Genomic DNA, 86,243 nt, shown 5'->3' with positions numbered 1-86,243 from the left:
GGACCGCCATTTTCGCTGATGACATTGCCAATCGCATCATAGCCATACGTATACGCAAGAATTATGCTGCTGTCCAAGCCAATGTCATTAATCGTGAGCAATTGACCCTTCGCATCATACGTTCTGGTTTCCGTTGTGCCATTAGGTCGAAGCGTGGATGCAAGACGGCCATTGGCATCATAGCTGTAAGCTGTTACACGGCCGTTCCAATCGGTTACGCTCGTCATGCGGCCTGCACGGTCATACGTGTAGGAAACGGTTTTGTTGTCTGGATAGGTCAGCATGATCATATTGCCTGCTGCGTCATAGCTGTATTTAATGACATTGCCGAATTCATCGGTATATTGCACGACGCGGTCGAGCTCATCAAATACACGCGTTAAGGCTTTGCCTTGTCCATCCGTTACTGCGGTTATATTGCCGTTCGCATCATACGTATAGCTGACTTCACCCGCCTGATCAACGAATTTGTTTAGTCTTGACGCTGCGTCATAGTTATAGGACGTCGTCAGTCCGCGACCATTCGTCTCCACATCCGGCAAGCCTAAAGCATTATACGTGTAAGTCGATGTTTCACCGGCTGCATTCGTTTCGCCAATCAATCTGCCTGCCAAATCATACGTATACGTCGCCGCATTCTGATTTGGATCGGAGTAACCGATAACTTGGCTTAATGAATCGTAGCTGCGGCTGGCTTCGCCTTTAAGCGCATCGCTTACGGTCGTCAAACGATTCAGATCGTCGTACGCGAATGTCGTCGAACGATTCATCGGATCAATCGTTTCCACGAGACGATTCAGTTCATCGTACACATACGTTTGCGAATGATTCAGTGCATCCTTAATCGTGACCGGATTGCCCTTCGCATCATAAGAAACCTCATAAACTTTAGTGTTGTCCGCATTATACGCTTCTACAAGGCGATACAACGAATCATACACATAACGAACGCTTTCTCCTTCTGCATTCGTCTGAGTCAGCACATTTCCGACTGCATCATAAACGATTTTTACACTGTCGCCAAGCGGATTGATAGCTTCAATCAAACGGCCCTCCGCATCATAAATGAGCTGCGAAGCTTGATTAAGTGCATTCACAACCTGTGTCAGATTGCCGTTGTTATCATAGGTGTAATGGGTCGTGTTGCCACGCGCATCAACCTCTGACGCAAGGAAGCCTTGCTTGTCATAAGCATACGAGTACGCATGTCCCAGCGCATTCGTATCGCTCAGCAGTTGATCATCTGCATTGTACACGAGCTGGCTTGTATTTCCTGCCGCATCGGTTACGCTTGCCATTCTTCCGGCAGCGTCATAACCATACGTCGTAACCTCGCCCGCCGCATTGTTCATGCTGACCAGTCGGCCTCCATTATACGTATAGGAGGTTTGTGCGCCTTTTGGATCAGTAGCCGATAATAACATGCCAGCTGCATCATACGCATAGGTAGTCACTTGTCCATCTGTATCCGTTAAGGATATCAAACGGTTGTTATTGTCGTACGTATACGTAATCGTATTGCCGTCAGGGCCTGTTGCGCTGAGCAGATTATCCTCATTGTCATAGGTCATATTGACCTGCGCACCCGTATAATCGGTTGAACGAATCAGATTTCGCCTGTCATCATAGGCATAGCTGATCGTCTGATTTAGCGGATTAGTCGCGGTTAGGCGATTTCCCTGCGCATCATACGTAAAGGTCATTTTATTACCTAAGCTGTCTTCCGTTTGAAGCAGCTGGTACTGCGCATCATGCGTGAGCTTCTGCACATCGCCATTACGATTGGTAATCGTCGTAACTAACTTCTTGTCCTTCTCTTCATAGCTGAACGTAGTTGGAGCATGACCAGCAACAGCATCCTGCTGCTTGATGACGCGTCCTTCATGATCATACGTGTTCTCGAACAGCTGGACGCCCTCGCTCGATGCGCTGACAATCCGATTGCTGCTGTCGTAGCTGTACGTCGTCGCATTTCCTGCTGCATCGGTTATTTCGTTCAAGCGACCGGCTGCATCATAAGAGAACTGGACGGAACGCGCTGCCGGATCAGCAACCTCGACCACTCGGCCTGCCGCATCATAGCTGATTGTCAATGCCGCTCCTGTCAATGGATCGCTGATGGTCGTTAAGGCACCATCCGCTGCATAACCAAATGCCAGCTTCAGCCCGCTTTTCTCCTCGATTTCAGTCAAGCGCCCTGCGGCTGTGAAACGATACAATGTACCATCATTGCGTTCAAGCACATAGGTACCGTCCGCCTTTTTCATCAAATGATCCAACCTTGTTGCTTTATCAGTTGACGAATAGGTACCGTCCGCTGCTTTATTAAATACATTAGAGCGGAATGCATTCCAGTAAACCGTTGCGTTGTTCGCGCCAGCCTCCAGCTTCATCTCGAAGTTATGGCTCCAGCCGACTCCCAGATCGCCGGTACCCGTCAATAACGAATGATATTGGGCCTGAAAAGGAATCGGAACCGCGCCATGTGCCGTAAGCAAGGTGCGATTAATAATTTGCGCTCCCGTTGCCGTATCGATCGGATCCGCATGGAACGTCTGTGGATCATAGTCCGACGGGTCCAGCGTCTTCACTTTATCCGCTGCGCCGATGCCGGATATTGGTGTGCCATCTGCTCCAGGAAAGCTAAGGTCAATGGCACCAAATGGTGCAAATACGAGATATTCCGCGCCGCTTGTATTCGTAAGCAGCAGCGTTGCTCCAGCGTTTACATTTAGCGGACTTTGTCCCGGCTGCTCACTGCCCGAACCGCTGCGATACGTAAAGGAGCCGCCAGCTTTTAGCGTTTGAGTCGATGTGGTCAGATTTTTAGCCTGAACCGTTTGATCGGCTTTCAGCGTTTCCTGCTCTAGTGCCGGATCCGTACGATCTACATAGCTGAAAGACTCATAAGGTCCCCAAATAGTTAACGATTGACTTAGAGGACTCGTTACAACCATCTTTTCAGCTTGAACAAGCTCGTGCGTTGCTGCTTTATCACGAGCAGCGTAACCAAGCACTGTTCCCGTGCTATTATATGACGCCCAGTCCATTGTGCCGCTGCTCGTAAAGGACCAAGCCTTCGGGCTGATATTCGTCAGCTCGACCGTATTTTTGAAGGAAACCGAAACCATTCGCAGGGCTGGCTCCTCCTGCTCCGTTACAAGGAAAGCAAGCGCGCCGCCCGTTACAACGGTTCCCGTACCATTCCGGCTCGTAATGACTAGCTTATGGCCTGCCGGTACGCTTATAGCCGTACTCGTTGCCTCTCTCAAATAGCGTACAGGAGCTCCTGCGCTATCATACAGAGCGTAATCGTATTTGCCGCTAAGGTTGATCGTAGACGCGCCGCTCGATTGATTTTTCACCGCCAGCGTTTCGCCTATTGCCAAAGCTTTTACAAACTCATTAGCATTGCCGCCGTCGGTTACGTTGATCGCATCCGTTGGCGCCATAACCGTTATAGGAGCAACATCCGCGTTGGTAATCAGCATCCGCTCTGTTGAATCAATCACACGCGGGTTCACCAAGCTTCCGTTGCCGAAACGCTGCATATTTCCCCATAAATCATAAATCTGATAATCATATTTTCCAATGATCCGCAGATTGAAAGAATCCGGTGAAATATTGCGCAGCGAATAGGAAGCTCCTGGGTCAAGCGACTTAATCGTTACCGCCCGAATCATTCTTGAGGTAATATCGAAAGCATCATAAGCACCGCTAACGGTGACCGTGTGCGCAGCAGATGGGGTCAGTACAAACTTCGCATCAACCGAAATAATCTGCTCTTTCTGCGTTGCTCCAGCCCCGTAGCCATTAACGGAGCCATCTGCCGCATATTCGGCATGATCATATGTGCCATCTAAATACAGGCTCATTCTTTTATTCGTTTTTTGCTTAATTTCCAGCGTCCCATCTCCGGAGAGCGTACGGACAAAAGAAACCGGATTCGCCCGATTGCTAAGCTGGAACAAATCATAGGCCCCATAAGCAACCATATTGCTAGTGCCGCTGTTCATAATGGCTGCTTTTTCGCCAACACCGACGGCCTGTCCAATAGAAGCGTTCCGCTCGTGATAGTAGCTTTTAATATCGCCTGCTGCATCATACAGCGCCAAATCATAGACGCCTGTCATTTTCACATTGGCATCCTTCGTACCGGTGTAAGCAGCCTCAAAGCTGCTGCCCGGCTGAAGCGTACGCTCGAATAACGCAGGGTTCGTACGATTCGTCAATTGAAAAGCATCATAAGCGCCTTCAACCGTAATGGCTTGGGAATTCGCATTCGTTAGCGCAATGCGGTTTCCTGACGAAATAATCTCAAGCGCCGCCGTCTGATCCCGTCCAAGCTCCCTGACATCCTGATCCGCAGCAAACTCAACGAAATCATAAAGGCCGCTTGGATAGACCTCATAAGGAGTCAGTTCCTTGTTGGTCGCTTCAAAGCTTTCGCCTGGAGCGAGCGTACGCTGAAACGTTACGGGATTCGTACGGGCATTGTTGTCAAAAACATCATAAGCACCGTAAACGACGATGGACTGAACATCCGTGTTCATAACCGCAATTCGCTGCCCCGTATTCACCAATCTATTTTTAATGATGTTTTGCTGCCTTGCATAGGTTTTTAACCCATTCTGATCAAAAAGCGAATAATCATATTTGCCCGTCATATAGACAGAGGCATCATCCGTTCCTTTAAACACAGCCTCCATGCTTTGACGAGGTGCAAGGGCTCGTTCAAAAAGCGCAGGATTCGCCCGGCTGCTCAATGAGAATACATCATATGGACCTTCAATAGCCATGGAAGACGCCTGCGCATTCGTAACCGCCAAACGATTGAGCCCAGATACATTTTTAACCGACGTATCATGCTCCCGCTCGACATCGGTTACATCATTGGCAGCATCATATTGCGCCAGATCATAAAGTCCTGTCGAATAAACCGGGAACAGCTTGCCAGTCTGATTTCGCAGCTCCATGCTCTCATTTGCCGTTAATACCCTGCTGAACGTAACCGGATTCGCCCGGCTCGTAATCGCAAACAGCTCGTATGGCCCATAAACCTCCATCGCCGTTGTTCCGGTATTCATAACAGCCACATGCTTGCCGGCATTCACATCGCGGTAAGCAATCGTGCGCCCGCGTGCGTAGCTGTCTGGATTGCCGGCGGCATCATAATCCATCACATCGTGCTTGCCGGTTAGATCCACCCGATCATTATAAGTGGATGTATTCTTAGCCTGAGCGCTTTGCCCGGCCGCAAGCTCCTTCACAGCCAAGGCTGGATTCGTGCTCGATTGCACTAGCGTCACATCATAAGGCGTAAGAATTTGCAGTACGGAGCTCCCGCTGCCCGTCAGCGTTATCCGTTCCGAATTATAAAGAATTTGTCCAAGAGAGGTTTCCTTGCGCTTCGACGAGCGCGGCTCTCCTGTCGTTTTATAGCTGGCCTGATCGTAAGTCCCTGACATATTTAAGTGAAAAAGCGTCGGGCTTGTATTCGTCAGGCGCAAGCTCTGCCCATTGGCCAAAAAGCCCTTGTAAAGTGCAGGTGCCGATCGGTCTGTTAAGCGAAAAGCATCATAAGGGCCCGATGCAACAATCGGCGCCGTGCCGCTATTGGAAATGATGATTCGCTCCGTATCATCCACAATATGGCTGTCAGCCGTCTGCGGGTTGCCGAACTCGCTCACTTCATTTCCCGTGTCATAGGTGACATAATGATGCTGATTATTCAAGCTGATCGTAAATGATTTAAGCGAGATATTATCCGCCTGAACGGTTTCCCCTGCCACCAGCGTCTTATTAAAGCTGACCGGGTTAGCGCGGGATACGAATCTAAACGCATCATAAGGTGCAATTATTTCCGCTGCCCCGCTGCCCACATTCGTAAAAGCGGAACGTTCTCCCGCACTGATGCTGAAGCTGCCTAAAGAACGTTTTGCATAGTAATTATTAATGTTTCCTGCGCTATCATACATCGCGTAGTCGTACAGACCATTCATTGTAAATGTGCCATTGCCCGCTAAGCGATTCGTTGCCTCATAGCTTTGCCCTACTGCTATTGAGCCAATAAATAGGGCTGGGTCTGTGCGGCCCGTGAAGCTAAACCCGTCCGGAGGCCCAACGACTTCGGCTGTACCGCCGTCTGTCTTGGTAATAACGATGCTCCCGCCAGCAGGAATGCTCTTTGTCCCTGCCGTTGTCGTTATTTTTCGTCCATAATCGGCGACACTGCCATTAGCGCTATATTGTGCAAAATCATATGCCCCTTTTAGATTGAGGGTATAGCTTTCGGTTGATGTATTTTTAACTAACACACTTTGACCGCTGGTTAGCGTCTGCGTATAGAGCGCAGGGTAAGCGCGTGCTTTCGTTGGTATCGCATCATAAGGACCCTCGATGACGAGCGGTACGTCCGAATAATTGCTCACAATGATTTTTCGCCCAGCAGTCAACATATCTGATGTGTAGCCTGTATGACCATAGGAGTCGAGAACGCCTGCGGCATCGTAAATCGCATAGTCATAATTTTTATGGGTGAAATACAGCGTGAACGTATAAGGCGTCACATTTAACGCTTCTAAATGCTGACCCTGCTGCAGCGTCTTCACAAACACCGCTGGATTAGTACGGCTAGCGAAGGAGAACACCTCATAAGGCGCCAGCACCTCATAGCTAGTCGTTCCTGTATTCGTAATAGCGATGCCTTCCCTTGCTGGAATCGTCATTGTGCCCCCAGCATGAGTTCGGTCGTAGGTGTTGGGAACATCATTGGCATTGTAATCGGCATGGCTGTTTTTGCCGCCTACGTCAATGCTTTCCGATGAAGTAATCAGGTTGGTCGCCTTCATGCTCTGCCCTGGAAACAGCAAATACTTTTTCAAGGCAGGTGTGGAGGTGTAGCCTGCACCAAGCTCTCTAGTTACCGTCTTCAGCACAACTCCGCTTGCTGACGTATTCGTAACAACAAGCCGCTGCCCGCCTACGATGCTAAGCGACTTTTTGCCTGTACCTTGGCCAAAGTTGACTACGGACCCATTGGCCGCATAACGGGCATAATCATAAGACGTTCCTTCAGCGGTTACCGCTGTAGTGGATGCAGTGAAGCTGGAGGTCACAACTGCCGATGAATAACCGGGAACGGTATAGTTAAGCGGAGCTGCATAGGTGACATTCGGCTTCACGAGGAAACCGATCGTAAAAGCTAAAGCAAGACAGGCTAAGGTCAGCCATTGTATCGTTTTGCGTATCATTAAGGCTGCCTCCGCTCGATTGTGAAGTCATCGACATAAAAGCCAACGGTTGCATTGGAGCTCTCAACATACAGAGAAAGCTCCGATGCATCTCCGCTATAGCTGTAGGGGCCTTCGAGAATCGCCCATTCTCCAGCTTTTACGACGTTTACACTGACGTTATCGTAGTAATCGGCACCTTCGGCTGTCTTTCGATGAATCGTCATCAGCAGATTGGCTGGCGCAGCATCGCCGAGCAAACGAAAAGCCGCTCTCACCGTATAGGACTGATCCGCTTGCAAGGAGCCCGTCAAATTCAATAGCGGTCCCTGCCACTCTGCCGTGCGATTGGTTACTTTAAGACTGCGTTGTCCACTGCTGGCTGCCTCAGTCGAATTACTGAGTACGACTCCTTCTCCAAGCGCATTCCAGCCTTGCAAGCTGCCATCTTCAAAATCATGGCTGACGACAGGAGGAGCCGCTTCATGCTTCTTCAACTGAAACTCATCCAAATAGAAGCTGGCCGTGGCGTTTGCACTTTCCATATAAACGGTTAGATTGGTTACCTCCCCGGTAAAGGTATAAACCCCTTCGAAGAAAGCCCAGCCATCTGCCGTCACATGGCTTGCACTAATATTTTCATAATAATCCATACCATCCGCCGCTTTGCGATTCATCGTTAATAAAATATCAGAGGCTGGCGTTCCTTCCGCAAGCTTAATTTTACCGCTAATGTCGTAAGTGACCCCTTTCTTCATGGCTGAGGTCAAATTTAGAATGGGGCCTTGCCAGGACGCCGTTCTTCCTGAAATTTTGAGGCTGTGGCTTCCCGCACTTGCTGCCTCCTGGGAATTGGCTACTACGACACCATCGCCCTGTGCGCTCCAGCCTTGCGTCGTCCCATCTTCAAAATCATGCAATAGCGTTTCAGGTGCAGGAGTAGGCGTAGGTGAAGGCGCAACATAAGCAGCAATGCTTGCATCATCCAAATAAAAGACGGCCGTATCGCTTGCGCTTTCCAAATAGAGAGACAGATTAGACGCCTCCTGGCTGATCATATAGACGCCGTCTAATTCAGCCCAGCCATCAGCAGTAACCGTTTGGGTATTCAAATGGTCATAAAAGCTGGTACCATCAGCCAATGTCCGCTTAATCGTCATCATGATTGGTGTCGATTCCTCACCTTGAGGAAGACGTACAGCTGCCTTAATGCGGTAGCTCTTTCCTTTCTCTATCGATGGGGTTACATCAAGAATCGGACCCTGCCATGATGCTGTACGGTTGATGACTTTCAGACTGTGTTTCCCACTGCTGGCTATATCCTGAGAATTAATGAGCTGTACACCATCGCCTTGCGGGGCCCAGCCTTGGGATGTGCCATCCTCAAAGGTGTGGAGAAGGACTGTTCCACTAACGGGAGGATTTACCGGGGGAGCTACGGCAGCTGACGTATACTTGGAAGAAAGCATATTGCCATTTTTGTCATAAGCATATTCCACACGGTCGCCATTGTCATAATCCACAGCTACCAAGCGATTAAGTTCATCATAGGTGTAAGTAGCCGCAAAAGCCGATGCACTAAGCAAACCAAACATAACCAAAGCAAGCATACTAATCTTGCCCCACAAGGTGAAACGGCTGCCGCTGTCCCCTGGCGGTGCAGCGCGTTTCATTCCAAGAAATATAGAGAAAGGATGAAAATCATCTACTTTCCTATATTTAGAAAAATACGCCAAACCTTTTAACAAGCGACTTCGCCTCCTGCCTTCTCTTGCTTTTCCCTGCATGTCATCCATCCTTTTTGTCATTTATTAGGCTCCATCTTCACTATACAGACATTTCCAATCCTTTTCATTGAGGGATTTTGTCGAATACAGCTTTATAATGTCGAAACATGTGAACATATTTTGTTTTTGCGACATTTTTCCCCTTTTTATTTTCCTTTTCTAGGTTTTAAAACAAAAAAATAGAACGACTTGTTAACCATCTATAAAGACAGTTAAACAAGTCGTTCTATTGTTCTATACTAACCAGCAATGAAAAAATCAGACCAAGGTGAAGGTTTCCACAAAAAAAATCATTAACTAGCCCCCGCGCGCTGCCTCGCCTCCTGAAGCATAATGCAAGATCTGCTCAAGCGTCGCTTCCTCTGTTAACATCGTATGGCGGATCGAGCCGCCGTGCATGACGGCAATTCGGTCGGACATGCCGAGCATTTCCGGGATATCGGAGGACAGCATAATGATTGATTTGCCGGACAGCACCAGCTCGTTCATAATGTTGTAAATGTCGATTTTGGAGACGACGTCAATGCCCGCTGTCGGCTCCTCAATAATGAAAATACGGGCATTGCTGAACAGCCATTTGGCTAAAATGACCTTCTTCTGTTTGCCGCCGCTAAGATGCATTGGCTGCTCCGTCTCTTCGCCTGTAATTTCCAGGCGATCCATCAAATCTCTCGCATAAGCAGCCTCCTGTCCGCTGCGCATAAATCCGGCTCGCGACACGCGAGGGAGATTCGTCAGCGTAATATTTTCCGCAATCGGCGCATTTAAGATCAGCCCTTCCTCCGCATGCAGCCCCGTCACATAGCAAATGCCATTGGCCTTCGCCTTATGAGGCGTCATCGCCCTAAAGGTACGACCATTCAAATGAATCGCACCTTCATACGGCCCCTCTATGCCAAAAAGCACCTTGGCGAGCGTCCGTCTTCCCGCGCCCCCAAGTCCGGCAATCGCAAAAATCTCGCCCCTGCGCAAGCTCAAATTGACATTATTCAGCCTTCCCGCCACGCTCAGTCCTTCCGTTCGCAGCAGCTCACCGCCGAGCTGCACCTTCAGCTTCGGGTAGCGGTTATGCAGCTCCTTGCCCGCCATCGCCTCCATGATTTCCGGCATGCTGGCCGCATCGTTCATGCGCCAGGTCCGAATGACCACACCATCACGCAGCAGCGTAGCCTGATCGGCAATATGCTGAAGATCCTCCATGCGGTGGGAGATGTAAAGGATGGCCACGCCCAGCTTCTTCACATGACGAATAGCCTTGAACAGCCGCTCGCACTCTTGGTTGTTCAGCGCAGCTGTCGGTTCATCCATAATAATGATTCGAGCCTGCTGCGACTGCGCCCTGATCAGCTCAACGAAACGTTGGTCGCCGATGGACAGTGTATTCACGCGCGCCCGGGAATCAACCTCCATACCAAATTGCTGCAAATAGCTAGCGGTCTGCTCATGCAGCCGGTCCCAGTCGATCAGCTTCGGCCATAACAGCGGCTTCAAGGGCTCCCGGCGCATAAAAATATTTTCCGCAATGCTCAAATCCTGAAACAGCCGCAGCTCCTGATGAATCGCCGCAATGCCGAGCTCCTGCGCCTCATTCGGGCTGGCGATGCTGACAAGCTCCCCGCCAAGCGCAATCTCTCCGGAGTCTGGCAGAAACAGTCCGGCTAATATTTTCATCAGCGTCGATTTGCCCGCCCCATTTTCCCCAATTATCGCGTGAACCTGGCCGCTTTCAATCGTCAAATGGATGCCATCCAGCACCGCTGTATCATTAAAGCGCTTTCTAATATTTCGCAGCGTCAATAATTCGCTCAACTTCGTTCTCTCCCCCGCAGGACTACTCCAGCTCAAACGTCGTATACAGCTTGATTGCATGTTCAAAATAATATTTTTTATATTCGGCTGGCAGCTGTTTGTTTGTGATTACTTTGCCCGCCATCGTCAGCTCGCCAAGCTTCGCAAAGCCCGGTACATCGAATTTCGTATAATCCGCTGCTATAATGACTTCGCTCGCCATGCGCTGCACGCTCTGAATCATCATCGCTTCCTCATAGCTCTCAACCGTGTAGCCCGCCTGAAAATGAGCCCCCTTCACGCCAATAAACGCCTTCGTCACATAAATGCCGCTTAGCGTCTGCAGCGCAAAACCGCCTATGAGCGTAGAGGTGCCCGCAATTAAATCGCCGCCTGTCAGCATAACCTTCACACCTAATGTATCTTTAAGCGCTAAAGCGACTAGCAGATCATTCGTGACGACGGTCACTTTCTTCTCCTTCAAGTGCTTGGCAATTTCCAAACAGGTGGTGCCCGTCCCGATAAAAATAGCTTCGCCGTTCTCAATATGCCGCGAGGCAATTTGTCCAATAAGCCGCTTCTCGCCCTGCAGCTTGTCATCTGCTGCCATTGGCGGCATGCCCGGCTGCTCTTCCTCATTCAGCACGGCACCGCCGTATATTTTCACCAAAAAACCCTGCTGCTCCAGCTTGTCGAGATCCCGCCGAATCGTCACCTCGGTCACCGAGAAACGCTCACTCAGTTCCATAACGTCAACGCGCTTGTCTTTTAATAAAATTTGTTTGATTTTTTTGATTCTTTCTATCGCAAACATAAGGTATGCTCCACTTTCTATGAATGATTCTTATGGTGCGATTATAGCATATTTCTGTTTGTTTGTGATTGGCCCTCTGCCCTCCCTAATAACGCTTACTATTTTTGCCGATACATATTGGTAGTGAGACTTACGGACTATTGCTGCAAAAGATGCCAGGGAGGCTGCTTTCATTGATGAATAGCTTGTTTATGCGAATTTTTATTTTTTTCTCTATTATTTTGCTTATTATTGGCTCGGTGCTTGGAATTACCTTGTATCGTGCCTCCGCCCATTTGGTGGAAAATTCGATGGGGATGCAAGCGCAATCCGTTGCTGAGCGGGCAGCCAGCCTTATTGATACGCAGCAATATGTTATGCTCAGCGAAGGCATGGAGCAGAGCGATTATTACAATGAGCTTCGTACGCAGCTTAACGATATGCGTGAAGCGAACGGTTTAAAATACTTGTATACGCTCGGCATGAGAGAAGAAGGCGGACAGCCGGTTTATTTTTATGTCGTAGATGGCGCCCCCCAGGACGTAGCAGAGGATGATTTCTCCCCCTTCGGTTCGGTTGAAGAGAATCCCTACGCTGGTATGATTACAACCTTTCAAGAGATGGAGCCCAGCATTGGCGAGCTGACTCAGGATGAATACGGTTCAACTTTATCCGCTTATGTGCCGATTATGTCTGCCGATGGCAAGCTGCTTGGCCTCGTCGGCGCCGATCTCGATGCCACGAAGGTTTACGAGCTGATGGAGCAAAACCGCAATACGATGATTTGGATGGCGCTTGTCATTTTCATACTTAGTCTGCTGCTCGTTTATTTGCTCGCCCGTTATTTGACAGGGCCGCTCGTCCAGCTCAAAAAGCTGATTGCCCGTGTCGGCAGCGGTGACTTGACGGTCGCTATTGATTTAGACCGCAAGGATGAGGTCGGGCAGCTGGCAGCCGCCTTCAAGGCATTGGTAGAGGATACACACACGGTCATTAGCGGCATACGCAGCAGCTCAGACCGGCTGCTAACCGCCGCCGAAGCCGTTACTTCCCATTCCCTTGCGACGAAGGAAGCAGGCGTTACGATTACGGACAGCATTCAGCAAACGTCGGAGGGCGCTGCCGCACAGGTTGTACGCGCCGGGGAAGTTACGCATGCGATGGAGGCGATAACCTCAAGCATGCAGCATATTGCCCATTCCGCTGCCATCGTCTCATCCGTGTCGGAAGCAACGACCAGCAGCGCTAAAAGCGGTGAGGAAGCGATTTCCGCAGTCATTCAGCGGATGGACACCATTCATGCCGCCACTTCCAAAATGACCGAAACGTCTGCACAGCTGGAGCAGCATTCCGGCAAAATTGTCGAAATTATTTCGATTATGAAAGGGATTGCCGCACAGACCAATTTGCTTGCCCTTAATGCTGGAATAGAGGCTGCCCGTGCGGGCGAGGAAGGGCGCGGCTTCGCCGTCGTCGCCTCAGAGGTGAGAAAGCTAGCTACCCAATCACAGGAATCCTCCGAGCATGTGGCGACGCTCATCGCAGAAATTGTCCGTCATACTTATGATTTGTCCGGGCAGATGGAGGCGAGCAGCACGGAAGTACTCGCAGGTCTAAGCGTTGTCCAGGAGGCAGGAGCATCGTTCGCCTCCATCCATTCCGGCATTGGCACCATTAATGAGCGCCTGCATGAGGTATCTGCCGCCTCCGAGCAGCTGTCCGCCGGATCGCAGGAGGTCGCCGCCTCCATCGAGGATATGGAGAGCATTTCCCGCCAGTCGGCCTCGCGCTTTGAACAGGTCGCTGACGCTTCAGGGCTGCAGCTTGCCTCGATGAATGAAATCAGCCTCTCAGCGGAAGCGCTGCGCCAGCTCTCTAAAGAGCTGAATGCACTCATTGGCCGTTTCAAAACTTAGCAAGCGTAAACGAACGCTGCCCTCCTTTGCAGGCGGCACCCGATTCGCGGAGAAATAGCAGCAAAAAATCCAGTTATTCCAAGGGCCTTCATTTCCCCGAAGGCCCTCCTTGTTATATAATGAAGGTTGGCCCCTAAGCCCTGCCATGCTGGCATGGAAGCCTGGTTTATAGATAGGAGAGTAGATATGGACATTATACAAATGGATATTAATCTGATTGATGAAGATACGGACCAGCCCCGTTACCAATTCGACGAGCAGTCGCTGCAGGAGCTCATAACGAGCATCGAGGAGCTTGGCCTGCTGTCGCCGATCAAAGTCAGAAAAACGGATAACGGACGCTACAAAATTATATATGGCAATCGCAGATACAAAGCTTGCATCGCGCTCGGGAAGCAGGCCATTCCTTGCATCGTCTCGACGATGACCAATGAAATGGATATATATTTGGAGCAAATTGCCGAAAACTTGACCCGAGAGGGCTTCTCGCCGATTGAAGAGGCGGAGGCGTTTCACAAGCTGCTGAACAACGAGAAGTTCAGCAGCTCGGTGAAATTTCTTGCGAGCAAGCTCAGCAAGCCGGAATCGTATATAAAAAATAAATGCGAGCTGCTCAAATTCAGCAGCGCGGTCAAGAAGCGGATCGTCAGCGGCACAGCGATCCGCAAGGATGTGCTGACGGAAGATCAGCTGCTTCCGATTAAAGACCTGCCGATGGAGCTGCGCGACCCGCTCGCGCTTATTTTCGCGCGTGACGAGATGCCTGTCAGCGATATCAAGAAAATCGCCAAGCTATTTAAGGACGCCGACATTTCCGCTAGCACAAAGGAGAAGCTGCTGTTCAAGGACGGCCCCGCGCTCCTCGAAACGTGGTCCATTCGGCAGAACAACAAAGCTGAACGGGCTAAGCCCGCCCAGCCAGCAGAACCGAAAAAGAAAGCTGTCGCTTTGCAAATGGAGCAGCAAACTGTGCAGCAGCCTATCGAGCAGCAGCTTGTACAAGGGCAAGAACAGCAGCAGGTCGGCGTAAAGGACAACCTGCCTAATCAAAGCGCCTCGCTTGCTGCTAATTCGGCTTCTGTTGATAGCACTGTTGTTTCGGCCGCCCAACCATCAGCTGCTAATGTGTCAGAAGCAGCTCCGCCTGCTGCGGCCGTATCGACACCCGCCGCCACTGCTGCCAAAGCGGATACCGATGGCATGCCTCCTGTGCTTGCCCAGCTTCAGCAATTGATGATGACGCTGGAAGCTGCGGGCGCACCGCCGCTGGCGAAAGCACTTGAAAGCATGGAAGCGGAAACCAGAGACACTTTTCTACAAGATGTCGACAAGCTAATTGTCCATTTGCAGCATCAGCTGTTGGAATGGAATCAGCTTAAAGAATAGTCTAATTGCATCAAACGCAAAAAAGGCTGCCCTATCGTCCATACAGACGAGGGCAGCCTTTCTCTATTCCAAGCTGAATCCAGCTCTATTATTCGGCGTACATTTTTTCCCGAAGCGCTTTAACCTCATCGCTTTCAAGGTACTCATCATACGTCATCATGCGATCGATCAGTCCGTTAGGCGTAATTTCCATAATACGGTTCGCAATCGTTTGAACGAACTGATGGTCATGCGAAGTGAACAGAACGGTGCAATCCGTATCGATCAAACCGTTATTGAGCGCTGTAATGGATTCGAGATCCAAGTGATTCGTTGGCTCATCCATCAGGAATACGTTGGAGCCGCTGAGCATGATTTTGGAAAGCATGCAGCGGACTTTCTCTCCACCGGACAATACGCTTGCTTTCTTAATCGCATCGTCGCCAGAGAACAGCATCCGTCCGAGGAAGCCGCGAATGAACGTCTCATCCGGATCTTTGGAATACTGGCGCAGCCACTCGACCAAGTTCAGATCAACACCGTCGAAATAAGACGAGTTGTCTTTCGGGAAGTAGCCCTGCGTTGTTGTAACGCCCCACTGATACGTACCCGCGTCTGCTTCAACCTCGCCCATCAGCACTTGGAACAACAGCGTCTTCGGCTGTTCGTTCGGGCCAACAAAAGCGATTTTGTCGCCTTTATTAACAGCAATCGTCAGGTTATCCAGCACTTTCACGCCATCCACCGACTTCGTCAAGCCTTCTACGAGCAGCAGCGATTTGCCTGCTTCGCGCTCGCCCTTGAAGTTGATAAACGGATATTTCCGGTTCGAAGGACGAATGTCATCGAGGGAAATTTTATCAAGCAGCTTTTTACGGGAAGTCGCCTGCTTGGATTTCGATTTATTCGCGCTGAAACGCTGAATGAACGCCTGCAGCTCTTTAATTTTGTCTTCCTTCTTCTTGTTCTCGCCGCGCATCAAGGAAAGCGCCAGCTGGCTGGACTCGTACCAGAAGTCGTAGTTGCCGACATACATCTGGATTTTACCGAAATCGATATCGGCGATATGCGTACATACCGTATTCAGGAAGTGACGGTCATGGCTGACCACGACGACGGTTCCTTCATATTTTGCAAGGAAATCTTCCAACCAGCGGATCGACTCAATGTCCAAATGGTTGGTAGGCTCATCGAGCAGCAAAATGTTCGGTTCGCCGAACAGCGCTTGCGCGAGCAATACACGTACCTTCTCGTTACCGCTCAGCTCAGACATCGTCTTGTCATGCAGATCAGGCGTGATGCCAAGGCCGTTCAGCATTTCTGCCGCTTGCGACTCGGCTTCCCAGCCGTTCATGTCGGCGAATTCAGCTTCCAGCTCGCCTGCGCGCATGCCGTCTTCATCGGTAAAGTCAGCTTTGGCATACAGCGCGTCTTTCTCTTTCATTACATCATAAAGCTTCTTGTGGCCCATCATAACCGTTTCAATAACGGCAAACTCGTCATATTCAAAATGGTTCTGTCTCAGTACAGCAAGACGCTCGCCCGGTGTAATATGAACCTCACCGCTCGATTGCTCTACTTCTCCGGACAAAATTTTCAAAAACGTCGATTTACCTGCGCCGTTCGCGCCAATAAGGCCGTAGCAGTTGCCCGGCGTAAACTTAATGCTAACATCTTCAAAAAGCGCCCGCTTCCCAAATCGAAGCGTTATGCCAGTAGTACTAATCATGGTTCGCAATCCCGTCCTTCACATTCATTCTCATTATCTTGCATTATTATAGCACAGTATGCCCGCAAACGAACCTCGAATTGTCAATTCGCTGTATTTTCCCGCGCGAACAGGCCCCGGTGAAGCTGCCTTTGCAAACGGCGGCCTTCCGGGACCTTGCTCCATATGTGCCCTGCGCCAGCAAGGCCACGTAACGCCTTCTTCGCTGCTATCCCTGCTCCAAACTTAGTCCCAGTGCAGCTTCACTTCATTGCCTGTACGGGAAGATTCGTAGATCGCATCCAATATCCGGCTGTTCGTATAACCGCTCAGCGCCGAAGCAATCGGCTGCTTGCCTTCGTTAATGCAGTCGATGAAATGCCTGCTCAGCAGCACGCGGTCCTCTTCTCCATCAAATGGCGCGATTTCTGATTCCACTACTTTATCATCCTCATGCGTGACGAAGCAGCCGTTCGTGCCAACAAGCGCCGCTCCGCCTTCTGTACCCATCAGATGGATAAATGGCTCCTCGCTTAGCGAAGCCGAATGTGCAGCCCAGCTTACGTCCAGCGACAAGGTAGCGCCATTATCAAACTTGATCAGCGCAGTCGCCAAATCCTCAACATCGTAATAGCCGTCCCAATTCGGCGTACCCCAAGTGCCGATGCCGCGGCGCTTCGGGCCAAACTCGGCATACGTCGAGCCATATACCGATACCGGACGCGGGTTACCCATTAAATACAGCGACAGATCGAGCATATGCACGCCAATGTCGATAAGCGGACCGCCGCCTGCCTGATCCTTGCGGGTGAACCATGAGCCCCAGCCTGGAATGCCTTTTTTGCGGAACCATCCGGTTTTCACATTGTAGATCGAGCCTAGATCGCCATTTTCCACACGCGCTTTAATCGCGCGGTTAATGCCGAGCCAGCGCATTTGATGCGCCATCATCAGCACCTTGCCCGCAGCCTGCGAAGCTTCATAGATGGTGCGGGCCGCTTCGGCATCAATTGCCATCGGCTTCTCCAGCAGCACATGCTTGCCCTGCTTCAATGCCTCAATTGCAAGTGGCGCATGAAATTGGTTTGGAACGCCGATGATGACCGCGTCCAGCTCCGGATCCTCGAGCAGCGCCTGCGGGCTTTCATGAATGGTCGTTATGCCAAATTCCGCTGCGCGCTGCTCGGCAAGCGGCAAATATACATCCGTTACCGCCGTTACAATCGCGGCTTCCGCTCCTACCTTTTGAAACGTTTCCATATGCACTTTGCCGATAGCTCCGGCCCCAATAATACCTATACGAATCGGTTGACTCATTACATGCTCCTCCTAATAACGATGCGCTGTCATTTATTATTGCCGTACATTCTGCTTGCCTACTTACTAAGTATACGCATGAAGCAGCCGGGAAGTCATTTCACAGATTTGGCTTTCTCTTGTCCGCGTTTGGCATTTATAGTCCTGCAAGCCGCCAGGATTCCCCGTGAGGCAGCACAACAATACGCTCTTCCTCAATGCATCGGCTATCCCGGCAAGCTTCAAGGCGATCCAGCGCTTCGCGCGGCGTATCATCAGCCAGCTTGAAGGCACCGTAATGCATCGGCACAAAAAACTTCGCCTCCACATCCTCGAATGCCTGCAGCGATTCCTCCGGCGTCACATGCTGCGGCCCCATGAACCATTCCGGCTCATAGGCGCCTATCGGCATGAGGGCAACATCGATATGGAACTTGCGTCCGATATCCTTGAAGCCCGGAAAATATCCGCTGTCACCTGCAAAATAGACGGTAGGCGCAATTCCCGCTACAGGACGGGCAGCATGTCCAGGTCCATGGGAATGGCCCGGGCGATCAACTGCTATTGCTTCTGGCGCTTCCACTGCCAGTTGCTCTCGCTCCGCCACACTGCTACTTCCGCCCATGCCGTGCAGATGCACTTGCGCGTGCGAGTGGTCGCTGCTTCCGCTTGGCAGCGTTGCATATGGCTCCATCACCCAGCCGCCCCAATGCGAGCTATTCGTATCCCACGGATTGCGCCTCGTCCAGTGCTGAGATGGCACAAAGGTGAATTTTACGCCATGAATATGGACCGATTCCCACCAATGCAGCTCCCTGATGCGGCGAAAGCCCTTGAGCTTAAGCTTGCCTGCAAGTCCCGCAGGGACGAGAATTTGCTTCACGCCTCCCAGCTTGCGGAGCGAGTTAATGTTCAAATGGTCATAATGCGAATGGGAAATGAGCACGACGTCAACCGGGGGCACATCGCTGATGGGAATGCCCGGGGGCGCTAGCCTTTTTTCAAAAGCCATATTCCCTGACCAGACCGGGTCCGTCACAATGTTGAGCCCCGCCATCTGGATTAGAAAAGTCGAATGTCCGACCCATGTGACGGAAGGATGCTTGCGATTGTGGTGCAAATATTGCAGATCCGGCTCTACATTCGGCACGGTATATGAATAATCTTTGCTTTTAATCTTATTAGATCTTTCCGAGCGCCATCTTTGAAACTGTTTAAAGGAGTTATGCTGCTGAACCTGCTGCTGATTCTCAAATCTTCTGGGTTTCATCCTGGCTTCCTCCTACGCATTTCGAAAATAGAGTATAGCTTTAAGATACCAACTACGAGCGATCGAAGCAACTTTCCAGCCACTTCTTATGCACCTTGTATTCGCATCCTCCTGCAAATTCATGTAAACTAAACCCATAACCTTTGAATTGTATGAACGGAGGATGATAAATGTGAAGCTTTTATCCATTGAACCGACGCCCAGCCCGAACTCCATGAAACTGAATATGGATGAATCGCTGCCGCGCGGCGTAAGACAGACTTTTTCGAAAAAAGAAGCAGAAAGCGCACCGGAGCCACTGAAAAGTCTCCTTGCTATAGATGGGGTGCGCAGTATTTTCCGCACCGCTGATTTTATTGCCCTGGACCGCGTATCGAGTGCGGATTGGGCGCTCATTCTCGCAGAAGCAAGAACGCTGCTGCATGGCGACGATAGTGGAGCTGGGCAAGCAGCCTTGACCGAGAACAGCTTCGGCGAGGCGCATGTGCTCGTACAGATGTATCGGGGCATTCCGATGCAGGTACGCGTGAAAAATGGCGAGCGCGAAGCCCGCTCCGCGCTGCCCGAGCCGTTCACGAACGCCGTCAGCGAAGCGGCTGGCTCTTCGATGATCCGCGAACGCAAGTTGGAGGAGTTCGGCGTCCGCTATGGCGAGCTCGAAGAAATCGCCGCCGATGTCGTCCGCGAGCTGGAAGCCGCCTATACGGCGGAGCGGCTAGCAGAGCTGATCGCCGCCGCCAAGGCGCAAGGCGCAGCGGACGGCGATGCCGCAGCTGCTCCGACAAGGCCGGCTCCGCTAACGGCGGACGAAATTGCCGAGCGGCTGGAATCGCCGGACTGGCGCATTCGTTATGCCGCGCTTGACCGCTTGACGCCAGAGCCCGAACTGCTGCCCCTTCTCGCTAAGGCTCTTACCGACGACACGGTGTCGATCAGAAGGCTAGCCGTTGTCTATTTAGGCGACCTTCGCACAGATGAGGCGATGCCTTATTTATTCCAGGCGCTCCGCGACAAATCGGTATCGGTGCGCAGAACGGCTGGAGACACGCTCTCCGATTGGGGTGATCCTGCCGCTACTGCACCGATGATTGAATCGCTTAGCGACACCAACAAGCTTGTGCGCTGGCGGGCCGCCCGTTTCCTATATGAAGTTGGCGACGAATCGGCTATTCCCGCCTTGCGCATTGCAGCACAGGACAGCGAGTTCGAGATTCAGCTGCAAGCGCAAATCGCCTTGGAGCGCATCGAGCGCGGCGAGGAAGCGGCTGGCTCCGTCTGGCAGCAAATGACGGCTGCCCGCCAGCAGGGCAAATAAAGCTCGAGCCGCATGCGCTTGGCACACTTACTTTAAGATTACCTTTTCTTTTGCCGCTATAAACAAAAGACCTCCTGGCTCGCCTTCTGTAAGTTGAAGGGAGACAAGAGGTTTTTTGCTATTCAGCTCGTTTATTGCCACGTTGTTTGCGCGGCATGTACATGGGTCAATACGACAGCTGCAATTTCACCAGCTGCGAGCCATCATGCAAATAGGGCTCGTAACGTGCAGAGTAGCCAATCGGCACTTGCAGCGAAGCTACGGCGCTTTTGAGATCAGCGGAAAACGTATCGCCTTTCAAATAGCGAAACTCCAGGCTGGTCGCTCTACGCTTTACGCCAGCGCGGATTTTTTCGGTCAGCGCCGCGCGATCGGCGACAATGTTTTCCGGCTTCAGCCATTGGAAGCCAAGCTGCTGCCCAAGCTTTTTGTAAGAAGCTGCGGCGGAGCCGCCTTTCTTCTCAAGCTTGTCCAGCTCTGCGGAATACGAAGTAGTTGCCGCTGGATAGCTTTTTTTCCATTGATGGTCATGACGCATTTCCTTGTCTGTTTTCAAATAGTAGCTGTATTGGATCGTATCGGCCGGCGCTGCGGGATCGGTCGCTACCGGATCATCCCATGTCACATCGAGATGGTACCAATGCCCATCCAGCTTCACCATATTCCACGCATGATCGCCCGTATCGACCGTACCCTCGGCAATTTTCGTCGTAATGCCCGCTTCACTCAGCATTTTGTAGGCAAGCAGCGCATAGCCCTGGCATACCGCGCTTCCAGTCGTAATCGCTTCATAAGCCGTATAATGGCTCAGCGACTGGTCATATCTCAGCTTGCCCGCAATCCAGTCATGAATAGCCTTTACCTTCAAATGGTCATTCATGCCTGAGGTTATAAGCTTCTTAAGCTGCTGCGCGACTACGCGGTCAACCTCAGCCGTCTGCTCCTTCGATTCCCGGTAGCTCGCCTCCATCTTGATCGTTGAACGAGTACCGAGACTGCGCGTCGTATACACATACGACTCCAAAATATACGCCGTATAATCATCCTTGGCCATCGCGCGGTCAATAATAGATTTAAGCTCCGCCGACAGCTTGCTGCTATCCCCGTTATATTGAAGCGTAAAATGCTCTTCTCTATTTTTAAAATGTGCGGCTAATTCCTGCTCCAATTGACTGATCGTTCCGCTGCCTTGGCCCTGCTGCTCCGATGCTGCAAATACAGGCAGCCACTCCGGCTTCATTGTAAAATAAAGCGTGCCTAACACCGCCGCCGCGATGACCGCCGGTTTCCAAATGGAAAAACGCATCATGCTCACCCACCTTTTTTGTAACCGATTTCCTTCTTGTAATAAAACTGTAATATATCGCTCAGGTTATATTCATCTTATCCAATTATACTAGCTTTATGACCCCCCTTTATTATATATTCTCTCTTGCAGCCTGCGGCCCTGTGCCGCAGGCCCTTTTGTTTATTCATTACCCCCAGTAGATGATAGAAAACTTATATTATACAATGGCTAGTTCGGGGTAACGATGGATGAGCCCCAATTACAGCTTGCTCACCGCATCAACGAACTGCCGTGCCCGCTCCGTAACAAGCTCAAGCTTGCCTTCACGTACCCATTCCAGATTAACGAGCTTGCTGCCCAGACCGACGGCATTTGCCCCAGCGCCGAAATATTCGCCGAGGTTATGCAAATCCGCTCCGCCTGTCGCCATAATCGGAATTTGGTCCAGCGGGCCGCGAATTTCCGCCAAATATTTCGTGCCCAGCGTTCCCATTGGGAACAGCTTGACCGCTTCTGCTCCAGCCCTCCAAGCTTTGACGATTTCGGTAGGGGTCATGACGCCAGGCCACACAGATACGCCATGCTCCGCGCCGTAAGCAATAACCTCCTCGTCGAGATTCGGCGAAATAATAAACTGTGCCCCTGCCGCTACTGCCTCCTGCGCCATCTTAAGATCCAGCACCGTACCTGCGCCGACGATAGCCTGACCGTCAAACTTGGTACGCCAGCGATGGATCATCGTTATAGCGCCTTGCGTATTCAGCGTAATTTCCATCAGGCGGATACCGCCGTCTATTAATGCCTGTCCTGCCCCATCGGCATGACGATCCTCAATTCCTCTTAGAATCGCTACGATTTTGTGCTCAAGCAGCTGCTTCAACCTCTCACTCATTCCAAAGCTCTCCCTTCGGCTTTACAAATCCCGATTCCAATAATCTCGTAATATTTTCAAAAATAAATTCGGAAAGGCGAGCTCATCCATATGCTCTGGACCAATCCAGCGATACGGCTCGCGGGGCTCTCCCTGCTGCTCCGTCTGCCCTGCTTGCTCTGCTTGCTCTGCTTGCCCTGCTTGCCCTGCTTGCTCAACCTGCTCTGAAAGCTGTTTTCCAGCAGCTGTATAGACAGCCGCAGCTTCAGCAGCCATTTGACCCATTGGCACCATAGGCCCTGCATTTATCGCACCAAGATCCGCCTTATAAACTCTCATTTTCCAATGGATATGGCTGAAAATATGATCGGCGTCCATCAGCTGACGCTGAGGGCGAATGAGCAGGCCCGTATCGCCAGCTACCGCCTCCGTCAGCAGCCCGCCAAGCGGTGCTTGCTCCGTCAGCTGCTCCTCATCGAAACGAAGCAGCGGTTCCAGCTCCTTCGGCACGAGCAAATGCGGCAGCTCCCACATTTGCGCAAGCAGCCCGGTTGCGGAGCGCTGCCGAACAAGCACCTTGCCTGCATGCACACCTGAGCCTTCGACAATGACGCCGATACGCGCTTCCGGCCGTGGCGGCTTTGCCTTCGATTTAATAGGAAGCTCCGTCTCGCGGCCTTCGATTCTTGCCTCGCAATGCTCCATAACCGGACATGGCAGGCAGCTAGGCGACTTTGGCGTACAGACGAGCGCCCCCAGCTCCATTAAAGCTTGATTGAAGTCGCCTGCAGCGCCTTCAGGAATCAGCTCGGCGGCAAGCTTTTCGATTTTCACCCGCGTGGCCGGCTTGGCAATATCATCCTCCAGCGCAAAATATCGTGAAAGCACGCGCATGACGTTGCCATCTACAGCTGGCTCAGGACGATTAAAAGCGATGCTCATAATCGCGCCGCTCGTATAAGGCCCAACGCCTTTCAAAGCGGCGACGGCTGTTTTATCATCCGGCACCTGCCCTTGATGCAGCTCCATCACTTGGCGCGCTCCCGCTTGCAAATTCCTCGCCCGCGAGTAATAGCCAAGCCCCTCCCAGCACTTGAGCACTTCAGGCTCGGGCGCTTCGGCAAGCGCCCGAACCGTGGGGAATTTGTCCATAAACCTTTCATAATAAGGAATAACGGTATCGACTCTCGTTTGTTGAAGCATAATTTCCGATACCCATATCCGGTAAGGATCCCGGCTTTTACGCCATGGCAAATCGCGATTGCCTCTCCGGTACCAATGCAGCAGTTCTCTGCTGAAATGTTGTTTTGCTTCCACTGTCATGTATTTCTGTACTCCTCTCAATCTGTTTGCTCTGCCTCCTGCCAAGCGCTGCTGCAAATAATTCGGCGAAATTCCGAAGGCGTAATGCCCGTCTGCTGCTTGAACAGCCGGGACAAATAATGATTGAGCATGCCGACCTCTGCCGCAATTTCAGCAATCGGCAAATTCGTCGTGCGCAGCAGCTTCTTGGCAGTCGCTATTCTCCGCTGCGTGATGTATTGAACGAGCGAGCAGCCGACTTTATTTTTAAACGCAGCATGAAACCCTTCAGCCGACAGGTCTGCCAGCCTGGCCAGCACACCGATTGGAATTTGATATTTCAAATTTTCTTCAATAAAATGAAGCACTTCATCATAGACGAGCACTTCATGCCAGTGCTCATGCTCGGACAGCTGCAGCAAAGTCGTGTTTTGCGTCCGGCTGTCCTCCATGAACAGCGCAATCAGTTCAAAAAGCACAGCCTTCGTCCGCAATTCGCCCGTGAGGTCGCTCTCTGCCTGCGCCGCGAGCATCTTCGTAAACAGCTGCTTCACAACCTGTGCGTCCTTTACTTCAACCTCCAGCGGCAAATGAGCCAAATGGATATAAGATTCAGCAGCCATCTCCGCACGGAAATGGCACCAATAATGGATAAAATGATTATCGCCCAGCGAGCCATACCTTCGTGCCCAGCCTGGACGCAGCAAATACAGCCGCCCGGCGCTGACCTTATATTTGGTCTCGTTCATTTCCAGCCAACCTTCACCTTTATCGACGTAGCATAAGCAGAAATAGTCAGGCTCTACCCGCCTCATTATCCAGCCTGCCGGACTTTTCGTATAGGATGCCACCATCACATCAGCCTTTAACTGCTTAAACTGTTGGTTGAGCATATGTTCGCCAGTTATTTCCATATATCTCCCATGCCTACCGATCTCTTGTCGTATTTTCTTGTTAGCCTTTTCTATTATAGCGCCCCCCTTGGCAAAATCCTATGGAAGTTGCAGCAAGCAATCCGCTATACTAAGTCTATGATTTCCTAAAATTGATCACTTGGAGGAACCCTTATGTTACGCATTTCTCTATCAGTTTGGGGCAAAATGCTGCTGCTTGCAGTCCTGACTACCGCCCTGCTTGCTGCCTGCGGAGGCACTTCACAGCCAGGAACGAAAGCAACGCCGCATATGGATGCGCCTGACGGCACAGCCTCTGTCTATAAATCCAATTGCATCAGCTGCCACGGCACAGACCTGCAAGGCCGCATGGGTACTCAGACCAATCTGCAGCAGGTTGGAGCCCGGATGAGCGAGGCAGATATTGTGAAGCAGCTCCAAAATGGCAAAGGCTCCATGCCGCCGTTCAAGGATCGTCTCACAAGCGAGGAAATCGCTGGACTAGCCGCTTGGCTTGCTGGCAAGAAATAGACGAGCAGGCTTGTCCGCCGCCATCGGAATAGGCGGCGAGCAAGCCTGCTGCCAACATATGCTGTATATAAAATATGCCGAATGATAGCGGCAGCTACGATGCCCTAAATTCAGTCTCCTTATCTTTATCGGCAAGAAGCCCCCTGACAATGACTAAGTTGACATCAACATTACAATTCGTAGCATAATTTTGTATAACCAATTATTTTGCTACAATAAGCAGCGTGATTAGGCAAGCTGTTCGACAATGGCTACAGCAGATGCCAGCTCCCTGTCATGCGTTATCGTAATATGAATGCGTACTGCGGAAGCAGATAAACCCAGCCTTTGCCACGCTCCTTCAGACAATACACACTCTGGCTTCCCGGATTCCGAACGTAAAATATTAATATCGCCAAAGCCAATAATGCCGCCGATGCCACAGCCAAACGCTTTGACTACCGCTTCCTTCGCCGCAAAACGGCCCGATGCAAATTGAACCTTTCGCTTCCCTTCATAACACTCTCCCAGTCTAAGCTCCTGATCTGTCAAAATCCGCTGCAAAAATCTTCCCGCCGAGCTGCCGGCAAGTATCGCCTGCATTCTGCTCATATCTGTTATATCATGACCAATTCCTACTATCATTACTTCGCCTGCCTTCAAGGATTACTCTGTGTGCTATTCCTTATAACGTTTTTGCTCCATAATAACAGAAGCTTGCCCGCTTTTGCAGCGGACAAGCTTCTAAAAATACTTTTTTAATTAAATGCCAGGAATAGGCGCGCGCTTGTGCTCGGTTTTCAGGTATTGCTTCTCCAGCTTTTCCTTTGCCTTTACGCCAATTTCCTTGCCTTCCAAATAATCGCTATTGTCATCGTAGCTAATGCCAAGCTCATCCTCATCGGTCTGCCCTTCCCATAAACCAGCGGATGGCGCTTTATCCAAAATGCTCTTCGGCACGCCAAGGTGCGAGGCAAGCTGTCGAACCTGGCGTTTATTCAGTGAGCTGAGCGGCGTAATATCGACGGCTCCGTCGCCCCACTTTGTATAAAAGCCTGTAATAGCTTCGGATGCATGATCCGTGCCAACAACGAGCAGATTGAGGTCAAAGGCAAGCGCATATTGGACAACCATGCGCGTTCTCGCCTTTACATTGCCTTTGCCGCCGCGGCTAATATGACGATGGATGCCGATATTTTTCAAAGCGTGCTCCGTCTCAATGGCGATTTCGTCTACCGCTTCGCCAATGTTCGTTTCCACAGTCTTCGTAATACCGAATGCTTCAGATACCGCATAGCTGTCGGAAATATCCGACTGCTCGCTGTAAGGCTGGTAAACGCCAAGCGTCATATAGTCGCGACCGGTTTCAGCTGTCAGCTCGTCGGTTGCTTTTTTGCAAAGGCCTGCTGCTACTGCGCTGTCGATGCCGCCACTAATGGCAATCAACAGGCCAGTCGTATGGGAGTCCAATACATATTTTTTGAGAAAATCAACGCGGGTGCGGATTTCCTGATCTACATCAATGACCGGCTTAACGCCAAGCCTTTTAATAATATCTGCTTGTAAGCTCATAGTTCCTCCTGCCCTTAGCGGCAGAACCGATCGAACGCATCAGCCAGATCGGCTGCAATATCCGACGCGGAACGGTTCTCGATTTGGTGACGCTCAATGAAATGGACAAGCTCTCCGTCCTTCATTAGCGCGATGGATGGGGATGAAGGCGGGTACGGCGCAAAGTATTCGCGAGCTTTAGCCGTTGCTTCTTTATCCTGCCCAGCAAATACCGTAAACAGATGATCAGGTGTAATCTCATGCTGCAGCGCTTCCGCTACGCCTGGACGGCACTGGCCTGCTGCACAGCCGCAAACGGAGTTTACGACTACAAGCGCTGTACCTTTGGAATCAGGAAGATTCTGTTCCACATCCTCCGGTGTGCGAAGTTCTTGAATGCCAAGACGCGTCAAATCATCACGCATCGGTTGAACCATATCTAGCATGTATCTCTCAAATGACATGGACACTGAAATACACTCCTTTTTAATAACCTAAATTTAGTTACTATTATAACGCTGGGTAGGAAAATAAAGCAACAGCCGTCCATGTCGCAGCTGCTGCTCTATGATTCCGCACTCCTCCTGCTCGCAAGCTGCCAGCGGGCAGCCTTCCCCGCTGCCTCATTAGACAGACGGGCGATTCGGGCCGTCCAGCTTCTTGTCGAAACCGGCTTCGGTCGGGGAAGTCTCTTTGCGCTTTTTAGCATTTTCAGCATTTTGCTGCTTCTGCTGCAGGGATTGTTCAGACTTCGCATGATTGCGCTCCATGTATTCTCCTCCTTCATCCGTTTTATGATGACTGACAGGCAAAGGTAGTATGTGCAGGTTTAGTTTCCATTATGTTATTAGAGCGCAGGAAAAGCATCCGTTTCTCCCAACATAAAGGTTAAAATGAACGTCGTTCCTTCCCCTTCCTCGGACTCCACCTCCAGCTTGCCATTATGCCTTTCGGCAATGCTGAGGCAAAGCGGCAGCCCGAGTCCCGTTCCTTTGGACTTCGTCGTATAAAAAGGCTTAAACAATTGGCTCATCTGCTCAGCAGGAATACCTACGCCATTATCGCGTATACGCAGCACTACTTTATTTTCTAGAGGAAGATACCCGGTAAATATATGCAGAACACCCTTCTCCCCCATCGCCTCCATGCCATTGCGCACAAGATTAATCAGCAGCTGCTTCATTTCCTTGTCAGACATAAGAAAGGAGGGCAATTCATCGGCAAGCTCCGTTTGCACAACCTGTCCTCTAAGATTGGCATCCGCTTGAAGCAGTGGCAATATCTCCTGGATGATCGTTTGCAAAGAATGCTTTTCCATCGGGACGGAACGATTTTGCGCCAATGACAAAAAGTCGCTAATAATCGTATTTGCCCGGTCCAGCTCCTCCATAACAATCTGATAATATTGCTGTTCATTCAACCGGCTGCGCTCCCGCATCAGCTGCATAAAGCCTCGTATTACCGCCATCGGATTACGAATCTCATGCGTAATGCTGGCAGCCATTTGCCCAATTAAACTAAGGCGTTCCATTCGTCCAAGCTCATCGCGCAGCAGCGTAAGCTCCGTTACATCCTGAACAATAAGGGCGGCTCCAGCAATCGAATGGTCCTCCTGACGGCGGATGGCGAATGCCGTCTTAAGCAGCGTTTTGCCATCTTCCGTGTGCGGCCCTGTACTGCTCTTGGCTCCAGCGAGCGCATCCTCAAGCAGCTTGATATAGGCACCGTCCTCATTTGCAGCAAAAAAGGTGTCCAGACGTACGTTTCCGGAAAACAAATCTTCGCTTGCCTCAAATTGCCGCTGGAACAGCTCCTTGCCCTTCGCATTCAAATGCGTAATTACGCCATGCTCATCTGTGAACAAAATCGCCAGCAGCATTTCATCTATGAACTGCTGCTGTTTTTCTACTTCCAGCCGATAGCTGGACGAAACATTTTTGAGTTCCAACTGCAGCCGCGAATTTTCAACAAATTTTTCCACAATAAAAATAGATAACCAAATGGCAACGATCGAGCCGATCATAAGTAAAATAAATACGGCCACAAGCTCAGTCGACCAGTAAAAGTCCTCATGCATCATAAACATGACAAACATTAATGTTATGTAGGCGGAGATCGGCGTTATCGATTTAACCCCTATGAGCCGCTTTCGATGCAAGGGCTTTTTGCCGAATCGCTTGGCGCAGAGCAATATAATAGGTACATGAACAAACATGAAAAAGACAAAAACTATTTTCTCCGCATCAGTATCAAGCGCTGGCACTCTAAGGAAAATATAAAGCAGATCAAGAACGAGGGCACCATACACCCCTCCGTATAAAGAGCCCAAAATAAACGGAACGAAGCGAAAATTCAGCTCATAACCATTAAAATCTGTCGAAACCGACATGCACGCAATCATTGCGATCGCGCTCGTAGCCGTTATAAACATTCGAATATGGTTTTCCTTGCGCTGCTTATAATGCCAGAGCTGAAAGGAAAATACAGGAATAAGTGAAATAACGAATTGTAACAGCAATTCTTTCAACACGAACGACAGGTCTCCCCCTCTAATCGCTTACTAGATTAAATTGCGTGATCCTTATTTTCATCTGTATGCATATCCAGCCAGTTCGTCACCACTTCAATAAAACGCTGTGCTTCAAGATCATGATGCAGTTCATGATAGCCGTCAGGCCAAGAAACAAAAGTACATGCCTCGCCAATCCGCTGCGCCACCTGCTCGCTCGCATGATGAGAGGTGATTTTGTCAGCTGCCCCGTGAATGAGCAGCAGCGGCACTTGCAGCTGGCCGCAATTGGCTATCGCCCATTCGCCTGAATCATGGAGACTCAGGAAGGTTTTAATCGTAATTCGGGAATGGCACAGCGGATCTCCTTCAATATGGATGGCCTCCTCATAGCCTCGCCGATACAGCTTCCCACTTCCCAATCCTGTCGATTGTGGAAGCGCTGGCAAAAAGGAAGCCAGCCGCTTCCCCAGCCAAAGCTGGGCACGAGGTGGTGTAAAGGCCAGCCTTAGCCATGGACTGGACAGCACGAGCGCCTTCACTGCAGGCTGGAGCCGCAGCGCGCAATTCATCGCGATATTGCCGCCCATGCTGTGCCCATAAAGAAAAATAGGCAGCTCTGGATGGCGCTCCGCTGCCTGCTCAACCAGCATGGCGGCATGGGCTGCCGCATCATCTACAGAAGGCAGATGCCCTCTGGGGCCGGATGAGCGGCCGTGGCCTTGCTGATCGAGAGCGATTACAACATATTGAGCGGCAACGAGCTTCGCTGCATAGGCGCTATAACGTTCACCATGCTCGCCCATGCCATGTATTAGACATAAAACGCCTTTTGGACGCTCCTTATCAGGCTTCCACTCCCTTACGTATAGTTCGCTATCCCCACAACCTTGAAACGTCCATTCCATACGAATCATCCAAGGCACCTCCAGCTGATGAATTATGTTCTATTATAACTCAATATTTCGCTCGAAGAATGGTACAATGAACAAGATTGTAGAAAGAAAGGCTGAGTGAATCATGTACGATATTATAATTGTTGGCGGAGGCCCTTCCGGCCTAATGGCAGCAGTAGCTGCAAGCGCGCACGGAGCCTCTGTTCTTCTCGTGGACAAAGGAGACAAGCTGGGGCGCAAGCTCGGCATTTCCGGAGGCGGGCGCTGTAATGTAACGAACGCAAAAGAGATGGATCAGCTCATCCAACATATACCCGGAAACGGGAAGTTTTTATTCAGTGCGCTAAATGCGTTCGGCAATCGCGATATTATCGCCTTTTTCGAAGGGATGGGCATCGCCTTGAAGGAGGAGGACCGCGGCCGGATGTTCCCGGTATCGGACAAGGCCAAAACGGTCGTCGATGCGCTCATTCGCAAAGTTCGCGAGCAAGGGGTCGACATTCGGACGAATACGCCAGTACGCGAAGTTCTATATAAGGATGGTGCGGTAAAAGGGCTGCTGCTGCAAAATGGTGAAAAGCTCGCAGCGAAAGCCGTCATCATCGCTACGGGAGGCAAATCCGTCCCCCATACAGGCTCGACTGGAGACGGCTACCCTTGGGCGGTCAGCGGCGGGCACACGATTACGGAGCTGTATCCGACAGAAGTTCCTCTCACATCCTCCGAGCCTTGGATACGCAGCAAAATACTGCAAGGCATTTCACTGCGCGAGGTAGAGCTTACGGTATGGAATGCGAAAGGAAAAAAATTGATTACCCATGAAGGTGATATGATCTTCACCCACTTCGGCATATCCGGTCCAACCGCCCTTAGATGCAGCCAGTTCGTCGTCAAAGCGCTCAAACAGGCGGCTAGCAAAGAGCAGCGCGCTTCTGGCACCGTTGAAGGTTCCAGCGCAGCAAATGGCAGTATAAGTGACGCAGGCGCTTTAGAATCGATAGAGCATTCAGGAAGCGTAGTAAGGGAGGCTGCAACTGTACTCGTCACAATCGACCTGCTGCCGGGACGCTCCGAAGCCGAGGTTTATCAGGAAATGATGCAAATGGCGAAGCTGGAGTCGAAAAAAGCGATTAAAAATGTGCTTCGCGGCTATTTGCAGGAGCGGCTGCTGGATTTTCTGCTTCAGCAAAATGGCATCAGCGGCGATATTACGTATGACAATCTTCCCAAGGGGCCGTTTCTTGCACTCGCCAAGCAAATCAAAGCTTTCCCTGTAAAAGTGAACGGCACGCTGTCCATTGAGGAAGCTTTCGTCACCGGGGGCGGGGTCCATCTGAAGGAAATCGATCCGAAGACGATGGGCTCCAAGCAAAGCGCTGGCCTTTATTTTTGCGGCGAAGTTCTCGATATTCATGGCTACACAGGTGGCTATAACATTACTGCAGCCTTCTCAACAGGCTATAATGCAGGAAAAAGCGCGGCACTGGCTGTCTCAGACAGCTAAGGGACTGCGACGAAATAAAGTACCCGGTTTTGTTGACAAAACCGGGCACTAATTTCCTCGCAGCTCCTAAGCCGCGCTTTTATTTTGCCAAAAATGCTGGCTACAGCTCCTCGTTCCAATCCTCATTCACAATATGCGCGGGAATGGTGATGCTGTCAAGCGAATAGGCGGTATCCGTGTAAGCGCTCGCATCAATGGCAGCTTCCTGAATCAAGCGGCCACCATGCACCTGCATAATCTCAAGAGCAGAAATGAGATCGTTACCCTCCATATGAATGTGCAGCCTTCCTCCTTCATGCAGAACCGGATCATAGCCAAGCTGCTCCAGCGTATCAAAGGCCATCTCCGCGCTTGTAACATCTGCGAAATCAAACAATAATGCCGAATTCATCGGTTATTTCTCCTTTCGGGCGTTGACTCTATTTGTAGTCTGCCCCAATTTGTTAACGAAGTATGACTAAAGGGTGTTGTCATTTCGAGTTTTTTTCTGCATAATTTAAAATACGAGATATGTCACATTTTATAACCCTTAATGTAATCGAACTTAACCTTGAGATATACCACTGATTGAAGGAGGCATTTTTAGCATGCATACGATCTTTTACCAGCTAGCCGACCCGATGATGATTGTGGAATATGATTTTAACCGCTGGTATATTCGCGATATTAACAAAGCCTTCACCGGGCTGTCCGGCTATCGAAAGCATGAGCTTCTAGAGGTCAACCCAGAGGATTTTGTAAAGGATTCGCAGCCCTTCGGGCAGCTGATGGCGAAGCTTATTGAAGATGATCAACTGACGTTCGATTGCGAGCTGACAACGCGCTCTACGATGACAGCGACCGTTCGGCTGAGCTGCCGCAAATTTCAAATGGAGGAGCAAACGTATTACATGCTCGTCTGCAAGGATGTTTCTTCCGAGCGCTGGGGCGATGAATTCGCTGTTGATCATAAAATTATGATGGCCATCGGCATCTCCGAACAATTCCGCATTTTTTCGCTGAAGCGTTATTTCGCTCCGCTTGCCCAAGGCTCAGCTAGTTTCTTGAATCGCAGCATCTTTGATTTGGTTGCCGAGGAGCACCGCGCGCCGCTGCGCCGCATCATGGAACGGGCCAAAAGCATCGGCAAAATCGAGCATTTGGAGCTGCATATGCATATTGGAGAAGACAAAAACTCGGCAAAAGCATTGATTAAGCCCTTTTATTCAGGCAACAAGGCGTTTCACAGCTATTTGATCATGCTCACAGAGCTTAACCAGAAGGCGCCTGAGGAAGACCCTTCCTACAAGCTGAGAATGCTGATGCTAAGCAAAAATATTTCCGCTACATCGCTTGCCCGCTCCACGCTCATTTCCTTGACGACCATTTCTAAAATCCGCAATGGCAAAATAAAAAAGCCCCAGCGGCTCACAGCCGAGCTGATCGCCGGAGAGCTCGGGGTAAAGCCGGAAGCGATTTGGAGCAGCTTCAAGCAGTGATTAGGCAGGTGAGCAGGTGTAAGCTTATTGATCAGTGAATATAAAGTATTTTCTTAGTGCTTAGGTTAAGATAAGTCCCCTGTTTAAGCACTACATGCTACCCGCGTACGTTCTTTAATTAGTAATTGGAAATGGATATAATGAGGAGGACGTAGCCCAAGCGAAGGCGCGGGAGCGTCCTTTTTATTGAACTAACGGGAAGGATAGAGGAACAGACGGTAAGGTTGTTCTCGAACAGAAGAACAAATTAATGATATGATGTTGTAAATGGAACAGGCTAGTCGAGCCTATTTTCTATTTTCTATTTTCGTGAGGGAGTCGATAAATGGGTATGGGAAGTACGAATCAATGGGATGCGGAATGGGAAGTATCAGAAGAATTAGCTCATAAATTAATAAGCAGTCAGTTTCCACAGTTAGCTTCACAAAGCGTACAAAAACTAGGATACGGCTGGGATAATACTGTTTTTCTTGTTGGGGCCGAATATGTATTTCGCTTTCCAAGAAGAGAAGTTGCAATTAATAGTTTAAGGATGGAAGGAAAGGTACTACCTAAGCTTAAAGATTATTGTTCCATTGCATATTCGATACCGCTATTTTTTGGGGAAGGGGATTATAATTATCCTGCGCCTTTCCTAGGCTACCCCTATTTATCAGGAAAGTTTCCAATCGGATTAACTGACAAGCAACGTGCGTTATCAGCAACAACGCTCGCGCAATTTTTAAAAAGCTTACATGCATTCCCTGTGCAAATTGCCCAAGAAAATGGCGTTCAACATGACCACAGAAATTTGATTGATATTGCAATGCGTAAAGAAAAGTTGCATAGATTCATTTCCAACCTTGCCCTTCATTTTAGTGAAGAAGAGTATCGTGAATTATCGAACTATTTGGAACAGCTTGGGACTGAAAAAGTGAACCCCAAAAACGTATTCCTCCATGGAGACCTTCATTTTAAAAATATGCTGGTAGACGAGAATGGAATAGTTTCAGGGATTATCGACTGGGGTGATATCAATATCGGACATCCTGCTTGCGACTTGAATGTCGCGTATAGCTTTTTGCCTCCGGATGCACGTTCAGACTTTTTCAAAGAATATGGGGATGTCGATGAAGAAACGAAGATATTAGCTCGATTAATAGCCATATACATTCCCATTTTGATCATGATGCAGGCAATTGATTATAAAGATGAAAAGTTGGTTGCTGAAGCAAAAGCGATCATAAAACGTGCTCTCGCTGATTAAGAAATGTCATTCCGCTAACGGATACGTTAACTTAGTAAGCTTCATCAGTCTAATACCTTAATTTCTCTGTCTAGAACTTTATTTTCTTCTGACACTTCTCACTTCTTCTCTATATTCATTCCACAAAAAAAGCCGCTTCTCCTAAAACGACAGAAGAAGCGGCAGCCATGTGTGTTCTTGCGGGTAACCTCGCTAGCTGCGGTAAGCGGCTAACGCTTCGTTCAAACTGCGCGTTTGCGTGTAAACCTGCTGATAGACACGGAACAGCCCTTTATACGCTTCTACAGCTTCAGGCTGCGGCAAATATTGCTCGGCATGCTTCACAAACTTTGCTGCACAAGCCTCCAGGCTCTCAAACCAGCCGCTGCCGTATGCAGCAAGCATCGCTGCGCCGAGGCCAGGCCCCTGCTCATTTTCGAGCGCTACTACCTTCGCGTCAAAAATGTCAGCCTGCATTTGCAGCCAAACCGGGTTTTGCGCGCCTCCGCCAATCGATACAATCGTATCGACCGTTTTGCCAGCCCCGCGGAACATATCAACTGATTCATGCAGCGAGAACGTAATGCCCTCCATCACGGCACGGGCAAAATGAACTCGCTCATGCGAGCCATCCACGCCGATAAAGCTGGCACGAATAAGGGAATCTGGATGCGGTGTACGCTCGCCTACGAGATAAGGCGTAAACAACAGACCGCCCGCTCCCGGCTTTACTTCCCCGATGCCTGCAAGCAGCTCATCAAAGGATTCGCTCGGCGCAAACGTCTTCTTGAACCAGCTCAGGCTGTAGCCTGCCGCCAGCGTCACGCCCATTGCATAGAAAGAATCTTCCTTGCCGTGATTGAAGAAATGCACTTTGCCGGCAAAATCCTTATTCTTGTCATTTTCATAGGACAAAATAACGCCGGACGTACCGATGCTGCATAGCGTTAAGCCTTCGCTCAAAATGCCAGCGCCGATTGCACCGCAAGCATTGTCGGCTCCGCCAGCGAACACCTTTACTGTAGCAGGCAGCCCTGTGCGCTGTGCAAGCTCAGCAAGCAGCGTACCCGTCTGGCCATGCGACTCTACGAGCGGAGGGCAGAAGCTTGCCGGCAGCTCAAATGCGGCCAGCACCTCTTCGCTCCAGCGCTTCGCTGCTACATCCAGCAGCAGCGTGCCCGCTGCATCGGAATAATCCATATGCTGCTCGCCTGTCAGGCGATAGCGCACATAATCCTTAGGCAGCAGGAACAGCTCTGCCTGTTCGAAAGCAGCAGGCTCATGCTCGCGCACCCAGAGGATTTTCGGCAGTGTAAAGCCTTCCAGCGCAGGATTGCGCGTAATGCCGAGCAGCTTGTCGCCAAGCGTACGCTCGATTTCACGGCATTGCGCCGTTGTGCGAGTATCATTCCAGAGAATGGCATTGCGCACTGGATTGCCAGCACCGTTCAGCAGCACAAGCCCATGCATTTGGCCGGAGAAGCTGATGCCCTCGATTTGCGCGCTTGCTTCCGGCCCAATTGCAGCGGACAGCTCGCCAAGCGCCTCAAGCGTTGCATCCACCCAATCATCAGGCTTCTGCTCGCTCCAGCCCGTGTGCTCATGATAAAGCGGGTAGCTGCGGGAAGCTTCGCCCGCAACCGTGCCTTCTTTATTAATGAGGAGCGCCTTGACGGCGCTCGTGCCTAAATCTATTCCAATGACATAGCTCATAGCCGAAGTCCTCCCGACTTAAACGCTGAAAATAACTTCGCTCAGTTGCAGTCTAATGCGCTCTTGACGACCGGATTCCAGACGGATCGGATTGTTTTGCAGCGCGTATTGCTCAAGCGAAGCCAAAGTTGCTTTACCGGAAACGATGTCAGCGCCGATGCCTTCTTTGAACGTACGGTAACGGTTGTCTACGATGCCATCCAGAATTTTTTCTTCCGTCAGCTTCGCAGCTGCTTTCAGACCCCATGCAAAGCTGTCCATACCCGCAATGTGACCGAGGAACAGATCATCCGCTTCGAAGGATGCACGACGAACCTTCGCGTCAAAGTTAACGCCGCCACGGCCGATGCCGCCAGCTTTCAGCACTTCATACATGGTCAGTGTAGTGGAATAAAGGTCAGTTGGGAATTCATCTGTATCCCAGCCCAGCAGCAAATCGCCTTGGTTCGCATCAAGGGAGCCAAGCATGCCGTTGATAGCTGCCGTGCGGATCTCATGCTCGAACGTGTGGCCTGCAAGTGTCGCATGGTTCGCTTCAAGGTTCAGCTTGAAATCGTTATGCAGGTTGTATTTGCGCAGGAACGAAATCGTTGTGGCTGCATCAAAGTCATATTGGTGCTTCGTTGGCTCTTTCGGTTTAGGCTCGATCAGGAATTGCGCGTCGAAGCCGATTTCTTTCGCATATGCAAGCGCCATTTCGTACAGGCGTGCCAGGTTATCCAGCTCGAGGCCCATATCGGTGTTCAGCAAGGTTTCGTAGCCTTCGCGGCCGCCCCAGAAAACATAGTTTTCAGCGCCAAGCTCTTTGCCGACTTCAAGCCCTTTTTTCAGCTGTGCGCCTGCATAGGCATAAACGTCAGCGTTGCAAGTTGTGCCAGCGCCATGAACGAAACGCGGGTGCGAGAACATATTAACCGTGTTCCAAAGCAATTTTTTGCCGGAGGTTTTCATGTTTTCTTTCAATAGGCCTACGATTACATCAAGGTTTTTATTCGTTTCTTGCAGCGTAGCGCCTTCTGGAGCGATATCCACATCATGGAAGCAGTAGAACGGAATGTTCAGCTTATCCATGAATTCAAAGTTAGCTTCTACGCGTGCTTTGGCACGATCAAGACCGTCAAGCTTATCCCACTCGCGGAACATCGTTGCCGAACCGAAAGGATCAGTGCCGTTAGCGTTAAAAGTATGCCAGTAAGCAACAGCGAAGCGCAGATGCTCTTCCATTGTTTTGCCAAGAATGACTTGCTCCGGATTATAATGTTTGAATGCAAATGGATTGTCCGAACCTTTGCCCTCAAATTGAATTTTGCCAATGTTAGAAAAATAGCTCATTGTTATAAAACCTCCTGATTATGGTATAGGATAAATGCTTTGTCTCATTTCTGATGATGTAAACGCTCCCCAACAGCATAACACGACCAAACTTAGTTTGTCTATTGACTAAACTAAGTTTTTTTGTGCTAAAATAGTCCTAATAATTCATACCGTTTACGCCTGTGATACAATACACTACATGGATTTAGATGGACGGAGGCAATCTAGTTGAAACTGAAGACGACCGGCGACTTGGCGCTTATCAAAAAAATGAATACCGCGATTGTGCTGGAGGCCGTTATTAAGCATGCCCCCCTCTCTCGCGCTCAAATATCTGAACGGACCGGACTTAATAAAGCGACCGTTTCCAGCCTTGTGCAGGATCTGATCGACAATCATCTCGTTTTTGAAAATGGCCCCGGCGAGTCGAGCGGCGGACGCAAGCCCGTCATGCTGCTGTTTAATGGACAAGCCGGACATGCCATCGGCATTGACCTTGGCGTCAACTATATGCGGGGCGTGTTAACAGACCTGCAAGGGACCGTCATTAGCGAGCGGCAGCTTAGCTTCAAAAAGCGCGAACAGGATTTTGCCCTGAACCAGCTCATCGCCTTTATTGAGGAGCTGGCGTCGCAAGCTCCGAGCAGCCATTATGGCCTAATCGGCATCGGTGTTGGCGCGCCGGGCATCGTCGATGACAAAGGCGCAATTCTGTTCGCGCCTAACCTCGAATGGCAGCATGTTGAGCTGCAGCAGATGCTGGAAGCGCGCTTTGAGCTGCCAGTCACCATCGACAATGAAGCGAATGCTGGCGCGCAGGGCGAGCAGAAATACGGCGCGGGGCGCGGCATCGCCAACCAAATTTACGTCAGTGTCGGCATCGGCATCGGGACGGGCATTATTTTAAACAAGGAGCTGTACAAAGGGGCTTCCGGCTTTTCCGGCGAGCTGGGGCATTTGTCGATTGAATATGGCGGCAAGCCGTGCCGCTGTGGCAATCAGGGCTGTTGGGAGCTTTATGCTTCGGAAAATGCGCTGCTGGAGCAGGCAGAGCCGCTTGGCTTTGAGACGCTGGAGGAGCTTATTGCTGCCGCAGAGGCAGGAAACAGCGAGGTACAGGCCTTGTTTTATGCCATAGGCGAATATTTGGGCGTAGGCATTTCCAACATTGTGAATGTGTTTAATCCAAACGTCGTCATTATCGGCAACCGCATGAGCCGTGCGCAAGCTTGGCTGGAGGAAGCAATTCACGCCTCTATTGCCCGCCGCACACTCAGCTATCACCGGGAAAAGCTGCAAATTTTATTCGCCGAATTGCAGGATCAGTCCGCCGTTCGCGGCGCCGCTTATTATGCGATTAGCGCTTTTTTTGCGAAGGTTAAGAGCGGACAACAGGTTTGAACCTGAATCCTTACAAGGAGCATGCCGATTATCTAGCAGCGGTTGGTGTCAAGGCAGCGGAGAATGTATGTATTAGATAGTATTAGATAGTATTAGATAAGGGATATTTCCCTGCTCACCTTACTTCATCAACACCATGAAAAACCCGACTGCATTTGGTCGGGTTTTTGCTATGTCTTTCAGTTTACGCAGTGTTTTTCTATTAGTATTGAGAGTTCTTGAAAAGAAAATTTGTGATTCACCATATCAACCGTCATATCTTCAGCGTCTTTCTGATTCATCACGAACCGATATCCATTCAACTGTAGGAAAATAACAAGAGCGGCAAAGGCCGTTCTCTTGTTAGCATTTTGGAATGAATGATTCATTCCTATCGATTCAAATAAAGCAGCGGCTTTGTCAAATAATGATGGATAGGCATCGTCACCAAAGGCAGATGAACGTGGACGTAGAACAGCTGATTCAAGTAAGCCGCTATCTTTGACTCCAACGTGTTCACCGGGACTATACTTTTGAATCATCACTACATTAATTGCAATAACTTCTTGAACAGATAAATAACGAATCCCCATTCTAACGATCCTTCAATCCTTTTAAAGTATCGTCGTATTGGTCCATAACTTGTGAGAGAGTATTTAAGAAATCGGGGCCAATTCCAGCAGGTAGTTCGATTTTATTTACTTTGCGTATAATGATTTCTCCAGCTGTTTCTTTTACATCAATATGCACGGTATCTCCAAGTTCAAGGCCGATTTGCTTTAAAGCTTCTGTCATCGTGATACCAAGGCTATTGCCAAACTTTGTAACTTTACGTTCCATCTCAATCACCTTACCCATATGATTCACTCCTTATTATATTATTCAATCGTTATAACAATTATACATGCGGTTTAAAGAATAATACAGCTTGTTTAGCAATCTTCTGACAGAGGTCCGACTCCCTCGGCTTCACCATGTAAATCCAGTAAATCCACAACCGCTTAGGTTGTGGATTTTTTGCATTTCAAGCAACCCTACACCCATTGGTTCATTGAATGTTCGTTGAAGCTTCTCTAATTAAATTGGGCTTAGATGCAGCTAGTATTCGATCCGTAATCCCACAATGAATCTTTACTAGGCTCGATCCCAATTTCCATTGCAGTAGAAAACGTCCATCATGTAAAACCTAACCGATACATATTCAGGTTCTACTAATCAAAAGAATTATTAATTTTTCAACCTAAATAAATATAATTTCTTAATAGTTAATGAGTTTTAATTTTACATAGCGCTGTTATATTACTCGTTGGACAACCATTTTATTAAGGGGAGTAGGAAAAGTAATGAAAATCAGAGCATGGCGCAAGGCAATAGTAACCTTATCATTGGTAACGTTGCTGGCTGGAGGATTAAGTTCAGGTTTTGTTCAAAATAATCATGTCTATGCAGCAGATATGGTTACGCCCTCCGTTATAGTTGAGGATTTTGAAGATGGAATCTCAGATGTGAAATTTAATCCTAAACGGATGTATGACGCTGCGCTGCACTTGGAGGATAACCAGAAGCATGTAAGAAATGGACAATATTCGGCTAGAATTGATTACGATATGATTGGGATAGTGGATAATCCTTCACAAATCGAAGTAGGGTATAAAGCAGGGAATATCCCCGTAACAGGTTACCCTACTAAAGTGGGCATGTGGGTTTATGGGAATAATGAAGGACATTTGCTAACGACAAAATTTAGAGATCAGGGCGGCTCCTCTTTCCAAGCAGAGTTTTATGACGCAAATCAAACGGGTATCAACTGGTCTGGTTGGAAATATATTGAGGCCGCTGTTCCACAGGGCAAGCCAGGTCCGATTGTCCTTGAATTGTTTTTCCAATTGAAACAATCGAATATGAGCAAAAAAAATAAAGGCTCGATTTGGGTAGATGATATTACCTTTATCTATGAGGATCTGGATGAAGATAAAGATGTACCTAGCATTAAACCTATATCCCCCGTCGAGAATGACGTATTAAACGCTCCGCTTGATGAATTAAAGGTTGAGCTAACCGATAACGGAGCAGGTCTAGACTTAGATACGTTATCGGTTCTTTTGGATGGAACGGATATTACAGATGGAGCAAACTATTCTTCTGACACTGGTTTATTAACCTATCCAGGAGCATATGTGGATGGCGGTTATCATGAGCTTATTATTGACGTGTTGGATAGGGTCGGCAACCCAGCAAGCAAAACATATGCTTTCACGATAAATGCAGGTGAACGTTTGTTCATGACTGCTGAAGAAGAAGCCGTAAGTAATGAAATCTACCCTGTTCAAGTTAGCATCAAAGACTACTTGAATGCAGAATCGGTAAAATTCGCATTAAATTATGATGCGAGCACTCTTCAAGTAGAAAGCATTACTCAGGCGACTGGCGTTGCCGTAGACTCAAATGTCGACAATGATCACGGCATTGTTCAGGTAGCTCTTGATAATGTAACAGCCGTGACCCAAAATGTTGTTACGGTTAACTTTAGAGTGAGTTCTCATGCCGTGTTAAAGCGTGGTGAAAATTACAAAACCATAACCATGAGTAATCCTGATCTTTCAGCGGGCGGAGTTCAGACTAGCTCACCGCTAGCCTCCCCCATCCACTATACAATCGCATTCCCATATCAGCTGGAAATGACGGGAGTCGGTTTGGGCACACCGTCTACTTTTACCGTATTAGACCGTGAAGGCAAGCCTTATGAAGGTGCGGATATTATTTTCACTGGCTTATTAAAGCAAAGCTCGGTAGTTACGGTTAACACTGTAACGTCTAGTGTATATGAGGATGATGATACATCTTCTGATGTCTTAATGGTTGCAAAAGCTGGAGAACGCTTCTATGCTTCAGCTGAAGCCGAGGATGGTTTATTCGAGGTTATTCTCGCTGATGGCCAAACAACGGCTTATATCTCTGAAGCCGATGTTAGCAGTCAATTATTGAGTGGCAGCCTCGGTAAAACAGATGCTAACGGACAATTAACGACAGACCTGACCACACTGGCACTTGGAACCTATCAGATTCAAGCAGTCATGGGGGATCAGAACAGCAAGGTTGTCCATTACGAAGTTGTTGAGCAGTATGGGACGGATGAACCGCAATATGTTCAGACCTATGTGACAGAGGATATGTCGTCACAACTGAGCGCCGCCTGGCAAACAAAACCAGACCAGGCTTCTACTTATATTCAATACATCGAAGCTAGTGAATGGGGAACAGGAGAAAGCCCTGATTTCAACCATGTAAAACAACAGCAAGCTGAAAGCGAGCTTCAAGTGCTGAGTATGAAGGAGAATGGAACGAAGGGCGAGATCCGCTTTCATAATGTCCTGATTGAAGGCTTGAAAGCAAATACTGCTTACAAATATCGTGTAGGCTATGAGGGCAATTGGTCGGAGTGGCATAAATATTCTACGGTAGACCAGAACAAATCAACCCCGACCTCATTCTTGTTTATTACGGATTCGCATACGAATCAATCACAAGGAATACAAGCTTATCAAGCACTAATGACTAGCGCTTTGACACAATATCCATCCACGCAGTTTGTTATGCATGGCGGAGATATGGTTGATGTAGGCGCCGCATTTGAAGAATGGCAGAAGTTCTGGCAGGCTTCTTCCGTCTATGCAGCAACACTTCCAACCGCTCTAACCTTGGGTAATCATGATGTGAAGAGCGAAGGTAAGGAAGTATTTACTAAAGGTGCGAATTTTCCAATGAACGGACCCGCATCCCAACTGCAATATGCTTATTCTTATGAGGTCGATGACACTCATTTCGTCGTTTTGAACTCAGAAGGCACAGAGGAACAAATGATTGAACAAGCAGCATGGTTGAAAGAAGACTTGGAGCAAAATGATAAAAAATGGACGATCGCGATGTTCCACCGTCCTGCCTACCATACGGAAAATGGTCGAGAATCCCTAGTGGAGTATACCCAAACGTATTTTGCTCCTATTTTGGAAGAGAAGAAAGTTGATTTAGTTCTAGTGGGTCACGATCATGTGTATGCTCGCACTTATCCCATGCAGGAGGGCAAGCCGAATAAAGCCACAAATGAAGGTACTGTATACCTTGATGGCGGTGCTTCGGGCTGGAAATTCTATGATGGCACCCAGTATAATTATTTGAATCATATTTTTGATGAAGACGTTCCTGTATATTCCGCTATTGAAATTACCAGTGATGAGATTCGTGTGGAAGCGCGTACGAGTGCAGGGAATATCGTAGATGAGTTTTCCGTTGTGAAACCAACGAACAATGAGCCGTCGACACCGACGCCAACGCCAACGCCAACACCGTCGCCAACGTCGCCATCTACCTCGACACCAATATCAACACCAACGCCAGTACCAACGTCGACACCAGTGCCAACGCCAACACCGGCACAAACACCATCGCCTTCGACGCTGGTTTTCAACGAGAAGGTAGATCTAGACGTCATTAAGGCTATCGTAGAAAAAGAGCAATCTGCGCCTGCCGTAAGCTTTACGGACGTTCCAGCCACTTCATGGAGTGCAACAGTAGTCGAGCGTGCCGCTAAGATGGGTATTGTAACAGGGTACAGTGATGGCTCTTATCATCCCAATGAAAAGGTAACTCGCGCGGAGTTCGCTACAATGCTTGCGAAAGCTTTTGGCATTGCGAATGCAAGCGGTTCTTCCTTCACTGACACACAAGGGCATTGGGCCTCAGACGCGATCGCAGCCTTACAGGGTAAGGGGATAATAACGGGTTACAAGGACGGTTCTTTCCATCCTAATCAGCAAATCTCCCGTGCCGAGATCGTTGCCATGCTTGCTCGTTTGACGAACTATAGTTCTAACACATCCAATCCATTCTCGGATACAGCTGCGAATTGGGCCTCTGAACCAATCAGCGCTTTCGCAGCCGCGGGTATCGTAAGCGGCAAAGGCAACGGATTGTTCCAACCGAATGAATCTGCTACCCGTGCGGAATCAGTTGCAATGATTATTCGCTTGTTGGATAAACTGCTCGCAAAGTAAGTACAACATGATTAATTTCAAGTAGCGGAATCCAAAACCATAGTCGTAACGAGGCCGTGGTTTTGGCGTTTCTGCTGTCCATCCTAAGCTTGCCTTAAAGCTGAATTTTCATAAATAAATAACTCCACACAAGGGCAGACTGACTAAAGTCCACAAACGTCCCATCAGAAAAATAGTCTAACATTAAAATTAATAAATCACTTATTGAAATTAACTAAAAAAAAGTTATAATGGAGAAGTACCATTTAAACACGAAGGGAAGTTATAATTATGTCTACTGTATTGTACATTACTGCACACCCGCACGATCACTCCACATCTTTCAGCCTTGCTGTAGGTGAAGAATTCGTTAACGCTTATCGTGAAGCTAATCCTTCTGATGAAGTCGTTCGTCTTGACTTGTTCAATCTTGATATCCCTGCTATCGATGCTGACGTATTCAGCGGTTGGGGCAAGCTTCAATCCGGCACTGCTTTCGACCAGCTTTCTGCTGCTGAGCAAGCAAAGGTAGCACGTCTGGGCGAGCTCGTTGATCAGTTCGTTGCAGCTGATAAATATGTTTTCGTTTCCCCAATGTGGAACTTCTCATTCCCTCCAGTTCTGAAAGCATACATTGATGCGGTTTCCGTAGCTGGCAAAACGTTCAAATACACTGCTGAAGGTCCTGTAGGCCTGCTTACTGATAAAAAAGGTTTGCACATCCAAGCTAGCGGCGGCGTTTATTCCGAAGGTCCTGGAGCTGCAATGGAAAGCGGCTTTAGCTACCTGAAAAAAATCTCGCTGTTCTACGGAATTCCTTCCTTTGAGCCGCTGTTCGTTGAAGGCATGGCTGTATCGCAAGATCAAGGCCAAGCGATTAAAGCACAAGCAATCGTTAAAGCGAAAGAAATTGCAGCTAGCTTCTAATTTTTCAGTGCTATCTTTTCACTGCTTTAACAACAACAACGGCCGAGATCGGATCTCGGCCGTTGTTTTGTCGTTGGTTGATGCTAGAGTCACTGCTTTACCGCATACCGATAACTCGGCACATCCGGTTGACGCCAAAAAGAATTGCTGTTCTCTACCCCGTTTAAATTAGCCCCTAGCTTCAATTGTCGTTTTGTCATGACCTGCCTCCCTTATTCCCCATGCTGCTCCCAGCAATGTAATGCCCGTTAATAAAAATACAAATGGAATACCGGCCCATCCGCCGAGAAATCCGCCCAGCAGCGGGCCAACTACAATGCCAAATTGACTGGCGGTTTGGCTCAGACTAACCGCTCTCCCCCGAAAATCCTTATCCGCATATTGGATAACGAGCGCATTCAGCGCTGGATACACAGCAGCGAAAAACAAACCGTAGCCAAAGCGTAAAATCCCAAAGCCGACCAAATGCTGCATGGTTAGTTGAAGCAAATTGCCAATGCCGCCGCCAATCAGCCCAATAAGCAGTACCTTGCCATAACCGATTCGCCCGCCAAGCCTCCCCCAATAAGGGCCCATAATGACGGTAGCAACCCCTATCGCCGAAAACACAATGCCCGAGCTGAGCTTAGCGTTGCTTAGGCTGCCGCCAATTTGCACAACATAGAGCGTCACCAATGGCTCCAAAATCATGACCGAGGTGGACACCAGCAAAATCAGCCCATAGATGCGTAATAATTTGGAACTCCGGGCTGCCTGCTTCAAATCCTGAAGTACGCCCGGCCTTGCCTCGGTACGGCGCTCATGAACTTCTTTTACGCCTAGAACAACGGTCGCTGAAATCAGCGTAATGATGCCTGATGCAATGAAGCATTCACGCAGTCCGATCCACTGGCTCAGCACGCCTCCGACAAGCGGACCTACAATGCCGCCAGCAGCGGTCGATGTGGAGATGACGCCTAGCGCGTATCCAACGTGTTTTTCCGGTGTGTTCGTCCCGACCAAAGCGAGCGAAGCGGGCGTAAAACCCGCCATCACCCCTTGAAAAATCCTCACAATGATAAACGTATAAGGATCATGGACAAAATAGTTCGCCACATGCGCGGCACCCAGGCCAACGCCTGAACGGACAAGCATCAGCTTGCTGCCATATTTATCGGCAAGCGAGCCCCAGAAAGGCGCACATAAACCGCTGATCAGAAAGCTGATGGCAATAGAAACGCCGGACCAAGCCTCCAAACCTTTGTTGACACCCAAATCATGCTGCAAAAACAACGGGAAAAATGGCACCGAGAGCGTATATGCCATGTGATTGAAAAACAGCCCAAACCATAAAATATAAAGATTACGCTTCCAGTGAAGCACTGCGCCGCTCCTCCATTCGTTCCCGCCCTTCACCTCTCGTTCAATTTCCGATAATTCTCATTAACTTAATTGGTTTTAATATAAACAACACTCTATCACTTCCCATCTCTTACCGTCAATTTACTTGCTAATAGAAATTGTCTATGAGTCGATTCAGTTTATCGATTGGGCAAGCATCATACCTGCATGCAGCAGCATGCTGCAAAGCGGCAAGCATACAAAAACAGGACCATCCGTCCCCTTTCGGGAGGATGATCCTGCTCTCTTTTTTCGAAACACTTTATGAGGCTTGCTTCATGCTCGCTTACCTAGCCTGCCGCACTTAGCCTATTCCGGCTCGTTATAACAATCGACGCCTTCAGCCAGCAGCTTTTCCAGCCACTTCTGTTCCAGCTCTTCAGCCGCTTTTTTATATTTGCGCATTTGCTCGGCTGACGTGCCGCCCTGCTCCGCTGGGAACACATCCTTGTAATCGAACAGCACCTTCTCTTCAAGCTTCATTTTCTCCAAAATATCAAATTCGAACTGCGCCGCTCCCTGCTCATTCCAGTCCATTTGCAGCTCATCATTTTTGTGCGTGCCAAAGTCCAGCTCAAACCGCACCCGATTTAATGCCCCATCCATATTGGAGGTCGAGCCAATAAACCTGCGTCCGTTTGCCGTATTCGTAATTTGGTAGACGCCCATCACCCGTTCCTGCTCCATATACTGTGCCGTCAGCTGCTTGCGCTCTTCTTTATTCATCGCTGCTCCCCCTCAAATTTGTCTTTCATCCAATTCGTCTCCATCCATAAAGCTGCCTTGCCCCAGTCAGTTCTTAACCCAATATTCGCTGCAATCATCCGTGCGGTCAAGAAAACCATATTCGATCAAATAGCGGCGCAGCGTCACATAGTCCGCTTCCCAGTAGCGTTTGAGCTGCTCATTTATTTCCTTCTCCGTGTACTTGCGCGATGCTTCAAAGTCAGCCGAAATATGGCGCAAAATCGCCACCTTGCGCTTCTCCTTACGTGGGAATGAAGCAAGCGGACCATCCGGCCCCTGTGGAAAATATTGCTTCATAATCGACTCGTACTCATCCTCTGTAATCGCATACCGTTCATCAACCCTCGTCGCTGTGCGGTGAATCGGCATAAAACGCGGAGTATCTGCGGACACTCCGCTCTCCATCAGCTCAATGGCGGCCAGCAGCAGCTTCGCCTGCTTCGCTTTCTCCTTCAGCACAAACCGATGATTGCGAATCGTCGATGCGCTGCCGCCTCCCGAGCTTTTGACGATTTCCGCATCGGACATGCCCGAGGCAAACTGCCGGATGAGCTGCTTTTGCAAATCGGTCAGCCCGCTCGCCTTCTTATCCATCCCCAGCAAGTAGTCGAGCATCGAGCCATGGCTATGCTGAACATGATAGGCTGCATATTTGCGGGCTTCATACCATTTATCGCTATCCGGTACTCGAAACACTTCTCCTTCCTCAAAGGCTGCTCCACATACGAGACAGCTATATCGGCCTTCATCTTCAACGAATACAAAGCCTTTCTTGAGGTCGGCAAGCTCTGCTGACCAGAACAAATCATTTTGCGACAAAACAAACACCACCCATTTGGAAACTCTTATTTTATAGACATAATAACATTTTGTTTGGTTATTTTCAATATTCATTTCAAATGCTCAATGAATTTAAATGATCTCGCTATATTCTTATTTTTATAATACCTTGCATTATATAGTATTATATTTTATATTTATTTCAGGGGGGATGAACGTTTTGGAAATTAACAAGGAAGTTCTGAAGGGCCATATCGATACGATCATATTGTCCTTGCTGCACAGCCGGGATCGCTACGGTTATGAATTAGCTAAAAATGTGCGCGACCAAAGCGGCAATCAATTCGATCTAAAGGAAGGCACCTTGTATTTATCGCTTAAGCGGCTGGAGAAAAATAAGTGGATAACATCCTATTGGGGCAATGAGCAAGGGCCCGGCGGCAGACGCAAATATTACAAGCTTACCGCGGAAGGCGTAGAGGGCTATTTGGTTAAATGCTCCGAATGGGAGTTTCTGAAGCATATGATGGAATCATTTTTGCAAGGGGGAGACCATGTTGAAGGAAATTGAAGTGTATGTGAACAGGCTGTATCAGCATGCGGCCGGGAATAAGAAGGAAATAAAAGAACTGAAGGATGAAATGCGCAGCCACCTAATGGAGGCCGTACATGAGCTAAAGCAGGAGGGCAAATCCGAGCAGGAGGCCGTTCATCTGGCTATAGAGCGATTTGGGGGAGAAGCCGAGCTGCAATTGATCATTGGACAGCTGTTTCAGGCACAGCGGGTTTTCGCAAAAAGAGTGCTGTACACAGCGATTTTTTTCCTAGTAGCCAGCCTTCTCACCATTTTCATCATCTGGGTGGATGAACTCGGAAATAACCATGAGAACCGAGCTATCGCCGATCGTATTTCTGACCTGCTAGGTACTCAGTCCAGTATTACGGCTGATCAGCAGGAGCACATCAAGCAGCTGGCACAATCCGCTGGACAAATTGCCAGCATTAAAGTGTACAAGCTTGATAAAGTGGAACGGGAAAATGGCTTTCATACAGAAGGAGTTATACCTGATTACCAGTACGATACGTCCGTCCCTATTTTTGAATGGATGGATTATTACTATCAGCGCAATCAGGAATGGTTCATTCATATTAAATCCCGCCATTTCTCCGGAATTTTCGATGCTGTCCTTGTTGGCGGACTTACTGCCTACATTGTGCTTTTCACCATTTGGGCCATTATCAACGCCTACCATCATAGAAGGCTTAATACCGGTTGGATAATCGTCTTTACTTTATTTAACGCAGTCGGCTACATCGCCTATCACCTCATTAGGCGAAAAGCGCGGTTGAACGCTGCGAGTTAAATCAGCAGTCTTAAAAAAACTCGGCCAATATTTTCAGAAGAAAATCAAAAAAGGCAGGAGAAGCTTTTCCTGCCTTTTGACGTAGTGTTACCGATCAGCCAGTATGCATCCGTCCCATATAATAATTTTAACAGAATCGTCCACAGTTACTCCTCATTATGGTATAGGTCTTTACGCCGTAAGGTATCTTTTACTGTTGTCAAAAAGCACACCTTCTTTTTATTCATTATATCATAATCAGCACTAATTCAACCTTATTCAACCGACCATAATTCCATTTATTCTTCTTCTCAATTGTGTCTGCTAAGCCGAGCCCTTATCATTTTGTTTCCAGCGAGCAAGCGTAAAATGCATCGGTTCTTAATGAGAATGCCCCTCGTGTGGCTATATAAAAGCAAAAAGTCTCCAAAACCGCTCTAATCCACGATTTTGGAGACTTCCTCATATCCAGCTTAGTTCCGCCGATCCTTCGGCAGCAAAATGCCGAACAGGCCGAGCAGCGGCAGCACGCTGGAGGCATACATCACCTGCGCGATGCTGTAGTGATCGGCTGCTGTGCCGAGCACGATGGCTCCCAGGCCGCCCATGCCGAAGGCGAGCCCGGTAATCAACCCCGATGCCATGCCGACTTTGCCTGGCATTAGCTCCTGCGCGTAGACGACGCTGACCGAGAAGCTTGACTGGAGAATAAGGCCAAGCAGCGTAATGACCGGATACACCCAAAAAATCGGCAAATGCGGCAAAATGACGGTAAGCGGCGCTGCCCCCGCAATTGAAAACAGCAGCATCCGCTTGCGCCCGAAGCGGTCGGACAGCATGCCGCCGAGGAACGTTCCGGCGACGCCCGCCGCCATGAACAGAAAGAGCGGCACCTGCGCGGCGCCAATCGACAGCCCATAATCCCGCTGCAAATAAAATTGATAAAAGCTTGTGATCCCCGCTGCATACCAGGAGCGGGCAAACACCATAATGAGCAGCAGCCCCAGCGCAATAGCTACTGCTTTCGTGCTAAGTGCGTCCGCTTTTGCTGCGGCTGTACCGCTCTGCTTCGCCTTGCGATCAGCGATTCCTTTCGCTGCGAGCTCCGCTGCGTACCAAGGCACAATGCGCAGCAGCAGCATAATGCCTGCCAACGCCAGCAGCGTCCCCCATACGGCGCCGCGCTGCCCAAGCGGGACGAATATAAAAATCGTCATGAGCGGCGCTAGCGCTTGCCCAAAATTGCCGCCAACCTGGTAGATCGACTGTGCCAGACCTCGTCTGCCGCCTGCAGCAAAATAAACAACCCGCGAGCCTTCGGGATGGAATACCGCTGAGCCAAAGCCAACGAACACGACAGCGAGCAAAAGCGTCCAGAAGTTTGGCGCATAGGCGAGCCCCGCCATCCCCGCCATACTGCAGCACATCCCAGCAATGAGCATCCAGGGCGCAGGCCTTTTATCTGATAAAATGCCAATAACCGGCTGCAGCACGGATGAGGTCATATACAGCGTAAACGTAATCCAGCCGATTTGTCCGAACGTTAGACCGAGCGATTGTTCAAAAATCGGGAAGAGGGCCGCGACGACCGACTGCATCGAATCATTCAGCAGATGGACGCCGCTAATCGCGAATAATATGCCAAATAACGCTTTATTTTTCGAATCCATCGTTTTAATCGGTTTGCTTAATGTATCTACATTGGACATGCCTTTAGCCTTCTCTCACTGATTGTGCTGTGTTTAACCGATCCAGACGAACACAGGACTCGAAATATGTAAAAGCTCGCCCTCAGGCGTCAGCAAACCGCTGTCCGCATCAACCGTATAGCTCAAAAGGTGATTGGTCTTTTGGTTCGCCACAAGCAGCCTGCTGCCATCAGGAGCAAGTGCAAAATTTCGCGGGCCTTCCCCGCCGCAGGAAATATGCTGCACCAGCGTTAGCGTCCCATCAGCCGCATTCACTTCAAATACCGCAAGGCTGTCATGGCCCCGATTGGAGCTGTACAAGAACTTGCCCGACGGTGCCAGCGCAATATGCGCCGCATCGTTGTACGAATTAAACCCTTCAGGCAGCGCGCTAATGGTCTGCACCAGCTCCAAGGAGCCTGCATCCTCCGCATTCTTTCGCAGCACCGACACCGTCGAATCCAGCTCATTCATCACATAGACGATTGGCAGTTGATCATGCAGCGCCAAATGCCGTGGCCCTGCTCCCTTATGCAGTTGGTAGGAGGACACCTGCTGAAGCGGCTCTGCGCCCTCTGAATTTTGGCGATAAATTAGGATGGTATCCGTGCCGAGATCCGTTATGTAGACATATGGCGACGGCCCGCTGAGCGGCAAAATCGCATGGGCATGCGGCGCATCCTGACGGCTCGCATTTGGCCCAAGCTCTCCCTTGCTGCCGACAATTGCTGCCGCCGGCTTCAAGGATCCATCCTCTGCAAGCGGCAGCATCGCTGCATTCCCGCCTGTATAATTGGCTACGAATACAGACTTGCCATCCGAGCTGACATAGCAAGGATGCTCGCCATGGGTAGACTGGCGGTTTAGCTCGCTCAGCTTGCCGGTTTCCGGGTCAATCGCATAAGCAGCAACCTCTCCGCCCGGCACACCGTTCGCCTCTGCCGTTTCACTGACCGCATACAACCGGTCCCGTGCTTCATTCACGCTCAGAAATGATGCATTTTCAATACCCGTTACCTGCTGAATGACAGTTAGCAAGCCGGATTCGATATCCTGTTTCGCTACATAAATACACTGCTCCGAAGCACTGCCATAGCAGCCGATATAGACAATTCCTGCGAGCTTATTTGCTTTCAATCGTATTCATCCTCTCGTACTCTCATTATGTAAGCGTAATTTTTATATTTATAGTGACCATAGCACAATGAAAAAAAGCAGACAACCGTTTTCGAAAAAACGCTTTCCAATGTCTTCTGCCCATGATATAATGTAAGCGCTAACAATTTTCCGTTTTCATTCTCATTTCTTGAAGGGGGCTTATGGAATGATGAATACTGTATTGAACGGTGAACGCAATATTTACGAGGATTTTGAAATTGAGTCGGACGTCCTGTTTTTCAAGGTCGGCATGCCCGAGCTCGTCAGCTTCCACGGCAGAAACTACAATATAAAGAAAAGAATGACCGGGGACCAGATTCGCAAGCTGATTGATGACAGTCATTTTTATCAAGTCAGCTCCAATTGCTACATTAACATCCGCAAGGTGAAGGCGATTACGGACGGCATTGCTTATTTCGGAACCGATGCATCCGACTCCAAGAACGTCCCTATCCCTAGACGCAAGCAAACCGTCATCAAGCAGCTCGTAGGGCAAGCGCAATAATCGGTTAACGGGCACATACCGCACCGCACACTAATAAACGACGTCCATAGGCGTACGCAGTCGCCGTTCATTCACACACAACCGCCGTATACCGTGTCTAACGGAATACGGCGGTTGTGTGTTTACTTTGATCCTGTTATTCTAATCTGGAGCATGAATCGCCAAATATTCGCCAAATTTAAGGAGGCTATTATGAGCAAGCAAGGACAAGCGCTTGAGCAAGCATTTCATGGAGAACCAGCCGTTTGGCTAAAATGGGGCGCCTACGAGGCTGCGGTTTTGCCCGCAGTAGGGGCTAACCTGATTGCGTTCCGAGATATAGAGAAGGGCTATCATTTTTTGCATGAGCCAGCTGAGAGTGAAATGGCCGCATTTAAAGCAAGTCCCGGCACTCACGGCATTCCCGTGCTGTTCCCTCCGAACCGTTATCAGGATGGTACGTTCACAATGAACGGCAAGACGTATACGTTCCCAATCAATGAGCCAAGAACAGGAAACCATTTGCATGGCTTCGTACATACAGCTGCATGGGAAGTGCTGGACTACGGCACACTGAAAACCGAAAGCTACGTGCTGCTTCAAATTGCAGTGGATGAGCAGCATCCGATTTATACGTATTTGCCGCATCGTTTTGCAATTACGCTGCGTTATTCATTGAATGACCAAGGACTATTCCAGCATATTTCCGTACATAACCGCGGGAATGACGCAATGCCATGCCTGATCGGCTTCCATACGGCGATTAATGCGCCTTTTGCCCCGCAAAGCTCTTCCGAAGACTACAGCTTCACGCTGACAGCCGGAAAACGCTGGGAGCTGAACGAGCGCATGCTGCCAACCGGACAGTTTTTGCCGCTTAGCAGCGACGAAGAGAAGCTGAAAACGACGGGGGCTTCTCCTTATTTTGAGCCGCTGGACAATCACTATACAGTGGAGACGCGCAATGGCCGCAATCAGATGGAGCTCACGGATGCTCGCGAGCAAGTGACTTTGGTCTATGATGCAGGAACAGCCTATAAACAGTGGATGGTGTGGAACAGCAACGCCTCCGGTCAATTCTTCTGCCCTGAGCCGCAGCTTAACCTCGTCAATGCACCGAATGTCGATCTGCCAGCAGACGAAATCGGCCTGGTCAGCCTGGAGCCCAACGGCATCTGGGAAGAGACGAGCCGCCTGTATGTGAAGCCGGCTGCCAAGTAATAGGCGGCAATAATAAAGGAAATAGCCGAAGCCCCGCATACGAGCGGGCGCTCCGGCTTTTTTCATGGAAGGAACAGTGAACAGTGGGAGCTTCAGTCCAGGGGCTTTAGCACAGCCCCTACTCCTCTACTTCAAAAATCGAATCCACAATAATCGGGAGATTATTTCTTACCGATACAGCTCCGAGGACGGAGCGGGCATGGCTTCCTTTTTCCCCGAACACGTCCATCATTAAGTCTGAGCAGCCATTCAGCACCTTGTGGTGCTCTTCGAACTCCGCTGTCGCATTGACGAAGCCTTGAATTTTCACGACCCGTTTTACTTTATCCAGGGAGCCCAGTGCTTCCTGCAGCACGGCCAGCACCTCAAGCCCCGCCTGCCGAGCATATTCATAGCCTTCCTCAGTCGTGAAGTCCTTGCCCAGCTTGCCCTTCGGACCTCCAGATGGCCCCTTGCCTGAAACAAACAGCAGTCCATTCACATTTACACAGTTTGCGTATTTTGCCGCAGGCTCGCTCGCCTTTGGCAGCACAATGCCAAGCTCAACAAGTCGTTTGCTAATCGTAGACTCGGACAAGAGAACACCACCCTTTCGATTTATGCAGCATCATTAAATCGCTGGCATAACGTTTCCGCCATTGACCGGCACATACGCCCCCGTAATGAAGCTGGACAGCTCGGACGCCAGAAATGCGACTGTGTTGGCAATTTCCTGATCGCTTCCCCGCCGCTTCAGCGGCACATTTTTCTCATAGCCTTCATTGCGCTCGCTGCCTGCAGCACGATCCCGTTCGCTGATCGTCCAGCCCGGCGCCACTTGGTTGACCGTAATGCCGCTCTCGCCAACCTCTTTGGCAAGCACGCGGTACACGCCGTCCATGCCTCTTTTGCCTGCTACGTAGGCCGATTGGCCAGGCGCATTTTGCATCGCACATTCCGTGTTGATGCCGATAAAACGACCGCCGCCGCGCTCCACCATTGCGGGAACGAATGCTTTCGCCAAATAGACGCTCTGCATGACGCAGGATTCGAACTGGCTTTCATAATCCTCCACCGGCTGCTTCAGCACGCTTTCCCACTGGTACTGAATGACGGCATTCGCCACGACAATATCCACGTGACCAAGGCCTGCCGCCGCTTCCGCTTGAAGCCGGTCCACATCGGCTTGCTTCGTAATATCTGCCTGAACCGTAATCGCGCGCCTGCCCAAAGCTTCTACCGCCTGCTTCAGCTCCAGCGCCTTGTCCTCATTGCTCCGATAATGGATCACGACATCTGCCCCGCAGTCTGCGAGCGTTCTAACCATCACGCGTCCCAAATCTCCGGTCGCTCCTGTTACGAGCGCGATCTTTCCAGTCAAGTCGAGTTGCAGCATTAACGTTCAGCTCCTTTGTTTATTCATCCTTCGTCGTTCATCATTGGTAACGCTTCCCTCCTAGGCTACCATATCCTTGTACCATGCGTATATTCAAAATTTCAATATTGTGCTTATTTTGACGAAGGAAGCCTGATGTCGATCCTGTATCCTATGGCTATGGCGGGGATGCGGGTTTATGCCGAAACGTCAGCCGTTCGCAGCCGGTAAATGGCAGCGGCGCTGAATGCAGCCGTATAAAGCAAATTCACAACAACGACCGTTAGCTGCTGCTGAACGGGCAAACGCTCCGGGCTTAGCACGCCCATCCCAATCGTCAGCAGCGAATGCGGAAAAAACAGCCCCGCCTTCGCCACATACATGCCCAGCCCCAGAAAAGTTGCCCCTAGCCCGATTCCTACAGGGACAGCAAAGCTGCGTATCCGCATGGACAGCGCCAATTGGAAGCTGCTGATTGTAACAGCAGCCAGCCAGCCCCGCACGAGCCAGCCGAATAATTCTCCCGGCAATTCGGAGAGGCTTAATCCAACCATTGTGCCCCCTATCATATACAGCAGAACAAACACCACTTGCACAAAAGCCGTCAGCATGCCTGCTGTAAAAAGCTTGGTCCAAAAAATGCTGGCAACCGGAATCGGCGCTGTCATCATCATGTTCCAGTTTTTACCCAAATGCTCCAGTCTGCATAGATAGGCACAGCAAATAGCGATCAGCGTCGGAAAGAAAAACTCGCCATAAAACAGCCCGACTTGCGACCATAAGCTATACCAGCCATTTTGCAGCACACCCTGATTCATATAAAAATTACCGCAGCCCATCAGAACGCTGACGATCGGCAGCGCTATCAATACGATCCATAGATGCGAATGGCGCAGCTTCAGCCATTCAGCGGGAACTACCCTTTTTAGCATAAGCATTCTCTACACCTCCTGCCTGGATATATGCCACCGGCCTGCCCCATAGATCAACAACCCCATGAATAGCAGCAGTCCCAGCATGGGAAGCCCCGCTCCTAAATCACGCGCTATAAATTCAAGCTGATTATCCGTATAGCTTTGGGCAACCGGACTGAGTCCCGAATAATACGACCAAATGAACAATGGCCTTATCGCACTCGGAAACAGATCAGCAGCCATGCCAATGAAGCCGCCAAGCATGCCGAGACATAGCGCGAAGGCCTGATTTTTAAGCGCCATGGATAACCACTGCTGCAGGGCAATGACGGCCAAATGGGCAGCCATCGTTCCAGCAAGCAAGCGTCCGAGCAGCATAATAGGCACCGCTTCCTCAAAACCATTCATTTTGCCAAAGGCAATCAGCGCTAATATTTGCACAATACAGGCAAGCAGCAGAATAAGTGCCACACAGCCATACTTGGCGGCATATAGCCTCTCCCGCTTGACAGACATGGAAAGCAGCAGCTTCCACGTATTGCCCTTATGCTCCATATCACAAATACGCGATACGCAGATCGCTGCGAGAATAGGGGCAAACAGGCCGTTCAAGGAGGCCGTCATCGCAATAAGCGGCTCCCAGCTTGCTTGATCAGGATTACGGGCGATGGACATGCTTGTTGCCATAAACGCCCATCCCATTTCTACCCCAATCATCAGCAGAACCGTCATCCCTACGTATCTTCGGCGCAGCTTGTAGCATTCCAGCCATATCGAGCGGATCATAAGCTGTGCTCCTTCCCCGTCAATTCGAGAAACAGGCTCTCCAAGCTTTTTTTATGCTCTTCTATGCGCAGCACTTCAATATCCGCTGCAAGCAGCTCCCTATTGATTCGCGCTACCTGAGCATCTGTCAGATGACGCAGCCGCAGGAAGCCATCCTGTAAAATCGGCGCAAAGCCTTGGGCAGCGAGCAGCGAATGCGCCATCGGATTTTGGCTCGTCTTAAAGGCAATCGTCGGCCGACTTTCATTTTGCAGCTGATCCAGCTTGCCCTGGAACAGCATTTTACCTTGATGGATAATGCCTACCGAGGTGGCGATCTGTTCGATTTCCGACAATAGATGGCTGGATATTAGCACCGTCATTCCCAGGCGCTGCGGCAAAGATTTAATCAGCTCGCGAATTTCCCCGATACCTGCCGGATCAAGACCATTCGTCGGCTCATCCAGCACCAGCAGCTTAGGCGAAGCCAGCAGCGCCATCGCGATGCCTAAACGCTGCTTCATGCCCAAGGAATACTGCGATACTTTTTTATGCTGCTGCTGCTCCAGCCGGACAATTTTTAGCGCCTCCCGCACATGGCTGCCAGGCACATTCCGCAGCCGCTGCACGACGCGCATGTTTTCCAAGCCGCTCAGATGGCCGTAGTAGGAAGGCGATTCGATCAGAGAGCCTGTCTGGCTTAAAATAAGGCGGCGGTGCTTAGCCAGCTCCTTGCCGAATACGGTTACGCTGCCCTCCGTCGGCTGAGCGAGCCCTAGAATCATTTTTAAGGTCGTCGATTTCCCGGCTCCATTCGGTCCAAGAAAGCCATAAATCTCTCCCTCTTCCACCGATAAATCAAGCTTTTCGACCGAATAGCTGCTGCCGTATCGTTTGGACAGGCCGCGGGTAGAGACAATCGCCTGCATCGTCATTCACTCCAATCTTGATATTGTCGATCAAGCATAACGATGCCGCCTTGCTGTAAACTGAAGCTAACCTTACGTCAGCCTTAAATCGGTCCAATGACTGCCTGCCACGCTCCAAAACCAGCAAAAGCAAGGTATACTGAAAATGGGTGATGAACAATATGGAAGACTTAAAACATAAAAAACTGCTCATCGTCGATGATGAGAGCGATTTAAGGGAAATGGTCGAAGGTTTTTTACGCAAAGAAGGCTTTACCCGCATTTTTCAGGCGGCTACCTGCGCGGAGGCACTGCGTACCATACGGTCGGCTAAGCCGGACCTCGTCCTTTTGGATATTATGCTGCCTGACGGGGACGGGTTCTCTTTGCTCAAGTCGCTGCGGCAGTTCTCATGCGTTCCTGTGCTTTTTCTATCTGCCAGAGGAGAGGATGAGGATCGTTTGCTCGGTCTAGGGCTGGGCGCCGACGATTATATGGTGAAGCCTTTTTTGCCGCGCGAGCTGCTGCTGCGTTTGAGCGCGATTTTACGGCGAGTATATGCACCATTCCGCCAGGAGCAGCGCCCTATTTTTCAACTGGGCCCCCGTGTTATTGATTTGGAAAGCGGCGTTGTGAGGACGTCCAGCGATGACGTTTCTTTAACCGCCAAGGAGCTTGTCCTGCTAACCAAGTTTTATGAAAATCGGAACCGCATTGTAACCAATGATGCCCTTTGCCAAGCAGCGTGGAGCGATGATTATTATGGGTATGAAAATACTTTAATGGTCCATATTCGCCGCATTCGCGAGAAAATAGAAGAGCTGCCCTCCAATCCCGAGCATCTGCTGACCGTTCGCGGCTTGGGGTACAAGCTGCTGGTCAAGGGGGATGAATAATGGGCGGCACTGTTCGTATTTTAAACCGTTTTATTGGGGCGACGATGCTCATCTCGCTCTCTTTGCTTGTGCTTAACTTTTTGCTGCTGCTCATCTGGGTTAGTACAGGGACGGTCGAGGAAAGTTCGCCAGCCGCGGTTGTGCGGAATACAGCTGAAGGGCTGAAGGCTGCGAATGACGGGTATGTTCTTGAGGACGAAACGGCGGCACTGCTGGATGACCAGCAGGTGTGGGCGATGTTGATTAGCTCGGAGGGGCAGGTCGCGTGGGGGCACAGCTTGCCCGAAGAGCTCCCTGCCCACTATAGCTTGACGGACGTCGCCAAGCTTTCCATGAGCTACTTGATGGATTATCCCGTATTTGTGTGGGAGCATGCAGATGGTCTTATCGTGATCGGCTATCCGAAGGACAGCCTTGTCAAATACCAGCATATACTGCCGACCGACTGGGTCAAAAATTTGCCGCTGCGCGCCCTGCTCCTTCTTATCGGGAACCTTGTGCTTGTGCTGATTGTCGCCCTGCTGATCGGTTCCCGGCTCCTGCTTTCCATCCGTCCGCTGACGCAGGGTATACAGGCGCTGGCCGCAGATCAGGAAGTGCAGCTTGAGCCCAAGGGAATGCTTGCTGACCTCGCCCAATCTGTCAACCACGCCTCGTCGCTGCTGCATCAGAAAAATGCTTCGCTCAAAAGAAGGGACGAGGCGCGGTCCAACTGGATCGCTGGCATTTCCCATGATATTCGCACCCCGCTTTCCATGGTGCTCGGCTATGCCAGCGAGCTGGAGGAGCATCACGAAGTTCCGCCGTTGCAGCGAAAGCATGCGGGGATTATTCGCTTACAAGCAGAGAAGCTGCGTACGTTGGTAAGCGACTTGAATCTCGTGTCCATGCTGGAGTATGAAATGCAGCCGCTCACTCCGAAGCCTTTGCGGCTGGCAGCACTTACGCGCCAAGTGGCCTCCGATCTTATTAATGCAGGGCTTGAGTCCAGCTTTACGCTCGAAATGGACGACATAAACGAAACCGCCCAAATATACGGGGACGAGCGCCTGCTGCTGCGTGCCATGACCAATCTCGTCCACAATGCGATCCGCCATAATCCACAGGGATGCGACATCAGGCTGAGAGCAGAGCTTGCAGGAGACAAGCATACGTGCCGCTTCATTGTATTAGATAATGGACGGGGCATACCTCCGGAAGAGCTGGCCGATGTACTGGAGCTGCCTTTTTCCGCAAATCGAAAATATGCCAGACCTTCCGGACATGGACTCGGGCTGCCAATGGCTTTCCGAATAGCCAAAGCCCATCACGGAAGGCTGGCGTTAAGTAATGGGCCTGGAGCCGGACTCACCGCCGAGCTTGAGCTGCCTTGCTTGGAGGTGCGATAAGCTGTTGTGTGCCAGGAAGACTTTAGAGGCTAAAGAGCTGCTCCCTGCACCTGGATCGACTTGGCGGACACAGCAGCAGCTATTTTAGCAAAATCAGCCATTCGCGAATGGCTTTGACCGTTAGACGGATATAGAGTCTTCCAGTTTGCGCAACCCTTTGCGAATGACTTATTTGGGTCTGTTTTTTCTTTCATTTACCTTATACCGTGCGATTTCTGGAGGCGCCGAGGCCGGACAAGAGCATCAGAGCGCTAACGACAAGCAGCAGCAACAGCGGAGGCTTCCAGCTTGCCGTAATATCATGAAGCAGACCGAACAAGATTGGTCCGGTTGCCGCCAGCAAATAGCCAACCGATTGCGACATGCCGGAAAGAGCAGCGGAATCAAAGGCATCTTTCGTTCGCAAGCTTAAAAAGATCATAGCCAAGCTGAACGCACATCCCCCGCCAATTCCGAGTAAAACGGTCCACAACGAAATGAACGTATTTCCTCCGAAATAAAGACCTCCCAATGAAACAAACAACAGAACCGACATGATGATGACCAGCAAACGTTGGTTCTTCATGCGTCCCGCCACGATCGGCACAATGAACGCTACGGGCAGCGCGGCCATCTGAAACAGCGACAGCAGCAGGCCGCCGCTGTCTTCATTCAAGCCCCGGCTTAACATGATTTCAGGCATCCAAGCGATCAACACATAGAACAAGAGAGACTGCATCCCCATAAAAATCGTAACCATCCATGCCAGTGGCGAGCGCCACAGACTTCGGCGCTTCGACGCACCGCTCGTCGCTGCCCCAGCAGACGCCCGACTTGCCCGGGCCTGAGGCAACCAGAACAGCGCGGCCAACAGAACGAGTATGCCCCATATGCCGAGCGCGCCATTCCAGCCGAAACCGAGGTCACGGGCGACCGGAACACTTACACCCGATGCGATCGCCCCGCATAAATTCATTGACACGGAGTACACACCGGTCATGAGGCCGACTTGCTGAGAAAAATTCCGTTTGACCAGACTTGGAATGAGCACGTTGCACACCGCAATCGCCAGCCCAATCAAAGCAGTCCCTGCAAACAAAGAAGCGGTTGCGGTCAACGAACGGATCGCGATACCCGCCATAAGTAAAACCAGCGCATAAAGCAGGGTCCGCTCCACTCCAAAGCGGCGTGCCAGAATGGGTGCAAACGGTGAGAGCAGCGCGAAAGCAAGCAACGGCAGTGTAGTGAGCAGACCTGCCGCAGCATTCGATAGTCCAAGGGATTCGCGAATCGAGCCGACCAATGGACCTACCGACGTTAGCGGCGACCGCATGGTCAGTGCGATCAGGACGATGCCGAGGATGATCGGCCAACCCAGCGACAAAGACTTCTTCGCCATCATTGACTTCGTATCGCTTGTGACGCTCATGGCCGCTCGCCTCCTTTGACCTCAAGAACAGCTTTCGATTCCGCAATATAACGGTGAACCGTTGCCACGGCACGATCGGCGTCTTGATCGACAATCGCTTCGACCAGTTGCCGGTGCATCTCCAAGAAATTGGCATCGGCTTCATAACGACTCAAGCTTGTAATCGAATCTTGTGATGCGTCTGCGATATGGCTGTATAATTCAATCAAGATTTCATTATGAGACGCCGCGATGATGCCTTGGTGAAGACGGATATCCTCTGTAACAATGGCATCCATGTCACCGCGTGCTGCCGCCTCCTCCCAGCGTTCCAGTTGGAGAAGAAGCTCGCGCGCCTCTTCGTCCGTTCTGCGCTGCGCAGCCAGATGGGCTCCTTCGCGTTCGAGTGCATGCCGGACTTCCAACGTCTGCAGCGTATCGGAGCGCATAAATCGTTTTTGCAGTACAACTCCCAGCGCACTCGAAGAGCTGACGTACGTTCCATCGCCTTGCTTCGTCTTCAAGAGTCCCGCGTGGATCAGCGCCCGAATGGCTTCCCTCAATGTATTGCGGCTAACATTCAACTCGACCATCAACTCCGGCTCGGCCGGAATACGCATCCCGACCGCCCACTTGCCGGATTCGATCTGTCTTTCCATTTGCAATGCGACTTGCTCGACAAGCGTCAGCCGATTTGTTTTCTGAAGCATACGTCAGTCCTCATTTCATTTATTTATCAAACATAGGATGTTTGGTTAATTGGTATTTTAGCACACTTACATCGTGGAGACAACTCCCTCCCTAAAAAACCAAGCTTCGATATATTGAAGTTTACATTCACATCCTAGCAAAATTGTAATTCTATTATTTTCTATCGTTACCAATCCTCATTTAATGTCGTATAACTCTTTAGATTGCTTTGCTGCCTGCATAGATGCTGTCGAATAAAATCGTTCTTTCGATAAACTTGTCCAGCCAATCTAGCAAATGGGCAAAAAAGAAGCTACACTAAAGCTATCGCATTATCTGAGGAGGGATCAACGTTGCCAAAAGCGCCATTCCTTGTTTCGACACTATTATTCATGTCCTTGCTATTCCTGTTATTTCCGCATCAGGTTGCCGAAGCAGGCATGTGGAGCAACATAAAGGGCATTTTCTCCGCCCCCGAAAAAATCGACGCGCTAGAGCAGCAATATATGGATGCCAAGCAGCAGCTTGATGCACAGAAGGAGCAGCTCACCGAATCGCTGCAAAGTGCAGAGCAATACGCAGTCAGGCAAGAGGAGCTCATGCAGCAGAACGAGCAGTTCCGCAAAACCAATGAGCAGCTAATGGAACAGAACAACGCGCTTATACAAGAAATGGAGCAAATCAAGCAGAAGCAAGCCAGCTTTACGCAAAAGCTCATCAATACGGCACTCATCATTATGAGTTTGATTTTCGCCTATATTCTTTCCCTGCGCGTATGGCGTTATCTCGTTTGGCGTAAGCAGAAGCATGTCGGCAGAGGAGTGTAGCGAATGAAAGCAACCTCCCCCGCGCCGATTGGACATGTGAAGGTGACGCTTCTGGAAGCGGACAAACTCCACGTGCTCCATCCAGGAGCGATTATTGCTTATCAAGGCGCACCGCAGCAGCGCGAGGATCGTTTTATGAATTTGGCAGGCGTTTATCGCAAAAAGAAATGGGTTCGCGCCCTGATGAGCGGCCCCTCCGAATTTATTATCGGCTTGCCGCCGGGCTGCTCGCTGGAGACGATCCCCCTCGGACCGGAGAGCGATTTGCTGTTCGACTACCGCCACGTGCTCTATTTCACAGATGGCATGCAGCTCAAGAGCGTCATTCAGAAAATGAAAAATGTATGGATCACCCGCGAGCTGGTGCGGATGCGCTTCTCCGGCCCCGGCGAGCTTGGCGTCATCACAAGCGGCGACATAGCTGTGCTGCAATTGGAGAAGGAGCGCCCGCTTTTTGTAAATACCAGCTCGCTTGTTGCTTATCCCGCGAATGCGACCATCCAGCTTGCCGTCTACGGCAATCAGCTGGCGAGCCAGAACATGAACGTCCAGTGGAAAATAACTGGCAGCGGTCCTGTCCTCATTCAGACCGGCTCGCATGGAAAAGATTTGGAGCATCCGCTGCAAAACGACGGCTTCTTCAAGCGATTGCTTCGTGAAGTGCTGCCGTTCGGTAGCGTGTATATTAAATAGTAAAAGGACATTGCAAAAACACCCGAAATCGCTGTACTAGCGGTTTCGGGTGTTTTTTGTAATTGAAGCGTTCTTTTTCATGAAAGATATGAACGTTAGTTTTTGAGAGATATAAGTAGAAGCTGATTGAGAGTAAAAATAGTCATGCTTTTTGCAATTTAAATCTGCGCACCCTGTTCGGATTGTGACGTTATTTCCAACCCGACAGTGGCAGATGCGGTTTCGTTTCAATCCACGCACTCCGTACGGAGTGCGACTTGGTTATCGAGACCGATTGCAAAAGGACTAAATGTTTCAATCCACGCACTCCGTACGGAGTGCGACAAATGTGTGTTGGAGCGGGCAAGGTGCTGACGTTTGTTTCAATCCACGCACTCCGTACGGAGTGCGACAGGTGATAACCCCTATAGCTCCATACGAAAGGAGTTTCAATCCACGCACTCCGTACGGAGTGCGACCTTTATGCATAGCCTTGAAATCCGATTCTTGTAGTTTCAATCCACGCACTCCGTACGGAGTGCGACCCTATACCTCAGGTGCAGGCGGCTAAGGCACTGATGTTTCAATCCACGCACTCCGTACGGAGTGCGACCAATACATCCAATCCGTCGTTTTACGGCGATGTTGTTTCAATCCACGCACTCCGTACGGAGTGCGACCTTGCTCCCGCTGCGGTACAATGTCGCCCTCTTTGTTTCAATCCACGCACTCCGTACGGAGTGCGACGGAATACGGTGATCTACTGAAGCTGCGATTTATCGTTTCAATCCACGCACTCCGTACGGAGTGCGACGCTATTAGGTGTCCATCCGAGCACATATGCAAGATGGGTTTCAATCCACGCACTCCGTACGGAGTGCGACTCCAGTAAATGTCCGCCAGCTGGCAACCCCAGCATGTTTCAATCCACGCACTCCGTACGGAGTGCGACAACATATTTGAGATTTGCTTTTGCTAGGTCGATCAGTTTCAATCCACGCACTCCGTACGGAGTGCGACCAGCAACCGCTCCGGCAGTGCCTTACCTTGGGTGTTTCAATCCACGCACTCCGTACGGAGTGCGACAGCGAAAATACAAGTGATTGATTCCAACATGGCATCAATCACCTCATTTTACAATAAATATAATACCTAAAAAATCTAGATCAAACCTTGACCTTTCTTAAAACAACTGAAAATCGACATTTTTCTACAATTTTTGAGGTGCGAATCCCCTAGGGTTTTTATGTGTGCTTCACATTCGCACCTGGGCATGGAACCTAGCTTCTCCATCGAATCTTACTCCAGAATAAAGGAATTCAGCAAAACACTAAGCTTTTGCGGCTGCTAAAAAATATTTCTTCAACCACACTTCTTAAAGATCGGCATCGTATGCTGGAGATCATACGCAAACTAGGCCAGCGATTGCGCGGTCGCAGCGGATTCTTCGCTGGTCACTGCGTAAGCGGCGGAATTATTTTCAACTGTAGTCCAATCGTTTGCTGCCGCAAGTTCGAATACGCGATGGCCTGCATGCCTTGAATAACAGTAATTTTGTTCGTCGCTTCGATCCGCTAGCTTACACACCTCGTCCGCAACGGCAGCCGCGCAAAAAATCACTCAAGCTGCGTAGCAAGCAACGCCCTTGCCTCCTCCGTATTTCGCTTGCTGATAAGTATAATCGGGCCAATCTCATTAAATAAAAAATGTGGCTTAATCCCCGCCCGCAGCGTCGCCAGTTCCATCACCGCAAACCCCGCCTCGAATCGTCTCAATTGCATGTAGATCGGTTATGAGGGCTTCTCTTTACACTATTCCCTATACAGGGAGACGCAGAAAAGGCCGGTTGCATTCAACCGGCCTTGCACGAAACCTATGTTTTTTACACGCATGCTATGTTGTGCGATATTCTGCTGTCTACTCTTCCTTCGGAATGAGCTTGTAAATTTCTCCTGATTCAAAAGCATCAATGAGCCGTCCCAGCCACTTGTAATACGCAAGGGCTTCCTGAAGCTTCTGCCTGTCGCTTGCGAGTATCTCCAGAAAAGCTTCCGACTGCTCCGAGTTTTCCTCAAGCTGTTCAATTTCCTTAAGAGAACGGGTTATGGCATGTACATTTTGCTCCGCAGCCTTCCTCCATTTTATAGAGAAGAAGTCCGTAAAGTTCTCGTGCCAGTCCGGCACCACCTCATACAAATCTTTGCGTGAGCCTTTGCCCCATACTTTATTGATCATTTTGAGATCGTATAATGTCCGCATGCCGGTGCTCATTGACGTTTTACTCATTCCCATCGTAGCACTCATTTCGTCCAGCGTGACAGGCTCGCGGTTGAAATACATATTGCCGTATAAATGCCCAATGGACAGCGTTATGCCATATAAATCCATGTTTTTACCGATTGATTCAATAACGCGCCGTCGCGTCTTCAGCAACTGCTGCTGCTGCTCTTCTGTTAATGCTGCAAGTTCATCCATGTCGTTCCTCCTGAGGAGTGGCGTGTCCCATTCATCCTTCAACATGTATTGTAATCAAACGGCTAGGGAAATGTAAAGAATCATATTGATATGAAAAAGGGAGTTATCAGGAGTATTCCGCACAAAAAGTTTGTAAAGTTATAACTGTACAAACCATACAAAGGCTCACGCCTTTTGACCATTACATTGTTATCCAACTACACTTATAAGCAGACGAACACTCGAAGCTTGGTGAAGAAGCGTTATGATAAAGCGTCCACCTCGCTTCCTGTGCCAAGGATCGTGGAGGGGGTACTAAATGGCTATTATAGAAGCTAAAAAGCTGACCAAGATATTCGGAGCGGATCCAAAAAAAGCGATACCGCTGCTGGATAAAGGCTGGTCAAAGGAAAAAATTTTAAAAGAAACGAAGCTGACTGTCGGCGTGAATCAAGCCGATTTTTCGATAGAGGCCGGACAAATATTTGTCATTATGGGCCTATCAGGCAGCGGCAAGTCGACGCTCGTACGCTTATTGAATCGCTTAATTGAGCCGACGGGTGGACAAGTGCTGTTTAATGGCAAGGATGTGCTCAAAATGACAGCGGAGCAGCTTAGGCAGTTTCGGCGCAAGCATGTCGGGATGGTGTTTCAGAAATTTGCGCTGTTCCCGCATCGCACGGTGCTGCAAAATATCGAATACGGCCTTGAAGTTCAAGGCATCAACAAGACGAAGCGCCGGGAAATGGCGATTCAAGCTTTAGAGCTTGTCGGCTTGAAAGGCTACGGCGACAGTTATCCCGAGCAGCTAAGCGGCGGGATGCAGCAGCGCGTAGGTCTTGCAAGAGGACTTGCCAGCGATCCCGAAGTGCTGCTGATGGATGAAGCGTTCAGTGCACTTGATCCGCTGATCCGCAAGGATATGCAGGATGAGCTGCTGGAGCTGCAATCGAAGATGAAAAAAACGATCGTCTTCATTACCCATGATTTAAATGAGGCGCTGCGCATTGGCGACCAAATCGCCCTAATGAAGGATGGCAGCATCGTGCAAATCGGCTCGCCGGAAGAAATTTTGATGCAGCCGGCCAATAAATATGTCGAGCGTTTTGTCGAGGACGTCGATTTGTCCAAGGTGCTCACCGCCTCCCATGTGATGGCGAAGGCCGAGACGATCACGAATGAGAGAGGACCGCGCGTTGCGCTCCAGCTCATGCGTGCCAGAAGCATTTCCAGCCTATATATGGTGGACAGGGAAATGCGCCTGCTTGGTGTCATTACCGCTGACGACGCAGCGAAGGCTTTGAAGGAAGGGCTGTCGCTTGAATCGCTGACCCAGCGTGATGTTCCAACCGTATCGCCCGATACGCTGCTCAATGAGCTGTTCGAGCTGATGGGCAATGCCAGATTGCCCGTTGCTGTCATCGGTGAAAATGGACGATTAAAGGGCATCGTCATTAAAGGCGCAGTGCTTGCCGCACTCGCAGGCAATACCGAAATAGAGGCAGGTGTTAAAGCATGAATATACCCAAAATCCCTTTAGCAGATTGGATCGGAGCGTTGGAAACATGGCTTGAGACCCATCTCAGCCCGCTTTTCAAGCTTATTAAAGTGGTCGTTGGCGAAACGGTCGGCGGATTAAATACCGCACTCGACTTTTTCCCTGCGATCGTGCTCATTATTCTATTTACCGCAGCGGCTTGGTTTCTCGGCAAATGGCGCATGGCGCTGTTTACGTTTATCGGCCTGCTCATTATTGATAATCTCGGCTACTGGAGCCAGACGATGCAGACGCTGTCGCTTGTGCTGACCTCCGCCCTCATCTCAGTAGTGGTTGGTGTTCCAGTTGGTATTTTGTGTGCACGTAAAAATAGCATTCAAAATATCGTTACTCCGATTCTCGACTTCATGCAGACGATGCCGGCCTTCGTATACTTGCTGCCTGCCGTCTCCTTCTTCTCGCTTGGCGTTGTGCCTGGCGTCATCGCTTCGATTATTTTTGCGATTCCACCAACGATTCGCATGACCAATCTTGGCATTCGCCAAGTTCCGGAAGAGCTGACGGAAGCGGCTGATGCCTTCGGCTCTACACCGTCGCAGAAGCTGATCAAGCTGCAATTGCCGATTGCGCTGCCAAGCATTATGGCAGGCATCAACCAGACGATAATGCTGTCGCTTTCGATGGTCGTTATCGCCTCCATGATCGGCGCGCAAGGTGTCGGATCGTACGTTTACCGTGCAGTGACACAGGGCAACACTGGAGTGGGCTTTGAGGCGGGGATTGCCATCGTTATACTGGCGATTATCCTTGACCGTTTGACGCAAAATGCGATTCGCCGTACAAAGAAGGCGTAAGTTATCTTAAGTTATCTTAAGTTTTCTCCGCTTATTCAGCGGAATAACTGCCATATAAATCGAATGATTTTCAGAAGGAGTGTTATTTTTGAAAAAAATGAAAATGCTAGTTGCTGCCGTTATGCTCGCCGTTCTAGCTGCTGGTTGTTCTTCCGCCAGCGGAAGCAAGGACATTACTCTTGCCTATGTCGCTTGGGATTCAGAAATTGCCAGCACCTATGTCGTTAAAGAAGTGTTGGAACAGAAGCTGGGCTACAAGGTTGAAATGCTGCAAGTCGATGCCGGACCGATGTGGGCTGGCATTTCCGACGGAAGCGCTGACGGGATGGTTGCCGCTTGGCTCCCAAGCACGCATGCCTCTTATGCAGATAAATATAAAGGGCAATATGAGGATCTCGGCGCTAACCTTGAAGGCACCAAAACCGGACTTGTCGTCCCTAAATATATGGACATCAACAGCATCGAGGATTTGAATGATAAGACGGGTCCCGAGCTGGACTATAAAATTATTGGCATTGAGCCGGGTGCCGGACTTATGATGGCTTCGGAGAAAGCGCTCGATGAATACGGCCTGCGTGATAAATGGACGCTGCTTGAAAGCTCGTCCGCTGCCATGTCGCAGGAGCTTCAGAAGGCGTATGACAATAAAGAGCCGATCGTTGTTACGGGCTGGACCCCACATTGGATGTTCGCCAAGATGGATCTGAAATATTTGGATGATCCGAAAAATGTATACGGCGGCGCGGAACAAATTCATACGATAGTACGCAAAGGACTGAAGGAGGACAAAGCCGAAGCTTATGCTTTCCTCGACAAGTTCAACTGGACGCCGGATGATATGGCGAAGGTCATGGTTGCTATTCAAGGCGGCGAAACGCCGGAAGCGGCAGCTAAAGCCTGGGTTGAAGGCAACGCCGAGTTGGTTGATGCTTGGTTGAAATAATTTAATATGAAATAATTCAATCTTGCTTTCATCCGCAGCGCGCGCTATAATACATCTAATTTCATTACAACGACTTGCTGATGACGAGAATCCAACTCCGAGGCGTTCTCGTCAAGAGAGATATTTAGCACTTCTCCTAAGTTAACCGGGCCCGCCCGTTATCGCGGAACCAAAGCGGATCGTTCGGCACTGCCGTCCGGTCAAGTTGGGTGGCACCGCGAGTTTAACGCTCCTCGTCCCAAAAGGATGAGGAGCGTTTTTTGCGTTTTTATTTAAACGGTGAAGGAGCGCGGTAACATGCTGGACATGAAATGGATTCGCGAAAACAAAGAGCTGGTGCAGCAGGCGGCGGAGCATAAGGGGCTGGATTTTAACGTTCAGCAGCTGCTAGAAGCGGATAACCGCAGACGCGAGCTGCAGCAGCAGGCGGACGCACTTAGGCAGGAGCGCAATGCGCATTCGCAGCGTATTGGGAAGCTGATGCAGAGCGCAAATGCGAGCCGGCAGCAGCAGGGAGCGGAGCAGCAAGGGGCGGCGTTCGAATCGCCGCAATGGACGGAGCAAGAGCAGGCCGAGCAATTGAAGCAGGCAGTAGCGAAAATAAATGAGCTGCTAAAGCCTTGCGAGGAGCAGCTGCTTGAAGCCGAGCAGCAATTCCGCAGGCTCATGCTGGAGGTGCCGAATCCGGCTTCGCCAGATACGCCTATCGGCAGGTCGGATGCTGACAATGTGGAATTGCGCCGAATCGGCAGCATTCCAGCCCCCGCTTTTGCGCTGCGGGATCATGTAGTGCTTGGCGAGCTGCACGGCATGATAGATATGAATCGCGGCGTTCGGACGGCGGGCTCGCGCAGCTACTATTTGAAAGGGGCAGGTGCCCTGCTGCACCGTGCGGTCCAGCAGCTCGCGCTCGACTATTTGCTAGAGCGCGGATTTACGCTGCTTGATGTGCCTCTGATGGTGAGAGAGGAAGCGATGTACAATACGGGGTATTTCCCTGCGGGCACAGATTCGGCTTACCGAATCGACGGCGAAAATCGCTGGCTGATCGGGACGTCGGAAGTGCCGCTAGTCGCCTATTACGATAATGAAATCGTCGATGTTGCCGAGCCGATTCGCCTAACTGCCGCAACCGCCTGCTTCCGCAGCGAGGTCGGCTCAGCTGGCCGGGATGTACACGGCCTCTACCGCGTGCATCAATTTGCCAAGGTTGAGCAGGTCGTATTTTGCGAAGCCGATCCTGCCCGTTCGGAGGCGATGCTCCACGAAATAACAGCGAATGCGGAACAGCTGCTGCAATTGCTGGAGCTGCCCTATCGCGTTGTTGCGGTATGTACCGGCGATATGTCGCAAAAAAATGTGAAGCAATTCGACATTGAAACGTGGATGCCAAGCAGGCAAGCTTATGGCGAGACGCATTCGTCGTCGAATGTGCATGATTTTCAGGCGCGGCGCTCGAATATTCGCTATCGCGATGCCGAGGGCAAGCTGCGCTACTGCCACACGCTCAACAACACGGCCGTCGCAACGCCGCGCATTCTTATTCCGCTGCTGGAAAATCATCAGCTGGAAGACGGCTCGATTTATATTCCGCCAGCGCTTCGGCCCTATATGAACGGGCTGGAAACGCTGCAAGCTCCAATTGTCCCCATGGAGGAGGCAGCTCAAGAGCAAAACGGCACGAAGTAAAACATGTCCAGATAATCGTCACAGCAATAGGCTGGAAAATAAAAAGACAAGCGCTGCCGATTCAGCAGCGCTTGTCTTTTCTATAGTTGAGCAGCAGTCTGAATGGCAGCGGGCAGCTTGCTGGCTTTATTTTTCCGAGCTGTATTGACGTTAGGATGATTTCAGCTCTTCCAAGTAGGCGACCAGACGATCCGATGTTTCGCTGATGCCCTGCTCCATTCCCATTTCGACTACCGTTTTGAGTGCTTCCTCGGTTGGGTAGCGGGTCACGCTCACGAACTTGGTTTTGCCATCCTCCATCGCTTCGAACGTGATGGTAATGTCACCAGACGGCATGTCCGCAGATTCATTGCCTTCGGCATCGGAGAAATAATCTACGTAGGCGATTTTCTCATTCGTTACAATTTCCTTGTATATGGCCTTGCCCCATGATTCAAAGCCGAAAAAATCCCCTTGATTCTGGTCGATGCATTTCATGCAGTAATGCCATACGCCGCCTGGGCGGAAATCGACTGTGCAAGCCGACAAAATCCAGCCATTCGGTCCCCACCAATGCTTCAAATGCTCAGCCGTGGAATGTGCTTCAAACACTAGTGTACGCGGTGCGTCAAAAACCCGCTCCATCGTAAGTACCTGTCCGTCTACCTTAAAGCTTAATTTGTTCGTCATTGTGTTTGCCTCCTGAAAGTTAGTTTGGTTTGCTGCCTCGTTCCTTCAACTGCTGCAAGTAAAAATCCAACTTGTCGAACCGCTCGCTCCATAGGCTCCGATAGGTTTCCAGCCAGCTGTCCATCTCTTGGAGCGGCTCTACCCGAAGCTTGTAATAACGGCGATTGGCCGCTGCCTGCACCTCGACGAGCCCTGCTTCCAGCAAAATACGCAAATGCTTGGAAGCCTGGGGCTGGCGAATGTGCAGACGATCCGCAATTTCTCCAACAGTCAGGGAACCATCCACCAGCAGCTCCATGATCCGCAGGCGCGTCGGGTCGGATAATGCGCTGAATGTCGTAGCATCCATAAAAACCGCATCCTTTAATGGCGCTGTTTAGAATCAAAGGGAAGTCAGCGCTATGAAGGTGCTTTCGTTTCCCTGAATTGAATATACCATAACAGGAATATTCCCGTCAAGGAATAATCAAAAAAAATTCCGCCGAGCATGGTTGGCATACTGTCATTTTGCACAAAAAAAGCCGCTAACAAGCATATATCTTGTCACCAGCTTACGTATAAAGATCAAAAAAGGAGCTGCACCCTCGCGGCGCGCGCTCCTTCTAGCCCTTCAATGATCCAGCTCAACAACCCAAGCGTCCAAGCACGGGCCGCCCGTATCTCCAGTTCGTCTGGCAGATCCCTATGGTACATCCGGCTGTCCGGTCAATAACCAACAAGTTTAGTAGGAATAGTTGTATTTGCATCATAACAATCAACCGTTAGCGGGTCAATGTCATTTCGCGGCGTTTTTAACTTGTCATTTCACAGCGCCATTGAGGTAAAGATAGAATAATAGATTGTAGGCCAAGCACGTTTAAACATGGAAAAAAGGGGGTATTAATGATGAGACCGAATATGCGTGAGGACCATCATGAATGGATGGAAATCTATCATTTCACGCCTTCTGCTTTCGAGAAATCGGAGCTGCATGACCCATTCGGGTCGGAACGAATATCGCCAAGCCGAATTATCATATCGGTCCGCGCGTGGCGCCTTACTATTATTTGCTAGGCGTGCTGGAGGGGCAAGGAACATTCATTCAGGGCAACAACGCGTACACGCTGCGTCAAAATGATCTGTTCTGCCTGTTCCCGCAAGTTACCCATGAATATTTCACTTTGGCGGAGGAGCCGCTGCACAAAATCTTTTTTGCCTTTGATGGCAAGAAAGCGCTTCAGCTGTTGGCCCGGCTCGGGCTTGGGCCGCAATCGCCTCATGTGCCCGGCGCACTGACACTACAGGCTGCCGAATGGATGCAGCAGCTATTGCAGCTCGTCAGCCACTTGGGTTCTCCGAATACCGATCTGGCGCGGTTAAGTCTTTTTCATCATATATGGGATGAGCTTGTTTCAGCTTCCGCTCCTGCTGCGGTTTCACGAGACCATCGCAGCATCAGTTGGCTGCAAAAGGGACTGGAATATATGGAGATTCATTATGCAGAAGGCATTACCGTGGAGAGCGTCTCCGACTACGTGAGGGTCAATCGCACGCATTTCACTAAACAATTCAGCAAAGCATACGGCATAACACCGATCCAATATATCCAGCAGCAAAAAATGGGCGAAGCCAAGCGCCTGCTCGCACAAACCGGCTATACGTTATCGGAAATCGCCAGCTCCATCGGCTTCCCCGACCTCTTTTCTTTTTCCAAAGCATTTAAGAAAAATATAGGGGTTGCGCTCAAGCAATACCGCTCCCTACTCATTAGTGGGCAAAGAGAGAGCAACGATTGACAGCTGCAACTGTATAAATTATAATTACAGTATGATCATTGTTAAATTGTAATGGATTTTGAAACAAGCAGGCATAATTGCAGGTTCCATTAAACGACAGGTGGTGACTGGAATGAATAATGAGATGATAATTAAACCGGGCGACTGGATGAACGGAACGACTGGAAATGGCGAGCTAATGCTCGGCTTTGTAGAAAGCGTTGATGCTTCCCACGGCACGGTACGGCTATATGTAACGGCATGCGACAACGAGCTTGCCATCGGCAGAACGATTACGCTTGCGGCTTCACAAGTTAATTCACTGCGTTCGTCACCGCTGTATACGGCGCAGCAGTTGACGCAGCTGATCGACCTGGCGCTTGCGACCAACGATGAGGCTTGGTTTAATGAGCTTTCGGCCATACTTGTCACTTTGAACAATGGTAAATTGCCGCAGGACAGCTCCCTGCCAAACGCCCATACCAAGATTTTCAACCGTCTGGGCATTTCGGTTAATGGAGAAGCGAACGGCTTGTAACACATAGAGGTAAAAAGGTTCATCGTCGGCGCATGCGTGCCGGATGAAGATGGAGATGGAGCGTTCCTTTGGGGACGCTTTATTTTTTTGGAGTGTGGCACAGGGCCTTGTGTGAACGAACAGTTCTAGCAGTAGTATCGGCAGGATCAGCGGTATCGGTGACGGATTTCATGCTAAATTTGGGGTTGTATTGTTTTCTGCCATCCCTTACGATGAGAGAAAATAAAGTTAGTGAATTAACTCAAGGAAACATACAAAGGACTGGTGCGAATGTGAAGCTCCCATGAAATCCCTGGGGGATTCGCACCTCGAAATTTCAGGCTGCGGACTCAGGAGACGCTAATGTGCTGCAAATGATCATTTTGACGGGATAATGAGGGCAATAGCGGCTTTCCAGTCCGCTTAAGGTCTAAATTCAATTTAAAAGCCAAAATAGCGGAATCTCAGTCCTTGAAAAAAGAGTCAGTAGCCTGAGCCGCGTACTCTTAGCAAATACCAATCTACTTGCAACAAAAACCGTTCCTTTCGTTAATGGCAGACTCTGCTTGCCCTTAACGAAGAAACGGTTTTTGTCGTTTTACCTATTATCTTTTACCTCTCACCTTTTACCGATCAATCTTCTAAAGCTTAAATTTATCGATTTGCGACCGCAGCTTCTCCGCCATGTTGGCGAGCTCTGCCGAGGAGGAAGCGACTTCCTCCATCGATGCCATTTGCTGCTGCGCTGCCGCCGAGACATTTTCAGATTCAGCAGCGGTTTCGCTGGCGGAATCGGCAATGTGACGAATGGCGTCCACTAGGCTTCCTGTGCCAGAGACAATTTCGTCTGCCGCCGCCGATACGCTTCGGATGCTGCCAGCAACCTGCTCCACGGATGAACGAATATGCCTAAACAGCTCGCTTGCCGATTCGCCTGCTTGTCTGCCCTGAGCAGATTGCTCTACGGTCTGTTCCGACGCGAGAAGCGTCCGCTTAATCTCAAGCTGAATGCTGCCAATAAAGCCGGCAATTTGCTCCGCCGATGCCATCGACTGTCCTGCAAGCTTCCGAATTTCATCAGCAACGACGGCAAAACCTCGCCCAGCTTCGCCAGAGCGCGATGCTTCAATTGCCGCATTCAAGGAGAGAATATTCGTCTGGCGAGCGATGTTGCTAATGCTTCCTACAACCTCGCCAATTTTGTCAGACAAGCCACTAAGGTCTTGAATCGTACCGGACAACTCGCGAATGCCGAGCTCCATCTCGTCCATTTTTCCACCGAGCTTAATCATAGCGGCTGACCCGTCTGTTGCAAGAGTGGATGTCTCAGAAGCAATGACTGATACGTCTGAGCTATGTGCAGCAACACCGTTAATTTGCACAGCAATATTTTCAGCTGCATCGCTGCCATCTTGTACGCTGGATGTTTGCCGCTCCGAGCTTTCGGCCACAACCATAATAGCCTCCGAAATGCTCTGCGCTGCATGTGCCCCTTGATCGGCGCCTGCCGCAAGCTGCTTCGCTGATTCCGTCAATTGCTCGGATAGGCCTGCAACGCCTTTCATTAATTGGTGCATTTGATCGCCTGCTGCATTAAAGGAATGTAGAGCAACGCTAATATCGTTTTTGCCTTTGGCCGGAATGCGATACGTTAGATCGCCTTGTGCCAGCAGATCAATTCCGTGAGTCAATTGGCGGATAGGATGTACAATTCGGAGAGCTATTAAAATGCTAAGCAGCAGCGCTCCCAAAATAATGAATTGCCCTACAATAATAATGAGCTTCAGCAAATCATTAACCGGTTTTAAAAACTCGCTTTCATGCACATAGGTGACAACGATCCAATTGAGATCTGTTTTGGTTAAATAGGAAAGCTGGTCAACCCCTGCTTCATGGAAATGAATGGCCTTGTAATTGCCCTGAACCGCATCAGCGAATGCTTCATCCAGTACAGGGTTGTTCAAATCGGCAATCTTATTGTTTAAAATAAAGGTCTCATCCGGAAAATAAATAAAGGTTCCATCCGCAGTCGTCATAAGAGCTCTTCCCGTCTCGCCTTGCTCAAAGCGGGCGATGCTCTCAACCACCTCACTGATCGGATATGCTGCTGAATAGAAGCCAACAGGCTTGCCATCCTTCATTAACGGAGCACCAATCGCAACGACAAGCTGGCTGTCTACTTTAGAAATAATCGGGTCAGAGACGAAAGCGCGTCCTGCCTGTACCTCCTTTAAATAGGCGCGTTCAGACAAGTCATATTCCTTACCGGTCGAGTCTATTGCAAGCTTTCCCGTCGTATCAGCCGAATACATAATCGTTGAAAATTCAGGATGCAGCTTCTGTGACTTGATGATGTAGTCAAGCTGCTTCTGCTTGTCATCTCCAAGCTCCGCTCCATGCTCCGCAAGCATTTTAATAATGGCCTGCTTCTCTTTCATTCTGCTGTCAACTTCCTTTGCCAGCAGCCTCGTATTCAACTCCATTTGCTTCTCTGATTGGCTCTTGACCTCACTCGAGGTGGGGGAATAGAACGTATAGGACAGTACCGATACACAGACAACGACTATGAGCAGTGTAGACAGCACGATCCGTCCTGCTGTTTGACGAAGGGAACAGAACCTAAGTAAAGCATGAATAAAATGTGAATTTTTGAAAGTCATAAGCTATCCCCTTTTTTAAAAATGATTATTGTTTAGTAGTTATATCGGAATAGGAATGAGACTTTTTAACCAGTGTGACACTTTTTCGACAATTTTCTACTCAATTGTTTTGTAAATATGAAATAACGATTGAGCTAAACAAGTCTATATACCATTTTAACAATAACGGAGGAATTCCTTATGACGCAAAACCATTCAGCCAGCAACACAACTACGGCGGTTCATGGACCGGAGCTTACCGTGACCAGGCTGTTCAAAGCATCCCGCGAGCTTGTATTCAAAACCTGGACGGAGGCCAAGCATTTGCAGCAATGGTGGGGGCCTGAAGGCTTTACCATTACGATCCAGCAAATGGATGTAAGACCGGGCGGAGTATGGAGCTACATCATGCATGGTCCAGACGGTGTTGATTATGATAATAAAATTTCATACCTTGAGGTTGTAAGCCCCGAGCGGCTCGTTTACTCCCATGGCGATCATAAGGATGCTGAACACTTTCGGGTAACGGTTACGTTTGCGGAACAAGATGGCGAGACCGAGCTGACCATGCGCTCGCTGTTCAAATCTGCCGAGGAATTAGAAAAAGTGGTCAAAGAATACGGGGCTATCGAAGGCGCGAAATCGACGCTTGAGCGTCTCGCGCAGCAGTTGGCGACGTTGGTTTAAAAAAAGGCAAAATACAGAAGAGCCGCACCTTTATGGGGCGGCTCTTCTGTATTTCGTTTATTCCAACGGCTTTAATAGTTGCTTCTCAAAAAATTCGATGCTAAGCTCTTTCCACTTTCTTCACAAGCGGCTTGCTGATGCCCTCCGCCGCAATGCCCGTCGCTGCGAAGCTATCCGCTTCGTAGTTATACGAGATTCGCTCCGGCAGCGGCATCCGGTTGCCGTCTAGCAGGCCGCGAACGAGCTCACGGCCAAGCTCTGGCGTCATGCCGTTATACCAGTTGCCGTCGGGATAGACAACCACATTGCAAGCATCCTCGCATCTGCCGTTGCACATCGTCTTCGTCGTATGGACGAAAGAATCCGCTTCGTGCTTCGCAAGCTCCTCACGGATGGCGAGTGTTACCTCTTCCGCGCCGCTGCGTTTACAGCTGCCTCCGTTGCATAGAAGCAGATGATGGCGCGTCTGCGTCAGGTTCCAAGTTGCCATCCTCTTAAAGCCTCCTTTCCTACCTCGTTTCCCGGTGCACAGTTACCCGCTTGAGACGAGGACTGTATTTGCGCAGCTCCAGCCGCTCCGGGGTCGTACGTTTATTTTTGGAGGTGGTGTAGTTGCGGTCACCCGTCTCCGTGCATGCCAACGTTACAGTAACTCTCATTAGGCTCACCTCCTTTTATAACATACTTATAAACGACCTGTCTCCTTAATTTATAGCGCAAGCCTCCTGCTGCGATTGCGGAAACGGATCAATAAGGCTGTCCCAATCCTGCTTCATCTCTTCCATCGTCAGCAAGCACTGGTCAAGCGCTGCTTCAATCTCGGCTCGTTGCAGATCAATTCCGATGAACACAACCTTATTGATCCGGTCGCCATACATCGGATGCCAGCTGTCCGCCAGCTCAGGCTCCTCCTCCAGCAGCAGGTGCTGCTCTGACTCAGGGAGCGCGGCCACCCAAAGTCCAGCAGGACCAAATTGAATCGATGGCCCCGCCTGGCTAATGCTCTGCGCCTGCGAGCTGCGGGTTGCCAGCCACATGATGCCTTTTGCCCGAACGATAGCCTCCGGCCACTCCTCCATCCAGCTCATTAACCGTTCCGGATGAAAAGGCTTCGCCCGCAAATAAACGAATGATCCGATTCCGTATTCCTCCGTTTCAGGCGTGTGGATAGGCGCATTCAGCTCCCGCATCCAGCCAGCCGATACGCTGGCTTCTTCAAAGTTGAATCTGCCCGTATTCAAAATTTCCGCAGGATCAACCTTGCCCTGCTCGGTGCGAATCAGCTTGGCGCGCGGCTGCAGCGTGCGAAGCACGCCCTCCAGCTCGTCCAAATCCTCCTCGCTGACCATATCGCATTTATTAAGCAGCAGCACATCGCAAAATTCAATTTGGTCGATCAGCAGATCAACGACCTCGCGGTGATCTTCCTCATGCGCCCCCTGACTGCGTTCAAGCAGCGTCTCGCCAGAGGAATAATCGTGCCAGAAGCGGTACGCATCAACGACCGTCACCATGCAGTCCAAGCGGCAAAATTGCGACAGGTCAATGCCCTGCTCCTCATCAATATAGGTGAACGTTTGGGCAACGGGAACCGGCTCGCCTACGCCCGTCGATTCGATCAAAATATAATCAAAGCGCTCCTGCTTCGCCAGCCGCTCAACCTCGCGCAGCAAATCTTCGCGCAGCGTGCAGCAGATGCAGCCATTCGACATTTCCACCAGCTGCTCATCGGTGCGGGACAGCCCGCCTTCTTTTTGAACCAAAGCCGCATCGATATTAACCTCGCTTAGATCATTGACGATGACCGCTACCCGAAGGCCATCGCGATTGTTCAACACATGGTTGAGAATCGTCGTTTTGCCTGCCCCCAGATAACCGCTCAGCACCGTGACAGGAATTTTAAAGCCTGCTTGCTGTTCCACTTCTGCTTGTCTTTTCACTGCTGCTTCCTTATCCATTCGTTTTCACGCTTCCCTTCATATATATAGCTTGTAAATAGCTTGGCCTAAACGCTAGATGACCTGTCCCTTGCTGCGGCTTCAACCTGCCTTATTCGTTCAAAGCAAGCTTCAGTGCCTCCAGGTTATTTTTCATCACGCCGATATAATCGAGCCCGTCTGCCGTTTCTTCCTCTGTTAGCCCCTCTAGCGGGTTTAGTACAGCTGTCTTGGCGCCGATTTCGCTCGCAATCGTGCTGGCGATTTTTGGATCAACCAACGTTTCGAAAAAAATCGTCTTTATTTGCTGCTCCTTCGCCAGCTTCACAATTTCCGCCATTTGCTCTGGAGATGGCTCCTGGTCAGGAGACAGGCCGGAAATCGGCACCTGCGTCAAGCCATATTCACGCGCCAAATAGCCAAAAGCCGCATGCTGCGTCACGAACTCGGTGCGCTTCGCCCCTGCAAGTCCAGCCTTATACGCATCGTCCAGCTCTTTGAGCTTTGCAATATAGGCATCTGCATTTGCTTTATATTGGTCGGCATGGGCGGGATCTGCTTTCGCGAACGCCTCTTGAATCGCCGCAACTTCTGCCTGTGCCAGCTTCGGACTCAGCCATACATGCGGATCGAGACTATGCTCATGGGCAGCTTCCTCATCCTCGGCAGCATGGTCATGATCATGTTCCGCATCCGTATCTGCTTCCGCATTTGCATCGCCAGCAGCACCGTGCGCCTCTTCTCCATGCGAATGCTCATCTTCCCCGCCCTCTGCTAGTTCAATGCTGCTGCTCGCCTCTACGACGATGCGCTTCTCATTGGTCGCGCTGTCCAGCGCCTGATCCGCCCAGCCTTCTACGATGCCGTTATATACGAATACATCTGCCTCTTTCAGCACCGCCATGTCTTTGGCGCTTGGTTCCCAGTCATGCGGCTCCGTGCCGGCCGGAATCAGCGCCGTGACATCGGCATATTCCCCGCCCACCTGCTTGCTGAATTCATACATGGGATAAAAGGTAGTTACGACTTGCAGCTTCTTCGCTTCCGGCGAAGCGGCTCCTTCGCTATCCGCCTGCGCCCCAACTGTGTTCGCCCCATTCGTGCTTCCTGCCGCGCCGCATCCCGACAACAGCAGCACCGCTGCCATTAATAACAAAGAAATTTTACTAAACATAGCTTTCATTTTCTGTACCTCCGTGTGTGTGAGTAGCTGGTGCATCCAGCTTGTTGCCCTTCATACGGGGAAAAGCGTCTTGCATCGCCACCTGCCCCGTTTGATGATGATTGATGATGGTGCGATTTTGCCGATTGCCCAGCTTGCCGGCGATTACGGATATCTTCTTCAACACAATGCCAATAAGCAGCAGCGCCAGCAAAAATAGGGCGATCGTTCCGCCCGGCGGCGTTCCCAGCTCATAAGAGGCGGTTAGTCCCGTAAATACGCCCGCCACGCCGACCAGCATCGCAATGATAAGCGCTGCCGCAAAGCTGCGGGCAAGGCGCACCGCCAGCGCCGCGGGCAGCACGATCAGCGCCGATACGAGCAGCACGCCTACAAGCGGCATAGCCGCAGCGACAATCATGCCCGTCACCATGCTGAACAGCATGGAGATAAGGCGGACGGGAATGCCATTCGTTTGTGCCGTTTCCTCGTCGAAGGCCATCTGATACAGCGGTCTGCGCAGCAAAATAAAAAAGATCGCGCCTACTGCCGCCGTACCGAGCATGAGCATAAGCTCGGTTTCGTTCACCGCGACGACGGAGCCGAATAAATACGAGGAGAAGCTTTTGTTTATTCCCTTATTCAGCCCCATCAGCACAACGGCGCTCGACAAGCCGCCAATCATAATAATGGCAATCGACATTTCGCTGTAGGCCCGGTAGGAGCGCCGAATATATTCAACCGCTATCGCTCCTGCTGCAGCAGCAGCGAATCCGGCATAGGAAGGATTCCAGCCCAGGTAGGCGCCCGCAGCAACGCCGGCTAATGATACATGCGAAAGCATATCCGCCATCAGCGCCTGCCGTCTCAGCATTAAATGTACGCCCAGCACAGAGGCGACTAAAGCGATGATGCCTCCGGCGCAAAATGCCCGCTGCATGAAGTCGTAGTGCAGCATTTCCATCCTCCCTCCCCCTTTCGCTCCAGCTCAATGATGCGATCCAAATACGGCCGTACCTCTTCAAGTCCATGGGTCACCATCACAACCGTCCGTCCATGAGCCTGCACATGATGATGCATTAACTCGTAAAAACCTCTACGGCTCGCTTCATCCATGCCGGTTGTCGGCTCATCCATAACGAGCAGATCAGGCTGCTGGGCCAGCGCTCTGGCAATGCATACCCGCTGCTTCTGTCCGCCGGACAGCTCGCCGATTTTGCGGCCGCGCTGCTCCCACATGCCGACCTGGCGCAGCGCCTCCTCGGCACGAGCCCGCTCCTGCGGCCGCAGCCGCCGCAGCCAAGCTCCGCTCTCATATGCGCCTGACCTGACGAACTCCAGCACCGTGCTGGGAAAGCCGCTGTTAAACGCCGCAATCTGCTGCGGCACATAGCCGATCACGAGCTTCTTGCCGCTCGCCCCCTGCTTCGCCAAGTAAACCTCCCCGCTCCATGGCTTTAGCAAGCCCAGCGCCAGCTTAAGCAGCGTCGTCTTCGAGGCGCCGTTAGGCCCGGTCACCGCTATAAATTCGCCGGCATGAATCGCCATATCGGCCTCATTCAGACTCGGTACGCTGCCGTAGCCGAATACGACATTTTTTAAAGCAGCAATCTGCACGCAGTCTCTCTCCTTTTGCACCAACGTTATTTTTTAAAAATATAAGAATTATAAGTTTCATCCGCGAAACGGCAGCTATGCCGCCAAAGGATGGCGACAGCCGCTTGCAATTAATCGTAATAATTACGATATTATCTTGAAAAAGAAATCGCCAGCAGCGACTTGTTATCCGTTATCCCGTTGCTTAATAGTAATAATTACGCTTAATGAGTATAGCAAGCCGATTTTCATTCGTCAACTGCCTATTTTGGGCTAGCCCCCATTGCCTTATACGGAGGAATATCCCAGACATGAGCTGGCATCGAAGCCAGATCCAGTATACAATAAAAGTCATTATTCAAATATATTCCGGCATAGCTTGCCAAGAAAGGATGTTTACATTTCCGATGAGTACATCCGTTGAACAACATCGCGAGGAAGCACCTTCGACCGTCAATTGCATGGTCATTACCGTATCTGACACACGTACGCCTGCTACCGATAAAAGCGGCACGCTGCTTATAGAGCTGCTCAAGGCAGGCGGCTATCAAACGACGCGCTACGCCATCGTCAAGGATGAATACAGCGAAATCCAGTCCGCGCTGCGCAGCGGAGCTTCGGACCCGGCAGTTGAGGCGATTTTGCTTAATGGCGGGACGGGCATTGCCAAGCGAGATACGACCTATGAGGCTGTAAAAGATTTGCTGGACAAGGAAATGCATGGGTTTGGCGAGATTTTCCGCTATTTGAGCTTTGCTGAAGATATCGGCACGGCGGCGATTCTAAGCAGGGCGATTGCTGGTGTCTACGAGGATACGGCGATTTTCTCCATGCCCGGCTCCAGCGGGGCAGTCAAGCTCGCAGCCGAACGCATTATCATTCCTGAGCTCGGTCATGTGATGCGGGAAATTTATAAGGATATCCGCTAACGGCTTTAAATAAATTGCAGCAACGTATCATTAAATAGGAGATTGCCAACGCTGATAGAAGTATTTGAATTGCGAGATACGATGGCATTTTTTGATGAGGCTGTTCAGATGTATTGGGATCGACGAACAGTTTAGGATTAACGAAGCTCTATCTCTCCACGGATTTGGAAGGGTATTATGAGAAATACGATTGGACGTATCTGACCACGGGCTACATCTTTAATGGCGCGGCTGCAAAGATATATGAAGCTTCCGTCCATCCATAAAAACAAGAGAAAGAGTGAGCAGCCCCTCTTTCTCTTGTGCTTTTGTTCCCTATTTATCCTCTCTTTTCAGCCCTTTTCCAACCTTTCTCAGGCTCTCACCTTTCCATCTTCTTATCTTCTTATCTTCTTATCTTCTTATCTTCTTATCTTCTTATGTTTTAAGAATAGTTCGTTCGTTTGAACGTTGCGTCGTTTTTGGCAGTCGTTGTTGTGAGTGCGCTCAAGGCATCCAGCCGCAGCACATAGTTATAATGGCGTACGTAATAACCGGGCTGGCTGTACGATTCGAAGGAGATTTTCGTGCTGTCTCCGAGCCCGCTAATGATGTTGAAGGTCGCATCCTGCTTGAATGCATCCGTACCGTCGAATGGCTGCAAGACGATCTGATTGCTGGCATTGCGGCGGAAAAAATAGCCCGGGTAATTGATCGACTCCAGCGATACCGACGATACGCTCGCAAGTCCAGGCACCACCCGGAACTGCGAGTCGGCAGCAGGCGATACGCTCGCATCTACGCGTCCAACATAGTTGTTGTGACGGATCAGGTAACCGGAAAGAGCGCCCGCTTCAAAGGTGCTGTAGCCCGTCGCCTCCGCCGTCGCGGGGCCGAATAGGCGAACCTCATGCAGCGTTGGCGTATACCAGTTGCCCGGATTGTTGAACAGCACCGCATTCACCATATTAATTCGCACATAACGCGCTGTAAAATGTACCGCGTCGGTCGTGAAGCCGTAAGCGGTATTCGTTGTGCGGTCAATCGCGGCATAGTTCACACCATCATTGCTTATTTCGATTTTATACTTGTAATAGCCCTCGGAGCCTTTATACATGAACCACGAAATATCGACCTCGGTAATCGTCTTCGGTGCGCCAAAATCCACCTGCCACCATGCGGGCCAGCTGTTGTTTGCAGCCGCCCATGATACTTGGGCATTGCCGTCATTGGCATTTGCTGCGCTGCTTCCGGAGGCGGTGCTGCTGGCGGTCGCGGTTTTGCCTAACGCATGATTGACGAGTGACGGCAGCGTGACCGCGCCAGTACCTGCATCAATGCCCCATGAGCTATACCAATTGAGCGTTGCACTATTGCTAGCATCATTCAACGTAAGCGGGAGCCAAATGAATTTGTGGTCGCTAAGGTTGAGCGGATTCCAGCGGTCCGCCATATAAATGTAGGTAGTGGCAGAGCTGCCCGTCACGGTCAAAATATTTTCAATCTGTGAGCTGTAAGCTGCCGGATCGCCAAAGGGCAAGATCGAAGACCATGTGCCATTCATCGCCGAGGCTGTAGAATAGCCGCCTTGATTCGGATACCAGCCCGAAGCCTGCGAGGTGAACAAATAATAAGTATTGTTTTTCTTCACAACGGCAGGCGCTTCACGGTAACCGTTCTCATAAATCCAGCCGACAAAGCTGCTGACGCCGGTGTAATCAGCATTCAGCTTAAAAATCGCCATCGTATCGTTGGCGCCGCCATTTTTCCTTGAAGCGGTAATGAGGTAGGCGCTGCCGTCGGTATCGGCAAACACCGTCATATCCCGGGACTCGTAGTTCAGCGGCCGGAAGCTGCCCTGATACGTAAACGCCCCGTCCGGCGTGGAGCTCGTCGCAACTGCAACACGGGCGAGCGAATAATCGCTGCCATTTTCATAATGCATCCAAAGCACATATTTGCCTGTCGCAGCGTTGTAGATGACCTTCGGGCGCTCAATCTTGCTCGTATTCAGCTCCGCTGCCGAGGTTTTGGTCAGCACACTGCTGCGGAAGGTCCAATTTTTGAGATCGCTGGACGTATACACGTTAACGGCATCGAACGTTCCGCTCGTTGCATGCTCGCCATACCAATAGTAGGTAGAATCGACTTTTAAAATGTTTCCGCTGTTCGCAAGGATCGGATTGCCTGCGGTGTCCTTCCAATCCGTCCCGTTTACGATGCTGACGCTGGCAGCGTTGGCGCGGCCCGCCGGAATCGCTCCGGCAGCAATCGAAAGCAGTAGAGTAAGCAGCAAAACAGCGATCACACTTCTTTTTCCCATAATCACCATGCTTGAACTCCTCCTTTATAATGATGCGCCGCCTGGTTAACATTGGCAGCACACACCCCTTATATTAGCATTTTTGTAAACGATTTCAATTGAACAATCCGGCGAATGGTGAACGATCTGGACTACGACCGAAAAGGGACAGAAAATGAGTAGTTCATCAGAAATTTGCTATTCAAACTCGTTTATTGTAACATTTTATTAGTTTGAGAGATTGCTAGCTTTGCTGCCCATTTTTTATATTTATACATTCAGGAGATGATCTAGATTAGTTACGCTGCTGCATTTGCAATGTCTTTCATTATTGTGCTGCTGCTTATTCCACCGCTCCGCAAGCTCGCTTTCCGCATCGATTTTGTGGACAAGCCTCGCAAGGATGTCGAACGCAAAATACATAAAGAGCCGATTCCACTCACGGCGAGTTATGCTATTTTTGTCGGCTTCATGGCAACGTATTTGGTGTTTGTAGATGAAATTACAATGAAAACAGTAGCTATTATTATAAGCTCGATTTTGCTGCTCATTATTGGCACGATTGACGATTGGTACAAGACGCACGGCAAGGATTTTCCATCTCTGCCAAAAATGCTCGTTCAAGTATCAGCAGCAGCAATCGTATTTTTCGCAGGGGTATCGTTCGAGGGCTTCTATAATCCGCTTAGCGGGGAGTTCGTCAACCTGCCTTATGCTTTGCAATTCGTGCTGACGATTTTATGGATCTTCGGCGTAACGACCGTCATTAACTTCTCGGATGGCATGGATGGCTTGGCGGGCGGCCTTTCGACGATTTCAGCTGTGACGCTGTTTATTGTGGCCCTCACCAAGGGACAAAGCGATTCCGCGATGCTGGCTATTATTTTGATCGGGGCTGCGATTGCGTACTTGCGTTACAACAAGCCTCCGGCAAAAATATTTATGGGCGACGCTGGCGCGACGTTCCTCGGCTTCATGCTTGGGGTTATCGCCCTCGATGGCGCCTTCAAGCAGGCGACCGTGCTGTCGATTTTCATTCCGATTTTAGCGCTTGGCGTGCCGATCTTCGATAACATCTTTGTCGTAATCAAGCGTATGATGCAGGGCAAGCCGATCTATCAGGCAGATGCGACACAGGTCCATTATCGTCTGCTGCATTCCGGTCTCAAGC

The 86,243-nt window shown here is 50.1% G+C and carries 74 protein-coding genes and 1 CRISPR repeat array (1 of these 75 only partly in view); of the genes, 28 read left to right on the top strand and 46 right to left on the bottom strand.

The window, feature by feature from the left end:
• From ABEW34_RS29420 to ABEW34_RS29405, 4 genes are all read right to left on the bottom strand, one after another.
• Positions 1–7,253: DUF6531 domain-containing protein (locus tag ABEW34_RS29420; protein ID WP_430164592.1), on the bottom strand; the 7,253-nt coding region annotated here is incomplete at its 3' end.
• Entirely contained in the window at positions 7,253–8,980 is a 1,728-nt protein-coding gene (locus ABEW34_RS29415; RefSeq protein ID WP_430164589.1) for a carbohydrate binding domain-containing protein, read from the bottom strand. The genes ABEW34_RS29420 and ABEW34_RS29415, both read right to left, overlap by 1 nt.
• Positions 8,981–9,316: 336 nt before the next feature.
• Positions 9,317–10,828 carry a sugar ABC transporter ATP-binding protein gene (locus tag ABEW34_RS29410; RefSeq protein WP_430164586.1) on the bottom strand — a complete coding sequence of 504 codons (1,512 nt, stop codon included), beginning with the start codon at positions 10,826–10,828 and terminating at the stop codon, positions 9,317–9,319.
• A 22-nt stretch (positions 10,829–10,850) separates the two neighbouring features.
• The gene (locus tag ABEW34_RS29405) at positions 10,851–11,621 is read right to left on the bottom strand and encodes a DeoR/GlpR family DNA-binding transcription regulator (RefSeq protein WP_430164583.1); all 771 of its coding nucleotides are present in this window, start codon (positions 11,619–11,621) and stop codon (positions 10,851–10,853) included.
• Positions 11,622–11,797: 176 nt separating this feature from the next.
• Here ABEW34_RS29405 and ABEW34_RS29400 point away from each other — a divergent pair, with 176 nt between their 5' ends.
• On the top strand, positions 11,798–13,516 hold the full coding sequence (locus tag ABEW34_RS29400; RefSeq protein WP_430164628.1) for a methyl-accepting chemotaxis protein: 1,719 nt from the start codon (positions 11,798–11,800) through the stop codon (positions 13,514–13,516).
• A 186-nt stretch (positions 13,517–13,702) separates the two neighbouring features.
• Positions 13,703–14,902, top strand: a complete 1,200-nt coding sequence (locus ABEW34_RS29395; RefSeq protein ID WP_430164580.1) for a ParB/RepB/Spo0J family partition protein — start codon at positions 13,703–13,705, stop codon at positions 14,900–14,902.
• An 88-nt stretch (positions 14,903–14,990) separates the two neighbouring features.
• Here the strand turns inward: ABEW34_RS29395 and ABEW34_RS29390 are convergent, their stop codons facing one another.
• The 3 genes from ABEW34_RS29390 to ABEW34_RS29380 form a co-directional block, all read right to left on the bottom strand.
• A complete protein-coding gene (locus ABEW34_RS29390) occupies positions 14,991–16,610 on the bottom strand; it encodes an ABC-F family ATP-binding cassette domain-containing protein (RefSeq protein WP_430164577.1) in 1,620 nt (539 codons plus the stop codon).
• 225 nt (positions 16,611–16,835) lie between these two features.
• Positions 16,836–17,906 carry a Gfo/Idh/MocA family protein gene (locus tag ABEW34_RS29385; RefSeq protein ID WP_430164574.1) on the bottom strand — a complete coding sequence of 357 codons (1,071 nt, stop codon included), beginning with the start codon at positions 17,904–17,906 and terminating at the stop codon, positions 16,836–16,838.
• Positions 17,907–18,042: 136 nt separating this feature from the next.
• Positions 18,043–19,155 carry an MBL fold metallo-hydrolase gene (locus tag ABEW34_RS29380; RefSeq protein ID WP_430164571.1) on the bottom strand — a complete coding sequence of 371 codons (1,113 nt, stop codon included), beginning with the start codon at positions 19,153–19,155 and terminating at the stop codon, positions 18,043–18,045.
• Between the two features lie 172 nt (positions 19,156–19,327).
• Here ABEW34_RS29380 and ABEW34_RS29375 point away from each other — a divergent pair, with 172 nt between their 5' ends.
• The gene (locus tag ABEW34_RS29375; protein WP_430164568.1) at positions 19,328–20,470 is read left to right on the top strand and encodes a virulence factor; all 1,143 of its coding nucleotides are present in this window, start codon (positions 19,328–19,330) and stop codon (positions 20,468–20,470) included.
• Positions 20,471–20,636: 166 nt separating this feature from the next.
• Here the strand turns inward: ABEW34_RS29375 and ABEW34_RS29370 are convergent, their stop codons facing one another.
• The 4 genes from ABEW34_RS29370 to ABEW34_RS29355 all read right to left on the bottom strand — a co-directional run bounded on the left by ABEW34_RS29370 (position 20,637) and on the right by ABEW34_RS29355 (position 24,845).
• A complete protein-coding gene (locus tag ABEW34_RS29370; RefSeq protein WP_430164565.1) occupies positions 20,637–21,779 on the bottom strand; it encodes a transglutaminase domain-containing protein in 1,143 nt (380 codons plus the stop codon).
• Positions 21,780–22,017: 238 nt separating this feature from the next.
• Complete coding sequence (locus ABEW34_RS29365) at positions 22,018–22,650, bottom strand: bifunctional 4-hydroxy-2-oxoglutarate aldolase/2-dehydro-3-deoxy-phosphogluconate aldolase (protein WP_430164562.1); 633 nt, start codon at positions 22,648–22,650, stop codon at positions 22,018–22,020.
• A 21-nt stretch (positions 22,651–22,671) separates the two neighbouring features.
• On the bottom strand, positions 22,672–23,952 hold the full coding sequence (gene mutY, locus ABEW34_RS29360; RefSeq protein ID WP_430164559.1) for an A/G-specific adenine glycosylase: 1,281 nt from the start codon (positions 23,950–23,952) through the stop codon (positions 22,672–22,674).
• A 17-nt stretch (positions 23,953–23,969) separates the two neighbouring features.
• Entirely contained in the window at positions 23,970–24,845 is an 876-nt protein-coding gene (locus tag ABEW34_RS29355) for an AraC family transcriptional regulator (RefSeq protein WP_430164557.1), read from the bottom strand.
• Between the two features lie 153 nt (positions 24,846–24,998).
• On the opposite strand from ABEW34_RS29355, the gene ABEW34_RS29350 reads away from it, so the two are divergent.
• Entirely contained in the window at positions 24,999–25,355 is a 357-nt protein-coding gene (locus ABEW34_RS29350; RefSeq protein ID WP_430164555.1) for a c-type cytochrome, read from the top strand.
• Positions 25,356–25,583: 228 nt separating this feature from the next.
• Here the strand turns inward: ABEW34_RS29350 and acpS are convergent, their stop codons facing one another.
• The 6 genes from acpS to ABEW34_RS29320 form a co-directional block, all read right to left on the bottom strand.
• On the bottom strand, positions 25,584–25,979 hold the full coding sequence (acpS, locus tag ABEW34_RS29345) for a holo-ACP synthase (protein ID WP_430164553.1): 396 nt from the start codon (positions 25,977–25,979) through the stop codon (positions 25,584–25,586).
• A gap of 117 nt (positions 25,980–26,096) precedes the next feature.
• Positions 26,097–26,906 carry an ammonia-dependent NAD(+) synthetase gene (gene nadE / locus ABEW34_RS29340; RefSeq protein ID WP_430164550.1) on the bottom strand — a complete coding sequence of 270 codons (810 nt, stop codon included), beginning with the start codon at positions 26,904–26,906 and terminating at the stop codon, positions 26,097–26,099.
• A gap of 14 nt (positions 26,907–26,920) precedes the next feature.
• A complete protein-coding gene (locus tag ABEW34_RS29335; protein ID WP_430164547.1) occupies positions 26,921–27,355 on the bottom strand; it encodes a BrxA/BrxB family bacilliredoxin in 435 nt (144 codons plus the stop codon).
• 156 nt (positions 27,356–27,511) lie between these two features.
• Complete coding sequence (locus ABEW34_RS29330) at positions 27,512–27,655, bottom strand: hypothetical protein (protein ID WP_430164545.1); 144 nt, start codon at positions 27,653–27,655, stop codon at positions 27,512–27,514.
• Positions 27,656–27,732: 77 nt separating this feature from the next.
• A complete protein-coding gene (locus tag ABEW34_RS29325) occupies positions 27,733–29,415 on the bottom strand; it encodes an ATP-binding protein (protein ID WP_430164542.1) in 1,683 nt (560 codons plus the stop codon).
• A 35-nt stretch (positions 29,416–29,450) separates the two neighbouring features.
• Entirely contained in the window at positions 29,451–30,311 is an 861-nt protein-coding gene (locus tag ABEW34_RS29320; protein WP_430164540.1) for a lysophospholipase, read from the bottom strand.
• Positions 30,312–30,411: 100 nt separating this feature from the next.
• On the opposite strand from ABEW34_RS29320, the gene ABEW34_RS29315 reads away from it, so the two are divergent.
• Complete coding sequence (locus ABEW34_RS29315; protein WP_430164625.1) at positions 30,412–31,794, top strand: NAD(P)/FAD-dependent oxidoreductase; 1,383 nt, start codon at positions 30,412–30,414, stop codon at positions 31,792–31,794.
• 100 nt (positions 31,795–31,894) lie between these two features.
• Here ABEW34_RS29315 and ABEW34_RS29310 read toward each other — a convergent pair whose 3' ends face one another.
• Positions 31,895–32,185 carry a hypothetical protein gene (locus tag ABEW34_RS29310; protein WP_430164538.1) on the bottom strand — a complete coding sequence of 97 codons (291 nt, stop codon included), beginning with the start codon at positions 32,183–32,185 and terminating at the stop codon, positions 31,895–31,897.
• 196 nt (positions 32,186–32,381) lie between these two features.
• Here ABEW34_RS29310 and ABEW34_RS29305 point away from each other — a divergent pair, with 196 nt between their 5' ends.
• Together ABEW34_RS29305 and ABEW34_RS29300 are read left to right on the top strand one after the other, a co-directional pair.
• The gene (locus ABEW34_RS29305; RefSeq protein ID WP_430164536.1) at positions 32,382–33,272 is read left to right on the top strand and encodes a PAS domain-containing protein; all 891 of its coding nucleotides are present in this window, start codon (positions 32,382–32,384) and stop codon (positions 33,270–33,272) included.
• 331 nt (positions 33,273–33,603) lie between these two features.
• Positions 33,604–34,518 carry a phosphotransferase gene (locus tag ABEW34_RS29300; protein ID WP_430164622.1) on the top strand — a complete coding sequence of 305 codons (915 nt, stop codon included), beginning with the start codon at positions 33,604–33,606 and terminating at the stop codon, positions 34,516–34,518.
• A gap of 192 nt (positions 34,519–34,710) precedes the next feature.
• Here the strand turns inward: ABEW34_RS29300 and xylB are convergent, their stop codons facing one another.
• Together xylB and xylA are read right to left on the bottom strand one after the other, a co-directional pair.
• Positions 34,711–36,210, bottom strand: a complete 1,500-nt coding sequence (xylB, locus tag ABEW34_RS29295) for a xylulokinase (RefSeq protein ID WP_430164533.1) — start codon at positions 36,208–36,210, stop codon at positions 34,711–34,713.
• Between the two features lie 18 nt (positions 36,211–36,228).
• Positions 36,229–37,542 carry a xylose isomerase gene (gene xylA, locus ABEW34_RS29290; protein WP_430164531.1) on the bottom strand — a complete coding sequence of 438 codons (1,314 nt, stop codon included), beginning with the start codon at positions 37,540–37,542 and terminating at the stop codon, positions 36,229–36,231.
• A gap of 252 nt (positions 37,543–37,794) precedes the next feature.
• Here xylA and ABEW34_RS29285 point away from each other — a divergent pair, with 252 nt between their 5' ends.
• Positions 37,795–38,925, top strand: coding sequence for an ROK family transcriptional regulator (locus ABEW34_RS29285; RefSeq protein ID WP_430164619.1), 1,131 nt, complete (start codon positions 37,795–37,797; stop codon positions 38,923–38,925).
• Between the two features lie 179 nt (positions 38,926–39,104).
• On the opposite strand, the gene ABEW34_RS29280 is transcribed toward ABEW34_RS29285, so the two are convergent.
• Together ABEW34_RS29280 and ABEW34_RS29275 are read right to left on the bottom strand one after the other, a co-directional pair.
• Entirely contained in the window at positions 39,105–39,497 is a 393-nt protein-coding gene (locus tag ABEW34_RS29280) for a type II toxin-antitoxin system death-on-curing family toxin (protein WP_430164527.1), read from the bottom strand.
• A gap of 1 nt (position 39,498) precedes the next feature.
• Entirely contained in the window at positions 39,499–39,762 is a 264-nt protein-coding gene (locus tag ABEW34_RS29275) for an AbrB/MazE/SpoVT family DNA-binding domain-containing protein (RefSeq protein ID WP_430164525.1), read from the bottom strand.
• Positions 39,763–40,247: 485 nt separating this feature from the next.
• Between ABEW34_RS29275 and ABEW34_RS29270 the strand changes: the two genes are divergently transcribed.
• Positions 40,248–43,955, top strand: a complete 3,708-nt coding sequence (locus ABEW34_RS29270; RefSeq protein ID WP_430164522.1) for an S-layer homology domain-containing protein — start codon at positions 40,248–40,250, stop codon at positions 43,953–43,955.
• A gap of 270 nt (positions 43,956–44,225) precedes the next feature.
• Positions 44,226–44,861, top strand: a complete 636-nt coding sequence (locus tag ABEW34_RS29265; RefSeq protein WP_056042741.1) for an FMN-dependent NADH-azoreductase — start codon at positions 44,226–44,228, stop codon at positions 44,859–44,861.
• Between the two features lie 168 nt (positions 44,862–45,029).
• On the opposite strand, the gene ABEW34_RS29260 is transcribed toward ABEW34_RS29265, so the two are convergent.
• From ABEW34_RS29260 to ABEW34_RS29250, 3 genes are all read right to left on the bottom strand, one after another.
• Positions 45,030–46,223: an MFS transporter gene (locus ABEW34_RS29260; protein WP_430164519.1), complete on the bottom strand. Its 1,194-nt coding sequence runs from the start codon at positions 46,221–46,223 to the stop codon at positions 45,030–45,032.
• 327 nt (positions 46,224–46,550) lie between these two features.
• Entirely contained in the window at positions 46,551–46,967 is a 417-nt protein-coding gene (locus tag ABEW34_RS29255) for a GIY-YIG nuclease family protein (protein ID WP_430164516.1), read from the bottom strand.
• 66 nt (positions 46,968–47,033) lie between these two features.
• Positions 47,034–47,807, bottom strand: a complete 774-nt coding sequence (locus ABEW34_RS29250) for a DUF2087 domain-containing protein (protein ID WP_430164513.1) — start codon at positions 47,805–47,807, stop codon at positions 47,034–47,036.
• Between the two features lie 181 nt (positions 47,808–47,988).
• On the opposite strand from ABEW34_RS29250, the gene ABEW34_RS29245 reads away from it, so the two are divergent.
• Together ABEW34_RS29245 and ABEW34_RS29240 are read left to right on the top strand one after the other, a co-directional pair.
• Positions 47,989–48,339, top strand: a complete 351-nt coding sequence (locus tag ABEW34_RS29245) for a PadR family transcriptional regulator (protein ID WP_430164510.1) — start codon at positions 47,989–47,991, stop codon at positions 48,337–48,339.
• On the top strand, positions 48,323–49,132 hold the full coding sequence (locus ABEW34_RS29240) for a permease prefix domain 1-containing protein (protein WP_430164507.1): 810 nt from the start codon (positions 48,323–48,325) through the stop codon (positions 49,130–49,132). The genes ABEW34_RS29245 and ABEW34_RS29240 overlap by 17 nt, the downstream gene beginning before the upstream one ends.
• 452 nt (positions 49,133–49,584) lie before the next feature.
• Here ABEW34_RS29240 and ABEW34_RS29235 read toward each other — a convergent pair whose 3' ends face one another.
• A complete protein-coding gene (locus tag ABEW34_RS29235; protein ID WP_430164505.1) occupies positions 49,585–50,820 on the bottom strand; it encodes an MFS transporter in 1,236 nt (411 codons plus the stop codon).
• Between the two features lie 33 nt (positions 50,821–50,853).
• Entirely contained in the window at positions 50,854–51,936 is a 1,083-nt protein-coding gene (locus ABEW34_RS29230; RefSeq protein WP_430164502.1) for a lactonase family protein, read from the bottom strand.
• A 187-nt stretch (positions 51,937–52,123) separates the two neighbouring features.
• Here ABEW34_RS29230 and ABEW34_RS29225 point away from each other — a divergent pair, with 187 nt between their 5' ends.
• Complete coding sequence (locus tag ABEW34_RS29225) at positions 52,124–52,462, top strand: LytTR family transcriptional regulator DNA-binding domain-containing protein (protein ID WP_430164499.1); 339 nt, start codon at positions 52,124–52,126, stop codon at positions 52,460–52,462.
• Positions 52,463–52,654: 192 nt separating this feature from the next.
• Entirely contained in the window at positions 52,655–53,662 is a 1,008-nt protein-coding gene (locus ABEW34_RS29220) for an aldose 1-epimerase (protein ID WP_430164496.1), read from the top strand.
• A gap of 118 nt (positions 53,663–53,780) precedes the next feature.
• Here ABEW34_RS29220 and ABEW34_RS29215 read toward each other — a convergent pair whose 3' ends face one another.
• The 5 genes from ABEW34_RS29215 to ABEW34_RS29195 all read right to left on the bottom strand — a co-directional run bounded on the left by ABEW34_RS29215 (position 53,781) and on the right by ABEW34_RS29195 (position 57,630).
• Positions 53,781–54,239, bottom strand: a complete 459-nt coding sequence (locus tag ABEW34_RS29215; protein ID WP_430164493.1) for a RidA family protein — start codon at positions 54,237–54,239, stop codon at positions 53,781–53,783.
• A 33-nt stretch (positions 54,240–54,272) separates the two neighbouring features.
• Complete coding sequence (locus tag ABEW34_RS29210; protein ID WP_430164616.1) at positions 54,273–55,034, bottom strand: SDR family NAD(P)-dependent oxidoreductase; 762 nt, start codon at positions 55,032–55,034, stop codon at positions 54,273–54,275.
• Positions 55,035–55,213: 179 nt separating this feature from the next.
• Positions 55,214–55,948 carry an ABC transporter permease gene (locus ABEW34_RS29205; protein WP_430164613.1) on the bottom strand — a complete coding sequence of 245 codons (735 nt, stop codon included), beginning with the start codon at positions 55,946–55,948 and terminating at the stop codon, positions 55,214–55,216.
• 9 nt (positions 55,949–55,957) lie between these two features.
• Complete coding sequence (locus tag ABEW34_RS29200) at positions 55,958–56,716, bottom strand: ABC transporter permease (RefSeq protein ID WP_430164490.1); 759 nt, start codon at positions 56,714–56,716, stop codon at positions 55,958–55,960.
• Positions 56,713–57,630: an ABC transporter ATP-binding protein gene (locus ABEW34_RS29195; protein ID WP_430164487.1), complete on the bottom strand. Its 918-nt coding sequence runs from the start codon at positions 57,628–57,630 to the stop codon at positions 56,713–56,715. The genes ABEW34_RS29200 and ABEW34_RS29195 overlap by 4 nt, the downstream gene beginning before the upstream one ends.
• Before the next feature lie 155 nt (positions 57,631–57,785).
• On the opposite strand from ABEW34_RS29195, the gene ABEW34_RS29190 reads away from it, so the two are divergent.
• Both ABEW34_RS29190 and ABEW34_RS29185 read left to right on the top strand, forming a co-directional pair.
• Positions 57,786–58,499 (top strand): response regulator transcription factor, encoded by a 714-nt coding sequence (locus ABEW34_RS29190; RefSeq protein ID WP_430164483.1) that lies wholly within the window; start codon positions 57,786–57,788, stop codon positions 58,497–58,499.
• Complete coding sequence (locus ABEW34_RS29185) at positions 58,499–59,887, top strand: sensor histidine kinase (protein WP_430164480.1); 1,389 nt, start codon at positions 58,499–58,501, stop codon at positions 59,885–59,887. Before ABEW34_RS29190 ends, ABEW34_RS29185 begins: the two co-directional genes overlap by 1 nt.
• Positions 59,888–60,086: 199 nt before the next feature.
• Here the strand turns inward: ABEW34_RS29185 and ABEW34_RS29180 are convergent, their stop codons facing one another.
• Together ABEW34_RS29180 and ABEW34_RS29175 are read right to left on the bottom strand one after the other, a co-directional pair.
• The gene (locus ABEW34_RS29180) at positions 60,087–61,295 is read right to left on the bottom strand and encodes a CynX/NimT family MFS transporter (protein WP_430164477.1); all 1,209 of its coding nucleotides are present in this window, start codon (positions 61,293–61,295) and stop codon (positions 60,087–60,089) included.
• The gene (locus ABEW34_RS29175; protein ID WP_430164474.1) at positions 61,292–61,984 is read right to left on the bottom strand and encodes a FadR/GntR family transcriptional regulator; all 693 of its coding nucleotides are present in this window, start codon (positions 61,982–61,984) and stop codon (positions 61,292–61,294) included. The genes ABEW34_RS29180 and ABEW34_RS29175 overlap by 4 nt, the downstream gene beginning before the upstream one ends.
• Before the next feature lie 333 nt (positions 61,985–62,317).
• Here ABEW34_RS29175 and ABEW34_RS29170 point away from each other — a divergent pair, with 333 nt between their 5' ends.
• Both ABEW34_RS29170 and ABEW34_RS29165 read left to right on the top strand, forming a co-directional pair.
• A complete protein-coding gene (locus ABEW34_RS29170) occupies positions 62,318–62,791 on the top strand; it encodes a hypothetical protein (protein WP_430164471.1) in 474 nt (157 codons plus the stop codon).
• A 3-nt stretch (positions 62,792–62,794) separates the two neighbouring features.
• On the top strand, positions 62,795–63,484 hold the full coding sequence (locus ABEW34_RS29165) for an AIM24 family protein (RefSeq protein WP_430164468.1): 690 nt from the start codon (positions 62,795–62,797) through the stop codon (positions 63,482–63,484).
• A 224-nt stretch (positions 63,485–63,708) separates the two neighbouring features.
• A CRISPR array of direct repeats spans positions 63,709–64,549; the repeat unit is 33 nt; unit sequence GTTTCAATCCACGCACTCCGTACGGAGTGCGAC.
• 530 nt (positions 64,550–65,079) lie between these two features.
• Here the strand turns inward: ABEW34_RS29165 and ABEW34_RS29160 are convergent.
• Both ABEW34_RS29160 and ABEW34_RS29155 read right to left on the bottom strand, forming a co-directional pair.
• Positions 65,080–65,211 (bottom strand): histidine kinase, encoded by a 132-nt coding sequence (locus ABEW34_RS29160; protein WP_430164466.1) that lies wholly within the window; start codon positions 65,209–65,211, stop codon positions 65,080–65,082.
• Positions 65,212–65,380: 169 nt separating this feature from the next.
• Complete coding sequence (locus tag ABEW34_RS29155) at positions 65,381–65,938, bottom strand: GbsR/MarR family transcriptional regulator (protein ID WP_430164462.1); 558 nt, start codon at positions 65,936–65,938, stop codon at positions 65,381–65,383.
• Positions 65,939–66,236: 298 nt separating this feature from the next.
• Between ABEW34_RS29155 and ABEW34_RS29150 the strand changes: the two genes are divergently transcribed.
• From ABEW34_RS29150 to serS, 4 genes are all read left to right on the top strand, one after another.
• Positions 66,237–67,436 carry a quaternary amine ABC transporter ATP-binding protein gene (locus ABEW34_RS29150; protein WP_430164460.1) on the top strand — a complete coding sequence of 400 codons (1,200 nt, stop codon included), beginning with the start codon at positions 66,237–66,239 and terminating at the stop codon, positions 67,434–67,436.
• A complete protein-coding gene (locus ABEW34_RS29145) occupies positions 67,433–68,269 on the top strand; it encodes an ABC transporter permease (RefSeq protein ID WP_430164457.1) in 837 nt (278 codons plus the stop codon). The genes ABEW34_RS29150 and ABEW34_RS29145 overlap by 4 nt, the downstream gene beginning before the upstream one ends.
• A 97-nt stretch (positions 68,270–68,366) precedes the next feature.
• Complete coding sequence (locus tag ABEW34_RS29140; RefSeq protein WP_430164610.1) at positions 68,367–69,212, top strand: glycine betaine ABC transporter substrate-binding protein; 846 nt, start codon at positions 68,367–68,369, stop codon at positions 69,210–69,212.
• 297 nt (positions 69,213–69,509) lie between these two features.
• Positions 69,510–70,901 carry a serine--tRNA ligase gene (gene serS / locus ABEW34_RS29135; RefSeq protein WP_430164454.1) on the top strand — a complete coding sequence of 464 codons (1,392 nt, stop codon included), beginning with the start codon at positions 69,510–69,512 and terminating at the stop codon, positions 70,899–70,901.
• Positions 70,902–71,051: 150 nt separating this feature from the next.
• Here serS and ABEW34_RS29130 read toward each other — a convergent pair whose 3' ends face one another.
• On the bottom strand, positions 71,052–71,570 hold the full coding sequence (locus tag ABEW34_RS29130) for an SRPBCC domain-containing protein (protein ID WP_430164450.1): 519 nt from the start codon (positions 71,568–71,570) through the stop codon (positions 71,052–71,054).
• A 19-nt stretch (positions 71,571–71,589) separates the two neighbouring features.
• Positions 71,590–71,919 carry an ArsR/SmtB family transcription factor gene (locus tag ABEW34_RS29125; RefSeq protein WP_430164446.1) on the bottom strand — a complete coding sequence of 110 codons (330 nt, stop codon included), beginning with the start codon at positions 71,917–71,919 and terminating at the stop codon, positions 71,590–71,592.
• A gap of 533 nt (positions 71,920–72,452) precedes the next feature.
• Between ABEW34_RS29125 and ABEW34_RS29120 the strand changes: the two genes are divergently transcribed.
• The 3 genes from ABEW34_RS29120 (at position 72,453) to ABEW34_RS29110 (ending at position 73,862) form a co-directional block, all read left to right on the top strand.
• On the top strand, positions 72,453–72,623 hold the full coding sequence (locus ABEW34_RS29120) for a hypothetical protein (RefSeq protein ID WP_430164442.1): 171 nt from the start codon (positions 72,453–72,455) through the stop codon (positions 72,621–72,623).
• Positions 72,599–73,345 carry an AraC family transcriptional regulator gene (locus ABEW34_RS29115; protein WP_430164439.1) on the top strand — a complete coding sequence of 249 codons (747 nt, stop codon included), beginning with the start codon at positions 72,599–72,601 and terminating at the stop codon, positions 73,343–73,345. The genes ABEW34_RS29120 and ABEW34_RS29115 overlap by 25 nt, the downstream gene beginning before the upstream one ends.
• Positions 73,346–73,457: 112 nt before the next feature.
• A complete protein-coding gene (locus ABEW34_RS29110) occupies positions 73,458–73,862 on the top strand; it encodes an IDEAL domain-containing protein (RefSeq protein ID WP_430164436.1) in 405 nt (134 codons plus the stop codon).
• Between the two features lie 620 nt (positions 73,863–74,482).
• On the opposite strand, the gene ABEW34_RS29105 is transcribed toward ABEW34_RS29110, so the two are convergent.
• Complete coding sequence (locus tag ABEW34_RS29105) at positions 74,483–76,426, bottom strand: methyl-accepting chemotaxis protein (protein WP_430164433.1); 1,944 nt, start codon at positions 76,424–76,426, stop codon at positions 74,483–74,485.
• A 255-nt stretch (positions 76,427–76,681) separates the two neighbouring features.
• Between ABEW34_RS29105 and ABEW34_RS29100 the strand changes: the two genes are divergently transcribed.
• Entirely contained in the window at positions 76,682–77,167 is a 486-nt protein-coding gene (locus ABEW34_RS29100) for an SRPBCC family protein (RefSeq protein ID WP_430164430.1), read from the top strand.
• Between the two features lie 100 nt (positions 77,168–77,267).
• On the opposite strand, the gene ABEW34_RS29095 is transcribed toward ABEW34_RS29100, so the two are convergent.
• From ABEW34_RS29095 to ABEW34_RS29070, 6 genes are all read right to left on the bottom strand, one after another.
• Positions 77,268–77,657: a (2Fe-2S) ferredoxin domain-containing protein gene (locus tag ABEW34_RS29095; protein WP_430164427.1), complete on the bottom strand. Its 390-nt coding sequence runs from the start codon at positions 77,655–77,657 to the stop codon at positions 77,268–77,270.
• Between the two features lie 19 nt (positions 77,658–77,676).
• The gene (rpmG, locus tag ABEW34_RS29090; RefSeq protein WP_430164425.1) at positions 77,677–77,826 is read right to left on the bottom strand and encodes a 50S ribosomal protein L33; all 150 of its coding nucleotides are present in this window, start codon (positions 77,824–77,826) and stop codon (positions 77,677–77,679) included.
• Positions 77,827–77,871: 45 nt separating this feature from the next.
• Positions 77,872–79,125: a GTP-binding protein gene (locus ABEW34_RS29085; RefSeq protein ID WP_430164422.1), complete on the bottom strand. Its 1,254-nt coding sequence runs from the start codon at positions 79,123–79,125 to the stop codon at positions 77,872–77,874.
• Between the two features lie 91 nt (positions 79,126–79,216).
• A complete protein-coding gene (locus ABEW34_RS29080; protein WP_430164419.1) occupies positions 79,217–80,287 on the bottom strand; it encodes a metal ABC transporter substrate-binding protein in 1,071 nt (356 codons plus the stop codon).
• Positions 80,271–81,230, bottom strand: a complete 960-nt coding sequence (locus ABEW34_RS29075; RefSeq protein WP_430164416.1) for a metal ABC transporter permease — start codon at positions 81,228–81,230, stop codon at positions 80,271–80,273. The genes ABEW34_RS29080 and ABEW34_RS29075 overlap by 17 nt, the downstream gene beginning before the upstream one ends.
• Entirely contained in the window at positions 81,167–81,883 is a 717-nt protein-coding gene (locus ABEW34_RS29070) for a metal ABC transporter ATP-binding protein (RefSeq protein WP_430164414.1), read from the bottom strand. The genes ABEW34_RS29075 and ABEW34_RS29070 overlap by 64 nt, the downstream gene beginning before the upstream one ends.
• A 386-nt stretch (positions 81,884–82,269) precedes the next feature.
• Between ABEW34_RS29070 and ABEW34_RS29065 the strand changes: the two genes are divergently transcribed.
• Positions 82,270–82,791 carry a MogA/MoaB family molybdenum cofactor biosynthesis protein gene (locus ABEW34_RS29065; protein ID WP_430164411.1) on the top strand — a complete coding sequence of 174 codons (522 nt, stop codon included), beginning with the start codon at positions 82,270–82,272 and terminating at the stop codon, positions 82,789–82,791.
• Between the two features lie 424 nt (positions 82,792–83,215).
• Here the strand turns inward: ABEW34_RS29065 and ABEW34_RS29060 are convergent, their stop codons facing one another.
• Positions 83,216–85,093: an AbfB domain-containing protein gene (locus ABEW34_RS29060; protein WP_430164607.1), complete on the bottom strand. Its 1,878-nt coding sequence runs from the start codon at positions 85,091–85,093 to the stop codon at positions 83,216–83,218.
• Positions 85,094–85,390: 297 nt separating this feature from the next.
• Between ABEW34_RS29060 and ABEW34_RS29055 the strand changes: the two genes are divergently transcribed.
• On the top strand, positions 85,391–86,243 hold the 5' portion of the coding sequence (locus ABEW34_RS29055) for an MraY family glycosyltransferase (RefSeq protein ID WP_430164409.1). The gene runs 83 nt beyond the window's last position; only the first 853 of its 936 coding nucleotides appear in the window; the start codon lies at positions 85,391–85,393; its stop codon lies beyond the right edge, outside the window.

The sequence above is a fragment of the Paenibacillus algorifonticola genome, assembly GCF_050481745.1.
Classification (GTDB): Bacteria; Bacillota; Bacilli; order Paenibacillales; family Paenibacillaceae; genus Pristimantibacillus; species Pristimantibacillus algorifonticola_A.
The sequence above is the reverse complement of the archived record's forward strand: the minus strand, read 5'-3'. Positions and strand labels throughout refer to the sequence as shown.

Bases quoted from the DNA above. Each gene is read 5' to 3' on its own strand.
- ABEW34_RS29185 (WP_430164480.1), top strand. From the start codon at position 58,499: ATGGGCGGCACTGTTCGTATTTTAAACCGTTTTATTGGGGCGACGATG.
- ABEW34_RS29180 (WP_430164477.1), bottom strand. From the start codon at position 61,295: ATGAGCGTCACAAGCGATACGAAGTCAATGATGGCGAAGAAGTCTTTG.
- ABEW34_RS29145 (WP_430164457.1), top strand. From the start codon at position 67,433: ATGAATATACCCAAAATCCCTTTAGCAGATTGGATCGGAGCGTTGGAA.
- ABEW34_RS29125 (WP_430164446.1), bottom strand. From the start codon at position 71,919: ATGGATGCTACGACATTCAGCGCATTATCCGACCCGACGCGCCTGCGG.
- ABEW34_RS29280 (WP_430164527.1), bottom strand. From the start codon at position 39,497: ATGGGGATTCGTTATTTATCTGTTCAAGAAGTTATTGCAATTAATGTA.
- ABEW34_RS29240 (WP_430164507.1), top strand. From the start codon at position 48,323: ATGTTGAAGGAAATTGAAGTGTATGTGAACAGGCTGTATCAGCATGCG.
- ABEW34_RS29085 (WP_430164422.1), bottom strand. From the start codon at position 79,125: ATGGATAAGGAAGCAGCAGTGAAAAGACAAGCAGAAGTGGAACAGCAA.
- ABEW34_RS29380 (WP_430164571.1), bottom strand. From the start codon at position 19,155: ATGAAACCCAGAAGATTTGAGAATCAGCAGCAGGTTCAGCAGCATAAC.
- nadE (WP_430164550.1), bottom strand. From the start codon at position 26,906: ATGAGCTTACAAGCAGATATTATTAAAAGGCTTGGCGTTAAGCCGGTC.
- ABEW34_RS29130 (WP_430164450.1), bottom strand. From the start codon at position 71,570: ATGACGAACAAATTAAGCTTTAAGGTAGACGGACAGGTACTTACGATG.
- ABEW34_RS29350 (WP_430164555.1), top strand. From the start codon at position 24,999: ATGTTACGCATTTCTCTATCAGTTTGGGGCAAAATGCTGCTGCTTGCA.
- ABEW34_RS29385 (WP_430164574.1), bottom strand. From the start codon at position 17,906: ATGAGTCAACCGATTCGTATAGGTATTATTGGGGCCGGAGCTATCGGC.
- ABEW34_RS29175 (WP_430164474.1), bottom strand. From the start codon at position 61,984: ATGCTTCAGAAAACAAATCGGCTGACGCTTGTCGAGCAAGTCGCATTG.
- ABEW34_RS29155 (WP_430164462.1), bottom strand. From the start codon at position 65,938: ATGGATGAACTTGCAGCATTAACAGAAGAGCAGCAGCAGCAGTTGCTG.
- ABEW34_RS29405 (WP_430164583.1), bottom strand. From the start codon at position 11,621: ATGTTTGCGATAGAAAGAATCAAAAAAATCAAACAAATTTTATTAAAA.
- xylA (WP_430164531.1), bottom strand. From the start codon at position 37,542: ATGAGCTATTTTTCTAACATTGGCAAAATTCAATTTGAGGGCAAAGGT.
- mutY (WP_430164559.1), bottom strand. From the start codon at position 23,952: ATGACAGTGGAAGCAAAACAACATTTCAGCAGAGAACTGCTGCATTGG.
- rpmG (WP_430164425.1), bottom strand. From the start codon at position 77,826: ATGAGAGTTACTGTAACGTTGGCATGCACGGAGACGGGTGACCGCAAC.
- xylB (WP_430164533.1), bottom strand. From the start codon at position 36,210: ATGAGCTATGTCATTGGAATAGATTTAGGCACGAGCGCCGTCAAGGCG.
- ABEW34_RS29200 (WP_430164490.1), bottom strand. From the start codon at position 56,716: ATGATCCGCTCGATATGGCTGGAATGCTACAAGCTGCGCCGAAGATAC.
- ABEW34_RS29205 (WP_430164613.1), bottom strand. From the start codon at position 55,948: ATGCTAAAAAGGGTAGTTCCCGCTGAATGGCTGAAGCTGCGCCATTCG.
- ABEW34_RS29370 (WP_430164565.1), bottom strand. From the start codon at position 21,779: ATGATGCGTTTTTCCATTTGGAAACCGGCGGTCATCGCGGCGGCGGTG.
- ABEW34_RS29395 (WP_430164580.1), top strand. From the start codon at position 13,703: ATGGACATTATACAAATGGATATTAATCTGATTGATGAAGATACGGAC.
- ABEW34_RS29075 (WP_430164416.1), bottom strand. From the start codon at position 81,230: ATGGAAATGCTGCACTACGACTTCATGCAGCGGGCATTTTGCGCCGGA.
- ABEW34_RS29150 (WP_430164460.1), top strand. From the start codon at position 66,237: ATGGCTATTATAGAAGCTAAAAAGCTGACCAAGATATTCGGAGCGGAT.
- ABEW34_RS29355 (WP_430164557.1), bottom strand. From the start codon at position 24,845: ATGGAAATAACTGGCGAACATATGCTCAACCAACAGTTTAAGCAGTTA.
- ABEW34_RS29300 (WP_430164622.1), top strand. From the start codon at position 33,604: ATGGGAAGTACGAATCAATGGGATGCGGAATGGGAAGTATCAGAAGAA.
- acpS (WP_430164553.1), bottom strand. From the start codon at position 25,979: ATGATAGTAGGAATTGGTCATGATATAACAGATATGAGCAGAATGCAG.
- ABEW34_RS29270 (WP_430164522.1), top strand. From the start codon at position 40,248: ATGAAAATCAGAGCATGGCGCAAGGCAATAGTAACCTTATCATTGGTA.
- ABEW34_RS29400 (WP_430164628.1), top strand. From the start codon at position 11,798: ATGAATAGCTTGTTTATGCGAATTTTTATTTTTTTCTCTATTATTTTG.
- ABEW34_RS29095 (WP_430164427.1), bottom strand. From the start codon at position 77,657: ATGGCAACTTGGAACCTGACGCAGACGCGCCATCATCTGCTTCTATGC.
- serS (WP_430164454.1), top strand. From the start codon at position 69,510: ATGCTGGACATGAAATGGATTCGCGAAAACAAAGAGCTGGTGCAGCAG.
- ABEW34_RS29110 (WP_430164436.1), top strand. From the start codon at position 73,458: ATGAATAATGAGATGATAATTAAACCGGGCGACTGGATGAACGGAACG.
- ABEW34_RS29195 (WP_430164487.1), bottom strand. From the start codon at position 57,630: ATGACGATGCAGGCGATTGTCTCTACCCGCGGCCTGTCCAAACGATAC.
- ABEW34_RS29265 (WP_056042741.1), top strand. From the start codon at position 44,226: ATGTCTACTGTATTGTACATTACTGCACACCCGCACGATCACTCCACA.
- ABEW34_RS29305 (WP_430164536.1), top strand. From the start codon at position 32,382: ATGCATACGATCTTTTACCAGCTAGCCGACCCGATGATGATTGTGGAA.
- ABEW34_RS29310 (WP_430164538.1), bottom strand. From the start codon at position 32,185: ATGAATTCGGCATTATTGTTTGATTTCGCAGATGTTACAAGCGCGGAG.
- ABEW34_RS29225 (WP_430164499.1), top strand. From the start codon at position 52,124: ATGATGAATACTGTATTGAACGGTGAACGCAATATTTACGAGGATTTT.
- ABEW34_RS29065 (WP_430164411.1), top strand. From the start codon at position 82,270: ATGAGTACATCCGTTGAACAACATCGCGAGGAAGCACCTTCGACCGTC.
- ABEW34_RS29190 (WP_430164483.1), top strand. From the start codon at position 57,786: ATGGAAGACTTAAAACATAAAAAACTGCTCATCGTCGATGATGAGAGC.
- ABEW34_RS29365 (WP_430164562.1), bottom strand. From the start codon at position 22,650: ATGAGTGAGAGGTTGAAGCAGCTGCTTGAGCACAAAATCGTAGCGATT.
- ABEW34_RS29140 (WP_430164610.1), top strand. From the start codon at position 68,367: ATGAAAATGCTAGTTGCTGCCGTTATGCTCGCCGTTCTAGCTGCTGGT.
- ABEW34_RS29080 (WP_430164419.1), bottom strand. From the start codon at position 80,287: ATGAAAGCTATGTTTAGTAAAATTTCTTTGTTATTAATGGCAGCGGTG.
- ABEW34_RS29330 (WP_430164545.1), bottom strand. From the start codon at position 27,655: ATGGAGCGCAATCATGCGAAGTCTGAACAATCCCTGCAGCAGAAGCAG.
- ABEW34_RS29320 (WP_430164540.1), bottom strand. From the start codon at position 30,311: ATGATTCGTATGGAATGGACGTTTCAAGGTTGTGGGGATAGCGAACTA.
- ABEW34_RS29220 (WP_430164496.1), top strand. From the start codon at position 52,655: ATGAGCAAGCAAGGACAAGCGCTTGAGCAAGCATTTCATGGAGAACCA.
- ABEW34_RS29060 (WP_430164607.1), bottom strand. From the start codon at position 85,093: ATGGGAAAAAGAAGTGTGATCGCTGTTTTGCTGCTTACTCTACTGCTT.
- ABEW34_RS29165 (WP_430164468.1), top strand. From the start codon at position 62,795: ATGAAAGCAACCTCCCCCGCGCCGATTGGACATGTGAAGGTGACGCTT.
- ABEW34_RS29235 (WP_430164505.1), bottom strand. From the start codon at position 50,820: ATGTCCAATGTAGATACATTAAGCAAACCGATTAAAACGATGGATTCG.
- ABEW34_RS29120 (WP_430164442.1), top strand. From the start codon at position 72,453: ATGATGAGACCGAATATGCGTGAGGACCATCATGAATGGATGGAAATC.
- ABEW34_RS29390 (WP_430164577.1), bottom strand. From the start codon at position 16,610: ATGATTAGTACTACTGGCATAACGCTTCGATTTGGGAAGCGGGCGCTT.
- ABEW34_RS29255 (WP_430164516.1), bottom strand. From the start codon at position 46,967: ATGAATAAAGAAGAGCGCAAGCAGCTGACGGCACAGTATATGGAGCAG.
- ABEW34_RS29285 (WP_430164619.1), top strand. From the start codon at position 37,795: ATGAATACCGCGATTGTGCTGGAGGCCGTTATTAAGCATGCCCCCCTC.
- ABEW34_RS29275 (WP_430164525.1), bottom strand. From the start codon at position 39,762: ATGGGTAAGGTGATTGAGATGGAACGTAAAGTTACAAAGTTTGGCAAT.
- ABEW34_RS29100 (WP_430164430.1), top strand. From the start codon at position 76,682: ATGACGCAAAACCATTCAGCCAGCAACACAACTACGGCGGTTCATGGA.